This is a genomic window from Bradyrhizobium algeriense (assembly GCF_036924595.1).
Taxonomy (GTDB): domain Bacteria; phylum Pseudomonadota; class Alphaproteobacteria; order Rhizobiales; family Xanthobacteraceae; genus Bradyrhizobium; species Bradyrhizobium algeriense.
The window spans coordinates 1,600,422-1,715,764 of record NZ_JAZHRV010000001.1 but is presented as its reverse complement, the minus strand read 5'-3'; the positions used below and the strand labels follow the sequence as shown (position 1 = coordinate 1,715,764).

The window sequence follows — 115,343 nt, the reverse complement described above, 5'->3', positions numbered from 1 at the left end:
TTTTGCCTTCACCGCCGTCGCAACGCCGGCGATCAGCCCGCCGCCCGAGGCCGGTGCCACCACGATATCGGGGACGAGCCCGAGCGCCGTCATGTCTTCGGCGATCTCACGGCCCGCGGTGCCTTGTCCGGCAATCACGAAGGGATCGTCATAGGGGCGCACCAGCGTCGCGCCGCGCTTCGCAGCAATGCCGTTGGCGATCGCTTCGCGGTCTTCCTTGTCGCGGTCGTAGAGCACCACCTCGGCGCCGTAGCCCTTGGTGCGCTCGCGCTTGGTGACGGGAGAGTCCGCGGGCATCACGATGGTGGCCTGCATGCTGAGGATCTGCGCCGCCGCCGCCACGCCCTGGGCGTGGTTGCCGGAAGAGAACGCGACCACCCCGCCGCCGCGCTTGTCCTGCGGGATCGAGGCCAGCTTGTTGAAGGCGCCGCGGAACTTGAACGATCCGGTCCGCTGCAGCATTTCGGGCTTCAGAAACACCTTGGTCCCGACGCGTTCATTGAGAACGGGGAACGACAACAGCGGCGTCCGCACCGCAAAGGGCGCGACCACCTTGGCGGCGGCCTCGATATCGGCCGCGCCAATAGGTGGATTTTGGATAGATTCTGGCATCCGCAATTTGTATCGCGGTCGCCGACGGGCGGGCAAGACGATTTACCGTGAATTCAGGCGTTACCCGTGAACTCAGGCGGCGAAATGCGGATCTTCCGTGCCAAATTCGGCCACCTCGCCTTCCGGCAGGACCGGGCGGGTGGTCAGGGCATGCTCGACAAAGACCCGCGCGGAGGCCTGCCAGCTGTAGCCGGTAGCGAATTCGACGCAATCTTGCCGCGAAACCTGCAGCGCCTCCAGGCAGGCCGCGCGCAGGTCGTCGTCCAGGACGCCGACCGGCGCCGAGCCGATCACGTCGCGTGGACCGGTGACCGGAAAGGCGGCAACCGGCAGGCCACTGGCCAGCGCCTCCAGCAGCACCAGGCCAAACGTGTCGGTCTTGCTGGGAAATACGAAAATGTCCGACGCCGCGTAGATTTCAGCCAGTTCCTCGCCGTGCCTGGCGCCCAGGAACACGGCGTCCGGATATTTCCGCTCCAACGCCGCTCGGGCCGGCCCATCGCCGACGACGAGCTTGGTGCCGGGCAGATCGAGGTCGAGGAAGGCTTCGAGATTCTTTTCGACTGCGAGGCGCCCGACGCTGAGATATACCGGCATCGGCAGGCAGAGATCGACGCTGCGCGGATGAAACAGCGAGGTATCGACACCACGCGACCACAGCACCACGTTGCGAAAGCCGCGCATGCGCAATTCGGCCGCCAGCGCCGGCGTAGCCGCCATCACCGCCTGGCTCGGCCGATGGAAGGCGCGCAGCACTCGCCAAACCCAGGCTTCCGGTATCGGCGAACGCGCCGAAACATATTCAGGAAAGCGGGTGTGAAAGCTGGTGGTGAACGGCACGCCGCGCTTGCGGCAATAGCGCCGCACCAATAGCCCGATCGGGCCCTCGGTCGCGATATGAATGCTGTCGGGCTTTGCCGCCTCGATCAGTTTTGCGATTTTTGCCGGATATGGCAGCGCCAGCCGCAGATCGGGATAGCTCGGCATCGCAAAAGTGCGAAACGATTGCGGCGTCAGGAAGCTCACCTCGACGCCAAATCCCTTGGCCGCCTCTGCCATCATGGTCAGCGTGCGAACCACCCCGTTGACCTGCGGATGCCACGCATCGGTCGCGACCAGGATATGCATCATGCGGCGCGCGCCGCGACGCGGGGAACCGGCACCGTCCTTCGCAGTGGATCGGTCCAGGTGATGATCTCGAACCGGCCGTCCTCATGCTCGGCGAGCGCAGTGCAGCTTTCCACCCAGTCACCGCAATTCATGTAGCGGATGCCATGCTCGTCGCGGATGGTGGCGTAGTGGATGTGGCCGCAGATCACGCCGTCGGCGCCGTGCCGCCGCGCCTCGCCGGCCAGGGTCTTTTCGAACGCGCCGATATAGTTCACGGCGTTCTTGACCTTCAGCTTCGCCCATTGCGACAGCGACCAATAGGGCACGCCGAACATGCGCCGGAAGAAATTGACGAGGCGGTTCATCTGAATGGCGAAGTCATAAGCCTTGTCGCCGAGATGGGCGAGCCAGCGTGCGTTCTGCACCACGAGATCGAAGATGTCGCCGTGGATGATGAGGTAGCGCTTGCCGTCGGCGCCCTCGTGAATGGTGTTCTCCACCACGTCGATGCCGCCGAAATGCGTGCCGTAATAATTGCGCAGGAACTCGTCGTGATTGCCGGGCACGTAGATGACCTTGGCGCCCTTGCGCGCCTTGCGCAGCATCTTCTGCACGAAGTCGTTGTGCGATTGCGGCCAGTACCAGCTCGACTTCAGCGCCCAGCCATCGACGATATCGCCGACGAGATAGATGGTGTCGGCGTCATGGCTCTTGAGGAAATCCAGCAATCGATCGGCTTGCGAGCCGCGGGCTCCGAGATGAACATCGGAGATAAACAAGGTCCGAAAGCGCCGTTCCGGGCTTTCTTCACTCAAGGAGTCACTACCCATACCTGTCCCCTGACAGATTTCTGTGACAGGGCGATGACTGTTCACGCCGCGATATTTCCGCGAGAATCACTGCCGCGCCCCACAACTTGCGGATAGCAGCGCGATGCGACAGGCAGGCGACAGTGGAGAGGCAATACGTAGCCCGGATGGAGCCAACGGGGCGCGCATTCGCGCGACCCGTTGGCTCCATCCGGGCTACGCTTGCTTCAATAAAACTTGTGAAAATGATGGATCGGGCCGTGGCCGTGCCCGACGGTGAAACGATCCGCCTCCGCAATCGCAGCGCTGACCCAGGCCTTGGCGTTGCGCACGGCGCTGTCCATGCCCTCGCCTTTCGCGAGCTCCGCGGCAATCGCCGAGGAGAGCGAGCAGCCGGTGCCGTGGGTATTTTTTGTGGCGATGCGCGGCGCGGCGAGTGCGGTGACACCGGAGGAATCGACCAGGTAATCGATGCTCTCGGCGCCCTCCCCGTGGCCGCCCTTGATCAGCACCGCCTTGCAACCGAGCGCCAGCAATCGCCTGCCTTGTTTCTCGACGGCGGCTTCGTCCGCCGCCACGCCTTCGTCGAGCAGCGCTGCGGCTTCCGGCAGATTGGGCGTGATCACCGACGCCAGCGGAATGAGCCTGGTCCGCAACGCGTCGACGGCTTCGGTCGCGAGCAGCCGGTCGCCCGAAGTTGCGACCATCACGGGATCGAGCACGACATGCTTCGGCGCCCAGCGCTTGAGCCCCGCGACGATGGCGTCGATCACCGGCGGGTGCGCCACCATGCCGATCTTGACCGCGCCGACGTCGAGATCTGAAAACACCGCGTCGATCTGCGCGGTCACGAACTCCGCCGGCACCTGGTGGATGCCGCTGACGCCCGTGGTGTTCTGCGCGGTCAGCGCCGTGATCACGGAGGCGCCGTAGACGCCGAGCGCGGCAAACGTCTTGAGGTCGGCCTGGATGCCCGCTCCTCCAGAGGAATCCGAGCCGGCGATGGTGAGCGCGATCGGCGTCGTCATCGCAAGCCTCGCGCAAATCGTGTGGTGAGGGCCATGAATTGTCCTACCGCGGCAGGGCACGGGCGGCAAGCTGGCTTGCCATCCCCGGCGGTTTTTGGCCTATTGGGGCCAACATTTTTGGAGACGACAGCAATGGTTCCCTTCTTCGTCCAGTTCAAATGCAAGCTCGGCCAGTCCTATGCCGTCGCCAATGCGCTCGCGGAGGCCGAGATCGCCTCGGAGATCTATTCCACCGCCGGCGATTACGATCTGCTGGTCAAATTCTACGTCGATAACGACACCGACATCGGCCATTTCGTCAACGAGAAGGTGCAGGTGATTCCGGGCATCCAGGACACCCACACCATCATCACCTTCAAGGCGTTCGGCACCGGCTAGCAACGGCGGCCCTGCCCGCCATCGACGTCGACTTCGCCCGGCGCGGCCACGCCCGCGGGCCTCTGGGAGTGCCCGTCCTGTCCGATACATCAGTTACTTTTGACCGGTTGAAGGCCTTCATCGAGCAGGCGCTCACCGCGGTGGGCTTGCCGGACGCCGATGCTGCAACGGTCGCGGCCCTGATGGCGGAGGCCGACCTGCAGGGATCGGACGGGCACGGCGTCAGCCGGTTGCCGCAATATGTCAGGCGGATCAAGGCCGGCGGCTTCAACGTCCGGCCCAACATCCATGTCGTGCACGAGCACGCCGGCACCGCCGTCCTGAACGGCGACAATGGCATGGGCCACCTCGTGATGAAACGCGCGGCCGGGATGGCGATCGAAAAGGCGCGCAGCACCGGAATAGGCTGGGTCAACTCGCAGTTCAGCAACCATGCCGGCCCCGCCTCACTCTACGCCACGATGCCGCTCGCCCATGACATGATCGGGCTCTACTTCGCGGTCGGCAACGCCAATCACCTTCCGGCCTGGGGCGGCCTCGACATGCTGCTGTCGACCAATCCGATCGCAGCCGCCATTCCGGCCGGCGACGAAAACCCGATCGTGCTCGACATGGCGACCACGGTCGCCGCCTACGGGAAAGTGAAAACCAAGGCGCTGCGCGGCGAGACCATGCCGGAGGGCTGGATGATCGATCGCGAAGGCAAGCCGCTGACCGACCCGAAACGCGCCGACGAAGGCATGCTGCTGCCGCTCGGCGGCATGGAGGCCGGATACAAGGGCTACGGCCTTGCGATGATCATCGGCCTGCTCGCAGGCACGCTCGGCGGCGCCGCGATGGGCCGCGACGTGATCGACTTCAATCACGACGACGACAGCGTCACCAACACCGGACAGGCGGTCGCCGCCATCAACATCGCAGCCTTCGGTGACATTGCCGTCTTCAAGCGAAGCGTCGATGCGCTGGTGCGCGATTTCCGCAACAGCCGGCGCATGCCGGGCGTGGACCGCATCTGGGTGCCCGGCGAACGCAGCCATGAAACGCGCCTCAGGCGGACCAGCCTTGGCATTCCCATAGCGCCTGCGCTGCTGCGCGGGCTGGACCAGGTCGCCGACGATCTTGGGATTGCGCGGCTCTAGGCCGCGTCCTGCGGCTGTGATGGCGGCCGGGGGTGGAGGCCGCCGCATCCGTCTGCTGCCGCCGATGAAGCCGCCTCGCGGGCGGTACCCATTAACCATCCCAGCGGATTTGCATGCTTTTGCCATAAGAGCATCATTCTACCGCCTTGATATTTTTGATTACCTAAGGCGTCGTCAATCGGAGGGCTCCGCGGCGGGGGACGTTCCGAGGGGGAAATAGTCGCGAGTACCACCATGAGGACGCTATACGATTTGCTCGGGGCGCTTCCGAGTGATGACGCCGAGGGCTTGCGGACCGCGTTCCGCAAGGCTGCGAAGGCGACACATCCCGATATCAATCCCGACAATCCCGATGCTGCCCTGAGGTTCAGGGAGCTGGTGCGCGCCTATGACATCCTGACCGATGCCGAGCAGCGCGAGACCTACGATGAACTGCTCGCCATTGCGCTTCAGCCGCCGGCCACGAAGGCCGTGCAGACCTACGAGACCGTGCGCAAGGTTGCCTCCAACACGATGGCGGCAACGGTCATTTCGGCGGTGCTGGTCGGAGGCTACGTCCTGTTCGGACTGTTTTCAACGCCACCCGGCGCAGCGGAAATCACGACCGACAGGACCATCGGCGAAGCGCAAGTCGTCGCAGCGCTGCATCCTGACGTCACCGCTTCGGATGAACCGCCCGTCCAGCGCGAGGGGGACGTATCGACCGTCGGTGCCATCGGGACATCGGCGGTTGCGCCCGCGGCGAAAGAGGCAAACGTCACGGCCATCGGCCGTTTCGAACAGGTCCCGGGATTCGTCTCATACAATCTCGCGATTCAATATTATCCGCGCTTCGCAACCGCCAATTTCGACCGCGGCATCGTTCTGTATCGCGTCGGCGATTTCGACCCGTTCGCCGCTATCGCTCCACCCAAGCCGGCCACGGACTTGAGGCGGGCAAAGATCGCCATGCCTGCGACCGCCACACCTGCGCCGCGCAAGCCGCTGATGATCGTGCCTCCTATTGCGTCCCCTGCGCCGCCAGAGAGGCGAATGCCGATCACCGCGGCCTTGACGCCCTGAGCGCAGGCGCAACGCGCCGGTCATGACTTCTCGGCGTCCTTTGCCTTCCTGGGCCGCGGCGGTCCCTCGACCGGCGGCAGCGACTTCAGGTATTCTGCGATGGCGGCGCGATCCTCCGGCGGCAATTGCGAAATGTTTCTGATCACCCGCGCCATCGATCCACCGGCGGTGTCGCCGTCAGGCGTTTGCCCGGTTTCGAGGAAGTAGGCGATGTCCTTCGCGCTCCACTCGTCCAATCGCTTCTGGGTGATGTTGGGCACCCAGCCCTCGCCCTCCGGATTGGGCCCGCCTGCGAAGCGTTGCGCCTCGACGATACCGCCGAGGAAGTTGCGCGGGCTGTGGCACTCGGCGCAATGGCCCGGACCGTTGACGAGATAAGCGCCGCGATTCCATGACGCCGAATGTGAAGCGTCCGCCGTGTAAGGCTTGCCGTCCATGAACAGCCATTTCCAGACGCCGACATTGCGACGGATGTTGAACGGAAACGGCACGTCGTGGTCGCGCGGCTCGCCGGCAACCGGCGCAAGCGTCTTCAGGTAGGCGAAGAGGTCGCGGATGTCCTCGACCGTCGCATGCTGGTAGGACGCATATGGAAAGGCCGGAAAATAATGCTGGCCGTCCGGCGATGTCCCCTTGAGCACAGCCGTCACGAAATCCGCTTCGCTCCACCGGCCAATACCGTATGTGGGATCGGACGAGATGTTGGGAACGTAAAACGTCCCGAACGGTGAAGGCATTGCAAGCCCGCCGCCGAGCTTCAGCCGATCGGGCTGGTTGGGAACGGCGTGGCAGGAGGAACAGCCCCCGGCATTGAACGTTGTGAGGCCGTTGGCGAGGTTCGGCGTGCGAGGAGAAAGCGAGGCCGGGGCAACGACTGCCGGGATCGTCAGCCACCAGAAGATTCCAGCGCCGGCGGCGCCAACCAGGATCAAGCCAAGGAGAATTCGTCGCAGCATTTGCCGATCCGTCATCAAGCTTCGCAATTCAACGACCAGTATGAACGCACTTTGCGCCATAGGCTTCCACGAAATTTTCAGACGTTGTTGTCGTTTCGGGAATAAATTCGTGAAGTCGTTGTTTTGAGGCTGACACGGCCGTTTGATGTCAACAGGGAGAAACACCATGTCGAACAAGACCATGCTTGTCACGCTTGCGCTGGGGGCAGCGATTGCTTTTGCCGGACCCGCGTCCGCCGACAAGATGAAGGCGACCCTCGACGGCAAGTCCCAGGTGCCGCCCAACACCAGCGCGGCCACCGGCACCGCCGACATCGACTACGATCCCGCCAGCAAGAAGCTGAGCTGGAAGCTTTCCTATTCCGGTCTGTCGGGTCCTGCTACCGCCGCGCATTTCCACGGCCCAGCCGAAGCCGGCAAGAACGCCGGCGTCGCGGTCGCTATCCCGAACGCGACGTCGAGCCCGGTCGAGGGCAGCGCGACGCTGACCGATGCGCAGGCCGCGGACCTCGTGGCCGGCAAGTACTACGTCAACATTCACACCGCAGCCAATCCGGGCGGCGAAATCCGCGGCCAGGTAACCAAATAAATCAAGTCACCAGGTAAATTTGGTGACGAAGCAGGTAAGTTCGAACACGAGTAAACAAGAACAAGAAAAGGCTAACACAAAAGGGGCGGACGCTTCGCGGCGTCCGCCCCTTTTTAGGCCAGAGCATGATCGGGAAAAATGCGTAACTGTTTTCCCTCGCGACAAACGCGGAAACGCGTTTGCGCGGAGATCATGCTCAAAGTTAGAATGCGATCAGCCCTTCTTGATCCGGAATGTCTCGTGGCAGCCACCGCACTGCTTGCCGATGACGGGCAGTTCCGCCTTTAGCGTGTCGAGATTCTTGACCTTGCCTTGGGCATCGGCGACGACCTTGGCGAAGCTCTTAATTTGGGACTCGAAGCCGGCCTTGTCATCCCAGATTTTCGGCGAGGGATCGTAATCACCCTCCAGCTTAATACCTTTCATGCTCGCGGGGAACAGCGTCGGAAGGTTCTTGGCGGTGTCTTCGAACTGGGCCAGCGCGGCATTGACAGTCGCCTGATCGTAGGGCTTTTCGCCCTTGACCATCGCCGACAACGCGCCGGCGTTCTTGCCATTGTCCTTCATCATGGCCTGGGTCCGCTTGACCTGATCCTGCTGTGCAACGACCGCACCGGCACTGAATGCAAGCACAGCTGCGACGACGATGATCCGCTTCATTGGCTAAATCCCCCTTCAATTCGGGTTTGTACCGGTCCCAAAGGTGGTGCGGACTGGTTGTTTGTAAACACCGCATGCGGCGCATCATTCCGCATGCGACAAAATATCAGAGATTATGCAGCTTCTGTGCCTCACGGATTGCGATCCAGACCCGCTCGGCCGTGGCCGGCATGTCGATGTGATCGATCTTGTACTCGCGCCACAGGCCCTCGATGATCGCATTGACCACCGCGGGACAGGAGCCGATCGCACCGGCCTCGCCCGCGCCCTTGACGCCTAGCGGGTTGGTCGTGCACGGCACGTTGTGGGTTTCGAAATGGAATGACGGGCCGTCGGATGCGCGCGGCACCGCATAGTCCATGAAGGTGCCGGTGACGAGCTGGCCGTCAGTCGCGCTATAGACCGCCTGCTCCATCAATGCCTGGCCGATCCCCTGCATCGCGCCGCCATGCACCTGGCCGGCGAGCAGCAGCGGATTGAGCGTCACGCCGAAATCGTCGACGATGACATAGTTGATGATCTTGATGATGCCGGTGGCGGGATCGATCTCGACTTCGGCGAGATGCGTGCCATTCGGATAGGTGCCATCGGCCTGCGCGAAGGTCGCACTCGCATTCAGTTTCGAGGGATCGACGCCCGGACGTTTTGCAAGATCCGCGAAGCTGATCGAGCGATCGGTGCCGGCGATGCGCACGAGGCCATTGCTGATCTCGAGGTCGCCCGCGCTGGTCTCCAGCACTTCGGCGGCGATCTCCTTCAGCTTGCCGCCGAGGTCGCGGGTGGCACGCTCGACGCTGACGCCGCCGGTCGGGATCGACGCCGAGCCGCCGGTGCCGAGACCGGTGGCGATCTTGTCGGTGTCGCCCTGCAGGATGTGGACGCGCTCCGGCGGCACTCCGAACTGCTCGGCGACGAGTTGCGCGTAAGCGGTCTGGTGGCCCTGCCCGCTCGACTGGGTGCCGATCAGGATAGAGATGTCGCCATTGGGATCGAGCGCGACATTGGCGGTCTCCTCGCCCATGGTGCCGCAGACCTCGACATAACAGGCCATGCCGATGCCGCGCATCAGGCCGGCCTTCTTCGCCGCCTTGGCGCGCTTGGGAAACTCCTTCCAGTTGGCGACTTCCATCGCGCGCTTCATATGCGCAGTGAAGTCGCCGGAATCGTAGACCTTTCCGGTCGCGGTCTTGTAGGGCATCGCCTTCGGCGGAATGAAATTCTTGCGCCGGATCGCATCCGGCGTCATGCCGAGCTTACGCGCCGCCGCATCGACCAGCCGTTCGACCACATACGCAGCTTCAGGCCGCCCGGCGCCGCGATAGGCATCGACCGGCACGGTGTTGGTGAACACGGTGCGGACGCGGCAATGGAAGGCCTGGATGTCGTAGAGCCCGGGCAGCATGCCGGCGCCGCCATGCGGGATGTAAGGCCCGAAGGTCGAGAGATAGGCGCCCATGTCGCCCATCAGGTCGACGTCCATCCCTAAGAACTTGCCGTCCTCGGCCAGCGCCATCTTTGCGGTGGTGACGTTGTCGCGGCCCTGCGCGTCGCCGATGAAGTGATCGGAGCGGTCGGCGGTCCATTTGATGGTCTTGCGCAGCTTTTTCGCGGCGACTGAAATCAGGGCGTATTCGCGGTAAGGGAATAGTTTCGTGCCGAAGCCGCCGCCGACGTCGGGGCAGATCACCCGCATCTTCTCCATCGGCATCTTCAGCACCATGCCGCACAGGATTTCGCGCAGGCGATGGCTGCCCTGGCTGCCGATGGTCAACGTCAGGTGATCGCGCTTGGCGTCGTATTCGGCGACGGCTGCGCGCGTTTCCATGAAGTTGGTGATGACGCGCGGGTTGACGATCGATACCTCGGCGACCGCATGCGCCTTGGCAAAGGCGGCCTCAGCCGCCTTCTTGTCGCCGATCGACACGTCGAACAGCACGTTGCCGGGCTTGTCGGGCCAGACCTGCGGCGCGCCCTGCTTGACGGCGTTGACGACGCCCACCACCGAAGGAAGCGGCGTCCATTTGACGTCGATCGCCTCGATCGCATCGCGGGCCTGGTCGATGCTATCGGCGACCACGAAGGCCACGGCGTCGCCGACATGGCGCACCTCGTCCTTGGCGAGGATCGGGTATGGCGGGCCGGTGAAGGGATCGGTTTCCAGGTTGAACAGGCACGGCAGGTCGCCGAGATCGCCGACCTCGGCCGCGGTCAGAATCAACGACACGCCCGGCATCCCGCGGGCCTTGGTGACGTTGATGGTAAATTTCGCATGCGCATGCGGCGAGCGCAGCATCAGCGCATGCATCGCGGGCTGTGGCGAATGGTCGTCGGTATAGCGGCCCTTGCCGCGAATCAGCGCGTCATCTTCCTTGCGGAGAACGCTTTGACCGACGCCGAATTTGATGGGAGCTGCCATCGTATCTCCAATTGTCCTGGAGCACGATGACGCCTCTTCGAACCGTCATCCGCCCCATCTTTTTGTTTGAGCATGGCCCTTTCGGAAAACCGGTACCCACTTTTCCGGGCCATGCTCTAGAAGCGTTCCATATTGCAGCGGTTCGCGCGTCAGCGCAAACCGCTTTCGCCCAGCCGGCCACGGCACCGGCGTCACGGAATCGGCGCGCACCGCAATTCTTTTCGCGCTTGCACAACAAAAAAAGCCCCGGGCGATGCCGGGGCTTTGATTTGACGGGAGGAAGATAACGCCGGGATCAATACTTCGCGATCACCGGGCCGCCGAAGGTGTAGTTCAGGCCGACCCGCAGGACGTGGTCGTGGAAACGCGTATCCACGTTTGCGCTAATGAGGCTGCCCGGCGCGAGCGTGAAGGTCCCGGCGCGGAAGCTGTCGAAATCCATGTAGAGGTATTCGAGCTTGGCGCTCCAGTTGTTGGTGATCTTGCCTTCGACACCGGCGCCGACTGTCCAGCCTAAACGCACGTCGCTATTTGAGGCGACCGAAGCGACCGCAATGCCGGCAGGCGTAACGCCAGCCAACGCGCCGGTGGTCTTGATCGAGCCATAGGCCAGACCGCCCGTGCCGTAGAACAGGACCCTCGGGGTCGCGAGAATACCGACGCGGCCGCGCACCGTGCCGAACCATTCGAGGTGCGAGTCGACGGCGAGGCTGGTGCCAGTCACGCCCGCAGGCAGGAACGTCAGGCCGGGAAGGCACGGACCGCCGATGAGCGTCGCGGCGCAGCTAAAAACTCCGCGTCCCTTCTCGTCCGACCACTGCGCGTCAGCCTCCAGACCGAACACCCAGTTGCTGCTCTGCCAGTTGTAGCCGATCTGACCACCGGCAATGGCGCCGTTCATGTCATAGCCGGCGCCGAGGATCGAGCCGGCTGGCGGCACGATCGGCACCCCGGTCAGCGTGTTGAAATAGGAAACGTCGGAATTGCCGCGGCCCCAGCTATAGCCGGCGTTACCGCCAATATAGAAGCCGGTCCAGTTCCAGACCTCGACCATGGCCGGCGGTGCCTTGGTGTAGCGCGGAGCCAAGTCCGCTGCGGATGCTATCGAAGTTGCAGCCACAATAGCCAGTGCCGAAGCTGCGATTGCCTTGAAGGCTGAAACGCCCATGGAAGCCCCTCTCTGAAAAACCGTTAATTAAATCCGGGATCAACCTAACGCGGAGTCGCTACACAATCATGTACGGATCGGCCGCAAATGGCGCTTTTCGGGAACTTGTTGCAAAAATGCCCGAATACGGCCACAACACGCCCCAATCAAAAATTTTCTTTTTATTTACAATCAGCTACGGGCGGATGTCCGGTCGCGCAGCAGCGAGAATAGCCACCCCCTGCCAAACAGCAGCAGGATCAAGACGCCGTACACAAAGGCACCCGCCACAATCAGCAGCAGCAACGCGGTCTCATCCCGGAAGGTGTGCATCTGCGCGAAATAGAAGCTGGCGAATCGCGCGATGGCCCAAAGTGCGGCGGCGAGCAGAACACCGGCCGCCGCGAACTTGGCGAGTGAAATCATCCAGGCGCGATCGAGTTCGAGGTAACCTGCCCGCACCGCGAAGAAGAGCACCAGCAACAGATTGACCCATGCCCCGGTGGCGGTGGCGAGCGCCAGGCCGATTTGCGCCAGCGCGCCCATCAACGCGACCTTCAGCGCCACGTTGACAGCCACACCGGTCAGCGCCGCCTTGACCGGCGTCGCGGTGTCGTGGCGGGCGTAGAAGGTCGCGACCGCGCTGCGGATTGTCACGAACGGAATGAGTCCGATCGCGTAAGCGGCCAGCGTGGCACCCGCGGCCACGGCATCCGCCTTCGAGAACGCGCCGCGCGCAAACATCGCGCGCATGATGACGTCAGGCACGGTCAGAAAGGCAGCGACGAACGGCACCGAAAACAACAGCGAGAATTCGAACGCCCGCCGCTGCGCGGCCGACGCACCGGTGACATCGTTTGCGGTGAGGCGCCGCGACATTTCCGGCAGCAGCACGGTGCCGATCGCGATCCCGATCACGCCGATCGGCAACTGGTTGAGACGGTCGGCGTAATACAGCGCCGAAAGCGCGCCCGCCGGCAGAAAGGTTGCGATGATGGTGTCGGCGAACAACGCGATCTGCGTTCCCATCGAGCCGATGGTCGCGGGGCCCAGCGCGCGAAAGAACGCGCGGACATCATTGTCGAGCTTGAACACCGCGAATTTGGGCAGGATGCCGGTCTTTGCCGCGTCACCGGCCAGCAACATGAATTCGAGGATGCCGGCGATCAATACGCCCCACGCGGCGGCGTAGCCCGCGCCCGGAAAGAACGCGGCCAGCGCCAGCGTCGCCATCATCGACAGATTGAGAAAGATCGGCGCGGCAGCAGCACTTGCGAAGCGGTGCATCACGTTGAGCATGCCGCCGTACAACGTCACCAGCGTGATCAGCAGCAGATACGGAAATGTGATCCGCGTCAGTGAGATCGCGAGTTCGCCGCGCGCCGGGTCATCCTTGAACCCCGGCGCGAGGATGGCGATCACCTCCGGCATGAACCACCAGGCCGCGACGAGCAGAATCACCTGGACGGCAAACAGCAGCGTGAAGACGCGATCGGCGAACAGCTTTGCCGACGCTTCACTCTTGCCGTGCAGATGCGCATAGGCCGGCACGAAGGCGGCGTTGAAGGCGCCCTCGGCGAAGATCGCGCGAAAATGATTGGGCAGCCGCAGCGCCACGAAGAACGCATCCGCGACGGGACCAGCGCCGAGAATGGCGGCGAGCATGATATCGCGCGCGAATCCGGTCAGCCGCGAAAGCAGCGTGTAACCGCCGACGGTGAAGATGCGTCCGAGCATGCGCCGCTTCTAGCGCATATTCGCCAAACCGTGAAATCAGGCAGAAAGCGCGCCGCGCACCGCCTCGATCACGCGATCCTGCGTCGCCTCGTCGAGATAGGCGTGAATCGGCAGGCTGATAACATCGTCCGAAAGCTTTTCGCTCACCGGCAGCCCGCCATCCGCCACCGGGAAACTCTTGTACGCGGTCTGCTGATGCATCGATTTCGTGTAGTAGACCATCGTCGGAACGCCCTGCGCCCTCAGCGCTGCCGCAAAACCGTCGCGATCGGTCCCCTTGGGCAGGCGGATGGTGTACTGCGCCCAGATCGAAGTGCATCCGGGAGCCAGCCGCGGCACGGTCACGAAGTTGCCGAGACCGCGCGAATAGCGTTCCGCCACGCGGTTGCGCGCCGCGATCTCGTCCTCGAAAATCTTCAACTTCTCGATCAGCACCGCCGCCTGCATGGTATCGAGCCGTCCGGTCAAGCCAAGGCGCACGTTGTCGTATTTGTCGGAGCCCTGGCCGTGAACGCGGATGCTGCGCAGCGTCTCGGCAAGCTTGTCATCATCGGTAAAGATGGCGCCACCATCGCCGAAGCAGCCGAGCGGCTTTGTCGGGAAGAAGCTGGTCGCGGTCGCAAGTCCCAAAGAGCCGATCCGGCGACCCTTGTAGCTTGCGCCAAAACCCTGGGCTGCGTCATCGAGCACGAACAGGCCCTCGGCCTGCGCGACCTCGGCGATCGCATCGTGATCGGCGCTTTGGCCAAACAGGTCGACCGGGATCACGGCCCGGGGCTTCAGGCCGCGCTGCTTCGCCGTCGCGATGCCACGCCGGAGCGAACCTGCATCCATGTTGTAGGTCGCTTCGTCGACATCGACGAATACCGGCGTCGCGCCGGTCAGCGCCACGGCTTCGCCGGTCGCGCAGAACGTGAACGATGGACACAGGACGGCGTCCCCCGGGCCGACTTCCCTGGCCATCAAGACCATCAGAAGCGCGTCGGTGCCGCTCGCGCAGCTCACGACATGCTTGGCGCCGCAGAAATCCGCCAACGCCTTCTCCAGCACGGCCACTTCCGGACCATTGATGAAGAGGCAATGGCTGGTCACACGCGAGAGCGCCTCATCAATCGATGTGCCGAGCCGCCGGCGCTGCGAGCCGAGGTCATAGAAGGGAACGGGTTCTGGACGCATGTGCTGGTTCATGTGGCCTTGCTGGAATCGGAATGGAGGTTTAGCCGGCGATGCGGCGCGGACCCTTGCGCGCGGCAGAGGCCGCGGGCTTGGCGGGCTGCTCGAGGCAGCGGATCGCGATTTCGAGACTGGCGACGCCCTCGTCGCCGGAAACCGCCGGCAAATTGCCGGTGCGGACGGCATCGAGGAATGCGATCAGCTCGGCGCGCAGCGGTTCGTCGTGGCCGACCGGCAGATGGCGCATCGAATAGCTGCCGTCGGGCTTGAAGCCGAAGCATTCTGTCACCTGGCGCGTCAACAGATCGCCCATCACATATTTGCCGCGCGTCGCGACCGTGACGCTGCGCGCCTTGAACGGTGTCAGCCAGTTGGTGTTGATATGGGCGAGCACGCCCGAGGCGGTGCGGAACTGTAATAGCGCGATATCCTCGCGCTCGGCGACTGCGCTGGAAAGCTGCGGCTGCACCTCGACGATATCGGATTCGGTGAACCAGCGGATCAGGTCGATATCGTGCACGGCCAGATCGATCACGACGCCGACATTGGACATGCGCGGCGGGAACGGCCCGACGCGGGTGATGCCGATGGAGAGAATATCCTCGCCCGCGATCGCCTGCTTGATCGCGGCGACCGCCGGATTGAAGCGCTCGACATGGCCGACCATCAGCGTCACGCCGGCGCTGCGCGCCGCATTGACGATGTCCTGCCCCTCCTCCACCGTCGAGGCGACCGGCTTCTCGACCAGGATGTGGATGTTGCGTGTGATGCAGGCCAGCGCAATCTCGTGATGGAGATGGGTCGGCGCCGCGATCGTGATGGCGTCGACGCCTTCGTCGAACAGCTCCTCAAGATCGGCGAACGCCCGGCAACCGACCAGCGCAATGGCCCGCGCGCGGTGTTCCGGCAACGGATCGACGATGCCGACCAGCGTCACATCAGGTAGACCTGCCAGCACGCGGGCATGGTTGCTGCCCATCACGCCCGCGCCGACCACGCCGACGCGCAGGCCGCGTTTTGCATCGGTCTTCGCATCAGATGCGGACCCTTTGGAACTCATGATTTTGTCGACCCCAAGACAGACTTTAAGCAGATTTCTGCGCCGGTAGTGTCCCCGGCGGTTCTCTAGCACGGCCGTCATAGATGTGGCGAACGCGATCGACGGTTTTCGGACACGTTTTGATTCAAACAATTACAGCCGCCGACCCGGTAAAATTACGGCTCGCTCAACTGCGCTTGTAGTCGTCCTCGATGCGGATGATATCGTCCTCGCCGAAATAGCTGCCGGTCTGGACCTCGATCAGTTCGAGCTGGATCTTGCCCGGATTCTCCAGCCGGTGCACCGCGCCGATCGGGATGTAGATCGATTCGTTCTCGTGCACGGTTTTGATCAGTTCGTTGACGGTGACCTGCGCCGTTCCGCGTACCACGACCCAGTGCTCGGCGCGGTGGTGGTGCTTCTGCAGCGAAAGCCGCCCGCCCGGCTTGACGATGATGCGCTTGACCTGATGACGGTCGCCATTGTCGACCGACTGATAGGATCCCCAGGGCCTGTGCACCCTGATATGATCCTCGGTCACCTGCGGCGCCACCGTCTTCAGCTTCGCGACCAGCCGCTTCAGCCCGTTGGCGTCCTGTTGCCTGGAGACCAGCACGGCGTCCTGGGTCGCGACCACCACGAGGTCGTCGACGCCTTCGAGCGCGACCAGCGCGCGGTCGGTCGATACGTTGCAATTGCGGGAATCCTCGAACACCGCCACGCCCCGCGCCGCGTTGCCCTCGCCGTCCTTGCCGGACAATTCCCACACCGCATGCCAGGAGCCGACATCGGACCAGCCGCACGCGACCGGCACGACCGCGGCGCGCGCGGTCTTTTCCATGACCGCGTAATCGATCGAGATCGACTTCGCCGATCCGAACGCGGTTTCGTCGAGCTTGACGAATCCGAGGTCGGTGCCCGCTTTCGTCACCGCATCGGTGACGGCCTGGACGCTTTCCGCATCGACCTTGCGATATTCGTCCGTCAGGACGGCGGCGCGGAACATGAAGTTGCCGCTGTTCCAGAGATAGCCGGCCTCGACATAACCCGCAGCCGTTGCCGGGTCCGGCTTCTCGACAAACTTCGCGACCCCACGGACCTTGCCGGAAATGACCTCGCCGGGATTGATGTAGCCATATTCCGTGGCGGCGCGTTCGGGCTGCACGCCGAACGTCACGATGTGCCCGGCTTCCGCCGCCGCCAGTCCCTCGCGGCAGGCGGCGCGGAAAGCGGGCGTGTCGGAAACCACGTGATCGGCGGCCAGCGCCAGCACGATCGCATCCTTGTCGCGCGCCTCTGCAAAGGCGGCGCCGGCCGCGATCGCGGGCCCGGAATCGCGCCGCATCGGCTCGAGCAACACGTCGGCTTCCAGCCCGATCTCCGCCAGTTGCTCGAGCACCATGAAGCGATAGGCGTTGTTGGTGATGATGACGGGCCGTTCGAACAAATCAGCGTCGGAGACCCGCAACAGCGTGTCCTGGAACGTCGAGCGCGCGCCGAACAAGGACAGGAACTGCTTGGGGTGGACCTCGCGCGAGGCCGGCCACAGCCGCGTTCCCGCGCCGCCGCACATGATCAGGGGAATAATTCGTCGGTTCATCGGCGTCTCAAATCCTGTAGTGGTCACGATACCAGGCGACAAAATCAGCAAGCCCGTCCTCGATCGAGGTCTGCGGCCTGAAGCCGGTGTCGCGCATCAGTTCCGCGACATCGGCGAAGGTCTCGGTCACGTCGCCGGGCTGCATCGGCAGCATCTCCTTGACCGCCGCACGGCCCAATTCCCGCTCCAGGACTGATACCACATGGGTCAGTTCTTCCGGATGATTATTGCCGACATTGTAAACCCGTGCCGGCGCCCCGGCGCCCTCGCCGCCGTCACGCGGGGCCTGGTCGACCAGTTGCAATACGACGCGCGTCACATCGTCGATATGGGTAAAATCGCGACGCATCCTGCCGTGGTTAAAGAGCCTGATCGGGGTCCCTTCCACGATCGCTTTGGTAAACAGGAAAATCGCCATATCGGGCCGTCCCCACGGCCCGTAGATGGTAAAGAACCGCAGGCCCGTCACCGGAAGCCGGTACAGATGGCTGTAGGAATGCGCGATCAGCTCATTGGCCTTCTTTGTGGCGGCGTAGAGGCTGACCGGATGGTCGGTTTTGTCGTCCACCGAAAACGGTAGTTTCGTATTGGCGCCGTATACCGACGACGAAGATGCATAGACCAGGTGGCCGCAGCCATGATGCCGGCACCCCTCCAGCACATTGACGAAGCCTTCGAGATTGGCGTCGACATAGGCGTGCGGATGATCGATCGAATAACGCACGCCGGCCTGCGCCGCGAGATGCACCACCTTGGCAAAGCGGTGTCCGGCGAACAGGCGCTCCATCGATGCGCGGTCGGCGAGATCGATCTGCTCGAACGCAAAGCCCTGCTCCCCGCGCAGTATGTCCAGCCGCGCGCGTTTCAGCGCCGGATCGTAATAATCGTTGAGACTATCGAGGCCGACCACGGCGCGGCCTTCGGCGAGCAGCCGGCGAGCGACGTGGAAGCCGATGAAGCCCGCCGCGCCCGTTACTAATATAGGTTGATCCGACATCGTATCCCTGGAAGGCACCGCTCAAAGGCTGGAAATCTCTCTCCAGGCTTCTTTACCTGCGTTGCCGAGGCCACCGCAACTCTGTCAGCCCCCGCTATTGCCAGATCGGTCCGAAAACCATACCAAGGCGCCGAATTGCATCGCTTTGCACCCTCTTCTCAAACCCAGCACAGACGAGATGCGCCGTATCCTGCTTTCGACGTTGAAGATACTGGTTTCGGCGGCGCTCCTGTATTTCTCGCTGCGCAAGGTCGACCTTGCCGAACTCGTCGCTCGCATCGACGTTTCCAGCCTGGGCTGGATCGGCGTGGCGATTGCCGTGACGTTCCTGCAGATATTCATCGGCGTCCTGCGATGGCGCGAGATCAGCGCGGAGTGCGGGGCGCCGCTGCCGACCAGGCAGGCGATGCGCTTCAACGTGATCGGAACCTTCTTCAACCAGACGCTGCCCTCCTCGATCGGCGGTGACGCGGTCAGGCTGTGGCTGGTGGCCCGCAACGGCGCCGGCTGGCGGGCCGCGACCTATTCCATCTTCGTCGATCGCGCCATCGGCCTGATCGCGCTCGCAGTGGTGATTGTCGCGAGCCTGCCCTGGAGCTACCGCCTGATCACCGATCCGCACGGCAGGTCGGCCTTGCTTTTCGTCGATTTCGCAGCCCTTGGCGGCGGCCTCGGATTTCTGCTGCTTGGCCGGCTGCCATGGCCGTGGCTGAAGCACTGGTGGGGCACTCACCACATCCATGCCTGTTCTGTCATCGCCAATCGCGTGCTGTTCAGCCGCGTTCACGGCCCGAAAGTCGCGGTGCTTTCCTTGCTGGTGCATGTGCTTGCCGTCGTCATCGCCTGGTGCGTGGTGCAATCGATCGCAGCCCCCATTCTGTTCAGCCAGATTTTCCAGCTCGTTCCGCCCGTCATGCTGATCACCATGCTGCCGATCTCGATTGCCGGCTGGGGCGTCCGCGAGGCCACCATGGGGCTGGCGTTTGGTTATGCCGGCCTGATGGCCAACGAGGGTGTCAATATCTCCCTGCTCTATGGCGCGGTATCCTTCATCGTCGGCGCGATCGGCGGGCTGGTCTGGATATTGAGCGCCGAGAAGGCCGCGCAGGGCACGGTGCCCATCGAAGTTCCCAAATAATCTTTTGAGCAACTTTCCACGCGGATAGAATGGCCAGTTCGCAACTACTGCTGTCGTTGGCCGCCGCAGCGCCGGCGGCGCTGTTGTCGGGCGTCCTGATATGGGCGATCCGGCCGATGCTGGTGCGAATAGCGCTGGCAAGGCCGAATGCGCGCTCTTCCCATCGGGTTCCGACGCCGCAGGGCGCGGGCATCGCGGTGATCGCGGCCACGCTGATCGCGGCCGTCACGGTCATCGCATTTGCCGGCACAGCGGAGATCAAAATTCCCGTCGCGGTATTCGGCGCGACGCTGTTCATCGCGGGCGTGGGCTTTGCCGACGACGTCCATTCCATCCCGGTGGTGCCGCGGCTGCTGCTGCAGGGATTAGCCGTCGCGGCGGTGATCCTTGCCGCGCCCGAAAGCTTGCGGATCGTTCCGGCCTGCCCGCTCTGGCTCGAGCGCGGCCTGTTGTTGCTCGCAGGCCTGTGGTTCGTGAACCTCGTCAACTTCATGGACGGGCTGGACCTGATGACGGCAGCCGAGATCGTGCCCATCACCGGCGCGTTCGTTCTGCTCGGCTGGCTCGCCGAACTTCCCGCGCCCGCGACGGTCGCCGCTGCGGCGCTGTTCGGGGCGATGCTCGGCTTTGCGCCTTTCAACCGGCCGGTGGCGAAAATCTTTCTCGGCGACGTCGGCAGCCTGCCGATCGGGCTATTGGCCGGCTGGTGTCTGCTGCAGCTCGCCTGGCATCAGCAGATTGCGGCGGCGCTGCTGTTGCCGCTTTATTATCTCACTGACGCCACCGTCACGCTCCTGCGGCGCATCATCAGGCGCGAACCGTTCTGGGCGGCGCATCGCACCCACTTCTATCAGCGCGCCACCGACAACGGCTTTCCGGTGTGGCGCGTGGTGAGCGAGGTGTTCGCCCTCAACGTCCTGCTCGCTGCGCTGGCGATCGGCTCGGTCATGACCTCTTCTTCGGCCATCGCCAGCCTGCTTTTCGTCATCGGCGGCATCGCCACGGCGCTGCTGATGTACCGCTTCTCACGCCGGCAACCCGGCTAATCCGGCTTCTTTCGCAAAAGCTCGCGGATCAGGCTGCAATAGTCGGTCATGGCGATCTCAAAATCGAATCGCCCTGCGATTTCGGCCGCGCGCTCGGCCCGCTGCGGATCCTTGGCGCCGGCGGCACGACTGATCGTTTTCGCGAGCTCATCGGCTCTGCCGGGTTCGACGACCCAGCCGACATCGTGTTCGGTCACCGTCAACGCCGCCTCGGCGCCCACTTCGGAAACCAGGATCACCGGGCGGCCGATCGCCAGCAGATTATAGAACCGGCTGGGCACCGATACACCGGCGACGTTCCTGCGGTAGGGTATGATCCAGACATCGGCGGCAGAAAGAAACGTCTCCAGCCGGTCGTCCTCGACGCGATCGACCAGCGTGACGTTCGGAAGCCTTGCCTCGGACTGCATCTCGCGCAACTGATCGAATCCGATCCCCCAGCCCGACAGCAGGAAATGAATATCCCTGCTCTCACGTAGCAGGCGCGCAGCCTCGAATACGATGACGGGATCGTGGGTAAAGCCGAGATTGCCTGACAGACCGACGACGAAGCGGGCGGAAAGCGGACGGCGATAGGGATTATCAGGATCGACCGCGCGAACGCCGCGCGCGAGCGTCGCCCAGTTCGGAATGAAATGGATCTTGTCGCTTGTCACTCCGCCATAGCGCAGCAGCAGCTTTTCGGTGTCGCGGCCGATGATGACGACGGCGTCGAGCGCGCGAAACATCAACGCGTTCAGGCCGCGCATCGCACTTGCCGGCAACGAATGCGGCTTCAGGAGACCTGCCATGATGAGGACGTCGGGATAGAGATCGTGCATGATCAGCACCGACCTCGCGCCCCTCAGTTTCGCGGCAGCGGCAAACGCGTAAGGCAGCAGGAAGGGTGCGGGCACCGTGAGCGCGACGTCGCCGCGGCGCAATTTCACCAATAGCGCTGCGAACATCCGGATCGTGAACAGCAGTTCGGCCAGAGCGCGCTTGAGCAATGCAGCCTTGCCGGGCATCCAATTCCTGACTTCGACGACCGCAGGCTTGCCGGTGGCCGCTTTGGCGGCGGAGCCTGCCGTTCCCGACAGCACCAGGACTTCGGCTTCCCGCGCCACGCGTTCCGAAATCGCCGCCATGATCGCCGCCGTCGTGCTCGGATCCGGCGGATAATGCTGGCTGACGACGACGACTTTTCCGGACTTCTGCATCATGGCTTTCGAAACGGCCCGCAACCGCCGGCGGACACCGAAAAAAGATCAGGCGGCGTTCGAGCCGAACTCGGGCACGGCATCCTTGAGCACCGCGCGGATGGTGGAACGGTCATCCCGCGCAATCGCCTCCTCAAGCGCCGCAAGCCATTTGCGCAACGTCTGCATCGGCGGCTCGTTCGGCTTGGCCGCCATGATGCCGGCGACCCCGATCTCTACCGGAGGCTCCTCGCTGGCGAACAGGATCTCGTTCAGCCGCTCGCCCGGCCGCATGCCGGTGAATACCACCTCGATATCGATGCCGGGTTCGAGGCCGGACAGGCGGATCATCCGCTCGGCCAACTCCACGATCTTGACCGGCTGTCCCATGTTGAGGACGTAGACGGAAACATCGGGCCGCGCCGGCGTCAGCGCGTGGGTGGCCGCCGTCAGCACGAGATCGCAGGCTTCGCGGATGGTCATGAAGTAGCGGACCATGTCCGGATGCGTCACCGTGACCGGGCCACCGGCCTCGATCTGCACCTTGAATTTCGGCACCACCGATCCGTTGGAGGCCAGCACGTTGCCGAACCGCACCGAGATCAACCGCATGTGCGGCTTGCCCTCCGATTGCGTCATCAGGTCATGGTCGAGCGCCTGGCAATACATTTCGGCAAAGCGCTTGGTCAGGCCCAGCATCGAGACCGGCTCGATCGCCTTGTCGGTCGAGATCATCACCATTGCTTCGGCGCCCGCCGCAAGCGCCGCGTCGGCGACGTTGACGGAACCGAAGATGTTGGTCTTGACGCCCTCGCTCCAGTCGCGTTCGAGGATCGGCACATGCTTCAGGGCGGCGGCATGGAACACGATGTCGGGCTTGAACTCCTTCATCAGGTTCATGATCCGGTCACGATCGCGGATATCGGCGATTCGGCCCTCGATCACGGCATTGGTTCCGTGCGCGGTCAGCGCCTCCGTCACCGCGTAGAGCGCGGGTTCCGAGTGCTCGATCACCAATAGCCGCGCGGCGCCGAAGGTTGCGACGCGGTCGCAAATCTCCGAACCGATCGAGCCGCCGCCGCCGGTGACGATCACCGCCTTGCCCTTCACCAGCGCTTCGAGCCGCGCGTAGTCGATCTTCTCGCTCGGCCGCAGCAGCAGGTCTTCGACGGCGACATTGGTCAGCCTCGGCACGTCGCCGCTTTCGAGCGACGGCAGGCGGCTGACGAACAGGCCGAGCCGCTTGGCCCGCATCAGGACCGCTTCGGGGTGCGCCTCGGGTTCGAACGCCGACGGGGTCATGACGACCCGCGAAATCGGCTTTCCGCGTCCGGCATAATCGCGCACCACGTCCTCGACATCGTCGAGCCCGCCGAGCACCGGCACGTTGCGGATCGACTGGCCGCGGTCCGCGGCCGACGGCGACAGCACGCCGACCGGCCAAAGCTGCTTGACTGCACCGCTCTCGATCGCGCGCAACAGCACCTCCGCATCGGCGGCGCGGCCGATCAACAGCGTCGACGACGCGCCTTCGGTCCGGGCATGGCGGCGAACGCGCGAGTAGCGGAAATAGCGATAGCCGAAACGGAGCGCGCTCAGCGCGAACACCTGGAGAAACCAGTAGAGCACGATGGTGATGCGGCCGAACAGCACCGGCGCCTTGGCGTTCGATGCCGTGAAAATGAAGGCATAGTCGAGCACGATGAGCGCTACCGTCAGAATACTCGCCACGCGCATGATGTTCAGCGCATCGGGGAGCGAAATGAAACGCCATTTCGTCGTCGTCAGGTTGAAGACGTAGCAGATCACGATGCTGAAAAGGATGAAGAGGGGCAGAATGCGCAGCAATAGCGGCAGCCGGGCATAGAAGGCCTCGCCTCCCTCGAAGCGCAAATAGAAGCTTGCGAGCAGCGCAAACGCGGTCGCCAGCGCATCATGCGCTGCGATCAGGTAATTGCGACGGGTCAGTTGCGAAAGATGCGTCATTCCGATTGCCGGCGGAGGAAACGATGGGGGATTCTCAGGGCGTTCCGCGCCCGCTGATATCTTATCTCAGGCGTGCATGCCAGCGATCATGGCCGGGTTGTTCCGGAAGATTCCGCATCCCCTGACCTGGCGCGCAGCACCATGCCTCCGGCTATACCGACGCCCAGCACATACATCCAGCCTTCATGAAAATCGAATAGATGCGAGTTGAACAGCGAACTGAACATGTTCTGCAGCACCACCATCAGCCCGATCCAGGCCGCCAGCCCCTCGCCGCGAAACAGCGAGAAATGCGAAAGCCACATCGCGTACAGGATCACGACCCCGACCGTGCCCCACTGGACCGCGACGTTGAGGGTCTGGTTGTGCGGGTTCCCGATCACCTGCCCCTGCGCCAGTATCGCAGGTCCGGTCGCCGCCGCCTCGAACAGTCCTCGCGTCGATCCCGTGCCGTGGCCGATGACCGGCGCCTCGGCAAAGAAGCGCAGCGACTTCTCCCAGAATTCGAGCCGCAGCCCGATCGACGTCGGCTGATTGAACTCCTTGTAGACCCGGTAATCCCGCGCGAACTTGTCCGTCGTCGCCTGCAGTTGAGGCGATACCGTCCAGGCCAGCGCGCCGAATACGGCGGCGACAACCAACAGCATGACGTTGGTTCGCCATTTCAGGTGCGCCATCGCGAACACGGCGAGCATCACCGGCAGCGTCACCAGTGCCGTACGCGACACGACAACGAATACCATGTTGACGACGAAGTTCGCCGCAACAAGCGCCAGCAACAGCGCTTGCCGGACTTTCCCGTCTCGCAGCAGCGTGATGATGGGGAAAGCGAGCACGACCGCGCACAACACGAATTCCTGACTCTGGGCGATATAGTTCTTGACGAAGATGCCGTGCCCTGTCGGCTCGCCGGGAGCCTTCAGCGAGAGGCTGGGATCAAACGCGACTATCCAGGACGCGACCGTCAGCAGCGTGCAGGACGCCAGGAACGCGATGAATACCCACATGCCGCGCGTCGAGCGCTCGAAATGATAGAACAGGAACGGCAATACGAGCAGCTTCGTCGCGGGGCTCAAGGCATAAGTGCGCGCGCTCCAAGGCGCGTCCGACCACAGGGTTCCCATTGCGGCCAATGCCACCAGTGCAATCGGAAGCACACAGATCGGGCGCTTCAACGAATGCAGGAACGGCCGCAATTCCAGCGTGGTGGCAAGGGCCGCAAGCCACAGCACCATGCCGATGCCGACGCCGCTGGTCGACCACGGCAAAAGCACCGCAACCAGGACCGCGATGAGATCGACGTTCCGCATCCGTGCCGCCGGATCGTGCCGGGCCGAAAGCCACGAAACCATCGAGCCGCACGAGCTCATCGTGTTGCGCAGGCGATCTGCGGCCGTCATCGCGACATCACCGGAGCCGCAGGCAGCCCGCGTTGCTTGGCCGCGCGCGTCATACCGCCAGCAACCCCGACGCCTAGTACGTACATCCATCCCTCATGAAAATCGAAGAGGTGCGAGTTGAACAGCGAGGTGAAGATATTCTGCACGACGACAAGCAATCCGATCCAGGCGACGAGACCCTCGCCACGAAATAGCAGCAGATGCACCAGCCACATCGCATACAACAGGATGACCCCCAACATACCCCACTGCACCGCAACATTCAACGTCTGGTTGTGCGGATTGCTAATAATATCGCCCTGGAGCGGATCGGAGTGACCGTTCGCCGCCCGCTCGTAGAGTCCGCGCAGCGAGCCCGTCCCGTGACCAATGACCGGCGCCTCCGAAATGAACTGCAGGGATTTTTGCCAGAACTCGAGCCGAAGCCCGATCGACGTCACACGCTGTTCGGTCTTGTAGAGCTGATAGTCCCTCAGAAATCTCTTGGGACCCCAGCGCAAGTCGGTCGTGGTAACCCAAAGCAGGCCGACCAAGGCGATCATCACGCCGATGATGATCAAGCTGGTTCGCGGCCTCAGATGAACCAGCGCAAACACCGCCAACATGACCGGCATCGTAACGATCGCCGTCCGCGAAGTGACAATGAACGCCATGGTGTCAATAAAACAGACCGAGATCAGCCCCAGCAACAGAGATTGCCAGAATTTTCCCGCCCGCACGAGGCGCAGGAACGGATAGACCAATGCCACCGCGCACAGCGCAAATTCCTGGCTTTGGTCGATGTAGTTTTTGACGAATACGCCTCGCGCGTCATTTTGGCTCGGCTTGAGCGAAAGACTGGGATCGTATGCAACGAGCCACGACACCACCATCAGCAGCGCGCAGGACACCAGGAATGCGACGAAGACCCACATCCCGCGCGACGACCGTTCAAAATGATAGAACAGCCCCGGCAGCACCAGCAGCTTGAGGGTGGGAGCTATGGCGTAAAGCCGCGCGCCCCATGCCGCGTCCGACCAGAGCGTGCCGACAAGAGCGAGACCAACCAGCGCAAACGGCAGGTAGCAGATCGGCTGTTTCAGCAAGCGCCCGTAGGCCCGCCAGTCCATCACCAACGCCACGGCGCCGAGCCAGCAGGGCACGAAGATCGCCACCAGCGTCGTCGACCAGGGCAATGTGAACGCGGCCAGAATTGCAAAAACATCCGCGATCGTCATCCACAGCGCCCGGTCTCGCCAAGACCGCCGCACCAGCGACATCGGTGGAGCCGCAGCGCTCAGGCTCACGCCTTGCCTCCGCGCGCGCGGTCGACCAGCGACGTCGTACTGTGGCCCGCCAGAATGTCGACGAGCACGACCTCGCCGCCGGCAGCCTCGACGATCTCGTGGCCGACGACCTGCTCGCGGGTATAGTCGCCGCCCTTGACCAGCACGCTCGGCCGCACTTTCGCGATCAGTTCGATCGGCGTGTCTTCCTCGAAGATCGCGACGAGATCGACCGCCTCTAGCGCCGCCAGCACTTCGGCGCGCGCCTGCTCGTCCTGAACCGGACGCCCCTCGCCCTTCAGCCGTTTCGTCGAGGCATCGCTGTTGAGCCCGACGATCAGCCGGTCGCAGGCGCGGCGCGCGGCCGTCAGCACCTTGACGTGGCCGGGATGCAGGATGTCGAAGCAGCCATTGGTGAAGCCGATACGCAATCCCTGCCGGCGCCATTCCGCCAGATGTGCATCGAGATCGCCGCCAGCAGGCACGATCTTCTCTTCGGCCGCCAGCGACGCATGCGGCAGGATCTTCCGCCGCAGTTCCGCCGGCGTCACGGTCGCGGTGCCCTTCTTGCCGACCGCAACTGCAGCTGCCGCATTCGCCATCCGCAGCGCCGTCTCCCAGTCGGCGCCGGCCGCAAGCGAAAGCGCCAGCACGGCGGCGACCGTGTCGCCCGCGCCCGAGACGTCGCGCACCTTGACCGGCAACGCCGGCACGTGGATCGCCTCGCCGCCGCGCGCCACCAGCGTCATGCCGTGTTCGCTCTGCGTCACCAGCATCGCCTCGCAATCGGCGAGAACCATCGCATCCTGCGCCGCGCCGGCAATGTTCAGGTCGGTATCGGCTCGGCTGCGGGTGGCTTCCGCAAATTCCTTGCGGTTGGGCGTCAAGAGCGTGGCACCGCGATAGATCGCGAAATTGGCGCTCTTGGGGTCGACGATCACGCGCTTGCCGAGCTTCTTCGCGGCGTCGATGATGTTGCGGATGACGCGCGCCGTCAGCACGCCCTTGGCGTAGTCGGATAGCAGCACGATATCGGCGCGCGCGATCTGCGGCAAGATCGCGTCGATCAGCTTTTGCTCCACATCCGCCGAGGCCGGAACGGCCTGCTCCCAATCCGCGCGCAGCATGTGGGTGGAAAAATGCTCGGAGACGAAGCGCACCTTGCGCGTCGTCGGGCGGGAAGAATCGGAGACCAGCACGGCCTCGATCAACTTCTCCCGCGCCAGATCGGCCTTCAGCTTCGCGCCCGCCTCGTCCTCGCCGACCAGGCCTGCGAAGATGCAGCGCGCGCCGAGAGCGGCGATGTTGCGCGCGACATTGCCGGCGCCGCCGATATTGGTCTCGCTGCGCTGGACCGCAATCACGGGCGCCGGTGCCTCCGGCGAAACGCGCGACACCTCGCCATAGACGAATTCGTCGAGCATGAGGTCGCCGACGCAGAGCACGGTCTGACGCGGGATCGCCTGGCTCAGGGCTTCAAAATCGAACATCTGTGTACCTGGTGCCCATCAGCGAAAGCGATCGGTGCGATCGAGGAAACCCTTCACGTAACGCTCGACCGCGTCTTCCAGCGCGGTGAAGCCGCCATTATAGCCGGCGCGCAGCAACCGATCGACTTCGCTCTGGGTGAAGTATTGATAGCTGCCGCGGATCGCTTCGGGCATGTCGATATACTGGATGTTCGGCGTGGCGCCGAGCGCCGCATAGGCCGACAGCATCAGGTCGCGAAAGCTGCGCGCGGTGCCGGTGCCGACATTGAAGATGCCGCTGACGCCTGATGTCGCCAACAGCCACATCGTCACGCGTACGACGTCGTCGACATAGATGAAGTCGCGCCGCTGGTCGCCGTCGGCGATGCCTTCGCGGTGCGACTTGAACAATTGCACGGGGCGCCCGGCCTTGACGTCGTCGAAGCGCCGCGCCAGCACGCTCATCATCGTGCCCTTGTGATATTCGTTGGGGCCGAACACGTTGAAAAACTTCAACCCGGCCCATTGCGGCGGCAGCCGTTCGCCGCGCGCGGCGCGTTCAGCCACCGCCATGTCGAACAGATGCTTGCTCCAGCCGTAGAGGTTCATCGGCCGCAGCTTCTTCAGGGCGTCCATGGATTGGTCGTCGCTGAAGCCTTCGCTGCCGTCGCCATAGGTCGCCGCCGAGGACGCGTAGATCAGCGGCGTGGCGTTCGCCGTGCACCAGTCCAGGAGCCGCATCGACAGCCGGAAGTTGGTCTCGATCACCAGATCGCCGTCGGTCGCCGTGGTCTCGGAGATGGCGCCGAGATGAATGACGGCCTCCAGCCGGCGGCCCTTCAGCCAGTCCATCAGTTCCGAGGGCGGCACGACATCGGCGAGCCGGCGCTTGGCCAGATTGCGCCATTTGCCGTCCTGGCCGAGCACATCGCATACGGCCACGTCCCGGCCGGCGTCATTCAACGCAGCCACGACGTTCGATCCGATAAAACCGGCGCCCCCGGTCACCAGCAACATGCCATCCCCTGCCATGATTGTTCGGGCAAAGCTTTGCCCCACTCCCGCGCGGCAGGCAACTCAAAGCGTTTTCAAGCGAAGTGGCGTCCGGTTCGCGTTAGGAAAGCGCGTCAAACCAAAAGGATAGGACCTCGGTTCTGATTTCATCAGAACCGAGATCGAGCTTGTTTGGGGCGGTGGAAGGCGGATCGTTCGACTTTACCTGCCCTTGCAGAGCGGTTACCTCCCGGAGCCGGAATCGCCCTGGGCGTCGAACGTAAGATATGAACATTAATTCACTTTATGGGATCGAGACGGAGGATGCCGCCGACACGCGGCCGATCCTGATCGTGCCCTATATGTGGATCGGCGATTTCGTCCGCGGCCACACGGTCGTGCGTGTCCTCAAAGACCGCTGGCCGAACCGGCCGGTCGATCTGCTGGTGACCTCGCTCTGCGCGCCCTTGGTCGACTACATGCCGGGTGTTCGCGCCGGGATCGTCTGGGACCTGCCCCGCGGCCGGCTGGCGGTAGCCAAGCAGTGGGGGCTGGCCACCGAGCTGCGCTCCCGGGGTTATGGAACCGCCCTCGTCCTGCCTCGCACCTGGAAAGCCGCGATTGCGCCGACGCTGGCCGGGATCCCCGAGCGCGTCGGCTTTTTCGGCGAGGCAAGATTTGGGCTGATCAACCGGATGCGCTGGGGCGAAAAAGCCCTGCCTCGCTTCATCGACAAGAATGCCGCGCTGGCGCTGCCTGCCGGTGCGCCGCTGCCGGGCGAATGGCCGGTGCCGCAACTCTTTGTGCCGCCGGAGGAAATCGCGCGCTGGCGGCAGGCCAACGACCTCGGCATGGGTCCGGCGGTCGCGCTCGCCCCTGGGTCCGTCGGCGCCTCCAAGCGCTGGACCTATTACCCCGGCGCCGCACGGCTCCTGGTCGAGCGCGGGCTCGACGTCTGGGTGGTCGGCGGCCCCGGCGAGAAGGCGCTGGCGCAGGAGATCGTTGCCGCCGGCCGCGGCAAGGTCCGCGACCTCACCGGGTCAGACCTGCGCAACGGCATCCTGGCGATGGCGGCGGCCGGCGTCGCCATCTCGAACGATTCCGGCCTGATGCACATCGCGGCGGCGATCGGCACGCCGACCATGGGCATTTTCGGCCCCACCAGTCCCTATCTGTGGGCGCCGCTGAACGGTCTTGCCGCGACGGTTGTTCAGACCAAGGCGGTGCTGCCCTGCCAGCCCTGCCAACGCACCGTCTGCACCATGAACGATCACCGCTGCATGCGCGACATCGATCCCTCCTACGTGGCCGACGTGGCGCAGCGCCTGCTGGTGACTCACACCAGAGCGCGATAGACCGCGGCGATTGCGTTCGTCTCTACAGCACACGCTTCCCTGCACTGACCATTGCCAAGCTTGCGCCGCCGCACAGCTATCTCTACCAAGGCCAACAATTGCAACACCGTGTGTGCGTCTTGAGCCAAGACATTATCGCAAACCATCTGCAACACTCGTTAACCGCGCTTGAGCGTGCGGCGCGAGACGCGGCGTTGCTCGCCACCGCGCACAGGGTCGCGGCGACGATCGTCGACGCACTGCGCTCCGGCAACAGGCTGCTGATCATCGGCAATGGCGGCAGCGCCGCGGATGCCCAGCATATCGCCGCTGAAATAATGGGCCGTTACAAGAAAGAGCGACCCGCCTATGCCGCGGTGGCTTTGACTACAGATACTTCTGCGCTGACCGCGATTGGCAATGACTACAGCTTCGAGCGGGTGTTCGCCCGTCAGGTCGAAGGCCTGGGAATGCGCGGCGACGTACTAATGGCCCTATCCACCTCGGGTCGTTCGCGGAACATTCTGGCGGCGCTGCGCATGGCACGTGAACGCGGTCTCGTAACTATCGGCTTCACCGGGAGCAACGGCGAAGCGTTGCGTACGGCCTGCGATCACCTGCTGGTCGTGCCGAGCGACGACACGCCGGTCATCCAGCAAATCTATATGGCGTATGCCCACGGCATCTGCGACGAGATCGAGCAGGGCATGATGCGCGAGGCCGCCAAAGAATGATCGGGGTACTCCTACCGCTTCGCTCAACCACGATGGAGACGGCGCAGCATGTTTTCGCTTCTCAGCCGAGCGTACGATAGACCGCGGCGATCGCGTTCGCTTCCGCCTCGAGGCTGAATTTCTGCAGCACACGCGCGCGCGCATGTTCGCCCATCGCGATTGCCGATGCCGGATCGCGCATCAACGGCTCCAGCGCCGCGACCAGCGCCTCGGTATCCCCCGGCGGCGTCAGCACGCCGGTCACGCCATCCTCGACCACGAATTCGGCGGCGCCTGCGCGCGACGCCACCAGCGCCGCACCTGAGGACATCGCCTCGATCAGCGTCAGGCCAAAGCCTTCATTGCGCGAGGTGAAGGCGTAGATCGTCAGCCGCTGATACCAGCGCTGCACTTCCGCGATTTCGAGCTCGCCCGTGATGACGATGCGCGATTGCAGCCCAGCCGCCTCGATCTGCTGCTTCAGACCGTTGGCAAAGCCCTGCTGCTCCGGCACCACCGCGCCGACGATGACAGCGGTGAAATCGGGATAACGCGGCAGCAGCCGGCACATCGCCTCGACAAAGACGTCCGTGCCCTTTTGCGCGCGCACCCGGCCAAAGCAGCCGATCGCGTAACGCCCCGGCAGTTTGGCTTCCGCAAACGCTGTCGCGCGATCGGCCGGCGGTGCGTAGCTATCGGTATCGACGCCATGCATCACCACAACAGCCTTGCGCTTGAGAAACGACGCCGAGAGTTCGGAAGTGGCAATCACCGCATCCATCTGCCGGATCAGCCAGCGCGTCAGCCGCTTGTGATGCCGCTGCGCCGCCGAGGTGAAGACGAGTTTCAGCGGCCAGCCGAGCGCGCGCAGCAATAGCCCCGCGATCATTTCGTCGTTACGGCGAGCGTGCCAGATCAGGGAGTTGCGGTGCCGCCGGAGTTTCAACAGATCCGCAAAACCCATCCGCGCGATGCCGTCGGGCGCATGCGGCCCGAGCCACGCCGCGCGGTACATTGTGGCAAGCTTCGGCGCCACCATCCGGTTGGTCGCGGTGACGCCCGAATAGCGCCTGTGCAGATTCGGCACGATCAGTTGCAGATCACTGGCCAAATTGTTCTCGATCGGCACGTCCGGCTCCATTTCAGCCAGTTCCTATACGCAACATTAAGCATAGTGGCCAGTTCGCCCGTGCCGAAACCCACTCTTCACCGCAGCCCCGCTAGCATCGCCGCCCATAGAGCGCGACCAGCATAACGTGGAAACCGGTTTTGCGTCCGGGCGCGCCAAATTCAAGAGCGAGAGGTGGCCCATGACCGTGCTCGTCACAGGTGGCGCCGGCTATATCGGAAGTCACACGGTTCATGCGCTGGTGGATGCCGGCGAAAGCGTCGTCGTGATCGACAATTTGTCCACCGGATTCTCCGCCTTCCTGCCGGAAGGCGTGCCGCTGTTCATCGGCGACGCCGGCGATGAAAATCTCGTCGCAGGCGTGATCGCCCAGCACGGCATCGAGAGCATCATTCATTTCGCCGGCTCCATCGTGGTGCCGGAATCCGTGCGCGATCCGCTTGGCTATTATCGCAACAACACCATGACGACCCGCAGCCTCTTGAATGCCGCGGTCAAGGGCAGCGTCAACCGCTTCATCTTTTCGTCGACGGCTGCCGTCTACGGCAATCCGGACCAGGTGCCGGTGCCGGAACATGCGCCGACGCGGCCGGCGTCGCCCTACGGCTCTTCCAAGCTGATGACGGAAATCATGCTGCACGATGTCGCTTCCGCCCATGGCATGAACTATGTCGTGCTGCGCTACTTCAACGTCGCCGGCGCCGATCCTTTGGGCCGCTGCGGCCTCGCCACCGTCGGCGCCACACATCTGCTCAAGATCGCGGTCGAAGCCGCGACTGGCCAGCGCGCCAAGATCGACGTGTACGGCACTGACTACCCGACGCCGGACGGAAGCTGCATCCGCGATTTCATCCATGTCAGCGATCTCGCGCAAGCCCATCGCGCCGCGCTGGCCTATTTGCGCGACGGCAAAAGCTCGATCACGCTGAACTGCGGTTACGGCCGCGGCTACTCCGTGCTCGAAACCATTGAAGCCGTCCGCCGCGTCTCCGGGCGCAATTTCGCCGTTTCATATGCGCCGCGCCGTCCCGGCGACATCGTGACGATGGTCGCTGACGTCAGCCGCATTCATGCGACGCTGGACTGGACGCCGCAATTCGACAATCTCGAGACCATCGCCTCCCACGCGCTGGCCTGGGAACAGAAGCTGTTCCACGACCGCGGCGGCCTTCCGCAGCATGCGGAATCAGCCTGAAATCAAGCGCTTATTTGGCTTGAAAAAGCCCCGCCAAGCAGGCAAGGACTAACCCGCAGCAGCCCTGACGCGCCGGCTACGAAGCGCCGTCAATGGAACGCGGATGACCGAACTTCCAAGCAAACCGACCAGAAAAATTACCGACGATCCCTATGGCGCGGCGATCCTGATTCGCCGCCTCGTCATGGAACAGGGTTTTGTCTATTGGCGGCGCTATCTGACCGCGTTCGCGCTGATGGGCGTGTCCGCCGGCGCCACGGCGGGCTCCGCCTATATTTTGGGCCAGGTGATCAATCAGGCCTATATCGACAAGAACGTCGTTGGCATCGCCATCCTCTCCGGCGTCACGGTGGTGCTGCTGTTCATCAAGGGTCTGGCGACCTACGGCCACACCGTGATCCTGTCGAAGATCAGCAACGCCATCCTCGCCAACAACCAGCGGCGGCTGTTTGCCAAGCTGATGAGCGAAAGCATCGGATTCTATTCCGCGCGGCATTCTTCTGAATTTTTGGCGCGGATGACGTCGGGCGCAAAATCCATCACCGACGTGCTGACGCTGTTGATCAACGCGGTCGGACGCGACGTGCTGCTGCTGGTCAGCCTGATATTCGTGATGGTGACGCAGGATCCGGTGCTGTCGTTTATCGGCCTCGTGGTGGTGCCGCCAGCGATGCTGATCCTGCGCAAGCTGATCAAGCGCATCAAGGGCCTCGCCCACAACCAGTTCACCGGCAGCGCCGACATCATGGAGACCATGCAGGAATCGCTGCAGGGCATTCGCACGGTGAAGGCTTTCACGCTGGAAGCGACCATGCAGCGGCGGATCGACGAGAATATCGCGGTCGTCGAGAAGAACGCCAACAAGATGGCGCGGGTCTCCAATCGCTCCAACCCGCTGATGGAAATGCTCGGCGGCTTTGCGGTCGCCGGCTGCCTCCTTTATGGCGGCTACAGCGTGGTGGCGCTCGGCGCCACGCCCGGACAGTTTTTCTCCTTCATGACCGCGTTCCTGCTGGCGACCGAGCCGGCCAAGCGGCTGGCGCGGCTCAACATCGACCTCAACAGCCAGTTGGTCGGCGCGCGCATGCTGCTCGAGATCGTCGACAGCCCGGCGAGCGAGCCCGCCGACAACGACAAGCCGGCGCTCAAACTCTCGAACGCGCGGGTCGAGTTCCGCGATGTCAATTTCGCCTACCGCCCGGACGAGCCGGTGCTGAAGGCCATGAGCTTCATCGCCGAGCCCGGCAAGACCACCGCTTTGGTCGGCCCGTCGGGCGGCGGCAAGTCCACGGTGCTGGCGCTGTTGCTGCGGCTCTATGAGGTGAAGCAGGGCGAGATCCTGATCGACGGCCAGAACATATCCGCCGTATCGCGGCATTCGCTGCGCACCCAGACCGGCTATGTCGGGCAGGACGTCTACCTGTTCCGCGATACGATCGGCGCCAACATCGCCTTCGGCAAGGAAGGCGCCACGCAGGACGAGATCGTGGCGGCGGCGAAAGCGGCCTGCGCGCACGATTTCATCATGGGCTTTCCACTTGGCTACGACACGCCCGTCGGCGAGCACGGCACGCAGCTATCCGGCGGCCAGCGCCAGCGCATCGCAGTCGCCCGTGCGCTGCTCAAGAACGCGCCGATCATCCTGCTCGACGAGGCAACTGCCGCGCTGGACTCCGAGTCCGAAAAAGCCGTGCAGGAAGCGATCGAGCATCTCTGCCAGAACCGCACCACCATCGTGATCGCCCACCGGCTGCACACCATCATGCACGCCGACGCCATTCTGGTGGTCGAGGGCGGGGAGATCGTCGAGCGTGGCCTGCATGACGATTTGCTGCGGCGCGGCGGCCGCTACGCCTCGTTTTTCCGCCTGCAACAGCGCGACGCCGGCCATCCCGGTCTGGCGCCGGTCGGCGCAACCGCGTAAAAGCTGGAGCATGATCCGGAAAAGTGGGTACCGGTTTTCCGAAAAGATCATGCTCAAATAAAAGATGAGCCCGGATTTCCTACTGTAACCCGTTGAGACCCCTTCATGAACGCAGCCTCCTACGTCATTCCCGCAGCCCCGCAGCCTTCGCTTCCCGTCGTCGGCGAGGCCGGCTCCTACCCCGTCCGCCGCATCTGGTGCGTCGGGCGCAACTATCTCGAGCACATCCGCGAGATGGGCAATGACGAGCGCGCGCCGCCGTTCTTCTTCGCCAAGCACGCCGACATGCTGGTGCCCGACGGCGCCACGATCCCCTATCCGCCGCTGACCAAGGATCTGCATCACGAGGTCGAACTGATCGTCGCGATGAAGAGCGGCGGCCTCAACATCTCGGCCGACAAGGCGCTCGACCATGTCTATGGCTATGCCGTCGGCATCGACCTCACCCGCCGCGACCTGCAGATCGCCTCGCGCAAGAAGGAGCGGCCGTGGGAAGTTGGCAAGTCGTTCGACTATTCCGCGCCATGCTCCGCGATCCAGCCGGCCGCCAAGATCGGCCATCCCACCAAGGGCAAGATCTGGCTGACGGTGAACGGCACCGAAACCCAAAAAGGTGATCTGACCGAACTGATCTGGAACGTGCCGGAGATCATCTGGCAGCTCTCGCAACAGGTAAAACTCGCCGCCGGCGACATCATCATGACGGGCACGCCGGCCGGCGTCTCCCAGCTCAACCCCGGCGACAAGATCGAGTGCGGCGTCGACGGCGTCGGCACGCTGAAGGTCGCGATCGGCAAGCCGGAATAGGCTGAACCGAAAGCCATCGCGAAATGCAAAGCCCCGGATCTGATCCGGGGCTTTTCTTATTGGTGCACAGGATGGGTGGAGCGAAGCGATACCCATCACCTCCTGACGGCAATTGCTGATGGCTTGAGCTCCTTGCCAAGCGCATCGCCGTTGCGGGTCCCTGGTCCAGCCCGACAGCCGCTGCCTTCCGGTTGCAAGATCCGCAAAACTGACACAGACTCCGGATATTGTCGGGAGCATAACGGCGAATGTCGGATCGGAGGACACATCCATGATCAAGGTAAGCGTTATGTATCCCAATACGCCCGGCGGGCGCTTCGATCACGATTACTACCGCGACAAGCATATGCCGCTCGTGAAAGCGCGCATGGGCGATGCGTGCAGGTCCTACACCGTCGACAAGGGCATGGCCGGTGGCGCACCCGGCGCCCCCGCAACCTATGTCGGGATGTGTCACATCTTCTGCGACTCGGTCGAGGCCTTCCAGGCCGGCTTCGGGCCTCACGCCAAGGAGATCATGGCCGACATCCCGAACTATACCGACCAGTCTCCGGTCATCCAGATCAGCGAAGTCGTCGTCGGTTGACAACCCGGCAGAAGCAGCCCGGATGAGCCATCGGACGCGCAATCGTGCGCCCGGTGGCTGATGCGGGCTACTTGCTGAAAGAGCACACGACCATGCCGGGCGAAGGCAATCTCAAGACACTGCTACAAAACATGAAGCCCGAGATGCAGGAAGGCATTTTCGTTTTTTGCAGCATTCCGGAAGACGAGGAAATTCCAGCCACGCTCAGGCCGGTGCACATCTTCCGTGAACGCGAAGGAACGGCTTTCATCGTACGGCGCGAGGAAGCCGAAGCTGCAGGGCTCCCCCATCAATTTGCATCGCGAATGATCACGCTGACCGTTCATTCCTCGCTTGAAGCAGTCGGCTTTCTGGCGGCAATCACCGGTCTATTGGCGGACGCCGGCATAAGCGTGAATGCCGTATCGGCCTTCTATCACGACCATCTATTTGTGCCGGAGCACAGAGCCAGCGAAGCGCTGCATCTTCTGCAAAACATGCATGATCAGACGTAGCAAAATCCTCACTGCGGGCTGATTTGCTTCGCGCACAAGCGCAACTTTGTGCAGCACCTGCGACACGATGGGCAAATCGCTTAAGACCTGTCCAGCCCTTCCCGCAAAAATATTCCGCTTTCGTTCTCACCCAAATCACCGGCATAACTCCGCCCGTCTCACGGCAGATGAGGGGCGTTGGCCATCGTCACGAACGTGCGGTGAGATGCGATGGACGCGAGAGCTGCGACTGACGTGTGCGGCTCAAGCGTACGGCGAAGTCGTGTGGTTCGGGCGTCGCGGTGCTGGCGCTAAGTTGGCGGGAAGTGTCCCGCTGGCAACGGAGGCAAAAGAGCCGTTCTCCGGGAAGAGCACGAAGTAAGCCGTAAAGCCATTGCGCAGGGAAGGCCGGAATGCTCCCGCTGCCCTGTATGCTCGTGTGCAGTTTTGTTTGCGCAAATCGCACGCGAGACCGCGGGTGCAGCAAGCACCCGGTCTTCCCTGCGCCCTCTAAATTCTGGAGGGCAAACGAAGATGCAAACCTCGGGTACATCGTGCCGCGAGACCGCGAAGTCATATTCAGTTCGTAGCCCGGATGTCGCGAGAATGTCGATGTACATGCGATGTCCGAATAGAGCCGAAGCCCTCACCGCGTCATTGCGAGCGCAGCGAAGCAATCCACCTCTCCGCTTGCCGCGCTATGGATTGCTTCGCGGAGCCTGTCATCCGGCGGCGCTTCGCGCCGACCGGGTGGCTCGCAATGACGGTGACCAGCGTCATCACCCGCCTTGTGCGCAATTGCGTGCAGGGGCAGGCGATCCAGCATTCCAGAGACAGCAGTGATAGAATCGATAAGCCGCAGCGTACTGGATATCTCGCCGCGCGGGCTATGATGATCGTTGCTGCGTCCAGAATTTCACACGATGTGCCAGCCGCTCGGCAGCGAGCCTGCCGCGGCCACGGTGTGCGCCGTGCCCGGCTGGGCGTTATCCCAGATCGACACGGCGCCATTGTCGTCGCGCCAGAGGATGTCGTCATGGCCGTTAGCGTCAAAATCGCCGATGCCGCCGACATGCGTGCTGTTCGGCACAACGCCCGGATTGGAAATCCAGTGGGCGCTGCCGATCTGGCCGTTATCCCAAAGCGCGATGGTGCCATTGTCGTTGCGCCAGAGAATGTCGTCGCGGCCATTGCCGTCGAAGTCGCCGGCGCTGACAATGTGCCAGTTCGACGGCATGCCGCTGGCAATGATATGCGCGCCGCCGATCTGGCCGTTGTCCCAGATCGAAACCATGCCGCTGTCGTTGTACCAGAGGATGTCATCGCGGCCGTTGCCGTCGAAATCGCCGGTAGTAACGATATGCCAGCTCGACGCCACGACACCCGGATCGGAAATCCAGTGTCCGCCGGAGATTTGGCCGTTATCCCAGACCGACACCGTACCGTTGCTGTTCTGCCAGAGAATGTCGTCACGACCATTGCCGTCGAAGTCGCCGGTGCCGACGATTTGCCAGGCGGTCGGAACGGCGCCGGCAGCGGACATGGTTTGCGCAGCGCTGGCCTGGCCGTTGCTCCAGATCGTGACGGCCCCGTTGTCGTCGCGCCACAGGATGTCACCCCTGCCATTGCCGTCGAAGTCGCCCACGCCGACGATGTGAGAACTGCTCGGAACCGCGCCGGCGCCCGCAATGGAGTGCGCGCTGCTCATCTGACCACTGTCCCAGATCGCCAGCGAGCCGTCGTCATTCTGCCAGAGAATATCGCCATGGCCGTCGGCGTTGTAATCGACGATCGACAAGATCGGCCCCACCACGGTCGGCGCAGCAGTGACAGACCCGGTGAAATCGCTGACGCTCAGCGTCATGCTGCCGGTGAGGTCGACGGCGAAGTCGGCGAACCGGTCGCCGTTGGTGTCGCCCTGCAGAACGGTAACGCCGCGCGAGGAATCATAGAAGTAGTCGAGCGCGCCCGCGGTGCCGTCGAATGCGCCCGAGCCCAGAAAGTGGAACGTATCGAGGGCCGCCGTCGAAGCGATGGCGTCGATTCCGGAAATATCGATATGGTCGGTACCCCGGATGAAATCGGAGATCCGGTCATGCTGGCCGCTCGCGGCCGAACTGTCGCCGGCGGCAAACACGAACGTATCGGCGCTATCGCCGCCGATGAGCACGTCGACGCCGGTCCCGCCTGTCAGGATGTCGTTGCCGCCGCCTCCGGAAAGCGTATCGTTGCCTCCGCCGCCATAGAGCGCGTTGGCGATGACGTTACCGATCAGGCTGTCGTTGCCGGAGCCGCCTATGGCGTTGTCGATATAGGACCGCGCATCATTGTTGTACAAATAGGCGTTGAAGATGTTGCCCTGCGCGTAGTGCCCGTTTCCGAGATAAGCGAGCTGCGTGGACGAGGTGACCGACGAGGCGCCGGGGTTGAGGTTGATCGACACCCCGCCCGAGTAGTTCGACAGATCGTAGGTATCGATGCCGTTACCGTCCCAGACCGTCTCGAAGATGCGGTTGGAAGAGCCGCCGGACCCGCCGCCGGGCGCGAGCTGCGCCACGCCGTTGATGAACATCTGTCCGGTGCTGGCGCTCCAGGAGTACACCGTGTTTTCGCTGTGGGTGCTGAAATTGGCGCCATAGAGCGTCTGCAGGGCGAGAATATCGTTCGCCATGTAGGTCTGCGGAAAGCCGTACGCCTCGTTGGTATAGCCCGTCAGCGGACCACCGACGTAGCTGCGGTAGCTCATGATGGAGAATTCGGAATCGTCGTGCGCAGCCGGCACCGCGACATTGGCGACGCCGCCGGTCTCCTGGCTGTGCTTCAGGCCGACCGCGTGTCCGAGTTCGTGCAGCGCGGTCGCGAAGTAGTAGTTGCCGAGCGCCGCGAGCGAATAGTTGTAACCGGTTCCGAACCAGACGTCGCCGCCGGCCGGCACGTTGGCCGGATAATACGCGTAGGAGGTTGGATTGGCGGCCGGCGACTGGGCGACCATGATGTCGGCGCCGTTGGTCCCCGCGTACTGGATATTGGCGTTGGTGTAGCTATTGATCAGCGCAACGGCGTAGGTGGTGGCCTGCTGCATCTGGACGGGCGCGGAGGAGAAGCCCGACGTCAAAGGCTCGTTGTTGCCGTAATAGCTCGCGGCATAGTCGCTCGGCGAATCCGGGAAGCTGTAGGTAATCGTGCCGGTCCATTTGGTGTTGCCAAGCAGGCCGTCGATTTCCGGATTGTTCGTCGCACTGGCGTAGGTTGCGGTAGCCAAGTCGAATCTCCTTAGACGCGATGGTCGCATCAATCGCGCTCGGGATCAAACACCGGACCACCGAGTTTCTAGAGGCATCTTAACGTAAGGCTTAGCTGTTTCAAATTGGTTACCGCTTCCTTAAGCTTGCCGTCCGGCTCCCAAATCCGGAATCGGCGCTATTATCGGGGGAGGCCTGATGAAGCGAACGCATCGAAATCGCAGGATCGGCGTGGCACTCGCGATCGCATTGCTGCTGCCGGACGCCGATTGTCTCGTCATCGAAAGGGGTAGCGCATTGTCAAAGACCGCGAACGCAGGCGATGGCCAGCAGGTTCCCTCGCGCACCACGCCGCCCGCCCGGGACCCCCAATTGGCCGTTCAGGAGGAATATCAACTGGCCCGGCAGCGCGGCACCGCACAGGCGCTGGAGCTTTTCATCGCACGGCACCCCGATAGCCCGCTCGCGGAAAAGGCGCGCGCCGACCTCGCCGCGACGAAGCGGTAGACGATCGGGCAGAACCGCCTAGCTCCGGGCCAACGCCTGCAGGCCCTTGAAGGTCAGGCGCTTGGGGTCCCTCACGCCGGCCAGATAGAATTTTCGGATGAAGGCTACGGCCGCTTCGCGGTCGCAATCGGTCAGCGCCACGATGGCATCGACGGCTATTCGCTGGGCGTCCATGGGCTTCCTCGTGCTGTCAGGGGCCACCAGCCACGCAGCGTATAGGGACGCCGGTTAATCCGGCGTTAACCGTGAGGGAACCTTGAACGATTCGCGCTTCCCTACGTATACGCGAAATAACGCATGGGGCGTCGGGACGCACCTCGCGCGGTGGAACCGCTCACGAATACTGCATCACCCCGTCGTCGACCTTGCCGTAGCGCAGGGTGACGATGTCGAGCGCATAATTCTGATACAGCCGCCACGGCCGCTTCGAGCCCTGCTTGGGCAGTTTCGCAATCGATCGCTGCACGTAACCGGAGGAGAAATCCAGCGACGGCAGTTCGGTGACGTCAGGATCGACATTATGCGGCATGCACTGCTTGTAGCCGTTGCGGTCCATGTAATTGATCAGCCGGCAGACATATTCGCAGGTCAGATCGCATTTCAGCGTCCACGACGCGTTGGTGTAGCCGAACGCGGAGGCCATGTTCGGAATGTCCGAATACATCATGCCCTTGTAGTTCAGCGTTCGCGCGAAATCGACCGTGCGGCCGTCGACGCTGACCTCGAGGCCGCCGAGCACCTGCAGGTTCAGCCCGGTCGCGGTGACAATGATGTCGGCCTCGAGCTCGCTGCCGTCCTTCAGCTTGATGCCGCCCTTGGTGAAGCTGTCGATCTCATGGGTGACGACGGAGGCGCGCTTGTCCCGGATCGACTTGAACAGGTCACCGTCAGGCACCAGGCACAGCCGCTGCTCCCACGGATTGTAGCGCGGCGTGAAATGCTTGGCGACGTCGTATTCCGGCCCCAGCGCCATCTTGACGCCACCGAGAATCAACTGCTTGGCGCGATCGGGCTTGCGGCGGCAGAGCTGGAAGAAATACATGCCGAACAGCACGTTGCGCCAGCGGATCATGTGATAGGCGAGTTTCGCGGAGAGATTCCGGCGCAGCTTGTTGGCGAGCGCATCCTCCGCCGGCCGCGCCACCACGTAAGTCGGCGAGCGCTGCAGCATGGTGACATGCGCCGCGGTCTTAGCCATTTCGGGCACCAGCGTCACGGCGGTGGCACCCGAGCCGATCACCACCACGCGCTTGCCCGCATAGTCGAGGTCTTCAGGCCATTTCTGCGGATGCACGATCCGGCCTTCGAAGTCAGCCGTGCCGGAAAATTCCGGCGTGTAGCCTTCCTCGTATTTGTAATAGCCCGAGCACATGAACAGGAAATTGCAGGTGAAGCGCACGATTTCGGTCGCGCCCTCACCCACCGTGCGCTCGGCCTCCACGGTCCAGCGCGCATCCGGCGACGACCACGACGCGCGTTTGACGCGATGGTGGAAGCGAATCTTCCTGTCGATGCCGTTGTCTACAGCGGTCTCGCAGACATAATTCAGTATCCGCGGCCCGTCCGCAATCGCCTTCGGCTCGGTCCACGGTTTGAACGAATAGCCGAGCGTATACATGTCCGAGTCGGAGCGGATGCCAGGATAGCGAAACAGATCCCAGGTGCCGCCGATGCAGTCGCGTCCCTCGAGGATGACGTAGCTCTTGCCCGGGCATTTCTCCTGCAGGTGATAGCCCGCGCCGATGCCGGACAGGCCGGCACCGACGATCAGCACGTCGAAATGTTCAGTTGCCTCGGTCATAGCGCTCTCCCTGCTGCCCGATCTAATGGGCAGCAGAGAGGAATTGCAACTCGCATTGTCAGGTCGCCGCGGCGATACAGGCTGTATCGGAATTTACGATTGAATCTCAACGATCACGGGTTGTGCGGCCAACCAGCAAAAAGCCCCGGATCGCTCCGGGGCTTGCTGAGGCTCTGGCATTTACGTCAGGACGACACCTGCAGCGGCGCACCCTGCCTGAAATCAATACCGGTAATGATCCGACTTGAACGGGCCTTCCGGCTTGACGCCGATATATTCGGCCTGGTCCTTGCGCAGCTCGGTCAGCTTGACGCCGATCTTGGCGAGATGCAGCCGGGCCACCTTCTCGTCCAGCGTCTTCGGCAGCACGTAGACCTTCTTCTCGTACTTGCCGTCCTTGTTGTTGGCCCAGAGCTCGATCTGCGCCAGCGTCTGGTTGGTGAACGACGCCGACATCACGAAGGACGGATGGCCCATGGCGTTGCCGAGGTTCACCAGGCGGCCTTCCGACAGCAGGATGATGCGGTGCTTGTCGGGGAATTCGATCTCGTCGACCTGCGGCTTGATGTTGGTCCACTTCAGGTTACGGAGCCCTGCGATCTGGATCTCGTTGTCGAAGTGACCGATGTTGCAAACGATGGCGCGATCCTTCATCGCGCGCATGTGGTCGATGGTGATGATGTCCTTGTTGCCGGTCGCGGTGACGAAGATGTCGGCGCGCGGGGCGGCGTCTTCCATGGTCACGACTTCATAGCCTTCCATCGCCGCCTGCAGCGCGCAGATCGGATCGACTTCGGAAACCATGACACGGCAGCCGGCCTGGCGCAGCGAGGCGGCCGAGCCCTTGCCGACGTCGCCGAAGCCCGCAACCATCGCGGTCTTGCCGGACATCATCACGTCGGTGCCGCGGCGGATGCCGTCGACCAGCGATTCACGGCAACCATAGAGGTTGTCGAATTTCGACTTGGTGACGCTGTCGTTGACGTTGATGGCGGGGAACAGCAGCTTGCCTTCCTTCTCCATATTGTAGAGCCGGTGCACGCCCGTGGTGGTCTCTTCGGAAACGCCTTTGATGTTCTTGGCGATCTCGGCGAAGTAGCCCTTCGGCTTTTCCTTCAGGAGCTTCTTGATCAGCGCGAAGAACACTTCCTCTTCTTCCGATTCCGGCTTGTCGAGGAACTTGACGTCGCCGTTCTCGGCGCGCAGGCCGTGATGCACCAGCATGGTGGCGTCGCCGCCGTCATCGAGGATCATGTTGGGCGTGCCGCCGCCGTGCCAGTCGAACAGCTTTGCGGTGTAGTCCCAGTATTCGGCGAGCGTTTCGCCCTTCACCGCGAACACCGGAATGCCGGCGGCGGCGATGGCGGCTGCCGCATGGTCCTGCGTCGAATAGATGTTGCACGACACCCAGCGGATATCGGCGCCGAGGGCCGCCAGCGTCTCGATCAAGACCGCGGTCTGGATCGTCATGTGCAGGGAGCCGGCGATGCGAGCGCCCTTCAACGGCTGCTTCGGGCCGTATTCCTCGCGGGTCGCCATCAGGCCGGGCATTTCGGTCTCGGCCAGCGAGATTTCCTTGCGGCCGAATTCGGCGAGCGAGATGTCCTTGACGATGTAGTCGGTAAAGGCGGGCTTGGTGGGGGCGTTCATGAGAGCTTCCTGTTGTTGAGCTCGTCATTCCGGGTCGCCCAAAAGAGGCGAACCCGGAATCTCGACATGATGGAGGGGGATTCCGGGTTCGCTCGCAGTCGCGAGCGCCCCGGAATGACGCAAGAACTAAAGCGCGCGCTTGAGCGGTTCGACCAAGTCGGTCTTCTCCCAGGAGAAGCCGCCTTCATTGTCCGGCGTGCGGCCGAAATGGCCGTAGGCCGAGGTACGCGCGTAGATCGGCCGGTTGAGATCGAGATGGGTGCGGATGCCGCGCGGCGTCAAATCCATCGCCTGCGCAGCCGCCTTCTCGAGCTTGTCCTCCGGCACCTTTCCGGTGCCATGGGTATCGATATAGATCGACAGCGGCCGCGCCACGCCGATCGCGTAGGCGAGCTGCAGCGTGCAACGATCGGCAAGACCGGCGGCGACGATGTTCTTGGCGACATAGCGTGCGGCATAGGCGGCGGAACGATCGACCTTGGTCGGGTCCTTGCCGGAGAACGCGCCGCCGCCATGCGGGGCCGCGCCGCCATAGGTATCGACAATGATCTTGCGGCCGGTGAGGCCGGAGTCACCGTCGGGGCCGCCGATGTAGAACTTTCCGGTGGGATTGATGTGCCAGATGGTCTTGCCGTTGATCCAGTCCTTCGGCAGCGCCTCGCGCACATAGGGCTCGATAATGTCGCGAACCTGATTGGAGGTCAGGTCCTCGACCAGATGCTGGTGCGAGACCACGATCTCGCGGACGCCGACAGGCTTGCCATTCTCGTACTGTACGGTGACCTGGCTCTTGGAGTCCGGACCCAGCACCTTTTCGCGGCCGGAGTGGCGGGCTTCGGAAATCAGCCGCAGGATCTTGTGGGCATAGAAGATCGGCGCCGGCATCAGATCCGGCGTCTCGTTGGTAGCGTAGCCGAACATGATGCCCTGATCGCCCGCGCCCTCTTCCTGATTGCTGGGCTGCTTGGCGTCGACGCCCTGCGCGATGTCAGCGGACTGCGGATGCAACAGGATTTCAATGTCGGCGGTCTTCCAGTGAAAACCTTCCTGCTCGTAGCCGATGTCCTTGATCGCCTCGCGCACGGTGTTTTCGATCTGCTCATTGGTGACCGAATCCGGGCCGCGGGTTTCGCCGGCGATCACCACCTTGTTGGTGGTGGCGAGCGTTTCGCAGGCCGCGCGGATCGCCCACGGATCGATGCCCGCCTTCGGACCTTCGCGGTAAAACAGGTCGACGATCTCGTCGGAAATCCGGTCGCAAACCTTGTCGGGATGACCCTCGGAAACCGACTCGCTGGTGAACAGATAGGACGCGCGCATCAACAACCCCTTGTTCCCGCCGAATGCCGGCGGCTGTTTGTGATCTATCCTGGAATGTCAGTCGCGACGGCGCGAAATGACGTAGGATTCGTCGTAAAACCAAAGCCCATTATGCTTGCGCAAAACCTCTCTGGTGGCATCGAGGGTTCGGCTGTTTTCTGTCATTTCCGTCAACCGGTCGTCTTCGATCTGGGCGACATACACCGCCGCATTCCACGCTGCAAAGGCCGTCGAGGTTCCGATCTGGCCGGTGACCTCGTTGGGCAGCGCTTCCATATCATAACGGAAGATGGAACGGTTATCGGCGTAGGCATTAAAGTTAAGGTCGCGCCCGGCCGATCCCAGCTCGTATTTCACCGCGCGCAATAGCTCATGACGGCTCACGGCGAAAGGATTTTCTCCCGGCCAGACCGATTGGATGATTTCCAGGCCCGGATCCTGCCCATGGGAGTGAATTCCGATCAAACGCCCCCCTGCCCGCAGAGCCCGGGCCAGCGGCGCGATGATCCGCTTGGCGCGGAAATTCACAGAGGATTTCGCCCGATAGGGCTGGGACGCGATCACAAGGTCGAAATTGGCCTCGGTCCGGCCCGCCCGGGGGATGATCGAATCAAGCAGGAACCGGTGGTCCTCCCGGTATACGACCAGCGCCACCGGGCGTTCATAGATCGGCATGCCCGATTTGGGGCTGATGTTGGCCCGCCAGTTTTGTTCCAGAAACGGCCCCAATTCGGCGATCTGTGTCTCGAATTCGCCCGAGGAGGCCCCCCGCAGGGCGACCTCGTGCCAGATCATTCCGGCGGCGGCCGCGGGAGAGGCCGGCGTCAGCCAGGGTGCCTCGGCATAATGCATGTTGGTCAGGACGACGACGGTCGCCGGGTGCTCGAACAGCCGGTCCGGCACCTTGTCGAGCGTCAGGCGGACGTCCTCGAGGCTCAACTCCTTGCCGGCGATGTAGAACGGCATGTGGGGGAAGCGGCCGTGCATCGAGCGCATCACCCGCGCCAGCACCGTGCCGTCGCCAACACCGGCGTCGAATACCCGCAGCGCCGGCGGGCGCGGGTGCAGGCTGGAAAGCTCCAGCGCCACCCGCTCGGCAATCACCCGCTTCTCGCTGCAGGTATGGACGAACAGCAGGTATTTCTGGCGGTTCTCGAAAAAGCGGAAATTGCCCCGCGGATCACGCTTCTCCGGCGGCACCTCGAGCCCGCGCGGCGGCGGGAGGGTGCCGGTGGACGCCGCGATATAGGCCTGGATGCGATCCAGCGTATCGATGGTGATGCGTTTGCCCTCGCGCAGCCGATGAACCAGCTTGCCGTCGTTGACCGACCGGCGGCCAAACGTCGTCTCCGCCATGTCGGAGTGGCGGCAGAAGTCGGTGATCTGGCTGAGAATTTGATCGTTCTTCATTAGGCGGGAGTATTGGGAAATATCGGTGGGCAACACGAAGTGACGGCAGCATCCTACCACGCCCTGCCCACCAAAAGAAACCCCCTACTGTCGGCGGCCGACAATGTAGCGCGGCCGGCCTTGAACCCCCGCTCCGCGGGGAGCAACAAAGCGCTATCCGCTATTCGCGACCGCCAATCACGGGGACCTGATGCGCCGCGCAATCCTGACACTTACCCTGCTCGCCGCGCTTTGGCCGGCGCCCTCCCTCGCCCAATCGCGCGCGCAACTTGGGCCGCTCTGCTCCACCGACACCACGCCGGCCGATCAGCAGATCAACGCCTGCAACAAGATCATCGCGCTGAAAGTGTTTACCGGCGAGAACCTCGCGACCATCTATTTCTGGCGCGCGGTCGGCTGGAACAAGAAAGGCGATTACACGCAGGTGATCGCGGACGCCGGCGAGGCGATCCGCCTGCACGCAAGCGTCGCCGCCTACAATCTGCGTGGCTCGGCCTATTACGACAAGGGCGACTACGACATCGCGATATCAGATTTCAACGACGCGCTGCGGATCGGGCCGCCGAGCGGCATCATCTTTCACAACCGCGGCAACGCCTGGCGCTCCAAGGGCGAATACGCCAAGGCGATCGCCGACTACGATCAAGCGATCAAGCTCGGCCCGCCGTCGGCCTTTTCCTGGCAGAACCGCGGTACCTCGAAACGCGCGCTCGGCGATCTCGATGGCGCGCTGGCCGACATCAACGAGGCGATCCGGCTCGACCCGGAATTGCCGCAGCCGTTGACCAGCCGCGCGGTGATCTGGCGCGCCAAGGGCGATCTCGATCGCGCCATCGCCGATACGACCGAAGCGATCCGGCTCGCCAAGGCCAAGGCGCCAGTCAATATCATGACGCCGCCCGGCAGTGTTCTGATCTCGGCCTATAGCCATCGCGCGCTCGCCTATGAGGCCAAGGGCGATTTCGACCGCGCCAGGCAGGATTACGCCGCGGCGCTCGAAGGCAAGCCCTCCGACGCCGGCAGCAAGGCAAACCAGGCCACCGCAAAGGTTCGCCTGTCGCTATTGTCAGAGACGGTGCCGCCGGCGCCGCGAAATACACCTGCAGCACCGGCGCCGTCCGCCAGCAAAGCCGCGCCGGCTTCGCCGGTGGGCGCAGCGAGCCCGCACCCCGCAGCCGAGCAGCGCCAGCGCGCAGAGACCGGCAGGGAAACCAGCAGGCGCGTTGCGCTGGTGATCGGCAACGGCGCCTATGCGCGTGTCAGGGCGCTACCCAATCCGACCAACGATGCGCGCGCGATGGCAAAAAGCCTGCGCGACATCGGATTCGTGGTGACCGAAGGCGCCGACCTCGACCGCACGGCGATGCAGGCGACCATCCGCGACTTCCTGCGCTATGCCGCACGGGCGCAGGTGGCGGTGGTCTACTACGCCGGTCACGGCGTACAGATCGACGGCCGCAATTACCTGGCGCCGATCGATATCCAGTTTCAGGCCGGCAGCGGCATGACGGAAGCGATGATGGACATGGATACCATCATGGCCGGCCTCGACGACCAGGTCCGGACCAACATCCTGATCCTCGATGCCTGCCGCAACAACCCGATGGCGCCGAAGCTGGCTTCTGCCGGCCCGGCCCGTGACATCGAGGCCGGATCGGGACTCGCCGTGCCGGCCGCCCTCGGCGCCGGTGCGACGTTAGGTGCGGGCACGCTGATCGCATTCGCAACGGCGCCCGGACAGGTCGCGCTCGACGGCGAAGGCGCCAACAGCCCGTTCTCGGCCGCGCTGACGCGCCACATCGGCACGCCGGGGTTAGAGGTGCAGCAGATGCTGACGCGGGTCCGCGCGGAGGTCGTCGCCGCAACCAAAGGCAAGCAGGTGCCGTGGTCGAATTCGTCGCTGCTGGGTGAGGTTTATCTGGCGGAGAAGTGAGATTGCCTCAGGCCTGAGGTGCGCCTTCCGAACTCAAGTTAGACATCGCGTGTGGTTCGAAAAGTGCCATAGGCGGACGTTCGTCGCGCAAGAAATTACGGTTCTCCAAGCGAAGTTGCGATTGCTTTGCAAACCTTACGGCTCGTCTCTTGAAAGAGCTTGAGGGCACCTGTCGGGTGACGCTTCTTCAGCGTAATGGCCGCTATTGGCCCGCCCTCTCCCAGATCGACGTCGAGCGCGCGCAACCAGGTGCCGTTACCCTGGTGCCGGAGGATATACGTTGGCAGCACCGAGATGAAATCTCCTGATGCCAGTAGGTCTACCCTCATATGGATCGAGATCGTGGTGACGATAGAACGTGGCAGTTCGAGATTCTTGCGGCGGAACACATCGGCTACGATGCGCCCCAGATACGAGTCCGGCGGTGACAGCGTCCACCGTTCTCCCATCAAGTCTTTCAAGTTCAGCTTTTTCCGCTTCACCAGCGGATTGTTTTTGTTGGCGAGGACCGTGAGCGGTGAATGGAACAGGACCTCGAAAGAAAGATCATCCGGGGTTGTTTCCGGATTCCACCGTGTCAGCACAACGTCAAGTTCGCGGTCGCGCAACTGACGGAGCGTCGTCGTCGCATCGCTGATCGTAACCTGATAGGTGATCCGAGGATACTCCGAAGATAGTTGCGCAATGATCTCGGAGACGACAACCGTTAGGGGGTCGGCTATTCCAATTCTCAGATTGCCGCGGGTGGGGTCCGCAAGCGCCTCGATGTCTTTCAAGCCCTCCCGGAGCTCATCAAAGATAACGCGACCACGCGCCACCAGAATGCGTCCGCTCTCTGTCAGTTCGACACCTCGCGAACCGCGCTCAAGCAGCGATGCTCCGACCACATGCTCCATGTCCGCAATTGCCTTCGAGATCGCCGGTTGCGACAGGGCTAACAAATTTGCGGCCTTGGCCATGCTGCCGACTTCCGCGATCGTTTGAAGCGTGTGGAGGTCCTTCAGCCTCAGGCGGCGCCCGATCCGGTCATCCCACACCATGACATTCCCTAGAGTTATAGCCCGATAGCCAAATACGACTTCTCTTTATAGCAGTTTTAGGTGATCGTGTCGTCGTGGATCCGGCCGGAGCCTACATCGCTCAACCTAATTGCGGGAGGGTTCAATGCGCTCGCTTCTACGTAGTGTTATCCTGGCCGGACTGGCGTCGATGGCTTTCCCGGCCGCGGGCTGCTTCGCTGCCGAGCAGGCTCTCAAGATCGTCTTTCCCTTCTCGGCTGGCGGCTCGGCCGACGCCGTCTCGCGGCTGGTCGCCGAGCATCTGCAAAACTCCCTCGGCAGGCCTGTTATCGTTGAGAACAAGGTCGGTGCCAGCGGCCGCATCGGCGCGCTGGCCGTGAAAGATGCGCCGCCCGACGGATCAACGCTTTTGTTTGCAGGTTCATCCCAATTGACCTTGCAACCGCACCTCTACCCGGATCTCGGCTACGATCCGGCGGCCGACTTTGTTCCGATCTCCCAGGTTGTCAGGTTTGATCAGGCGCTGGCGATCAGCAGCAACGTCCCGGCCCAATCGGTCAAGGAGCTTCTGGTTTGGCTCAAGGCCAACCCCGACAAGGCGATATATGGCTCGCCAGGGGCCGGCACTTTCCCTCATTTCGCGGGCATGGAGTTTGGCCGGCTCGGCGGCCTTGATTTTCGCCACGTCGCCTATCGCGGAACGCCGGCAGCCCTTCCGGACCTGTTGTCGGGCCGGATCGCGGTATTTGTATCATCGCCCGCAGAATTGATCGAACTCCACAAAAGCGGCAGCATCCGCATCCTGGCGACGACGGGCAGCTCACGATCCATGATCTTGCCGGATGTCCCAACGCTCAGGGAAAACGGTATCGACGTTGAAGTGCCGGGATGGTTTGCGTTCTACGCCCCGGCGCGCACGCCCGCTGAACTCATCGAGCGGCTGCAAAATGAGATCATCGCGATAATACGTCTCCCGGACGTACACACGAAAATCCTCGCGGTCGGATTTGAACCGACCGCGACGACGTCGGCTGAGCTCAAAAAGATTCAACTCGCCGATTTCGAGCGCTGGGGGCCGATTGTCAAGGCATCCGGATACAAATCGCAGCAGTAGTTTACACGTCGGACTGAGCGAGGACTACATGCCACTCCAACCACGGGCTCAAGCTGCGGCTGCACTTCGTCAGATCGCGTTCGGCTTGCGTGCGTCGCAGGCCCTTTACGTTGCAGCCAAGCTGAATGTTGCGGATCATTTGGCACAGGGGCCTCTGGATGCCGAAGAGCTGTCGAAAGCCACGGAGGTAGATGCGGCTGCGCTTGGCCGCGTGATGCGGGCTCTGTGTTCGCTCGATGTGTTTGCCGAGTCCCCTACGGGTAGGTTTTCACTGAATTCCACGGCTGAGCTGCTGCGCAGCGACGTTCCGGGTTCATACCGGGCAGCTGTGCTATTCTCTGTGGGTGAGGTGCGCTGGAGCTGTTGGTCCGATCTGCTCGGGACGGTGCGCGCCGGCGGCGGTGGAGCCGAGCGAACTCTCGGAATGAGCCTGTTCGACTTCTATGCCGCTCACCCGGAAGAATCGGAAATTCACGATCAGGCAATGCGGGCCACATCTGCTGCACAGGTAACAGCAATTGTTGGCGCTTTTGATTTCTCACAGGCCGGTGTCGTAGTCGATGTTGGAGGTGGCACGGGCGAATTGCTGGCGGCAGTGCTAACGGCCAATTCCTTGCTGAGAGGAATCCTATTCGATCTGCCGCATGTGGTTGCGCATGCGCGAAGTGTCTTCACCGACAATGGGGTGATGGATCGGGCACAGACCATGGGTGGTAGTTTTTTCGAGAGTGTTCCTGCTGGGGGCAACACTTACCTCTTGAAAACGGTGATCCACGATTGGGACGACATGCGCGCAACGGCGATCCTTGCCAACTGCAGGAGGGCCATGACCGCCGGAGCTAAGCTGCTAATTATCGAGCGAGAGCTGCCCGAGGTCGGAGAGCCCGGGCAAACGGCCGAAGCGCTTTTGCTTGACCTCGAGATGTTGGTGATGACGCCGGGAGGTCGGGAGCGTACTCGCAGCGAATTTGCAAGGCTCCTGTCCGAGACTCAATTCAAGCTCGCGAGGGTTGTACCGACCACGTCTCCAGTTAGCATTTTTGAGGCCGACGCAGTCTAGACACCCTGACAATCTCGTTGCAAACCTCGCGCGTTACATACGGCGAGATCGCGAAGCCATGCCGTGGTCGAACTCGTCGCTGCCCGGCGAGGTCTATCTGGCGGAGAAGTGATCAGGCCGCACGCGCCACATAAGTCTTCGCCGCCTGCGCGATCCGCTGTGCCTCGATGCCGATTTCGCGCAACTGCCCGGTCGGCACCGTGATCTGGCCGCAGAAGTAGAGTCCCGGCGCATTGGTCGCCCCGCCCGTGACCAGCGGCATGCCATGGTCATCGAACACGCCCTCGACATCAGGCACCAGCCGGCGCAGATCGGGACGGAAGCCGGTTGCGAGAATGACGGCGTGGAATTCCTCGGCGCTTGCATCGGTGAATACGGCACCGTTGGCCGTGAAGTGATCGACACCGCCGCGCACCTTGATCGCGCCGTCCCTGATTTTGGCGAGCGTGCCGATATCGATCAGAGGCACGCGTCCGTCCTCTTCGATCATCTGGCGCGGTCCCTTCGCGGCACGCCGCAGCCCGAGCTTCTCGAAATTTCCCACCGCCAGCCGCAGCACCGGCGCATTGATAAAATCGACGAGACGCGCGGGCAGCCGCCGGTACAGGATCGCCCACGACAGAATCGGAAAGCCGAGCAGATCGCGCGGAATGATCTGGACCGGACTGCGAACGGCCAAGGCGACATCGACGCCGCTGTTGGCGAGATCGAGCGCGATCTCGCCGCCGGAATTGCCGAAGCCGATGACGAGCACGCGCTGGCCGGAATACGTCTCGGGATTTCGATAGCGGCTGCTATGAATAACGGCGCCCGAATAGATATCCAATCCCGGCCAGGACGGACGGTGGGGCGCGTCCGCAATGCCGGTCGCCACCACCACGACCGGCGCCGAAATCGCATCAAGTGACGTGTCGGCAAGCCATCGCGCGCCATCACGCCGCAGCCGCGCCACCTTGGTGTTGAAAACCGGCTTGATCTGAAAGCGGGCGGCGTAGCTTTCGAGGTAGGAGACCATCTGCGCTCGCGACGGATAGGCCGGATAGTCCGGCGGCATCGGCATCCCGGGCAGGCCGGAATGGTTGCGGTCGGTGTGCAGGTGAAGCCGGTCGTAATGCCGCCGCCATACCGCGCCGACCTGGCCGGCCTTCTCCAGCACCATGACGTCAAGCCCCGCCGCGCGCATCGTCACGGCGCAAGCCAGCCCCGCGGGGCCCGCACCGATAATGATGACGTCACGGGTTGGCGTTACGAAATCCCTCCCGCCGTCGCGCAACGATGGAGAAGCGCTTACTTCCCCCACACCTCGTTCGCGACTTCCACCGCTAGGCTGAGCTTGGCCCATTGCTCTTCCTCGGACAGGATGTTGCCTTCCTCGGTCGAGGCAAATCCGCATTGCGGCGACACTGCGAGCTGGTCGAGCGGCGCGAATTTGGCGGCCTCTTCGAGGCGGCGCTTGATGTCGTCCTTCTTCTCCAGTTCGCCGAATTTCGACGTAATGACGCCGACCACGACCACCTTGTTGCCCTTCGGCAAATAGCGCAGCGGCTCGAAGCCACCGGCGCGGTCGGAATCATATTCGAGGAAATAGCCGTCGTAATTGGTGCCGGCCAGCATGGTCTCGGCCACCGGCTCGTAGCCGCCGGACGAGATCCAGGTCGAGCGGAAATTGCCGCGGCAGACATGCGTGGTGACCACCATGTCGGCCGGACGCTCGGCCAGCGCATAATTGATGACGCGCGCGTAGATTTCCTGCAGGCCATCGGGATTGTCGCCGCGCTCGCGCGCCTTCTGCAACTCTTCCTGCGAGCAGAGATAGGCCCACACGGTGTCGTCGAACTGCAGGTAGCGGCAGCCGGCGTCGTAGAATGCCTTCACCGCCTTGCGATAGGTCTTGCCGAGATCGAGAAAGAACTCCTCCAGATCAGGATAGACCTCCTTCGAGATCGACTTGCGGCCGCCACGGAAATGCAGCACGGCGGGCGACGGGATCGTCATCTTCGCCGTGACGTGCGCGGTGTCGGCATGCTTCTTCAGGAAGCGGAAATGATCCAGCATCGGATGGTCGTCCGGGAAATCGAGCTTGCCGATCACGCGGACGGCGTCATGGCGGGTCTCGACGCCCGCGAACTGAATACCGGTCTCGGGGTGGAAGAGCTCGCAGCCGGTGAGCTTGGCCAGAAAATCGAAATGCCACCAGGAGCGGCGGAACTCGCCGTCGGTCGCGAGCTTCAGGCCGATGGAAGCCTGCTTGTGCACGACCTTTTCGATCTCGAGGTCCTCGGCCTTGCGCAAATCCTCCGCCGTGATCTCGCCCTTCTCCAGCTTGGCACGCGCTTCCTTGATGCGCGGTGGCCGCAACAGGCTGCCGACCTCGTCGGCGCGGAACGGGGGCTTTGTTCTCTGCATGGTCTTCACTCCCTAAATCTAGTGCGCGGCGGCGCCGGCGACGCCGAGATAGCGTTCGAGCACCGCGGGATCGGCCTTCAACGCGTGGCTTGGCGCATCATGCACGATTGCGCCGCGTTCCAATATCACAACCCGATCGGCCAGCCCCAGAATCTTTTGCGCATTCTGCTCGACGATGATCGAACAGATGCCCCCCGAACGGGTGATGGTGCCGAGCGCCCGGAGCAGTTCCTCGACAATGATCGGCGCCAGGCCCTCGGTCGGCTCGTCGAGCAGCAAAACCTTGGGATTGAGGGTCAGCGCGCGGCCGATCGCCAGCATCTGCTGCTCGCCGCCGGAGAGCTGGTTGCCGAAATTGCTGCGGCGTTCCTTCAGCCGCGGAAACATTTCGTAAACCTTGTCCACGGTCCAGGGGCCGGGCTGGGCCACCGCGGTCATGTTTTCCTCGACCGTCAGCGAGCGGAAAATATTGCGCTCCTGCGGCACCCAGCCGATCCCCGCCCGCGCCCGCTGGTCCGGCCGCATCGCCGTGATGTCCACCCCGCCAAGCGCAAGGTTTCCGCCGAAGCGGCGGGTGATGCCGACGATCGAATTGATCAGCGTGGTTTTGCCGGTGCCGTTGCGGCCGAGCAGCGCCAGCACCTGGCCTTCGCCCAGCGTCAGCGACATCGAGGGCAGCACGACCGCCTCGCCGTAGCCGGCGCGCAAGGCATCGATGGCGAGAAGATCAGACATCGGCGGCCTCACCGAGATAGACCGCCTTAACCTGCGGATCCCTGGCCACCTCGTCGGGCGGTCCCTCCACCAGCATGGCGCCGTTGACGAGGACGGAAATGCGGTCGGCGAACGAGAACACCAGATCCATGTCGTGTTCGATCAGCAGCACGGTGACGTCGCGCGGCAGCGCGGCGACCGCCGCCAGGATATCGTGGCGTTCGCTCTCGGGTACGCCGGCGGCGGGCTCGTCGAGCAGCAGCACGCGGGGCTTGGTCGCGATCGCGACCGCGATTTCGAGCAGACGCTGTTTGCCGTAAGGAAGCGTCGCGGTCAGTTCGTTCATCACGTCGAGCAGATGAAAGCGCCCGAGCGTTTCTGCTATCTCCTCGTTGACATCGGCGCGCGTGCCCATCCGCCGCCACCAGTCGCCGCCGCGGCCGAGCCGTTCTGAAACCGCAAGCCCGATCGTCTCGAGTGGGGTCAGGTCGGCATAGAGCTGATTGATCTGGAAGGTGCGCGACAGCCCGCGCAGCACCCGGGCGTGGACCGGCAGATCGGTGATGTCGTTGCCTTCGAGCAGGATCCGCCCTCCATTGGGCTTGAGCACGCCAGTCAGGAGATTGATGACGGTGGTCTTGCCGGCGCCGTTCGGCCCGATCAGGGCGTGGCGGGCGCCCTGCTCCACCTGCAGCGACAGATCGCGCGTAACCTTCAAGCCGCCGAAGGATTTCTCCAGTCCCTTGGTTTCCAGCGCGATCGTCATGGCGCATCGCTTTCGGGAACGGCCACGACGGCCTTGCGGCCGAAGACCTGGCGGATCAACAGGTTCGGTCCCCAAAGCACCCAGCGATGGATGCGCTCGCGGCCCACCAGCACGATCACGACCAGAACGAGCCCGATCCAGAACATCCAGTATTGCGGCGTAATGGTCTGGAACAGCTCCTGCAGCATCTTGAACACGACCGCGCCGATCAGCCCGCCATAGAGATAGCCGGTGCCGCCGATGACGAGCACCAGCATCAGATCGGCTGAGCGCTCGAACGCGAACACGTCGAGCGAGGCCAATGCCGTGGTCTGGGTAAACAGCGCCCCTGCGATGCCGGCATAGAACGCCGCCACTGTATAGATTGCGATCAGGCGGCGGTTGACGGGTACGCCGATCGCGGACGCCCGCAGCGGATTGTTCTTGATCGCGCGCAGCGACAGGCCGAACGGTGAGTTCACGATCCGCCGCGCCAGCAGAAACAGCAGGAACAGCACGATCAGCGAGTAGAAGAAGCCGGTCTTGCCGAACATGTCGAACGCAAACAGGCCGAGGATCGGCTGCATCTCGATGCCCTGCAGCCCGTCGGTGCCGCCGGTGATGTTGGAGAACCGTTCCGCCAGCGCCTCCAGCAGCAGCGCGATGCCAAGCGTCACCATCAGCCGGGTCAGGTCGACGCCGCGGATGACGAGGAAACTCGTGAGAAAGCCGAGCACGGTCGCGATCAGGCCGGCCGCGACAAGCGCGATCACCGGCTCGTTGATGATGCCGTGCAGAGCCAATAGCCCCGCCGAATAGGCCCCGACGCCGAAGAAGGCGGCGTGCCCCAGCGAGACGATGCCGGCATAGCCGAGGATCAGATCGAGCGACAGCGTGAACAACGCCAGCCGCACGATGTCGGTCATGATCAGATAGCGGGAGGGAAACAGGAACGCGCAGGATGCCGCGAGAATCCAGAATGCGATTTCGGCGGGGCGCCAGCGGGCGCGGGCGATGGCATGGGATGAGACGTCGGTTACTGCGGTCATCGCGGGCTCATCGCGTGGCGGTGCGGCCGAACAGGCCGTTCGGACGCCAGATCAGGATCACGATCATGATGGTGTAGATGACGAACGGGCCCATCTTGGGCACGTAGTACTTGCCGGCGACGTCGCCGATGCCGAGCAATAGCGACGCGAGGAACGGCCCGGTGATGCTGGAGGAGCCGCCGACGGTGACCACGATCAAAAAGTAGATCATGAATTTTAGCGGAAAATACGGATCAAGCCCGAGGATCTCGGCGCTGAGCGCCCCGCCGAGGCCGGCAAGGCCGCAGCCGAAAGCGAAGGTGAAGGCAAAGACCTGCGGCACGTTGATGCCGAGGCCGCTTGCCGCGCGGGGATCGTCGACGGCCGCGCGCAGGCGGCTGCCGAAGCGGGTCTTCGCCAGGATCAATTGCAGCGCCACTGTGAGCAGGCCGCAGATCACGATGATCATCAGCCGGTAGCGGCCGATGCCGACGCCGAAGAAATCAAACTGGCCCTCGAGCGCCGCCGGCAGCTTGATGAAGATCCGCGACGATCCCATGATGTAGTCGACCGCCGCCACCGACATAAAGGTCAGGCCGATCGTGAACAGCACCTGATCGAGATGGCTGCGGGTGTAGAGGTGGCGGTAGAGCGTTCGCTCCAATAACACACCTATCGCGGCGGCCGAGACAAAGGCGAGCGGAAGCGCCGTGAAGAACGGCCAGCCGGAATTGTTGACCAATACCGCGCAGATATAGCCGCCGGTCATGGCGAAGGCGCCATGGGCAAGGTTGACGAAATTCATCAGCCCCAGCGTCACCGCCAGCCCGCAAGCGAGCACGAACAGCAGCATGCCGTAGGCGACACCGTCGAACAGGATGGTGAAGAGCGTGGTCATGGATAAGGTTGAGCCTCTACGTGGGACTCGTCATTCCGGGATGGTCCGAAGGACCAGACCCCAGGTGCGCAATTGCGCACCGGGGAATCTCGAGATCCTCAGGTGCGCAATTGCGCACCATAGTTCGCGCTGACGCACGCCCCGGGATGACGGCTTCGCCGTCACTTCTTCGTCTTGCCGGAATCCTTCACCGCCTCGAAGGTCGCGAATTCGACGTTGTAGAGTTCGCCGTCGACCTTCTCGACCTTGCGGATGTAGATGTTCTGCACGATGTCGCGGGTTTCCGGATCGATCGAGATCGGGCCGCGCGGGCTTTCCCACTTCATGCCCTTCATCGCCGCGATCAGCGCATCGCCGTCGGTCTTGCCGCCGGTCTTCTTTAGCGCCTCGTAGATCAGGCGGATGCCGTCATAGCCGCCGACCGCCATGAAGCCCGGGCGCGAGCCGAAGGCCTTCTTGTAGGCGGCGACGAATTCCTTATTTGCCGCCGAGGGATGCGCCGCAGAATAGAGATGCGCGGTGACGGTGCCGAGCGCCGCATCGCCCATGCCGTTGAGCAGATCGTCGTCCATCACGTCGCCGGGACCGATCACCTTGATGCCCGACTTGTCGAGCCCGCGCTCGGCATACTGCTTCATGAAGTTGCCGCCCTGTCCCGCCGGCACGAACACGAACACGGCGTCAGGCTTGGAATCCTTCATGCGCTGCAGGAACGGAGCAAAATCAGGGTTTTGCAGCGGCACCTTCACCTCTTCCACGATCTCGCCGCCACCGGCGGTGAAGTTCTGCTTGAAGAAGTTCAAGGCGTCGTTGCCGGGCGCATAGTCGGAGGTCAGCGTCGCCACCTTCTTGATGCCGTTCTTGGCGGCCCAGTCACCGATGATGGTCGACGACTGCGCCAGCGTGAAGGAGGTGCGCACGATATAGGGCGAACGCTCGGTGATGATCGAGGTGCCCGCCGCCATCACGATTTCCGGAACCTTGGCCTGCGTCGCCAGCGGCGCCGCCGCGAGTGCAGCGGGCGTCACGCCAAAACCCGCGATGAAATTGACCTTGTCGTTGACGATCAGTTCCTGCGCGAGGCGCTTGGTGTTGTCGGGAACCGCCGCGTCGTCCTTCAGGATGACTTCGATCTTCTTGCCGGCGACGGTATCGCCGTTCTGCTGCATGTAGAGCTTGACCGCGTTGTCGATCTGCTTGCCGGTCGATGCCTGGCCGCCGGTCATCGGCAGGATCAGGCCGATCTTGACGGTCTCCTGGGCGTGAGCCGGCGCGAACGCCAGCATTGCCGCGACGGCGCCTGTGGCCAGCAACATGTGACTGCGAATAGACATGAACATTTCCCCCTGATCGGCCTTGTGTCCTCGAACCGAGTCCCCGGCCCTTGATCTCCACCATAACCCAGATTTTTCGGCCGGGTAGCGCGGCAACATGGCGTCCTTGGCCGCCCTTTTGTCAATCGGACCATTGGCGAGCCGCGGCGAAAGTTGCCGGGGCAACGGGAACTGTCGTGAAAATACGCGACGGTATTATAATATGATCCGATATTGCTGCCCGACGTCTCCCAAGCGCGATCACCTCTTTGTACGATTGTACAAATGAAATGGTCCTGTCAACAAAGAAGCGGCCTTGCTGGCTTCCTGAAGGGCAGCGCCGCCCTAAATCCATCATCCTTAAAGGGTCAGACTGTACCTTCTGCCAATGCCGACCAGCGCGCGCCATATTGTCACGATCATCACCGTTGCCCTCGCGGGCTGCGGCATGGTCGGTTGCGGAACGATCAACGAGAAGCTGGCCGCCGGAGTGAGCGACGCCATTCCGGCGGCGATCGGCGGCATGCCCGCGGACGCGCCGCCGCGTCCCGGGACCGCGAAATACGACGAGTACATGCGGGAGCGCGAGCGAAAGCGCCTGCTGCCGGCATCCGAACGGGGCGAGGAAGCAAAGCCCGCGCCCTCATCGCAGGACGCAGCTCGCTAATCCATGAACACTACGGTCTTGCGGCCATTGAGGATCACGCGATCCTCGAGATGATGGCGCATGGCGCGCGCCAGCACGCGGCGCTCGATGTCGCGGCCCTTGCGCGAGAGATCTTCCGGCGTATCGCGGTGGCTGATGCGCTCGACGTCCTGGTCGATGATCGGGCCTTCGTCGAGGTCGCGCGTGACGTAATGCGCGGTGGCGCCGATCAGCTTGACGCCGCGCTCATGCGCCTGGTGATAGGGCCGCGCGCCCTTGAAGCCCGGCAGGAACGAGTGGTGGATGTTGATACAGCGCCCCGACAATTTTGCCGACATCTCGTCCGACAGTATCTGCATGTAGCGCGCCAGCACCACGAGATCGGTCTTGGTGTCCTGAACCAGTTTCCAAACCGCCTCTTCCTGCTCGCGCCTGGTTTCCTTCGTCACCGGCATGTAGTGGAACGGGATCTCGCCGAAATCGAGATTGCCGTAGGTCTCGCGCGGGTGGTTGGAAACAACAGCGGTTGGGATCATCTCGAGTTCGCCGGTGCGCCAGCGATAGAGGATATCGACCAAGCAATGATCGGACTTGGAGACCAGCAGCATCACCCGGCGGCGGCTGGCGCGGTCGCGCATTTGCCAGTCCATGGCAAAGCGGTCGGCGATCGCGGTGAAGCCGGTTTGCAGGGCCGTCAATTCGACCGCGAGATCGGCCGCGGTGAACACCACCCGCATGAAGAATTTTCCGGTTTCGATGTCGTCGAACTGCTGGGCGTCCAGGATGTTCTGTCCGTTATGGGCGAGAAAGGTCGACACCGCGGAAACGATGCCGGGGCGATCCGGGCAGGACAGGGTCAGGACGAACTGGTGATCGGGCATGGCGAAGCTGACTACAATTCAGGCAAAAGGGTGAAGCTGCGATGGCGGCCCTGCTCTATCACCGCGCATACGCTTGCGCCAATCCCGAAACCGGGGGCAGGATGAACAAAGCGCGAAGCAAAAGCGTTGGAGCGAGATCATGGCAGACAGATTGAACGGTTACCGCATCCTGATCCTGGAAACGCGCGAGGAAGCGCAGTTTTCCCGCCTGCTCACCGAGCAGGGCGCCGACGTGCTGCAATGTCCGATGTTCACCATCCACGACGCGCCGGACCCGGCGCCGGTCGAAGCCTGGATCGGGCGGTGCATTGAAAGGCCCTTCGACGACGTCGTGCTGATGACGGGCGAAGGCCTGCGCCGGCTGATGAAGGTCGTCCGGCGCATGGGCGTCGAACAGGAATTCATTGCCGCCCTCAGCAACGCACGCAAATTCGCCCGTGGCCCCAAGCCGGGCAAGGCGCTGCGCGAAATCGGGCTGGAACCGCAGATGACGACGGAAAAGCCGACCTCCGAAGGCGTCGCCGAGATGCTGTCGCGCCTCGATCTTGGCGGCCATCGCCTCGGCCTGCAGCTCTACCCGGACAAGGATCACAGCGTCCTGATCGGCGCGATCAAGGCGCAAGGCGCCGAGGTCGATACCGTGCTGCCCTATGTCTATGATGCGCAGGCCGCCGACGCCAACATCATCGCCGCGATCGACGAGATGGCGGCAGGCCGCATCGACGCGATCGCGCTGACCAATCTCGGCCAGGTGCGCCGTCTCATCGAGGTGGCGCGGGCGCGCGGTTGCGAGGATCGGCTGCGCGACGGGCTCGACCGCACGCCAATCGCCTCGGTCGGACCGGCGGTATCCGATGAACTCAAATCCCACGGCCTGCGCACCGATATCTATCCGGCGGAGGACGCCTTCTTCATGCGGCCGCTGATCTCGGCGATGGCGGCGGCGCTCGGCAAAAATCCGCCGCGCACGGTGGCGAGAAGCTAGGACTTGTCTTCCAGGTGCAAACTGGTCTCACTCGCGCTATAGACAGCTAGCGGGACTTAACGCAATTTGGACGGACCGATGCCTGAAAAGATCCGTATAGCGCTCGATTGCATGGGCGGGGATTTTGGGGCGCCCGTTGCTTTAGCTGGAGCGGAGCTGTCACTTAAGCGCTTGTCAAATGTGGAATTCTTGGCGTTCGGCGACCTTGCTACGGTAGAACCGCTGATAACAACGCGACCACAGCTTCATCGCCTTACGCGGATCGTACATTCCGAAGTTGTCATCAGGATGGACCAGAAACCGGCCGAGGCTCTCCGTCATGGTCGCTCAAAATCCTCAATGGCGCTCGCAATCGACGCGATCAAAAGAAAGGAAGCAGATTTTGCGATCTCGGCCGGAAACACGGGAGCGCTGATGGCGTTGGCCAAAATCAAACTTCGCACAACGGATGGCATCGCCAGGCCGGCGCTGGCCGCATTGTGGCCTTCCCTAAAAGGGGAAACTGTCGTTCTCGATCTCGGCGCTTCCATCGGAGCTGACGCCGAGCATCTCTTCAATCTTGCGGTTATGGGCGGTGCCATGGCTCGCACGGCGCTGAAGATCGATAGGCCGACCGTCGGGATGTTGGGTTCCTACTTCAGCCAGTTCGACCGGCAGCACCACGCGTACGCCGCGGATCAATTGTTGCGGGATACTCAACTACCGGGTCTAAACTACATCGGCTTTGTTGAGGGTTGTGATATCGGGTCAGGTCGAGTTGATGTCGTCGTGACCGAAGCGTTTGCTGGGAATGTTGCACTGAAGTCAGCGGAGGGAACAGCACGTTTGATCCAGAAGTCCTTGCAAGGTGCAATGCGATCATCATGGAGCTCGCGTGTCGGCTACCTATTGGCAAGAGGTAGCTTTTCAATGCTGCGAACCAAGCTGCGTCCTCCAAACGGGGCTATGTTTCTCGGATTGAATGGTACCGTGATCAAGAGCCATGGGAGCGCAGATGCCGCAAGCTTCGCTGACGCGATCGCTTTCGGTTGCAAGATGGTGCGTGCTGGGGTGCATTCGAGTATTCAGCAGTTAATCCAACCGGTACCGGTCTAAATGCTTACCAAGCCAACTCATATTATACGGTTCGAGTTGCTAAGCCCGAGGAGCATAGTGAGCTACCGCGTAGAATGGCCTCAACGAGACGAATGAAGGGCTCGCTTGCCCCCGTTCGTGAGTCCGAAGGTGGCCCAAATGCGAAGTGGCGCAACGTCCGACTCTAGTCCGGAATGCGCACCAAAGCAGACCTTCTCCGACCACTGAATTTATCGGTTCATGCCCTAATCCACCTTGGCGCCGGCGAACTTGACCACCTTGCTCCATTTCTCGGTTTCGTCCGCCACCAGCTTGCCGAAGTCGGAGGCCGAACCCGGCAACAGGATCGCGCCGATCTCGGCGAAGCGAGCCTTGGCCTTCGGATCGGCGAGGATTTCATTGACGGCCTTGTTGAGCCGGTCGACGATTTCAGGCGGCGTGCCTTTCGGCGCCGCGAGGCCATACCAGGCGCTGGCCTCGTAGCCGGGCAGGAAATCGGCGACCGGCGGCAAATCCGGCAGCACTTCCGATCGTGTCGTGCTGGTGATCGCAAGGCCGCGCAGCTTGCCGGATTTGACGTGCTCGGCGCAGGTCGGAAGATTGTCGAACATCACCTGCATCTGCCCGGAAAGCATGTCGGTAAGCGCCGGCGCGCCGCCACGGTAGGGCACATGCTGCATGTTGATCCCGGTCAGCATCTTGAACAGTTCGCCTGACATGTGGATCGTCGATCCGTTGCCTGATGACGCCATGTTGAGCTTGCCCGGGTTGGCCTTGGCGTAGGCGATCAATTCGGGGATCGACTTGATCGGCAAAGAGGGATGGACGACCACGACGTTGGGAAAGCGAATGATGCCCGCGATCGGCTCCATCTCCTTCATGAAATCGAAGGGCAGCTTGTCGTAAAGCGTGGCATTGATGGCGTTAGCCGGCGCGACCAGCAGCAGCGTGTAGCCATCAGGCGTGGCGCGCAGCACGGACTCGGTGGCGATATTGGTGCCGCCGCCCGGCCGGTTTTCGATGACGAAGGACTGTCCGAGCTTTTCCGACAGCCACTGCCCCATCAGCCGCGCCGTGAGGTCCGCCGAGCCGCCCGGCGTATAGCCGATGACGAGGCGAACCGGCCGCGCGGGATAGGCCTGCGCGCTCGCGTTTCCAGATGCGAACGGAAGCGCAGCCGCACCGGCTGCGAGTTGCAGGAATTGACGACGCTGAAATTTCATTATGCTTCCTCCGACGCACTGGCGGTTCTTGTGACCACCTGGGTGCGCGCATCCTATCCGCGGGGCGTCGTGAAGCCGACAGATATTCTCAGCCGGAACGCGGAAGGTTCACCGCGTCACTTCGTCTCGCTGAGGAACGCCTGATAGGCGAGCCCGATGCCCTCCTCGAGCGAGGTGCTGGCGCGCCAGCCAAGCTTGGCCAGCCGGCTGACGTCCAGTAGCTTGCGTGGGGTGCCGTCGGGCCGGGACGTGTCGAAGCCGATCTCGCCGGTATAGCCGACGGTCGCCGCGACCACGCGGGCGAATTCGGCGATCGTGATGTCCTCGCCGGTGCCGATATTGACCAGTCCATCGCCGGAGTAGGTCTTCATCAAATGGATGCAGGCGTCCGCCAGATCGTCGACATAGAGGAATTCGCGCCGCGGCGTGCCGGTGCCCCAGACCACGACCTCGCTGGCGCCAGACATCTTGGCCTCGTGGAAACGGCGGATCAGGGCGGCCACGACGTGGCTGTATTCGGGATGATAGTTGTCGCCGCGGCCGTAAAGATTGGTCGGCATCACATTGATGAAGTCGGCGCCGTATTGGCTGCGATAGGCCTCCACCATCTTGATCCCGGCGATTTTGGCAATTGCATAAGGCTCGTTGGTCGGCTCCAGCGGGCCGGTCAGCATCGAGTCCTCGCGCAACGGCTGCGGCGCCAGCTTGGGGTAGATGCAGGACGAGCCCAGGAACATCAGCTTCTCGGCGCCATGGACGTGCGCCGCATGGATCACGTTCGTCGCAATCGCCAGATTGTCGTAGAGGAATTCGGCGCGCAGCGTGTTGTTGGCGACGATGCCGCCGACTTTCGCCGCCGCCAGAAACACCACCTGCGGGCGCTTGGCGGCGAACCAGCGGTTGACCGCGGCCTGGTCGCGCAGATCGGCGTCGTCCCTTGTCGCCGTCAGCAGTTTGACGTTTTCCCCCGCCAGCCGGCGCACCAGCGCCGAGCCGACCATGCCGCGATGCCCGGCGACGTAGACGGTCTTGCCTTTCAGCTCAAACGGAAGGCTTGCCATTGGCGACCTCCCGCCTTGCGTCAGCGAGATCGCTTGCGACCATTTCCTTGACCAGCTGGGCGAACGACGTCCTGGGCTGCCAGCCGAGCTTCTCGCGCGCCTTGCTGGCATCGCCGATCAGAAGATCGACCTCGGTCGGCCGGAAGTAGACCGGATCGATCCTGACCACGGTCTTGCCGGACTTGCCGTCGATGCCGGTCTCGTCGACACCCTGGCCGCGCCATTCGATGCGGCGGCCGACTTCGGCGAATGCGAGTTCGACAAATTCGCGCACCGAACGGGTCTCGCCGGTCGCCAGCACGAAATCATCGGGCGCATCCGCCTGCAAGATCCGGTGCATGCCCTCGACATAATCCCGCGCGTGGCCCCAGTCGCGCTTGGCTTCGAGATTGCCGAGATAGAGCGCCTCTTCCAGGCCAGTCTCGATGCGGGCAACGCTGCGCGTGATCTTGCGGGTGACAAAGGTCTCGCCGCGGATCGGGCTCTCATGGTTGAACAGGATGCCGTTACTGGCAAACATGCCGTAGGCCTCGCGGTAATTGACCGTGATCCAGTAGCCGTACAGCTTGGCGACGCCGTAGGGCGAGCGCGGGTAGAACGGCGTGGTCTCCTTCTGCGGCACCTCCTGGACCAGGCCGTACAGTTCCGAGGTCGAGGCCTGATAGAACCGCGTCTCCTTCTCCATGCCGAGAATCCGGATCGCCTCCAGCAGCCGCAGCACGCCGATGGCGTCGGCATTGGCGGTGTATTCCGGGCTTTCGAAGCTGACGCCGACATGGCTCTGGGCGGCGAGGTTGTAGATCTCGGTCGGCCTGATCTGCTGCATCAGCCGGATCAAATTGGTCGAGTCGGTCATGTCGCCGTAGTGCAGCAGGAACGGCACGTTGCGGGAATGCGGATCCTGGTAGAGGTGATCGATACGGGCGGTGTTGAACGAGGACGACCGCCGCTTGACGCCGTGGACGGTGTAGCCAAGGCCGAGCAGATATTCGGCAAGATAGGCGCCGTCCTGGCCGGTGACGCCGGTGATCAGCGCCACGCGCCGCTGTGAATTCTGAGCCGCCATATCGTCTCCAAATGCGTCCTCGCGCAGGCCATAGCATTCGACCCCCGCCGAGTCTATCGCCAAAGCCCTTTGGAATCAGCCTCTTAGGTGCCTATTCGCCATGGTGACGCAAGCGTTCGAGTTCGATGATGGTGACGCCGCCATATTCGAGCCGCAGCAAGCCTTCCTTCTCCAGCCGCTTCAGGCACTGGTTGGCATTCTGCCGCGAAATACCCGAAAGCGCTCCGATTTCTTCCTGCGTGATCTCGAGATGGCGCGTCATGTCCGGATAGAGAATCGGATTGAACAGCGAGGCGATGGAGCGCGCGACGCGGCCGGTGGCGTCGAGCGTGCGGCCATGTTCCACCGCTCCGATGAACTGGCCGAGCCGCTCATTGAGCTGCCGGACCAGAAAGCGGTTGAACGCGACGCTGTTCTCGAACAGCCAGAAGAAGGTGTTGCGATCCATCAGCGCTAGCCTGGTATCGCGCAACGCGACGACGTCGTAACGGCGCGGCTCGCTCTTCAGCACCGAGCCCTCGCCGAACCAGGCGCCCGCCGTGAGGCCAGCGAACGTCGCAGCCTTGCCCCCGCTCGACACGGTACTCATCCGGGCAAGGCCGGTGACGATGCCGGTCCAATAGTCGAAGCGATCGCCGCGCATGAAGATATGCTCGTTGGCGCGGTAAGATTTCTCGACGATGCCGGCACGGGCGGCCTCGATTTCCCGCTCGTTCAGTTCGCGCGACCAGGCCGCGATGCGCTTGAGGTAATCCGCAGCAATCATGATCGCATCGACCGTCGCGTCCCCATTCGATTTTCGTGCTGCACTGCAACAGGAGTGCCATCAGGCGAAATTTCCCGACCAATTGTCAGGCAAAAGACATTTCAAACTATCGCATTGCCCTAAGGAGAGCCACCTCGATACGCGCCGCCCATGGCGCGGCGGGGTGCGACGCTACCGCGCGTGATGCGGGCATCGGCCGCTACCGATAGTCGGATGGCTTGCCCCTCACCGCCGATGTAGGATCGCGCATTGCAAACGATAGATAAAGAGCGCTGCTCAAGCGCCGTATCTGGAGGGAATGAGTGGCTTACACGTTGGAAGTGCGCGGGGTGTCTCTGCGCTTCGGTGGCGTCCGTGCCCTGACCGAAGTCTCCTTCGGCGTGAACGAGGGCGAATTGTTCTCGATCATCGGCCCGAACGGCGCCGGCAAGACCTCCATCGTCAATTGCATTTCCGGCCGCTACAAGCCGACCGAAGGCCAGCTGTTCTACCGCGGCAAGGACATCACCGGCCTCAATCCGAATGCGCGGCCCCGGCTGGGCATCGGCCGGACCTTCCAGAACCTGGCGCTGTTCCACCATATGAGCGTGCTCGACAACATCATGGTCGGGCGGCACCACCTGCTGAAGAACAATTTCATCACGGGTTCGCTGTACTGGCTGACCGGCGCCAGGCGCGAGGAACTCGAGCATCGCCGCAAGGTGGAGGAGATCATCGATTTCCTCGACCTGCAGTCGGTGCGCAAGGCCACCGCCGGCACCCTGCCCTACGGCCTGCGCAAGCGCGTCGAGCTCGCCCGCGCCATGGCGCTGGAACCGCAGCTGATTCTGCTCGACGAGCCGATGGCCGGCATGAACTTCGAGGAAAAGGAGGACATGGCGCGCTACATCGTCGATCTCAACGAAGAGTTCGGCATGACCGTCATGATGATCGAGCACGACATGGGCGTGGTGATGGACATCTCCCACCGCGTCATGGTGCTGGATTTCGGCCGCAAGATCGCCGAGGGCGACCCGGCGTCCGTGCTCGCCGATCCCCATGTGAAGCGCGCCTATCTCGGCGAAGAGGATGAGGTCCTGGTCGATCCCGACGATACGCCGGCGCCACGGGAGAGCGCGGCATGATGGACTACGCCGGACGCGCCGCCCAGGCCGATACCTTTCCAAAGCTGTTGCGCCTCAATGCCAAGGAGCACGGCCGCGAGATTGCGTTGCGCGAAAAGGATCTCGGGTTGTGGCGCGTCTTCACCTGGAACGACTACCAGACGCGTGTGCATGATTTCGCGCTCGGCATGATCGAACTGGGTCTTGGGAACGGCGACGTTATCGGCATCATCGGCGACAACCGCCCGGACTGGGTGGCGGCGGAAATCGCAACGCATGCCATCGGCGCCATGAGCCTCGGCCTTTATCGCGACGTGCTGGACGAGGAAGCAGCGTATTTGCTCAGCTATGGCGACGCGAAACTGGTGTTCGCCGAAGACGAGGAGCAGGTCGACAAGCTGCTCGCGCTCGCCGACCGTGCCCCCAACCTCAAGCACATCATCTATTCCGATCCGCGCGGCATGCGGAAATATGACGATCCGCGCCTGATGGAAGCCGAGAAACTCGCCACGATGGGGCGCGACCGCGCCGCGCGCGAGCCCGGTCTCTATGACCGCCTCGTCGATGCGACCCAGGGCGAGGACGTCGCCATCCTCTGCACCACTTCGGGCACGACGGCGAATCCCAAGCTGGCGATGCTGGCGGCTGGACGCGTGCTGCGACATTGCGCGACCTATCTGGCGTTCGATCCGAAGGGGCCGGACGACGAATATGTCTCGGTGCTGCCGCTGCCGTGGATCATGGAACAGGTCTACGCGCTCGGCAAAGGGCTGCTCTGCCGGATGAAGGTCAACTTCGTCGAAGAGCCCGAGACCATGATGCACGATTTCCGCGAGATCGCGCCGACCTTCGTGCTGTTCGCGCCGCGGCTCTGGGAATCGATCGCCGCCGACGTGCGCGCCGGCGTGATGGACTCGTCGCCGCTGAAACAGAAGCTATTCGACGTCGGCATGAAGACGGGGCTTTCGGCGCTGGCCCAGGGCAAGCGATCGATGTTGGCCGACCAGTTGCTGTTCCGCGCGCTGCGCGACCGCCTCGGCTTCACGCGGCTGCGTTCGGCCGCGACGGGCGGCGCCGCGCTCGGGCCGGATACTTTCAAATTCTTCCAGGCGATGGGCGTGCCGTTGCGCACGCTCTACGGCCAGACCGAAATGTTGGGGGCCTACACACTTCATCCCTTTGGCAAGGTCGATCCGGATACGACGGGCGTGCCGATGGCCGACGACATCGAGCTCCGCGTCGACAACCCCGACATCAACGGCGTCGGCGAAATCGTCGTGCGGCATCCCAACATGTTCCTCGGCTACTACAAGAATCCGGAAGCCTCGGCCGCCGACATGAAAGACGGCTGGATGCATTCCGGCGACGCCGGCTATTTCAACAACGACAAGCAGCTCGTCGTCATCGACCGCATCAAGGATCTCGCCGAGACCTCGCGCGGCGAGCGCTTCTCGCCGCAATATCTGGAGAACAAGCTGAAGTTCTCGCCCTACATCGCCGAGACGGTCGTGCTCGGCGCCGGCCGCGATACGCTGGCGGCAATGATCTGCATCCGTTACTCGATCATCTCGAAATGGGCGGAGAAGAACCGCATCTCGTTCACGACCTATACCGACCTCTCCTCGCGCCCCGAGGTCTACGCGCTGTTGCGCAAGGAGGTCGAGGGCGTCAACGCCACGCTGCCGCCGGCACAACGCATCTCGCGCTTCCTGCTGCTCTACAAGGAACTCGACGCCGACGACGGCGAGCTGACCCGCACCCGAAAGGTCCGCCGCAGCGTCATCAACGAGAAATACGCCGACATCATCGACGCGATCTACGGCGGCAAGAGCGACATTCCCGTCGACACCGTGATCCGCTTCCAGGACGGCACCACCCAGCGCATCCGCACCACGCTCCGGGTGGTCGATCTCGGCCATGATGCGCCGATGGCGGAGGCCGCGGAATGATGGCGATGTCTGCCAGCAGCGCCGCAAAATTGATCGTCATGCGCGGGCTTGACCCGCGCATCCATCATCTTTCGAAGAAGCGCTTTTTTAAGCAATGGATCGCCGGGTCAAGCCCGGCGATGACAGCTTGTACGTCCGGTGACTTCGCATGAACACCCAGCTTCTGATCCAACTCCTGGTCAACGGCCTCGTGGTCGGCACGCTCTATGGCGTGGTCGCGATGTCGTTCGTGCTGATCTACAAGGCGACGCAGGTCGTGAACTTCGCGCAAGGCGAATTGCTGCTGGTCGGCGCCTGGGTGTGCTGGTGGCTGCTCACCAAGTATCAGGTGCCGTTCTATCTGGGCATGCCGATCACGCTGGTCTTCATGTTCCTGTTCGGCATCGCGATCCAGATCGTCATCCTGCGCCCGATGATCGGGGAACCGATCATTTCCGTGATCATGGTGACGATCGCGCTGTCGACGGTATTTGCCGCGCTGATGAAGTGGATATTCGGCGTCAATTTGCAGCCGTTCCCGCGCATCTTCCAGACCCAGAACGTCAACATCCTCGGACTGCAGGTGCAGACCGTCTATCTGATGAGTCTTGCGGTCTCGGTGGCGATGATGATCGGTATGGCGTGGTTCTTCCGCCTTTCCAAATACGGTCTCGCCATGCGCGCCACCGCGTTCAACCAGCAGGTTGCACAGTCGCTCGGCATCTCCGTGAAAAGCGTATTTGCGATGGCCTGGGCGATCTCGGCGACCGTCTCCGCCGTCGCCGGCGTGGTGGTGGCCGTCGTCAACGGCGTCTCGGCCGGGCTTTCCGCCTATGGCGTCAAGGTGTTTCCGGCGGCGATTTTGGGCGGCCTCGACAGCGTCGGCGGCGCCGTGCTCGGCGGCATCATCATCGGGCTGCTGGAAAACTTCGCGCATTTTCTCGACAGCGAATATCTGCACTGGGGCAATCTCTACGAGATCGCGCCGTTCTATGCGCTCATCATTATCCTGATGATCAAGCCCTACGGCCTGTTCGGCACCAAAGACATCGAGCGGGTGTAATCAATCATGGCAGGCCAGACCCTCATTCCCGCCGGCGATTTCCGCACCAGCTATGCGGCGGATACCACCGTGTTTCCGACCGCGACCAGCCGCAACGCCATGATCGCGGGCATCGTCCTGGTCTGCTTTGCGCCACACGTCGTCAACGAATACATCCTCAGTCTCCTGATCCAGATCGGCATCTTCGGCATCGCCGCCCTTGGGCTGAACATCGTCGTCGGCTTCACCGGCCAGATCTCGATCGGCCACGCCGCCTTCTTCGGCTTCGGCGCCTTTACCTCGGCCTATCTCTCGAACCGGTTCGGCATTCCCGTCTTCTTCTGCATCCCGCTTGCAGGCGTCGTGACGGCCGCAGTCGGCCTGATCTTCGGCCTGCCCGCCGCGCGGCTGAAAGGGCTTTATCTCGCGATCGCGACGCTGGCGGCGCAGTACATCCTGCTCGACTTCTTTGCCCGCGCCGAATGGTTCACCGGCGGCAGCGTTCCGGCCAGCGCCGAACCGTTCTCGATCTTCGGCTACACGCTGCGCGGCGACAAACAGTATTTCTATGTCGTGCTGGCCTATGTCGTCGTCTGCTATCTCCTGGTCACCAACCTGATCCGCTCGCGCGACGGACGCGCATTGATCGCGGTGCGCGACCATTATCTGTCCGCCGAGATCATGGGCATCAACCTGACCAAATACCGGACGCTGTCGTTCGGGCTTGCGGCCTTCTTTGCCGGCGTCGGCGGCGCGCTCTACGCGCATTACAATCAAGTGGTCTCCAACGAAGGCTTCGGCATCGACCGCTCGATCATCTTCCTGGCGATGATCATCATCGGCGGGCTCGGCTCGATCATGGGCACGCTGATGGGAACCGCCTTCATGGTGCTGCTGCCTGAATCGATGGAATGGCTCAGCGTCGCACTGCGCGGCAGTCCGATCGACCAGTTCCTGGGATTGAAGAACAACATCGCTTTCCTGCGCGAGATGGCGATCGGAATCATCATCATCGTCTTTCTGGTGTTCGAACCGGACGGACTCGCGCATCGCTGGCGGCAGATCAAGGCATATTGGAAACTCTACCCGTTCTCGCATTGAGGTCGGAACGGGACGGACAACAAGAAGACCTCGAGAAATAACCGGAGGATTAGTCCATGACGATGAAGACTCTACTGAGCACCGCCTCGCTGGCGCTCCTGCTGGCGAGCGCCGCAACGACGTCGCAGGCCCAGGTCGCGCTGGGGCATCTCACCGACTATTCGGGCCCCACCTCGGACGTCGGAACGCCGTTCGGACAGGGTGTCGCGGACACCTATGCGTGGATCAACAAGAGCGGCGGCATCAACGGCGCCAAGGTCAACCTCGATACCGTCGACTACGGCTACCAGGTGCCGCGCGCGATCGCCCAGTACAAGAAGTGGTCCGGCTCCGACAAGGTCGCCGCCATTCTCGGCTGGGGCACCGCCGACACCGAAGCGCTGACGGGATTCCTGGCCCAGGACAAGATCCCGGATATCTCGGCATCCTATGCCGCGGCGCTCTCCGACCCGACCGGCGCCGGCGGCAAGGCCAAGCCTGCCCCCTACAACTTCTTCTACGGTCCAAGCTACTCGGACGCGGTTCGCGGCATGCTGACCTGGGCCGCCGAGGACTGGAAGTCCAAGGGCAAGCCCGGCAAGCCGAAGTTCGTTCATATGGGCGCCAACCACCCCTACCCGAACGCGCCGAAGGCCGCCGGTGAAGCCATTGCCGCCGAACTCGGCTTCGAACTGCTGCCGCCGATCGTGTTCGCCTTGACGCCCGGCGATTACAGCGCGCAGTGCCTGACCCTGAAGAGCTCGGGCGCGAACTACGCCTATCTCGGCAACACCGCCGGCTCGAACATCTCCGTGCTCAACGCCTGCAAGGCCGCCGGCGTCGACGTGCAGTTCCTCGGCAACGTCTGGGGCATGGACGAGAACGCCGCCAAGGCTGCTGGTGCCGCCGCCGACGGCGTGGTGTTCCCGCTGCGCACCGCCGTGGCGTGGGGCGGCAGCGCTCCCGGCATGAAGACCTTCATGGAAATCTCCAAGATGTCGGATGCGGCCGGTACCGCCTACCGTCCGGTGCATTACATTGCCGGCGTCTGCACCGCGCTCTACATGAAGGAAGCCGTCGAATGGGCTGCCAAGAACGGCGGCGCCACCGGCGAGAACGTCAAGAAAGGCTTCTATCAGAAGAAGGATTGGGTGCCCGCCGGCGGCGAAGGCATCTGCAATCCCTCGACCTTCACCGAGACGGATCACCGCGGCACGCTCAAGGTTGATCTCTATCGCATGAAGGTCGCAGGCGCGACCGACGCCCCGCTCAACGATCTCGTCAAGAACGGCGGCATCAAGATGGAGAAGGTGAAGACGATCGACCTGCCGCGCAAGCCCGAGTGGCTCGGCTGGTAGGTTAGGCGTGCCTACAGGCGCCTCAACGCTCAACTGTCGTCCCCCGCCTTGTGCGCAATTGCGCACTGGGGCGGGGGATCCAGTACGCCGCAGCGTCTCGGTCGATCGCAGACGCCTCTGGAATACCGGGTCACCCACTTTCGCGGGTGACGACACCGAGAGGTCAACATGACTGAAGTAACCGAAATCGACCGCCCTCCGACGGCCACGACGCCTGCTGCCGCCCCACTCCTCAGCGTCCGCAACATCGAGGTGGTCTACGACAAGGTCATCCTGGTGCTGCGCGGCCTCAGCCTCGACGTGCCGAAGGGCGCGATTGTCGCCCTGCTCGGCGCCAACGGCGCCGGCAAGTCGACAACGCTGAAGGCGATCTCAGGGCTTCTCAAGACCGAGGACGGCGAAGTCATCCGCGGCGAGATCGTCTTCGATGGCGAGCGCATCGACGGCATCGATCCCGACAAGATCGTCCGCCGCGGCATCTTTCAGGTGATGGAGGGCCGCCGCATCATATCCGACATGACCTCGATCGAGAATTTGAAGCTCGGCGCCTTTACCCGCAGCGACAATGAGGTCGGCGCCGATATCGACATGGTGTTCAAATATTTCCCGCGCCTGAAGGAGCGCACCGGGCTTGCCGGCTATCTCTCCGGCGGCGAGCAGCAAATGCTGGCGATCGGCCGCGCGCTGATGGCGCGGCCCAAGATGATCCTGATGGACGAGCCGTCGATGGGCCTGTCCCCGCTCCTGGTCAAGGAAGTTTTTGGGATCATCAAGGCAATCAACCGCGACCTCGGCGTCACCATCCTTCTGGTGGAGCAGAATGCGCGCGCGGCGCTTTCGGTCGCGAGCCACGGCTACATCATGGAACAGGGCAAGGTGGTGCTCGACGGCACCGCCGACGAATTGCGCGACAACGAGGACGTCAAGGAATTCTACCTCGGCGGCGCCGGCGACCAGCGCAAGAGCTTCAAGAACCTGAAAAGCTTCAAGCGGCGAAAGCGGTGGCTGTGACCGCCACCACTCATCATTTAGCCGATCACCTGCTCTGCTTCCGCAACTGCGCAAAGAACATGATAGAACGAAGACGCAGGGATGGTGGCGACCAGCGAGTTGCCGGCGCGATCGAATTGGTCGTACCAGCCGCCCGCGACGGGATGGCTCAGATAATGCCGTTCGAGCCGCACCAATGCCGCGCGCGCTTCGTCGGCGGCTCCCGCCTCGCCCGCTTCAGCCTGCGCGATCCACGCCTTGGCGATTTCGGTCTGCGGCCACAGCCGGCGTGTATGCCGCCTGATGTTGCCGCCCGCGTCGCCCTCGTCGATCAGGCAACCGGTCGCCTCGTCGCGATAGCGCAGCGCCGACGCCAGCAGTTCGCCGCGGTAGCGGCCGGTCGGGCAGCCGGTGATGCGTTCAAAGCCCTTCAAGAGCCACGCCCACTCCGCCTGGTGTCCGGGCTCGACGCTGACGGGCTCGATCTTCGAGAAGTCTTCCTCAAAGTACTCGCCAAGCACCTGCCGCTGCTTGTCGTAGAGGTTGGCCAGAAACAGGCTGAAGAAATTCCCGGCCCTGTTCTGGAACACGATGTCGTGCGTCGCGTCGAACGCCGCGATCATCGCTTCGAACAGATGCATGTGAGGGTTCTGCCGTCGCGGCAGCGACACCGGCAATCCTTCGTGAACCCCGCCGTGCGGCGAGCGCAACTGCGTCTCGACGAAATGGCACAGCGTGTCGATCTCGGCGCGGACCTGCGCATCGCGATCGAGTCCATGGACGGTTGCAAGGGCGAGCAGGACAAAGGCGTGATCGTAGGAATCGCGCAACGGGTCCAGCACAGCACCATCCGGCGTCAGCGTGTGGACAAAGCCCGGTCTGCCATCGGGAGCTTTCGCCTTCGCCAGCAGGTGCTCCAGCCCCTTCAGCGCGATCGCGCGGCCGTCGGGATACCAGCCCATTTGTGCCGCCTTGGCGTAGCAATAGATCTGGCGCGCCTGCACGAACACCCGGCGCGGTGCCGAGGCATCGGCGCGGCCTTCCACATCGAGCCGATCGATAAAGCCGCCCGCTACGTCGTCCCAGCCTTCGATCGACCACAGCGGCAGGCAATGGTCGATCATGCGAAGCTTCAGCCTCGCGACGATATCGGCCGAATCCAGCATATCTGCCGCCGCAGCGGTATCTCTTTCAGCCATTGCGTTCCCTGGAACATCAACACCGGTAGAAGCCGTCTGATAGCACGCCAGAGGCGGCACGCAATCGACCCTAAACTGGGGAATTCGTCATGACGGATCATTACGACGCCCTCGAAACGCGCGAGCCGGCGAAACGCGAGGCGGAGCTGTTTTCCCGGCTTCCGGACATCCTGCGCAAGGCGCTGGCCGCGCCGGCCTATGCCGGCCGGCTGAAGGGCATCGATCCGGCCGGCGTGACCAGCCGCGCGGCGCTTGCTGAGTTACCGGTGTTGCGCAAATCGGAACTCCCTGCCCTGCACAAGGCCGCGCCCCCCTTCGGCGGTTTCGTGGCCGGGCCGTTGGGATCGTTCGGGCGGCTGTTCACCTCGCCCGGGCCGATCTTCGAGCCCGAGCCCGTTCACGCCGACCCCTGGCGCGGCGCGCGAGCGTTGTTTGCGGCCGGCTTCCGGCCCGGCGACGTCGTGCTCAACACCTTCAGCTACCATCTGACGCCCGGCGGCTTCATCTTCGACGCCTCGGCGCGGGCGCTGGGCTGCGCGGTGATCCCGGCCGGCCCCGGCAATACCGAACAGCAGTTCGAACTGATCGAGGCCTATCGCCCGGTCGGCTACAGCGGCACGCCGGATTTCCTCAAGATCCTGCTCGACGCTGCCGCCAGCGCCGGGCGCGACGTCTCCTCGATCAAGCGCGCGCTGGTATCCGGCGCGGCATTTCCGAAATCGCTGCAGGACGAAGTGAAGTCGCGCGGCATCGACGCCTATCAGGCGTTCGGCACCGCCGACCTCGGCCTGGTCGCCTTCGAGACGCCGGCGCGCGAGGGCATGGTCGTCAACGAGGACCTGATCATGGAAATCGTGCGTCCCGGCACCGGCGATCCCGTCGCGCCCGGCGACGTCGGCGAAATCGTCGTTACTTCGCTCGACCCGCAGCATCCCTGGATCCGGCTCGCGCTCGGGGACCTCACGGCGGCACTGCCGGGCGCAAGTCCGTGCGGACGCACCAACATGCGCATCAAGGGCTGGATGGGACGCGCTGACCAGACCACCAAGGTCAAGGGCATGTTCGTACGCCCCGAGCAGATCGCCGAGATCGGCAAGCGCCATCCCGAACTCGGACGGCTACGCCTCGTCGTCACGCGATCCGGCGAGAGCGATCTGATGACGCTGAAGGCGGAGACGGCGGCCGCTGGTGCGATGCTGCAGAGCGAACTCGCGGCGACGCTGCGAGCAGTGACCAAACTCGGCGGCAATGTCGAACTGGTCGCCGCCGGATCACTGCCGAACGACGGCAAGGTGATCGCGGACGAGCGCTGAGCCATCGTTCAGAGCTCGCTCCAAAGCGCGTGCTTATTTCGATTCGCCGGCCGTTGCAGTTTCAGCCTTCGGCTCCGGTGTAGCCTTCGGCGCAGTCATTGGCGGTGCCAGTCGCTTGATCAATTCCACCGGAATCACCGCCGGGCCGGCCCCGGAGCCACTCAACGCGGCGCCTGGCGTCGGGAACACGGAAGGCGCCCGCGGTGCCACCGGCACAGTATCTGCTACCGATGAGGTCGACGCCGTCGAGTTCGACGGCTGCGTAGGCACGATCCATGTAACCACTTTCTCGCGCACCAATTCGTCCTGTTCCGGATACCACATGTCGTCCGGGCTTGCGCTGTTGACGCGCTCGACAAAACTCCTGCTCAGACCGAAGGTCCGCAAGCGCGCCTCCTCCTCCGCGATCGCGATTTTTCGATCGCTGGCCGTCATGCCGCGAAAGCTCGGCTGATGAAAACCGAGACTTGCCCCATCGAGCAGGAAGCGCTCCTTGCCGCCAAGGAACACTACGGTGCAGGCGGAAAGGCACTCTTCCACGACATACGTCGCCAGCCCGCGCCTCTTCACGATGTCCGACATCCTCTGCGCCTCCCGGATACGGCCGCCAACCGAAGCGAGCCTCACCGTCGTCACGCCCTTATTCTCGTCGAGGAGACTTTCGAACTCCTTGGCAAGGCCGAACGTGATGCCGCCGTAAAACTCCAGCATCCGGCCATCGGCCAGCAGGTTGAATTCGTGCGGACCGAAGGCGACGTCTCCGGTAGCCATTTCATAAGTGTCGACGATCTGTGGTCCAACCACGAACACCCAACCATAGGCCAGCTGGAGCGCGGCAAGCGCAACCGCGGCTTTCGCCGCGCCGCCCCAGAATGACCGGCCACTCCGCTTGTAGCGTGTTGCCGCGCGCCACACCCCTACCACCTGCCATATCGCAAGCAGCGAAATGACAAGACAGCTTGTTTGCAACGCTATCAGCCACGGGACCGGTTGCTCTTCGCCATAGATGGTGAACGCCACCACGAGCGCGCCGCTCGCCATGCCGATGACTGCGCTAAGGACGACGCCGTTCGCCCAATATGAAACGGGCAACGAAAGCTCGCCGCGCCAGTGCCGTACGAAGTAATTGCCCGTCCTTGGTTCCGGTAGTGCGGGCGGATGTGTGAGGGCGGCTTCAGCACGCACAGCCGGTAGCGCGCTGGCGGGACTCGGTATCAGCGTTCGGTCCTTGTCGAGGCGCAGCACGCGGGTCATCGCCCAACGGTCGTACCAGGCGTCCCGTCGACAGACAATTGCATACACAGCTATCGGCACGGCCATCAGCAGACTGGCCCCCGGCATTGCCAGAAGGGCCGATCCCGACAGGGAAGCGACCGCTTGCTCGCCCGTCATAACGCGCTGGAGCAGCGACCAGATGACCAGAGGCACCAGCGGCAGCGCCTGCGCGGCGTAACGCCGGGCAGCCGCACCGATCGGCAGCGGAGACTGCGCTTCGATAACGCCCGACAGGCGCACGCGACAAATCCTCCGGCCGAGCGTGCCGCGGCCGCGGTCGAACCAGAAGCGCAAGGCGAACAGGAAAGGTAGCACCAGGCTGTCAAGCGTCGGGGCATTGAAAGGCTTGCCCTCTGCGTCGAGCAGACGGACAATGTTCGTCCTTGCACTCGCGGTTGCTTCGTTCTGCGGAATTCTTGTGACCGTGAGAATGCGCGCCGAAGTCATGCCGAAGAAACCATACCGGCAATCGGTGATCCAACCGACGGCATAATCCGCGGGCAGCGATGGACCTTTAGGTATCGCATTGACCGCACTACAGCTGGGTGCAACGCCGCTGACGAACTGCGCCCGCCCGCCGGTCAACGGAAACAGAACAAACGCGATAAGCTGCAGAATCGCTGCCGCAACAACGAAATCAATCAATAGAGCCAGCGCGCGAGGCCAGAAGCGGCCACGCTCGAAGTCGATCATGTGTGGTAGTTCTTCCAACCCAGACCCGTATTCGTGCAGTCGAGAACGGGTGTCTCGCCACCGGCACAAGGTTACACATTGCCCCGGTTTGGTTGCGGCGACAAGGCGCCACAACTAACTTCGCGGCATGATTGCATCGCGCATCAGCCACACGCGCAGTCAAGTGGTGCCCAGCGGCCGCCTAAAACCTGCGAACGAGATCAATCACCTCGTCCTGCTGCTCGCGGCTGATCTCCGCGAACATCGGCAAAGACAAAATTCTACCCTGATCGCCGAATGCATTTGGAAACTGCTCGGGACGATGTCCGAACCGCGCATAGGCAGCTAGGAACGGAAGCCCCGTCGGATAATTGATCGCGGTCTGCACGCCGTTGGCGTTCAGGTGCGCGACCAGCGCGTCGCGGCGCGGGTGCCTGATCGTGTATAGGTGATAGACGTGGGTGCGATCGGGCGCGACCTCTGGCACGACCACGTCCTCTATCTGGTTGAGGCCGGCGTCGTAGATCTTGGCGGCGTCCTGGCGCGCCTTGGTCCACTGGGCCAGATGCGGCAGTTTGGCCGACAGGATCGCCGCCTGCATGCCATCGAGCCGGCTGTTGATGCCTTCGATATGATGCTGGTGCTTCACCAGCCCGCCGTGCCGCGCCAGCATGGTCATGTGTTCGGCCAGTGCGTCATTGCTGGTCACGACGGCACCCGCATCGCCCATCGCGCCGAGATTCTTGCCGGGATAGAACGAATAGGTCGCGGCTGCGCCGAAGGTGCCGACCTGCTGGCCTTTATAGCGGGCCAGATGCGCCTGCGCGCAATCCTCGATCACCCAGAGCTTGTGCTTGCGCGCGATCGCCATGATCGCGTCCATGTCCGCCGGCTGTCCGTACAGATGCACCGGAATGATGCCGACGGTGCGTGGCGTGATCGCGGCCTCGATCGCCGCCGGATCGATGGTGAACGTCGCGCCATCGGTATCGCAGAAGACCACGGTGGCGCCGGCGTGCGTAATCATCGCCGAAGTGCTGATCCAGGAATGCGCCGTGGTGATGACCTCGTCACCCGGCTTGACCTTCAGCGCGGCCATCGCGAGATATAGCGCATCGGTGCCGTTGGCGCAGGAGACGCAATGCTTGACGTCGACGGCCGCGGCGAACTCCCGTTCGAAGGCATCGACATAGGATCCGCGAATGAAAGCGTTGTCGCGGATGACGGAGGCAATCGCGCCGTCGATCTCGCTCTTGATGGTCTGATACTGCAGTTGCAGATCAGCAAAAGGCACCGGCATCGGTCGTCTTCCCTACTTGTCCGCCAGCAGTCGGCGTGCCGGATTGCCCGCATATGTCCCCGACGCCGTGATGTCCCTGGTTACCACCGCACCCGCGCCGATGACAACGTCGTCGGCGATCCTGACCGGCATGATCGTGACGTTGGAGCCGATCGAGACGCGGTTGCCGATCACGGTCTCGCGCCACAGGTCCCTGTTGCCACGGGCGGGGCCGCCGGTCGAGAACGTATCGTTCACGAACATCACGCCATGGCCGACAAAGCAGTCTTCGCCGATGGTGACGAGTTCGCAGATAAAGGCGTGCGACTGCACCCGCGTGCGGGCGCCGATCACGACGCCTTTCTGGATTTCGGTGAATGGCCCGACAAAGCAGTCGTCGCCGATCTTGCAGCCGTAGAGATTGCACGGCTCGACGATTTTGACGCCTGTGCCGAAATCAACGTCACGCACGCCGGCCTGATGTATTTCGGGCCGGTTCACGAGACGACACCAAGCCGGCCGAGCCGCGGCGCGAAGCGAAGCGGCACCTCGGCGCCGGTCTCGATCGATTCGTAGAGCGCGGAAATCAGTTCCAGGCTCTTGCGTCCTTCCAGACCGTCGACCAGCGCCGAACGCTGGTTCACCAAGCAGTCGATCACGTGCTGGTAGTAGGCCTGATGGCCGAAGCCGTAGACATTCGGCGGATTGACGGAAAATTTCTCGACCACGTCCTTGTCCGACGGAAGCTCTTCGACAAAGCGCCAGTGCCGGATCTTGTTGACGGCGAAGCCCGCAATTTCGACGGTTCCCTTTTCTCCGAGAATCGAAAGCGAGCCTTCGAGGTCGGCAGGACGCGCAGCTGTCGTCGCCTCGATTATCCCGAGCGCGCCGTTGCGGAACTTCAGCGTGGCGACCGCCGTGTCTTCCGCTTCGATCTTTGCCAGCGCCGTCACGGCGCGGGCATGAACGCTGACGACATCGCCGAAGAACCATTCCAGCATGTCGACGTGGTGGCTGGCCTGGTTGGAGAGCACGCCGCCGTCATAGGCCCAGGTGCCGCGCCAGGCATCCTGATCGTAATAGGCCTGGTCGCGGCACCAGCGGACGCGGACCGTGCCGAGAATCAGGCGGCCGAAGCGGCCGGCCTCCAGCGCCTCCCGCGCCTTCACCACGGGAACGTTGAAGCGATTCTGCTTGACGACGAAAAGCTTGACGCCGGCCTCGTCGCAGGCGCGGATCATGTCGTCGGCATCCTGCAGCCGCAACGCCATCGGCTTCTCGACGATGGCATGCTTTCCGGCCTTCGCACAGGCGATGACATGGGCGGGATGCAGTCCGCTCGGCGTCAGCACCGTCACGGCATCGATGTCCTTCCGGGCGAGGAACTCGTCGATGTCATAGCTGGCAGGCACCCCGAACTTCGACGCGATCGCGTCGGCGCGGTTGCGAACGGTGTCACAAACGGCAACGAGCCGGGCTCCGTCGATATGATTGCCGCCCAGAAGTTCCGAGTGGCGCTTTGCGATACGCCCGCATCCGAGCAGGCCTATTCTGATCATGGGAAGCCTTGTTCCGTTAGCCGTCAGAACAGACGTTAGCCGCCTGATCGACCGCAGCCAACCCTTCCAAGCGGCGTAGCCCCCACGACTCTCGCCGGGGCCGCCGGATTTTCATCGGCCCGAAGGCATTGACAATAACCTCGAAGACTGCACGAGGTAGCGGCCCCGCCAATGGCGGGATTTCAACCCTCGGCGGATGGGTTAAATGGCTCGAAGGGATTCCTGTACCCAAGCGCTGCCCGATTGGCGCCGTATCCCCTTGCTCACACAGGAGGGGTTCCGCTAACCCTCGGTTGCACCTATGCGATTAGCTGGCCTATATTGGAATTCAGCGACGGCCGATTTCAAAAGCCAGCCTTTTCAGGTTAGATGCAACAGGAAATTCAGCGGCGAAAAGGCGTCCAAGGGCCGATGAATTCACGCCCCATACCTGCTTGCGACGGAGCCGGTGCGCAGTCGAGCACCGTGTCGGACCTGCAGGGCAGCCGCGACAACAAGAAAACCAGGGTGCTCGTAACCGGCGCCGACGGGTTTGTCGGACGTCATCTGGTTCCGTATCTTGTCGCGCAGGGATACAGCGTGATCGCGGCATCGAGGGCGGTGACCGCCTTCGACAATCCGGACGTGACCGCCGTTCCGCTTGCGGATCTCTCGCGGCTGTTCGACTGGCAACCTCTGCTGGACCAATGCGACGCCGTCGTTCATCTTGCAGGCATTGCTCACAAATACGCCGGCGACGATCTTTATGATCGCGTGAATCATCGCGCGACCTCGGCGCTGGCACGGGCGATATCGCGCGGCGCGACCAAGCATCTGGTGTTCATTTCCTCGATCGCTGCCCAGTCCGGCTCTTATGCGGATCATAACCTCACCGAAGATGATTTTCCGACGCCGAACAATGCCTATGGACGATCCAAATTTGCCGCCGAACAGGCGATACGCGCGGCCGGCGTTTCGTTTACGATCCTGCGTCCCGTCGTGATCTACGGCGAAGGCGAGAAGTGGAAACTTCGCGACCGTCCACCGGCTTTCGCGCCTGCCGATTCCGCTTCCCTTCGGGGCGCTGTCTGCGCAGCGATCGGTGCTGTCGATCCAGAATTTCACCTCGGCCGTTGCAATCGCGCTAAGCAATCCCCGTGCGCAGGGAGAAACTTTCATCGTGTCCGACCCGGCACCCGTCACGGTCGCAGATCTCATCGCGCGTCACCGTGCGAGCTGCGGCAGACCAGCCTGGCTGATGCCGGTGCCTCAAAGCTGGATCAAGCTGACACTCCAGGCCACCGGCCAGGGTGCGATGTGGGAGCGGATCGGGCAGCCCCTGGTCGCTCCACCGAGTAAGCTGCTTGCGATCGGCTGGAAGCCATCCTGAACGACCGGCGGCGCTAACCGTTGGCGGTTGGATGCGTCAACCGCAGCGGATTTTTCGGCCGGTGGTGAGCGTCGTGAGTATCAACACTGTATCGAGCTTCCAGGGCGCAGCCCGGGCGCAGAGTTGCTGGTCGCTCAACGGTTCGGAATGGGCGTCCTTGTAATCGGTAAAGCCATAATACGGCTCCTTCGGACATTTCAGCGCCGGCGGGTTCAGTCCTTTCAGCATGGGCGCGCCGAGGATCGCAGGGACGAAAAGCGGATCCTGACGGCACTCCACGGCGATGGTCCAGAAAGGTACGTTGTCGGGCGGTACGAATACTGCCGTACGGTGCGACTGCGTGATCCCCATTGCCAGCAATGTCTCTCTAGCCTGCCCGCCTGGAGTACGGTTCATGTCGCTCGCCAGCGCATAGCGGGCCGGATGCCCCGGTGTCAAAAGTTCGATGAGGCGTTGCCTGGTTGTCGTCTCGGCGCCTGCGCTTTCACCGGAAACCACGCGGGCCCGCGCCTGAACCTCCGCGAACAGAGCACCCAACCTGTATGCGCTTTGCCGCTTTTCCTGCGTCGCAAGCGCGACGAGCAGCAGCGCACCAACAACAAAGCCCGGCATACCCGGGTTGGGAAAAAGTTTTTCGAAATGAGTGCCGCCGTAGGCGCAGACGAATACGATTGCCGTCCAGGTCCCGACATTGACGAAGTAATAGTCGGATCCACCGGGGACATTGATCAGCAGAACGGGGACCACGCTGGCGATCGCCATCATGGCAACCGCTTCGGCGCATCTTTGGTCCCGCGGCGTTCCACCCCGCCATACCTGAAACGCAACATAAAGCAGCGCAAGGTTTGCCGCGATGTTCGGCAAGGCGCCGCGCGGATGCTCGCGGATAAAGCCGAGCGGTTCGAGCGCCTCCAGCAGCATTCGCGCACCGGGGGTGATGATCGCGATTGCAAGGATCACAAGCAGGAGGAGTGGCGCAGCCAGCTTGATCAGGCCCAGCGGCGTCATGCCCATTCGCCGCCACAACAGGAATCCGGTGCCACCTGCGAGAACGGCGCCGACAGAAATCTTCGAAAGCAGAATCAGCAGGCCTGCAACGCCGAGCGCTGCGAACTGCAGGCTGAGGCGATGGCGCCGCTCGGTATCGGCGATCTCCGCCAGCAGCGGCAGCGTCAGTAGAAACAGGATCATCGCGAGGAAATAGGACTCCGAGACCAGATAGGACGTCCATCCCCACAGGTCGGCCACAAACAGCAGCAGCAGCGAACCCAGCGTGATCAGGGCACCATTGGCGGGGCCTTCTTCCGATCGGCGAAACAAGTGGATAGCCAGCGATAGGCTGAACAGGAGCATCGGAATGGCGATGACTTGCCCACCGATATAGTAACCTTCCAGGGTCGACACGCCGAGCCAAAGACTGACGCAACCGAGCCAAATGTGAGACAGAACGTGGTACTTGGTCGGCACGAGTCCATCGAGGCCCGTGCTCAGCACGCCATACTTGACGAGCATGTTGGCGATCGAGGCATGAAAGATAGTGTCGAGCTGGTGGATGCCCGTCTGCGCCAGTTCAGGCGTGAGGACCGAGCCAAAGGCGCGGGAATTGATCACCAGGAAATAGCCGAAACCTGCGAGGCAGCCGCAGGCTATGGCGAACACCCACCTGCTCGCGGGCGCGGCGCGTGCGGCGGACGCGGTCTGCACGATACCAGCGGCCAGGAGCCCAACAAGCAGCGGATAGGTGACGACGTCAGCCAGCAGCCCGTTCAGCCAGGCAAGGCATGGCAAGAAAATCACCGCCACCGTCGAAATCAGCAGCGCGCTATACGCTCCCCCGCGTTCCACATGGCGGACGGTAAACAACGTGGCGCAGGCGACGACGGCGCATGGTAACAGGGCCGCCTTGACGAAAACAAACCAGTGCGGACTTCCCATCGGCCAGCGCACAATGGCCACCATTGCCGCCGTTACAGCCGTCATCGTCCAGCAGAAGATGGCCGCGAAATAGATCGGGCTTGGTCGGCGGGCGGCAAGCTGCGCCATTGGACCGCGCACCGATTCAGCCGACCAAGACTGAGAGAGTTGTTCAGTTGCTTGCACGGATCGAACCTATGTTTTGCCCCGGGGCCTGACCATCGCCCTGCCCCAAAAATACCCTCGCCATCCACGAAAATATCCCGATCTGTTCATCGGGCCTCAGAGCCGGTCAGGCCCGGCCGCACGGCGGCACCTTGTGAATTGCCGGCAAGCGCGGCGGTCAATCCGATCTTGTCGGCGAAATCCTTTTTCGTTTGCAAGAGCAGATTACGTCGGATGTGGCCTTGATCCCGATAAAGAAACTCGCCGTTCAGGGCGAGCTCGCAGGCGTCATTCCGGCACATTTTCTCGGTTGGAATCACGGCTGCGGCGTTGGGAAACGACTTTGCAACTTCGATCAACATCGCGTCTGTCGGTGCGGTTCTTCGCTTGATGGCATCGGCATCGGAAGGCCGGACTGTAGAGACGCAGGCTCGTCTGAGGAGATTTGTGCTCTCACGCGCGGCGCACTCCACGATCTCCAGCGGCAGGGGCGGTACCATTCCCATCAGGAAGAAGCGCCTGCCCGGGGCTGAGGTTTCCTTGATGAGCTTCATCATTGCGTCCGTCATTGCTGGCAGTCCATCCGGGGAATGTCCTTGAATGCGCCAAGGCAGCTCCATCCAATTGGCTGTAAGAACCACTTGGGTGATCGAGGCATCTTCCTTGAGAAGTTTGACGCCGTTCGAATGGAAAAGCCGGCAACGATCGGCATAGGTTGGATCGGGCGTGGCGAGGAACAATTCATCGCCGAGCACTGCCGAACAGCCGGCAAACACCAGAAAAGACCGCTCGGGGTCAGCATTTATCGCATCGAAGATCGGTGCAAAATGCTGCGCGTGGCTGTCGCCCCAGATCACGGTCTTGCGCTTTGCGGTCTGCCAGGGAGCCCCGAACACGCAATACGCGCCCGGAATTACATCGAGCCGTTGCTCTTTACAGGGCCATTCCCACATAACCTCCAGGCTGCGCATCGCTTGCGCCTGGGGTGAGAGTCGCTGCGGCAACCCGTCTGCGCTATCCACATACATCGACGCGCAGAAAATCGTCGCGATGCAGGCCAATCCGGCCGACACCGTGCGCTGCGCGTTCCAGCGGGGCTTGCGCAACGGCTGCTCGACGAAGCGATACGAAAGGGTCGCCAGGACAATTGAAACGACTGCAAGCGCGGCTGCCTCGGCGGCGTCCGGCTGACCGTTGTTGATATAGATCCGGAAATACACCCAGACCGGCCAGTGCCACAGATAAAGGCTGTAGGAGATCAGCCCGACCGGCGCGAGCCATCCAAGGAGCCGTCCCGAGATCGTGCTTTGCGCGCGCGGCCAGATCACCAGTGCAGCGCCAATGCAGGGATAGAGGGCGAACTGTCCGGGAAACTTTCCGGGCGAAAGGGTAAATCCAATTCCGATCAACACGAGCCCCACTACGGCGGTGATCTCGCCGACGCCACGGGACAGCGGAGGCAGGAAGACCAGCAGCGCTCCGAGCGCAAGCTCCCATGCCCTCGGCAAAGCCATGTAGAAGGCGGCCTTCGGCTCAAACTGAAAATAGATGATGCTGCCGATGCATGCGACGAGCACGATCGCGGCGAGCGTCGCGGCCACGGCAATTCGCGACCCCGCAGCAGCGAGAGCCAGCAACAGCAGCGGCCACACCAGGTAGAATTGTTCCTCAACCGCAAGCGACCAGGTATGCAGCAGCGGCATCAGGTCTGCGGCTTGGTCGAAGTAACCGGTGTGGGTGTGAAAAAAGATGTTCGATACGCCAAACGCGGCAGCAGCGGTGCTGTTGGCGAGCGCAGCATAGTCGCCGGGGGAAAGCATCAGCCGACCAGCCAGGAGAACTGCGGCCAGCATCGTCAGCAGCGCCGGCAGAATGCGTCGCATCCGACGGTCGTAAAAGCTCAGCACCGAGAACGTACCCGATGCGATCTCGGCTGCCAGAACCTGCGTGATCAGGAAGCCGCTGATGACGAAGAACACGTCAACGCCAGTAAATCCGCCCCGGATCGGCCCGCCGTAATGGAAAGCGAACACCGAAAGAACAGCAACGGCACGCAACCCATCAATGTCGGCGCGATAACCGGGCTTAGTTGAGAGTTCCATCCCCGAACGACCTTGCCCCTTCAGTTCTCGCGGGGCATAGCATCGCGACCCACCCAGAACAAGGGCGGAACATCGGCGTCCGCCCTCCCACAAAAATCTCGCGTTAAACCTCTTCTGGGCCAGTCAAGCGCATCTGGCTTGATCGCCGCGGCACGCAGATTGAAAACACAAACGAGAAACATACGGCAGAACAGCCTAAGAATGCGCAGCCGTGATCAAGCCTGACGAGAAGCGCCTGAACGCTATTGGCTTTCTATGATTGATGACGCGGTCCAGTTCGCAGGTGAGTTCGAAAGGGCCTTCGCCGACGGCATCGAAATCCAGCCGTGCAGTGCCGCGCGGCTTCAGCCTCGCCGAATGCACGACTGCACCCACCGGGCCAGACAAGGTAAGGTCGACATTGGTCGTCACTCGGCTGGAGTTCATCAAGAAGTAGCTGACCCCGACCAGATTCAGAGACGCGTCGCCCTCCAACAAAGCTGAGCGGCGAGGGAATTTGGATTTCAGCGGCGGAATACGATCCATATATTTGTGCGAGTGGGTAATCTGAGGCGCCGCCTGTTCACTCCGGGGCAGGAAGATCGTCATGAACTGGGGAGAGGTCATTCCCAGAAAGTCGATTCCGGCCGGCGAACTGTAATGGCAGGTCACGACAAACATTCCGTGCTCGTCAGGCTCGCGCCCCAACAATTTCGAAATCGGCTCTTGGAGTGTTTCGAAGTGCTTCACTCTGTGCTCGCAGGAGCCGACCAGCTTGCCATTGCGGTCAAACACCCGGACTCCGTAGATGATGTCGATATTGGTATCGGGCGCGAGGAAGCTCAAATGGTGTGGAATGCTGATAATCGTGTCAAAATCAGCGTCGTGCCGATAGAGCTGGACCATGTTCTGCCGGATCGGCGATCCAAACAGCGCGGGACGGGCTTTCTTCAACCTCATTTGAACAGCATCGGCCGCTCGGCCGGCGCGGGCAATCATCGCGGGGACAAGGCGAATCATAGTCTGAGGTCTCCAAACGCCGCCTTTTGGAAACGCGCGCGCAGATTGGGATTGAACGGCGCCTCGGTAAAATACATCGGGGGAAGCGAGTGCTCGATGCCGAGAGCTCCGCTTTGGAGATTCTGGAAGACCGTGAAAATAGCAAACTGACTTGCTCCGCCCCGGATGCGCAGGGACAGGCCCTGGTCGAGCCGAGCTCCATGTGTCCGGGCTAGATCGCGAACGGGAAGCAGGAAAGTTGAGTTGAACCCGATGTCAACTTCGGTCACGGCCAGAACCTCCGACCTGAGGTTTCTGATCTCGACCTGCAGTTTGTTTGGACCTGGCGGCAAATCGCCCTCTCCGACCAGGTTCGTAAAGACAACGAAGGTTTCGAAATGCTCGAACAGCACGTTGTAGTGCGCCTGGTGCAGAATCGGCGAAAACTTGAAACCGGCATCGCGGAGCGGAACGAGGCTGGTCAGGACGGCGGTTTGCTGCTGGCCGTTTCGGAACAGCAATTCCCCCTCGAGCTCGGAAGCAGTCTCGCCCTCCAGTTCGACCGTGTGAAGTTCATTGGCCGAAACCGGCAGATTCCCAACCCATTGCGAGCGCCAAATCCGATTGATCTCGGAGGGCTGTGTCTCCCAGGTGGATGCAAGCGAGCCGTTCTGAAATGTCCTCACGCGAATCGTCTTGGCCTTGGTCTTCACGGCAAAGCCGGGCTCGTGCCCGATCGAGACGAGTGATGGAACGAGTAGTCGCTTTTGCGCCAAATGGCTCTCCCGCCGGCCGTGTGTCCTGAGCTTGGAAAAGCATAGATCACAACCGAACAGTGAACAACCGCCGGCCTGCGATCCACCAAAACCAATGCCGGTTTCCAGGACCAGCCGGCGTGCTACCGTTGTCCTCGGCGCCCCTTGGGACAAAACGAACCAATTCCGGCTTCATGAGCGGCCGGCGCGCGATCGCGCGCATTGCAGAAATGGAGCCCCTGGAGGGGCTAGCAGACAGCAAAATCGGCCGGAATTCACCCCTCCATGGGAGCCTTGCACGATCTGTCCCCCTGCCGTATCTACGGTTCGAAAATTGAGGCGTTTCCGGGCCAAAACCGGAACCGGTTGCCGCTTTGGACCCGCCAAATTGCCAGACAAGAGCCACCTTACCATCGCCGAGAGCGACACGATCGAGCAGGCATTCCAGCGGCTCAATGCCAACATGCTCGGGATACTGTTTGCCCGTGACGCCGAGGGGCGTGTGATCGGCGCCGTCACGGATGGCGACATCCGCCGGCGGCTGCTGACGGGCATATCGATCCAGGGCGAGGTCGCAAGCTGCATCAACCGCAACTTCGTGTGGGCGCGCGCCGGGGCGCCGCGCGAACAGATCCTCAAGCTGCTCGACCAGCGGGTCCATGTCGTCCCGATCCTCGACGCCGACGGGCGGCTTGTGGACGTGTTCAGCCGCGATCTGTTCAATCTCGGCCAAGAGAGCGAAGTATTCGCCCGCGCCCGCTCGCCGGTTCGCATCAGTTTCTCCGGCGGCGGCACCGACCTCACGCATTACTTCGTCGACAATGACGGCGGCTCCGTCATCAATGCGACCATTGCGATGTACGCGCATGCGACGCTGCGCCGGCGCAACGACAACCGGATCAGAATCTACTCGCATGATTTTCGCTGCACGGCCGAAGCCGAAAATCTCGCCAGCCTCGGCAGCGAAGGCGAGCTGGCGCTAATCAAATCGGTCGTGCGCCTGATCCAGCCGGCCTACGGTTTCGATCTCGACGTCTCGGCCGATTTTCCTGTTGGCTCCGGCCTCGGCGGTTCGGCGGTGGTGTCGTCTGCCATCATCGGCTGCTTCAACGAATTCCGCTCCGATCGATGGGACCGCCACGAGATCGCGGAAATGGCGTTTCAGGCCGAGCGGCTGATGCTGAACATCCCCGGCGGCTGGCAGGACCAGTACGCCACCGTGTTCGGCGGCTTCAATCACATGGAGTTTTCGTCCGAGCAGAATACGATCGTTCCGCTTCGCCTCGAGCCCAATATCGTCGCCGAGCTCGAGGAGAGTCTGGTACTTTGTTACACCGGCTCCAGCCATGATTCCGGTTCGATTCACCGTGACCAGAAGCAACAGCACGAGACTTGCGACGCCGTCGCGGCCGCAGCCAAGCAAAAGGAAGTGACGCGCGAGATCCGGCATCATCTGCTGCGCGGTCAGCTTCTGGAATGCGGTCGCCTGATTGACGAGGCATGGCACGCCAAGCGCCGCCTGAGTTCGCTGATCAGTTCTGACGAACTCGATGCGATCTATGATCTTGCGAAAGCCAATGGCGCGGTCGGCGGCAAGCTGTTGGGCGCCGGCGGCGGCGGCTATTTCATCTTCTTCGTCCGTCCGTTCCAGCGCTATCCGCTGATTGCGGCGCTGGAGCAGAAAGGCCTGTCCTGCTCCCGCATCGCGTTCGAGGAAAATGGCCTGCGGACCTGGAAATCGCGCATTCCCGGAGCGCCGGCCAAGGGCGGCGGTACCGCATAAAGAAGAGCGGCGGCGCCGCATAAAACTGGATACCGAGAAGGTTCATGAACTCAACCAACCAGGCGGCACCAATCCGGATCGGCAATCGTTCGATCGGCGGCGGCCAGCCGTGCTATGTCATTGCCGAAGTCGGCAACAACCATAACGGCGATTTCGACCGCGCCATAGCACTGGTGGATGCTGCGGTAGCAGCCGGCGCGGATTGCGCAAAATTCCAGATGCGCAAGCTGGATGAGGTCTACCGCGCCTCTAGCCTTTCCGGAAAGGACGACGACCTCGCCGTAGAATACACCCTCGACCTGTTGCGCCGCTTCGAGCTGACCACCGAGCAGCAGCGCCGCGTGGCGGCCTATTGCGCCTCAAAGAACATTCAGTACCTCTGCACGCCCTGGGACGCATCGAGCGTCGCGACGCTGGAGACGTTCGCCGTTCAGGCCTACAAGGTCGCCTCCGCCGACCTGACCAACCTGCCCCTGCTGGCAAAGCTGGCCGCGACTGGCAAGGCGCTGATCGTCTCGACCGGCATGAGCACGTCGGAGGAAATTCGGGCCGCGGCGAAATTCCTCGACGACCGCTCGGCGCCTTACGTGCTGCTGCATTGCCAGAGCACCTACCCCGCCGCGCTTCACAATATTCATCTGCGCTTCATGGAGACGTTGCGGGAGATCCATCCCTTCGTCGGCTATTCCGGTCACGAGCGCGGCATCGCGGTTTCGATCGGCGCGGTCGCGATGGGCGCGGCGGTGATCGAGCGCCACATCACGCTCGATCGCGAAATGGAAGGCCCGGATCACGCGGCAAGCCTCGAGCCGGAAGAATTCAAGGCGCTGGTGTCGGGCATTCGCGAAGTGGAGACCGCGCGTGGTGAAAGATTGGCGGAACGCGCGCTCAGCCAGGGCGAGCTGATCAATCGCGAGAATCTCGCCAAGAGCCTGGTGGCGGCCCGCGACATTGCGGCCGGCACTGTTGTCGCCGAGAGCGACGTCGCCGTCAAAAGCCCGGGCCAGGGCCTGTCGCCGCTGAAAATGCCGGCCCTGATCGGCCGGCGCCTCACCCGCGCGATGGCGAGAGACGACTATTTCTTTCAGAGCGACCTCGACAATGGTGCGGCAACGGCGCGCCGCTATCGTTTCGACCGGCCCTGGGGTGTGCCGGTCCGCTATCACGACACGCAGCGGTTTCTGGAAATCTGCCAGCCCGATATCATCGAATTCCATCTCAGCTACAGCGACATGGAGCGCGATCCGGGCGCGTACCTGTCCGGCACTTACGATCTCGGCTTTGTGGTGCACGCGCCAGAGCTGTTTGCCGGCAGCAAGCTGATGGACCTGGCGACGTCAGACGAAGGGTTGCGCCGCTATTCGCTGGAGCAGACGCAGGCCGTTATCGACATCACGCGCGGATTGAAGAAGTTCTTTCCCAAGACCGAACGTCCGCCGATCGTCGCCAATATTGGCGGCTTCACCATGGACGAGCCGTTGTCTGCGGAACGGAAGGCGGAGTGCTACCGCATCTTCGCAGCCAGTCTCGCGGAACTCGATCTCGACGGCGTCGAATTGATTCCGCAGACCATGGCGCCGTTCCCCTGGCATTTCGGCGGGCAGCGTCACCAGAACATCTTCATTTTCCCGGAAGAATCCGCCGCGTTCTGCGCCAGGCATAATCTGCGAATGTGCGTCGATATCTCGCACACCAAACTTGCCGCCAACCATTTCGGCTTCGATTTCAGCGAGGGCCTCGCGCAGCTCGGCCCGCATACCGCCCATCTGCATTTCGGCGACGCCAAGGGCCTCGACGGCGAAGGCCTGCAGATCGGCGAAGGCGAGATCGACTTCGATCAGATCGGCGCCGTGCTGCGCAAGCACGCTCCCGACGCCTCGTTCATCCCCGAAATATGGCAGGGCCACAAGAACATGGGCGAAGGCTTCTGGACCGCGCTCGAGCGTCTCGAGGGCCGCATATGACGAGGGTTACGCCCGGGCGAACGCTGGCCGTTGTCGCTGCGCGTGGCGGCTCCAAGGGCATTCCACACAAGAACCTGATCGACCTGTGCGGCAAGCCGCTGATTGCCTGGACCGTCATGCAGGCCGCCGCCGCGCGCGGCGTCGACGTCGTCGCGGTTTCTTCCGACAGCGACCAGATCCTCGAGGCCGCGGAGGCCGCCGGCGCGGTCGGTGTCCGGCGCCCGAAAGACATCTCCGGCGATCTCGCCTCGTCGGAGTCAGCGTGGCTCCACGCGCTGGAGCACCTCGATGGCAAGCTTGGCCCGTTCGGAAGGGTCGTCGCGCTGCAGGCAACGTCGCCGATCCGGGAATCCAGTGACATCGAACAGGCGCTCGCGACGTTCGAGCGCGAGGAACTCGACAGCCTGCTCTCGGTCTGCGAGGTCGAGGATTATTTCAACTGGCGCATCGGCGCCGATGGGCCCGAACCGATCAACTACGATTTCCGCAATCGGCGGATGCGGCAGCAGATCGAAAAGCGGTATTTGGAGAACGGCTCGTTCTACGTTCTAATTCCCTCGCTGCTGCGCGAACACAACAACCGGCTCGGCGGCAAGATCGGAATGCATCTGATGGAGCGGCACAAAATGTTCCAGATCGATCGCCCGGAAGACATCAAGCTTTGTGCGGCCATCATGCGCAGCTACGGCTATGCATAATCCCGCATCCTTTTCGCTCGAAGGAAAGACCGCCGTCGTCACCGGCGCTTCGCGCGGCATTGGGGCCGCCATCGCGAGCGGCCTGCAGGCGAGCGGCGCAAAAGTGTTCGGCCTCAGCCGGAGCGGCACGGCGCCTTCGCATGTCACGGCGGTCAAATGCGATCTGGCTGATGACGCCGCCATCGGGTCTGTATTCGATAACCTCGCGAAAACCGGAGAACGGCTCGACGTGCTGGTCAATGCGGCGGCCATCAGCCTTCCCGTCTCCGCGACGATGAGCGAACTGCAGAGATTCCGCGACACGCTGGCGGTCGACCTGAGCGGCGTCTACGCGACGATCCTTGCGGCCTATCCGCTGCTGAAGAAGGCGGGCGGCGGCTCGATCATCAACGTCACCAGCATCAACTCGGTGCGCGGCTTTCCCGGAAATCCCGGCTATGTCGCGGCCAAGGCCGGTCTTGCCGGCCTCACGCGCGCGCTTGCCGCGGACTATGCGCGCGACGGTATTCGCGTCAACGCACTCGCGCCCGGCTATGTCGCGACCGAGATGACGGCAAAAAGCTTTGCCGATCCTGCGATGCACGAGGATCGTCGCCGCCACACCATGCTCGGCCGCTGGGGCAACCCGGACGATCTGGCCGGCGCCGCGGTTTTTCTGGCGTCGTCCGCTTCGGCCTATGTGACCGGCCAGGAATTGTTCGTCGATGGCGGCTGGACCACGAAAGGCCTCGCGATCAGCGAGGGTGACAAGCCGTGACGACAACGCTCGAACGCATCGGGTTCATGCAGGGACGGCTGTCGGCCATGGTCGACGGCAAGATCCAGGCGTTCCCGTGGAACGAATGGCGTGAGGAATTTCCGCGCGCACAGGCGCTCGGCCTGACCCGTGTCGAATGGACCATCGACCAGGACGGCCTGCGCGAAAACCCGCTCAACACCGCCGCCGGCCAGCAGGAAATCCTCGATCTCTCGCGCCGCCACGCGCTCAGGCCCGCGAGCCTCACCGGCGATTGCTTCATGCAGGCGCCGTTCTGGAAGACGGACGGTGAGACGCAGAAATCGCTGGTCGACGATCTCGATCTGGTGCTCGCTTCCTGCAGTACGCTTGGCATCGAATTCGTCGTGATTCCACTGGTCGACAACGGCAGGATCGAGAACGCCGCGCAGACGGAGACCCTGCTGCGCGTTCTGCTCGATCGCGCCGCCTCGCTGTCGAGGCAAGGCGTCAGAATCGTTTTCGAATCCGACCTGCCGCCTGCCCCGCTGGCGCAGTTCATCGACAAATTCCCGCGCGAGGTGTTTGGCATCAATTACGACAGCGGCAACAGCGCCGCGCTCGGCTACGATTCCGCCGAGGAGATTCCGGCCTACGCCCCGCGCATTCTCAATGTGCATGTGAAGGACCGGCTGCTTGGCGGCACCACCGTGCCGCTCGGAACGGGTGCTGCGGATCTCGCCAAGACCATCCGACTGATCGAGCAGTCCGGCTATCACGGACAATATATTCTGCAGACGGCGCGCGCTGCCGACGGCGACCATGCCGGCGCGCTGGCACGATATCGCGACATGACGGTGCGCTGGATCGAGGACGCCAGGCGATGAAACTCGAGATCGAGGACCGGGTCGCATTGGTGGTCGGCGCCAGCCGCGGCATCGGCTTTGCGATTGCCGACACACTTGCCGCCGAAGGCGCCAAGGTGGCCATGGCGGCGCGCGGCCTCGACGGGATCAAATCGGCTGCGGACAAAATCGGCCGCGGCGCCTCGTGCCATGCCGCCGACGTCACCAACCCCGCCGCCGCGCTGGCGCTGGTGGACGATGTCGAAAAGCAGTGCGGCAGGATCGACATTCTCGTCTGCAACGTCGGCAGCGGCACCTCCGTGCCTCCGGGCAAGGAAACCGCGGCCGAGTGGTCGCGGGTGATGGATCTCAACCTGTTCGCCACGACCAATATGATCGAAGCCGCGAGACCGCTGATGAGCCGCAGCAGCGGCGATCGCGCGATCGTCTGCGTGTCGTCGATCTGCGGGCTCGCAGCGCTAGGCGCGCCCGTGACCTATTCGGCGGCCAAGGCGGCCTTGAACGCGACCGTGCGCGGCCTGGCCCGGCCGCTGGCGCTCGAAGGCATCCGCATCAACGCTGTTGCGCCCGGCAATATCCTTAGCGCCGACGGCACCTGGGCGCGCAAGATCGCCGAAAACAAAGCCGCCGTGGACGAGATGCTCGTTCGCGACGTTCCGCTGTGCCGGCTCGGCAGACCCGAAGAGGTTGCAGACATTGTCGCCTTTCTCGCCTCCCCCCGCGCAGCGTTCATCACGGGCACCGTGATCGTTGCCGACGGCGGACAATTGCGTGCTTGAACAGGAGCGCTCCATGACCGCCCTCTCCGCTCGATACGACCTCACGGGACGCACCGCGCTCGTCACCGGCGCCGGCGGATTGCTGGGACGTCAGCACGTCGCCGCCCTGGTCGATGCGGGCGCGCGCGTCGTCGTCAGCGACATCGGACTGGCGCAGGCCGATGCGACCATCACCGCGGTGAAGGAAATCGCGCCCGGAGCCGGCATGGTTCCGATCGTGATCGACGTGACATCGCAGGCATCGGTCGGCGCAGCCGGCGAGGATCTCGCCGGACGCGGCATCGCCGTCGATATCCTCGTCAACAACGCCGCGATCGATCCCAAGGTCACCTCGACCCCGGGCGTGATGCATTCGTCGCGCTTCGAGGCCTTTCCGGTTCCGCAGTGGCAGACGGAAATCGCGGTGGGATTAACCGGTGCGATGCTGTGCTCGCAAGTTTTCGGCGGCGCCATGGCCAGGCGCGGCCGCGGCGTGATCCTCAACATCGCGTCCGATCTCGGCGTGATCGCGCCCGATCAGCGGCTCTACCGGCAGCCCAGCATCACGCGAGACGAAGAACAGCCGGTCAAACCGGTCACATATTCCGTCATCAAGCATGGCTTGATAGGGCTGACCAAGTATCTCGCAACCTACTGGGCGGACCAGGGCGTCCGGGTCAACGCGATCTCGCCCGGCGGCGTCTTCAACAATCAGGATCCGGCGTTCGTTGAACGGCTGACGCGCCTCATCCCGATGGGACGGATGGCCCGGGTCGACGAATACTGCGCCGCCGTCCAGTTCCTCTGCTCGGACGCATCGAGTTACATGACCGGCCAGAATATGGTCATGGACGGAGGCAGGAGCGTATGGTAACCACCGCGCGTTCCCCTTATTTTCATGCAATGACGAGCCGGCGCAGAAGCAATCATGTTTAACGACAAGTCCATTCTGATTACCGGCGGCACTGGTTCGTTTGGGCGTAAATACGTCGGCAATCTCCTGAAGAACTTCAAGCCTCGCCGTCTCGTGATCTACTCGCGCGACGAATTGAAGCAATACGAGATGCAGCAGGAGTTCGACCAATCGCCGATGCGCTACTTCATCGGCGACGTGCGCGATGGCGAGCGCCTTCGTACGGCCATGAAGGGCATCGACTTCGTGATTCATGCAGCCGCCCTGAAGCAGGTGCCCGCTGCCGAATACAATCCGATGGAATGCATCAAGACCAACATCCACGGCGCCGAGAACGTGATTCAGGCGTCGCTGGAGGCCAACGTCGAGAAGGTCATCGCGCTGTCAACCGACAAGGCCGCGCAGCCCATCAACCTGTACGGCGCCACCAAGCTCGCCTCCGACAAACTGTTCATCGCGGCGAACAACATGGCGGGCGGGCATCGGACGGCCTTCGGCGTCGTGCGCTACGGCAACGTGGTCGGCTCCCGCGGCTCGATCGTGCCGCTGTTCAACAAGCTGCTGGCGGAAGGCACAGATCACCTGCCGATCACCGACCCCCGCATGACCCGGTTCTGGATAACGCTTCAGCAGGGCGTCGACTTCGTCAACAGGAGCTTCGAGCGCATGTCGGGCGGCGAGATTTTCGTTCCGATGATCCCGTCCGTGCGTATTCCCGATCTCGCAGCAGCCATGGCGCCGGACCTTCCGACCAGGGTGATCGGCATCCGTCCTGGCGAAAAGCTGCACGAGATCATGTGCCCGACCGATGATTCGCATTTGACCCTGCGCTTCCACGATCATTTTGTGATCAAGCCGACCATCAAGTTTTTCCGCAAAGACGTCGATTATGTTACCAACCAAATCGGCGAACATGGAGAACCGGTATCGGACGGATTCGAGTATAATTCCGGCCGGAACGATCACTTTCTCAATGTATCCGAAATCAGGGAATTCAACCGAATTGCGGTCCAATGATCCCCTATGGACGTCAGGACATTTCGGCAGAGGACATTGACGCAGTCACCGAGGTGCTGCGCTCGGACTGGCTGACGCAGGGACAGGCCGGCCCCCGGTTCGAGCAGGCAATGGCCGCCTATTGCGGCAGCCGCAGCGCGATTGCGGTATCCAATGCGACGGCCGCCCTGCACATCGCCTGCATCGCGCTCGATCTCGGCCCCGGCGACGCGCTCTGGACCAGCCCGAACACCTTTGTGGCATCGGCCAATTGCGCGCTGTATTGCGGCGCCGACGTCGACTTCGTCGACATCGATCCGCGCACCTACAATATGAGCGTCTCAGCGCTGGCCGAGAAGCTCGAAGCCGCGGCATCGCAGGGCCGATTGCCGAAGATCGTCGTACCCGTGCATTTCGCCGGCCAGTCCTGCGAAATGCGGGAAATCCGCGCGTTGGCCGACCGCTACGGCTTTCGCATCGTCGAGGATGCCTCGCACGCAGTCGGCGGCGAATATCTCGGACGCAAGGTCGGCTCCTGCGACTACGGCGACGCCACGATCTTCAGCTTCCACCCGGTCAAGATCATCACGACCGGCGAAGGCGGCATGGCCCTGACCAACGATCCGAAGCTCGCCGAGCGCCTTTCCTATCTGCGCACGCACGGGATCATCCGCCCGGCACAGCGGCCTGAAGAACCGCAGGGCGCGTCGCGGATCGCCGAGGAGCGGGCCAACGAAGAACGAGATGGCCCGTGGATGTACGAGCAGATCGAGCTTGGCCTGAATTATCGCATGACCGACATTCAGTCGGCGCTCGGCACCAGCCAACTCGCGCGGCTCGACCCCTTTGTCGCGCGCCGGCGCGAGCTTGCCGCCCGCTACGACACCCTGCTGGCAAAGCTGCCGGTGGCGTGCCCGTGGCAGCACCCCGACACCAATTCGGCCTGGCATCTCTACGTCATTCGCCTGCACCGCAACGAGATCAGGCTCAGCCGGCGTCAGGTGTTCGACGCCCTGCGCGCAGCCGGGATCGGCGTTAATGTGCACTACATTCCCGTGCATACACAGCCTTATTACCGGAAGCTCGGTTTCCAGACCGGCATGTTCCCCGAGGCCGAGAGTTACTACGAGGACGCGATTACACTGCCGCTGTTTTCGCGCATGACAAATGACGAACAGGACACCGTCGTCGCGGCGCTGCGGAAGATCCTCGCGTGAAGATCGCCGTCATCCCGGCGCGAGGCGGCAGCAGGCGGATCCCGCGCAAGAACATCCGCATGTTCTGCGGCAAGCCGATCATTGCCTATTCGATCGCCGCGGCAAAGCAGACCGGACTGTTCGATCAGGTCGTCGTCTCGACCGATGACGAGGAGATCGCCTCCGTCGCGCGCGAATTCGGTGCCTCGACGCCCTTCATCCGGCCGAAGGAAATTGCCGACGACTTCACCGGCACCAACGCCGTCGTGAAGCATGCGGTGGCCTGGTTTAACTCGCAGTCAAACGACGTCACGCATGCGTGCTGTCTCTACGCCACCGCGCCGCTGGTGCAGGCGCGATTCATCACCGAAGGTTACGAGACCCTCGCCCGCTCGGAAGCCGCCTTCGCGTTTTCCGTCACCAGTTACGCTTTTCCGATCCAGCGCGCCGTGCGCATCACGCCGCAGGGCCGGGTGGACGCGATCTATCCGGAACACCGCATGACGCGGTCGCAGGATCTGGAGCACACCTATCACGATGCCGGCCAGTTCTATTGGGGAACAGCGCGCGCCTTTCTGGAGGACATGCCGCTGTTCGCGCCGCATTCGATCGGCGTGATCCTGCCGCGGCATCTGGTGCAGGATATCGATACGCTCGAAGACTGGGACCGGGCCGAGCTGATGTACCGCGCCATCAACCGCGCTTAAGGCCCGATCAAGCCCGAGTTCGCTCCGAGCAGCGGCCGAATGAACGACAAGAGATCGCCGCCCTTGAAAAGATGCCCTGCGATCCCGGCGGCTGCAGCCGCCTGGAGGTCGTGGGGCATATCGCCGACGAGAAGACTGGATTCCTTACGCACCGGCCAGCCTTTGAGGCAATCGAGGATCATGCCCGGCGCCGGCTTGCGTCGGTCGCTTGCCTGCCGCCACTCCGCGACGACGCCCTCCTCGTGATAGGGGCAGTATTGAAATTCATCGATATGCGCGCCGATTTCAGCGAGATCCCGGCTGATCCAGTCGTGCAGCGTCTGAATGGCCTCGATCCCGTAATAGCCGCGCGCGACGCCGGCCTGATTGGTGACCACGAAGGTCAGATAGCCGCGATCGTTGCAGAGCTTGATGGCCTCGCGCGCACCGGCGACCCACTCGAAATCCTCGACCTTGTGGACATAGGCCTTGTCGATATTGAGGACTCCGTCCCGGTCGAAGAAAACGGCAGAACGCCGCACGCGCTCGGGAAGTTCGGTCTGCGCGCGTTCGAAGTCGGCGGGCACACCGATGTCGATGAAAAACCCGTCATATAAATTTGCCCGCAACTGCCCTTTTTCGGCAAGGCGCCGGAAAGACCGCCTGTTCGAGCGAACAGGGCAGATCGTCGATGAAAGATAGAATTTCCCGGTCGACGCAATAGACGCCCGAGTTGATGGGCCCGTTCGGCTGCGCCCCCGCCGGCAGGAACGTCTTGATGAAATCCTTATCGAGCAGGACGCGGCCGTAGCGGTCGCCGGCATGATCCTTTTTCAACGCCACGCGTACGATCGCGGGCGATTGCGCCGTCGCGGCAAGATCGAGAATGTTGAAATCGAAAAAGGAGTCGCCGTTGAGAAGCAGGAATTTGTCATCCAGCCTGGCCGCGGCGTGCTTCAACGCCCCGCCGGTACCCAATTGTGCCGGCTCGGACACCACCGAGACGGCGGCGCCACGCCAGCGCCGGCCGCCATAGCGATCGACCACCTGCCCGGCCTGATGGCCGGCCAGCAGCACGATGTCCTGAATGGTCGGATAGCGCGACAGCTCGTCGAGGATGTAATCCAGGAAAGGCTTGCCCGCCACCTCCAGCAGCGGCTTCGGGACCAGCCGCGTCATCTCGCCCAGCCGGGTACCAAGTCCACCGACCAGAATGACGGCCTGCTTCAGCACAACACCGCCTCGACGAAGCCGCATGGTGTCAATGCCGGCAGCGGCGCCTGAACCTTCCAGCGGCGCCCCATCAATCCCGCCGCCGCGGTCCGATCGCGTTCGAGACAAATCCGCCGTTCGCGACGCGTCGTGCCCTCCGTCTCGACGGCCATGAAACTATCAGAGTGATGCATCGAAATTTTACCGTCGAAACAAGCGAAATCTCCGCAAAAAATGTGTTTCTTGCGGAAGGCAGCTAAGCACAATCTGACGCAGCCCGTAAATCCTCCGAATGCCCGCTGTCCTCCGCAGAAATTTCGAAACGAAGGTCGTAACAGGCGGCTCGCAGCGCGATTCAATCCGGACGAGCGGCTTTCGATTCGCGAAGCATCGCGCGGAAGAGAAATATCAGGAACACCACCGCTCCGGCAATAATTGCAATCGTAGCGGGTCTGGCGTGCGCGAATCCCGACGATACGTAAAGCTCGTCGAGAGGAGCTGTCGGATAGGTTCTCCATCCGCCAAGTCTTGCCGACAGTGCATTCCGCTCGGAGCGAGCTGCAGCCAGCCTCTGTTCGTTGCGCGAAACGAGATCGGACAGCCACACTCTCCGCAGCGCTACCAACACGGGATCGCCAGACGCTGCCTTTGCATCTTCCTTTGTCAGGACCGCCAATGAGTCCCTGGTCTCCAGCAGGCTGGAGATCGTGGCGTCATAGGTCGCAAGCTGTTCCTTGATATTAGTCTCCAGCGGTCCCTGGATCTTGCGCTGCTCTTCGTTCAGCAGAGCTACCGCAACAGCCACGATGTCGCGCGCCTGCTGGGCGGTGGTTGCCTGCACGCTCACGCCGACCGTGTCGGCGGCGGTATCTTGCCTTGCGGTCAAACTGCCAAAGATCAGTTGCGCAGGCCGGGCCCCTTCGGCGGCGGGAAAATTCATCCCCTGGACCACATGCTGTTTGAACGCGAGGGAATTTATTCGGGAAACCGCGCTCGTCAGGCTGATGGCTTCCCCGCCATCCACTCTTCCGATTCGAATACTTGCCTGGGCCGTATAGACGGTCGGCAACTGCAAGGCGGCAACATATGCGATCAGCATTGAAGCCAGAGGCAGCAAAACGGTCGAAAAAATATTTGCCCTGATCGTTCGGTAAAGGAACGTGAGCAATCCGCTCAGATAGTGATCACCGGGCACAGTGGTTGACGAGACGCTCATGTCCTATGCCTCCTTCTCGGAACCGGCAGAATGACCGGGCAAAACCAAATGCAACCTCCATTTGTCTTCTGTTATATACGCTACCAGCGCAACCGCAACCTTGATCAGGAAGGTCATCTGAACGAACGAATTGACCATCCCTGAAACAATGGTGATCGACAGCGCGAACAATATCGGCGTCAGAAAAAAACACGTCGCAAAACGCTCCTGAATGATACACCGCGTCATCAGGAACATGAATTCGGAGAAGATGATCGCCGATAAAGCTACCAGAGCAAATCCGGCGATGGGTCCACCCAGCTCGAAAAACACCTCCGGCCATCCGCCGGTGTAAGCGGATCCCTGCGCAATGATGTAGTGAGCGCGCTGGAGAGGCAAAGCAAGTTCCATCAGGAACTGCATGGTGGAATTGCGAGCCGGATCGAACGGGTCGACGAACAATTTGTAAGCCGCATGGCTGCTGTTCCAGTCGTTATGCTGAAACACCCGGTCATAGGTCATCCACCACATTTCGCCCTGCTGGATCAGGATTCGCTGCGAGAGCTTCGACAGAAGCACCCCGCCCTCGCCACGCACGACGATGTAGGAATAAGCCACCGCACCAGCGATCAGAACGAGCAGCACAACTCCGCCTACAGCCAGATAGCGCAGCAATTTTCTCGAAGCGATTTCCCCCAAGGATCGAGACTTTGCTTGACGGCCAATCAGGACGGCGCCGATTGGCATGACAAAGAACGACGAGTAGACGTACAAGGACGAGAACCGATGCCCTGCCAGAAACAGGTACAGAATCAGGGCTCCGAACAGTGCGCCGAAACGGCGGTCCGATGGCTCGTCGTGCAGCAGGGGAATGGCGAAGAATATGCCGAGCTGGAACACCAGCATGGGGCCCCATTCCAGCAGGCGGTGATGCAACGAACCGCCGTATAGCCGCGTGTAATCGAAGCGCTCGATACCGGCAAACAGCGGGATCGGGCCTCTCACCAATAGCTCCACCCAGAGTGCGACGACAAAAAGCGCGGCAGCCAGGAACGCAAGGTCGGAGAGCGAGAACCGTCCGGGAGGCAGCCGGCTCGCCAACCCCGACTCGTCCGGGCCGACGAGTTGCAGCACCCGCTGCCGTCGAAACGAAAACAGCAACGCGATGACGACGATCCCCTGCGAAATCGCAATCGGCAAGACGGAAACACCGGGCCCGATCTCCAGCGCCAACTGGTCGGAAAAAATCGGCCCGAACACATCGATGTAGAGGACCGAGACGAGCCTCCAGGCAAAAGCAAATAGAACAAAGAAGAAGATCATGCCGAGCCCGGGACGCTTTACTGCGATCCACAGACTCACGCTCACGAAAATGGCGACCGCTGCCACGCTCGCCAGTGCGGCAAGCAGAGAACCAGAATCCACCGCGGAGCCTATCACGCCATCATCCCATCCGATTCGCAAACCCAGCATAAGTCAGAGGCGCCGGATGCCTGTTTCCTATGAGTCCGGACAGCGAAGCAACGAACCGTCAGCGAGGCTCCCAGGCATACAAGAGCCCATCATTGTGCAAGGTAGGTGCAAATCCCATACGCTCCCGGGCCAGGACGCGGATTCGCCCCTGTGCATCCAGCGTGTCGAGCAATTTGAAGAGACGTGTCTGATAATCCATCGACCGAATATAAACACGGCTGGCGAGGTCACGCGGCTGAGACAGGTTGAGCATGTCGACGCCCGGCTCGATATTCACCACGCGGGCAGGCTTTGCCCGAGCGATGTTTTCGATCACCGATTCCACGGCATAGGGAATCTGCTCGATGCAGAAATACGTGAAAACGGTGCCGCCCGCCAGCTCGCTGAAACGAGGATCGCCGGCATCGGTGAGGTCGATCCGGTCGAAACTCACGCGGTCGTCGAGCTTGAAATGGCTTGCGATCTGCCGACCCGCCTCAATACCATTTGGCGCAATATCGAAGCCACGCAGCTTGGTCCAATGCCGATCAAGGCTCAACGAGAACAGGTTCGCGCCGTAGCCGGCGCCGAGTTCGAGCAGCGACGTCGCTTCGCCTGCATGCTTGGCGATCAGTTCCGACAGCGCGCCGATCCGGTATCGGTAATAGTCCCTGGCAGTTATTCTGACGATTCGGCCATCGACCTTCGCGAGGCGCGGCGCCGTGCTCTGCCCGATCAGGAACTCCTCAAGCGTTCGCCCTAGCCAGGCACGCTGATTGAGCACCCGGTCCCATTCGCCGGAATTATACTCGGAATCGACGACGTCATTTGTCCGCCGGACGTTCTTGAATGCCAGCCGGCGGAGACTGCGCGCGAGATCGATCGTATAGGCCCGCGACAAATCCAATCGGGACGCCGGCGTCACGTCAGGTTCGAATTTCACGGAACTTCCCCTCGGCAATTGCCGGATGCCAAAGTACTGACCGACCGCTGTCGGCGACGACCCGGTGTGGATAGCCGATCAAAGGCCCAAGATCAATTTCTGCAATGCAGACGTGTCGGGTGTGGGGGAAAACGGCCGGTTCTTTGCACCTGGGTACATGCGCGGAAAAGCAAAGAAGGTGGCCGTGTAAAGCAGCCTGCCGTGCCCCGGCGCCATCCGGCTCCCCATGTGCAGGCATTTCGCGGTATCCACCATGAACGACGCAAGACGGGGCGCCTTCATCACCTTGACGTCGCCGCGCGGAACCTTGCCGAAGACGCGATCATCGGGGAAATGGCTGCCTAGTAACGGAAAGCCGAATTTGTCGGTCGACTGCCGTGGCAGGAACGTGAACGGTCCGTCGCCGTCCTGCTCGACATCGGTGAGATAGCTGAAGAGCTTGATCACCCTGACGTCATCATGGTCGCGATGCCAGAGTTGCGAAGATGCCAGCTCCTCACCGGTATGACGCGAATATGACAACAAGACATAATCGAGCCAGGGCATCTCACCAAGCGCCGTTGCGACAACATTGATCACCGCCGGCTGCAACGCATACTGAACGAAAATATTATCGGCGCTGAGCTTGCCGTCCTTCATCTCGGCGTCGAGCAGCCGAACCCAGAATTTCTTCCAGTTCGACGCTTGCTTGGCTTCAGCGTTCTCGATGTCGCCAAGCCTCGCCATGCCGGCTTGGGCGAATTGCTGCTGCACGGCCGGATCCATCAATTCAGTGACGATCGCATACCCGTTGCGATTCAATTCTTCGGCCTTGTTTCTTTCGGCCGCGGCGACATTCAGCAGTTGCGCCTGGCGCCGTCGCTCACGCTTCTCGCCGAGATGCCATGCGCTGACGCCGGACTTGACCGCATAACGAAGCGGCGAACGGTTCACATGCCACAACGCTCTGGACATCAATCCCATCTTGGCGCACCCGACTTATGCTGAAGATCAAGACACGTCACTCACCCTCCATTGGCCCGGGACGTGCGGGCGTTTCCATAGCAAAATCAACCAGCACGGGCAAGAAGCCCACTCTGTCTCACCGGGGCGGGAACCTTGATTCCGTCAAAAGACGCGAAGAAATTCCGCCGTCAGGAACGCGGGCCCATCGCGCGGGCAAACCTGCCAAACATCGCACGATCGCTCCCCGACAGGATAATCGCCCCGCTCAATGCCCAGGCGACAATGCAGCACAGCCCGCCAACGATCGCGAGGGCTATCAGACTGCCGGGATCAAAGAACATCTTGCTAACCATGACGAGGCCCGCAAGTATCGACCCAACGAGCACATGTCTTGCGAGCTGTCCCCAAAACAGGGAACCAGGAAGTTTCATGTGCGAAAGCATGTGGTGGGCGATCACGGGCGCGAAGACGACGTAAGAGACCACCCAGCCCAGGATGAAGGCCCGCTCGCGAAACCAGTAAAGTCCGAGCCCGGTCACCAGATATTGCAGTCCAACCTGCAAATAGAGCAGCCGCGTATTGAAGCGCAGAAAATCTGATCTCACCATCAACGCCGTTTGCCCTGCACCCAGCATCACCGTTATGGCCGGAATCAACATCGAGATGGCGAGCCAGGGCCACTGGTCGGAATGTTGCGGGCCAACCCACACCTTGAGGATCTCTCCCGAAAAAAGCGCCGCCACAACCAGGACGGGAACGATGACGGCTCCCGGCAGGACGAGCCCGTTGCGGCCAAGCATTTGCAGCCGGCGCGTGTCCGTTGCTTCATCGATGTGGGTAGAAATCGGAAGAATGGCGGACTGAAGCGGCGCCATCGTCGTTTTCAGGAAGCGAGGCAACCGGGTAATCAGATCATACGTCCCGACCTCGGCGGGGCCGAACAACGCACCGATCGCAAGCGGAACCAACGGTTGCTGCAAGATGCCCGCGATTCGATTGTTGAGCATCAGCCAGCAACGATGAAGGATGCCTCGCCGGCTGACGGCGGTCCATGAGCAAAACCGGAGAGAGGTAGCGGATGCGGCGCGGCAAACCACACCCGCCAGCACGAGATATTTGGCGACCGTCACCGCGAGATAGGAATAGGCAATCCACTCGAACGGCGCCCCCTGCCATACCAGCGCGTAAACGGCTACGACATACAACACGTTGCCGCCCACTTCGGTCAGACGCAGCCAGCCGTATTGTTCAAATCCCTTGAGTGCTCCCTCCGCGACAAGGCCCAGGAACGCGATTGGAAGCACCAGCGCCGTGACATTGAGGATGGAGATAAACGCACCAGCCTGATCGGGAACAACCTTGAAGATCGTCGCGAGCGACCCGGCGGCAATCCAGAGCGCCGCGCCTGAGACAATTCCCATGGCAGCGGCGATCACGGTGAGCAGCGATACCTTTTCGCTCGCAGCGACCCAGTCGCCAACATGCCCCCGCGCTACCGCCTGGGTCGTGGTCTCCGACACACCGAGATCGAACAATGCCAAAAAACCAGTCGGCAGGAACGCACGCACAAGCACGATCAAGCCCAGCACGGCCAGGCCGTATGACCTTGCAATCAATCCAACCGCAAACAAGCCGAGTACGCCCGCCAGCGCGTAGGCGACCGCCGAGATTGCTGTGTTTTGAACGAATCGACGCAGCACGATCAGACCGCTTCCGCTAACTGCAGGCTTGCCCCGCTCAATGCCCTCGACATCCGGCGCGAGCTACCGGTGGCCGGTTGAACGACAAAATGCCGGCCATCTCCCGATGCGGCGCAGATGCGCCGCAGTGCCGAATTCACCATCTCCGGCGAAAATGCCTTGCCGATGCGCCGGCGTTCGCTTTCCGGAGCGCTATAGCTGCGGCGCAGCGCCGAACTTGCCTTGTACCCGAGCGCCCGCCGGACCGCTTCTGCCGCAACACCGCGCAGCGACGCCCGCGGCAGCGCGGAGGTATCGCGTTTTCCGCCGCTTGCTGTCGCGATCGCATCGAGAATCGCCGAGGTGACACGCGAGGAACTCGCGCCGTCGACGGCTGTAAAGAGATCACCGATGATTTGCTGCCGAAATTGCTCGGTTTCCCGGGCAACCGGGGACAACCGGCCATCGAGCCCCTGCCGCACCAGTTCGATCAGATCGGATTCGGATCCGGCGCCACGGCTGACCCGTGTCGCTGCGTCCAGCCGCAACGACGGCGTATTGAACCACTCCATGCTCAAGGGTTCCACCTTCAGCATCGTGGCCTCGATCGCGGTGGAGCAATTTTGATGAACCAGCAAGCGCGCGCCGCTGATCCACTCCAGCGACGTGCCGTCCTGGCGCACGTGAAAATTCGGCAATTCGGCGAGCACATCGTAGGAGGCAATGTTCTCGAACGGATGCGGGCGCAGGACAAACTGGACATCGCTGAAATGCTTCGCCAGCTTCAGCGACGTCTCGAGCACCGACCGGTAGGCTTTGCCGGCGTCGGCAACGAACTGGCGCGCGAACTCCCGCGAAAACCCCGCCTGCACCATCGAATCTTCCTCAGCCGACGAACTGTCGGAAAAACGCGGATTGGCGACAGGAAAATTGGTGTTGATGAGGACGTAGCCCGGCTCGAGCGGCGGTCTTGGAAGCGCAGCGCGCCAGGGCGCCGCGCAGAAATCGTAACGGGGGCACCCTGTCGCATGCAACAGCGCCGCCGGCACCGTGCCGCGACGCAGGAACGCCGCATGCTGCGCCTGCCCCCAGACGCAATAGAGATCCACGAGATCGGTGCAGCCGACGCTCTGGACCATCTCGGCAAATTGATCCGGGTTCTTGCCGCCGATCCCCTCGGTATCAAGCACGCCGACCAGAATTCCCGCGCGCTTGTAGGCCTTGATCAGATCGGCATTGTTGGGCCTTGTATAATTCACCAGCACCAGATCCGGACGCAGCGCCGGCACGTCGAATCCCTGCTCATACATCGGTACCAGGGTGACGGTCGCCCCTTTGGTCGCGAGTTGCCGACCCAGCAATACCAGTCCCTCGAGATCGCGAAGCGGGTTATCGACGATCAGGCAGACATGCGGCTTGTCAGGCACGAGCGCCTCTCGGCAGTTCCCGCGACGGCGCCACATCGTCGTCGGCCGGCGTCAGGAGCTCCCAACTCATCGGCGTGCCGCGGCGCACCGCGCGGCCCACGCGCATGCCGATCAGGCTCTCGAAATATTTGGGCGGCAGACCCAGGCCCGGACGGATGATTCTCAAATTACCTTCCGTCAGGGCGTCACCGGCGGCAAGGTCCTCGGCCACATACAGCGAACGGCGAAAGATTTGCGACTTATGCTCTTTTTCGGTCAATCCGTAAAAGACTTGGCCCAGCGCCATCCAGGCGCGCTCGGTCTCGACCACCAACGCCGCCATTTCGTCGGGTTCCATGGAGAACGTCGAATCGACCCCGCCGTCGGCGCGCGACAGCGTAAAATGCTTTTCGATGACACTGGCGCCGAGCGCAACGCTCGCCACGCCCGCCCCGATGCCGAAGGTGTGGTCCGACAGTCCCACCTCGCACCCGAACAACGCACGCATATGCGGGATCGTCAGGAGATTGGTATCGGAAGCCGCTGCCGGATAGGTGCTCGTGCATTTGAGCAGCACCAGATCGTTGCAGCCGGCCTCCCTCGCGCAGCGAACGGCTTCGTCGATGTCGGCGACGGTCGCCATGCCCGTTGAGATGATCATCGGCTTGCCGGTCGCGGCAACCTTGCGGATGAGAGGCAGATCCGTGTTCTCGAACGACGCGATCTTGTAGCAGGACACGCCGAGCTGCTCGAGAAAATCGACAGCCGACGCATCGAACGGCGTCGAAAACGGAATCATGCCGAGCGACCGTGCGCGTTCGAAGATCGGGGCGTGCCACTCCCACGGCGTGTGCGCTTCCTGGTAGAGCTTGTGGAGCGATCTGCCCTTCCACAGGCTGTTGGGATCGTCGATGAAGAACTCGTCGCGGCTGAGGTTCAACGTCATCGTGTCGGCGGTATAGGTCTGCAATTTCAGCGCATGCGCCCCGGACTTGGCGGCGGCATCGACGATTGCCAGCGCGCGGTCGAGCGATTGATTGTGGTTGCCCGACATTTCCGCGATGATGAACGGCTGGTGCGAGCGGCCAATCGCGCGGCCCGCAATCATGATTGTTTCACTCATCGGAAGCTCCAGCTTTTTCAATACGTACGAGATAGCGACGGCCGCGCAGATCGAAAAATGCCGGAAAGCGCTGCGGGTCCGCTACCCTCAACAGGTCGAATTGCTCGGCGATCGAGCGCGACGGATCGAGCCGGGAGTCCTCCAGCGTGCGACGGCGATAATAGCTCGGCGGCCGGTCATCCTGAGGCACGGGCTTTCCGGACCCGATGATCTCGAGCGCATGGTCCATCAATTCCAGCTCGATGGCGAACAGTCCCGCGTTGATCTCGTCGCTCAGCTCGTGCCCTTCGAGCACCAGGTGCCGCTGCGCCCAGATAGCGCCGGTATCAACCGGGTCCTGTGCCTCGATCAGGGACACGACGATGCGATTCTTTCCCTCGAGTATCTGCCAAATGTGCGGGGACCAGCCGCGTCCCTCCGGAAGATCGCTCGCGTGAATGACGAGGGTCGCTCCATATTTCTGCCGATCCTCCGGCGAGATGATCTCATGGCACGAGATGAGGAAGAGGATGTCTCCGCCGGTCAGCTCTCCTTTTTGCCGAACCAGTTCGACCCGGTGATTGGCCGCAGCGCCCCTTACCCACTGCTCCAGATGCGGATAGACGGGGTGCGTCGTGCTCGAGCAGAGAACTGAAACCTTCATTATCGACCATCACTGGCGATTCCGCGGAATTGTGGAACCCTGCCGGAGCGCAATTAGCATAGAAAATTCGGTCAAACACCAATTAAGAACATCTGCGGCCATGGCTGGAATTGGCCTGTATCGGCCGCTGCTAATCGCCCCAAGCCACGTTTCCCGCCTCCGCCGCCCTTCGGCTGCCGGCCGGCGCTAGACGCTCTCCAGCGATCGCATCGCCTCCCGCACCCGGGAAGTGCCCAGCCCGTCGACAAGCGCCCGTGCGGCCTCTCCCATCGCGCGTGTCCGCGCCGGATCGTCCAGCATCGACCGAAGGGTTCCCGCAATCTGATCCACCGTGACCGAAGGCGCCGAACCGAGATAGGCGACCGCGCCGCAACCGGCAAGCGCTGTCAACGCACCGGTCTGATTGTCGGCGATATCAACCGCGATGGTTGGCAGCGCGAGACAGCAGCGTTCCCAGCTCATCACGCCGCCCGCCCCGATCGCCAGGTCCGCGCGCGTCATCAGTTCGGCCATGTTGTCCGCGCCACGATGCAACTCGGCGAGCGGCATTTCCCGGCAAAGAGCCGAAATCGAATCGGTGTGCGGATTGCTCAGGCCGACCGCAACGTCGACGGCAAGCCAGGGCAGCGACAGGCTTTGGATGGCGGACAATGCCTTCGCGGTCTCATTGCCGGGATCGGAGCCGCCGTAGCACACGAGGATGCGACCTACCTTGCCACTGCGCCCGATCAGCGATTTGCGCTGCCCGGCGAATTCCGGACGAAGCAATGCACAGGCCGGACCCAGCAGCGGCCGGCATGCCGGAGGCAAGCGACCGCGGTAACGGCGCTCCATGTTGAGAACCAGATTCTGGTCGAGCAGGAGGTCGCAATCGTGATCCCGATCGGCAAGATCATCGATCGCAAGGATGCGAGGCGCCCGCTGGCGCTGCATGTGCTCCCATTTCGCGTCGAGTGCATAATGGTCGACGACGAGCCAGTCGACGGGCCCGATGCGATCGACCGCCTCCAGCGTCTGTTCGGCGTCCTTCTGCCAGGTCGTCGGCAGCCAGTGCGCATGAGCGGTTCCGTCCGCCGCCGGAGCGTCCGGCCGGCGGTCGGGATCCGTCAGCAGCCGCGCCGAATGCCCCTCGCCTTCGATCAGGCCTGTCAGGCGAGCCGCATGGCTGCGCAACAGGAAGAATACGTTTGCACCGTCGTCGGCCAAATCGCGGGCCAGGCTGAGACACCTCATGAGATGTCCCATGCCCATTTCGGTGGAAGCATCGACGCGGAATACGACCCGTTGCACCGCGTTCATCACACTGGCCTTCAATATTTCCGGATCGTCTGGTTGCGGAGAGGTCGACCCGTCACAATGGCCGTGCTATCCGCCGACCCACGAACCAGCCGCCATGCCCGGTCCAGGCTGCGCCGGAGCGCCACTTGAACCATTGCGCCACACTCTATAATCCCGAACAACAGCAAAGCAACATTCCGGCAAGGCATGCCCCCGAGCAACGACGACATTATCCTGATCACGACGCTGGCCGAATATCAGACCCGGTTCTGGCTTCCCGTGGCGCAGCGATTGCGCAGCGCCGGGCGCGAGGTGCAACTGCTCGCTTTTGACGATCGCAGCTCGGAAATGGCGGAGGCGCAGGGCGGTCCTGTCGTCAACATGTACCGGACCGGCCTTCAGGGCGGCGCGCCGGTCGACGACCAGAGCGCCTTCGCGGCAAGGATCGCCGATTACGGCCTGGACGGAACGAACTTCCTGTTCAGCCACGAGCGCGTCACGTTCGGGATTCGCGATACCGCCGCGCTGCGCCGGCGGTTCATGATCTACAGCAACGCGATGGAAGTCGTGCTCGATCGGCTGGCGGCCGCCGGGCGGCAGGCGGTTGCGGTTCAGGAACTCGGCGGATTCCTCTCGGTGATCGCCTGCTTCTACGCCGCGAAGAAGCGCAGTGTCCGGAACTGGTTCATTGAGCCGTCGTTCTTTCGCGGCAGGCTTTACTATACGCCGGACAGCTTGGCTGCTCCCGATACGATGCGGACGCCGGCGGACGCAGTCTCCACCGACGTGCGCGCCTACCTCAACGAAACCCTGCGGCAGCAATCCATTGTGATTCCGCAAAAGGACCGTCACCAATATTCGGCGGCGTTCAACAAGATCGCCAACGCGCGGAACGCACGCCGCCTGGTCGAGAAGCTCTGGGACCAGTTCGCACTCGGCAAGCATCAGGAGTTCGGACATAACCTCCGCCATGCCCGCGCGCATGCCGCCATGGCGGTCGGCGCGATGCGGCTGCGGAAACTCTATCGCCCGATGCCGGACGCGCCGTTCGTCTACTACCCCCTGCATGTGCCGGCCGACATGGCGCTGACGCTCCGCTCGCCCGAATATCTCGACCAGGTCGCGACCATCGATTTCCTGCTGCGCACCATTCCCGATACGCACGTTCTCGTGGTGAAGGAGCATCCGGCCCAGATCGGCGCGATTCCCGCCGGCCGCCTGTTCGAACTCGCACGCCGCTTCGATAATTTCATTCTGCTGCCGCCGCAGACCAACAATTACACGGTGCTTGGCCGCACCGACGCGATCGTCTCGGTCAACAGCAAATCGGGTGCCGAAGCGGTACTGCTCGGCAAGCCCGTCGTGGTGATGGGCGATGCGTTCTATCGCTCCTGCCCGCTGGTCTTCGCCGTCGATCGCCTTGCGGACGTTCCGCAGCGGCTTCGCGACGCGCTGGCCGCGACGCCGTTCAACCCTGCCGATACCGCGCCCTATTTCGAAACCGCCTGGCGGCAATCGTTTCCCGGCGAACTCTATATCAGCGATTCCAAGCAGCTCGACACATTTGCGGCTTCGTTGCTCTCTGCGATCGCCGAACCGCGCCGCGCGGGTTGAAAGGCTTCTCCATGCCGCTCGTTTCGATCATCACCCCATCGTGGAACGTTGCGCCACTGATCAGCGAGACCATCGCCTCCGTTCAGGCCCAGACGATGACGGACTGGGAGCTATTGATCGCCGATGACTGTTCGACGGACCAGACTGCCACGATCGTGGAAAGCCACGCGGCGCAGGATCCGCGGGTCAAGCTGATCCGCCAGCCCCGTAACGGAGGCCCGGCACTTGCCCGCCAGGCCGCGATCGAGCGGGCGCAGGGCCGCTTCATCGCGTTTCTCGACAGTGACGATCTGTGGCTGCCCGGCAAGCTCGAGCGGCAGATCGCCTTCGCGCAGCAAAAGCGTGCGGCGCTGAGCTATACGGCGTTTCGCCGCATCAATGAGACGGGATCGATCACCGGCCGCCTGATCGAGGTGCCGGCCTCGCTGAACTATGAGCAGTTGCTCAAGAACACCTCGATCGCCACCCTGACCGCGCTCGTCGACCGCGACGTCGCGGGCAACATTGCCATGAAGAACGAACCGTATGACGATTTCTGTCTCTGGCTGAACATCCTCAAGCCGGGACATGTTGCCCACGGGCTCAACGAGGACCTCGCCCGCTACCGCGTGCGGGGCTCATCGGTTTCCAGCCGCCCGCTCCGGTCCGCCGGCTGGGTCTGGCACATCTACCGCAACGTGGAGCAGCTTTCACCGATCAAATCCGCTTGGTGCTTCGCGCATTGGGCTGCGCGCGCCTGGCTGAAGCGGCGAGAGTTCTGATGAAGGATACCGCCGAAACCGTTTCGGATTCGAGGCAATCGACCGATTCCGAGACCGGATATAAAGCGTAGCATCGATGCCCCATCCGCCGCCTCCCGCCCCTTCGGGCGACCGGTCTGGCCGTTCGTGCAGCCAGCGCGGCTAAAACCGGCCAGAAACTCGCGCCGCTGGTTAGGTCAAGCAGGAACTCGCTCCATCGGCGGTTGGCTCCCCGCTGCAAGGCCGAGCAAGCAGCTCTACCAGGGACTTACCAGGGGATTCCGGTATTATGACACCGCAACCCTGGACAATGCTATTGGCGATCTTTGTCGTTGCCGATACCACTCCGCCAGCCTTCATCACAGGACGTGAAGCAAGCTGCCCGCCCGAAGCGAAGCCCCAACCCGGGAATCATGATGTCGTTTGACCGAAACTACAAAGACAGCCGCATCCTCGTCACCGGCGGCGCAGGCTTCATCGGATCCCACCTCAGTGAGCGGCTGCTTGCCGCGGGCGCGGAAGTGGTGTGTGCGGACAACTACTTCACCGGCAGCCGCAAGAACATTGCCCACCTGCTGGCAAACCCGATGTTCGAGGCGATCCGGCACGACGTGACGTTTCCGCTCTATATCGAGGTCGACGCGATCTTCAACCTGGCCTGCCCGGCTTCCCCGATCCACTATCAGCGCGATCCGGTGCAGACCACCAAGACCAGCGTGCATGGCGCGATCAACATGCTCGGTCTCGCCAAGCGTCTGCGGGCACCGATCTTTCAGGCCTCGACCAGCGAGGTCTATGGCGACCCCCTGATCCATCCGCAGACCGAGGATTACTGGGGCAACGTCAATCCGATCGGGATTCGCTCGTGTTACGACGAAGGCAAGCGCTGCGCCGAAACCCTGTTTTTCGACTACTGGCGGCAACATGCCTTGCCGATCAAGGTTGCGCGCATCTTCAATACCTATGGTCCGCGGATGCAGCCCAACGACGGCCGCGTCGTTTCATCCTTCATCGTCCAGGCGCTGAAGGGCGACCCGATCACCGTGTTCGGAGACGGCGGCCAAACCCGGTCGTTCTGCTATGTCGACGATCTTGTCGAGGCGATTGCCCGGCTGATGCTGACCGGCGAGGATTGCACCGGACCGATCAATCTCGGCAACAATTCGGAATTCACCATTCTGGAACTGGCCGAGAAAGTGATCAGTTACACGAATTCGCGCTCGACGCTCATTTTCAAACCGCTGCCGCAGGATGATCCGCGGCAACGCCAGCCCGATCTCTCCAAGGCGAAGGCGCTGCTGAATTGGGAACCGAAGGTCGCACTCGCCGATGGTCTGAAGGAAACCATCGCTTATTTCAGGCACTCGCTCGAACTGTCATAGGTCGGACAGAGCCAATTTCGTTTCAGTTACCCCGCGTGGCGGCGCGATGTCCATGATGCATACGTTAGAAAGCAAGCGCGCTCCGGACATTATGGAACGCATTCGACTGGCGTCCGGCTCGCGCT

The 115,343-nt window shown here is 62.6% G+C and carries 103 protein-coding genes (2 of these 103 cut by a window edge); 43 read left to right on the top strand and 60 right to left on the bottom strand.

Features of this window, described 5'->3' with window-relative positions:
* The 4 genes from V1286_RS08235 to thiD form a co-directional block, all read right to left on the bottom strand.
* Nucleotides 1-612, bottom strand: partial view of a threonine ammonia-lyase gene (locus V1286_RS08235; RefSeq protein ID WP_334478811.1) — the 5' portion only. It extends 378 nt beyond the left edge of the window; only the first 612 of its 990 coding nucleotides appear in the window; it begins with the start codon at nt 610-612; its stop codon lies beyond the left edge, outside the window.
* 72 nt (nt 613-684) lie between these two features.
* Nucleotides 685-1,740, bottom strand: coding sequence for a glycosyltransferase family 4 protein (locus V1286_RS08230; RefSeq protein WP_334489580.1), 1,056 nt, complete (start codon nt 1,738-1,740; stop codon nt 685-687).
* The gene (locus V1286_RS08225; protein WP_334478809.1) at nt 1,740-2,552 is read right to left on the bottom strand and encodes a UDP-2,3-diacylglucosamine diphosphatase; all 813 of its coding nucleotides are present in this window, start codon (nt 2,550-2,552) and stop codon (nt 1,740-1,742) included. The genes V1286_RS08230 and V1286_RS08225 overlap by 1 nt, the downstream gene beginning before the upstream one ends.
* 206 nt (nt 2,553-2,758) lie before the next feature.
* Nucleotides 2,759-3,559 (bottom strand): bifunctional hydroxymethylpyrimidine kinase/phosphomethylpyrimidine kinase, encoded by an 801-nt coding sequence (gene thiD / locus V1286_RS08220; RefSeq protein WP_334478807.1) that lies wholly within the window; start codon nt 3,557-3,559, stop codon nt 2,759-2,761.
* Nucleotides 3,560-3,691: 132 nt separating this feature from the next.
* Between thiD and V1286_RS08215 the strand changes: the two genes are divergently transcribed.
* The 3 genes from V1286_RS08215 (at nt 3,692) to V1286_RS08205 (ending at nt 6,138) form a co-directional block, all read left to right on the top strand.
* Nucleotides 3,692-3,937 (top strand): Lrp/AsnC ligand binding domain-containing protein, encoded by a 246-nt coding sequence (locus tag V1286_RS08215; protein WP_029583462.1) that lies wholly within the window; start codon nt 3,692-3,694, stop codon nt 3,935-3,937.
* 68 nt (nt 3,938-4,005) lie between these two features.
* Complete coding sequence (locus V1286_RS08210) at nt 4,006-5,076, top strand: Ldh family oxidoreductase (RefSeq protein ID WP_334478806.1); 1,071 nt, start codon at nt 4,006-4,008, stop codon at nt 5,074-5,076.
* A 234-nt stretch (nt 5,077-5,310) separates the two neighbouring features.
* A complete protein-coding gene (locus tag V1286_RS08205; RefSeq protein ID WP_334478804.1) occupies nt 5,311-6,138 on the top strand; it encodes a J domain-containing protein in 828 nt (275 codons plus the stop codon).
* Nucleotides 6,139-6,158: 20 nt separating this feature from the next.
* On the opposite strand, the gene V1286_RS08200 is transcribed toward V1286_RS08205, so the two are convergent.
* The gene (locus V1286_RS08200; protein WP_334478802.1) at nt 6,159-7,094 is read right to left on the bottom strand and encodes a c-type cytochrome; all 936 of its coding nucleotides are present in this window, start codon (nt 7,092-7,094) and stop codon (nt 6,159-6,161) included.
* 166 nt (nt 7,095-7,260) lie between these two features.
* On the opposite strand from V1286_RS08200, the gene V1286_RS08195 reads away from it, so the two are divergent.
* Nucleotides 7,261-7,683 carry a CHRD domain-containing protein gene (locus V1286_RS08195; protein WP_334478800.1) on the top strand — a complete coding sequence of 141 codons (423 nt, stop codon included), beginning with the start codon at nt 7,261-7,263 and terminating at the stop codon, nt 7,681-7,683.
* A 213-nt stretch (nt 7,684-7,896) separates the two neighbouring features.
* On the opposite strand, the gene V1286_RS08190 is transcribed toward V1286_RS08195, so the two are convergent.
* The 8 genes from V1286_RS08190 to V1286_RS08155 all read right to left on the bottom strand — a co-directional run bounded on the left by V1286_RS08190 (nt 7,897) and on the right by V1286_RS08155 (nt 18,452).
* The gene (locus V1286_RS08190) at nt 7,897-8,343 is read right to left on the bottom strand and encodes a c-type cytochrome (protein WP_334478799.1); all 447 of its coding nucleotides are present in this window, start codon (nt 8,341-8,343) and stop codon (nt 7,897-7,899) included.
* 106 nt (nt 8,344-8,449) lie between these two features.
* A complete protein-coding gene (locus V1286_RS08185) occupies nt 8,450-10,759 on the bottom strand; it encodes a xanthine dehydrogenase family protein molybdopterin-binding subunit (RefSeq protein WP_334478797.1) in 2,310 nt (769 codons plus the stop codon).
* Nucleotides 10,760-11,054: 295 nt separating this feature from the next.
* Nucleotides 11,055-11,927 carry an outer membrane protein gene (locus V1286_RS08180; protein ID WP_334478795.1) on the bottom strand — a complete coding sequence of 291 codons (873 nt, stop codon included), beginning with the start codon at nt 11,925-11,927 and terminating at the stop codon, nt 11,055-11,057.
* Between the two features lie 171 nt (nt 11,928-12,098).
* Entirely contained in the window at nt 12,099-13,643 is a 1,545-nt protein-coding gene (murJ, locus tag V1286_RS08175) for a murein biosynthesis integral membrane protein MurJ (RefSeq protein ID WP_334478794.1), read from the bottom strand.
* 36 nt (nt 13,644-13,679) lie between these two features.
* Nucleotides 13,680-14,831, bottom strand: coding sequence for a DegT/DnrJ/EryC1/StrS family aminotransferase (locus V1286_RS08170; RefSeq protein ID WP_334478793.1), 1,152 nt, complete (start codon nt 14,829-14,831; stop codon nt 13,680-13,682).
* Nucleotides 14,832-14,859: 28 nt separating this feature from the next.
* Nucleotides 14,860-15,876, bottom strand: coding sequence for a Gfo/Idh/MocA family oxidoreductase (locus tag V1286_RS08165; RefSeq protein ID WP_334478792.1), 1,017 nt, complete (start codon nt 15,874-15,876; stop codon nt 14,860-14,862).
* A gap of 166 nt (nt 15,877-16,042) precedes the next feature.
* Entirely contained in the window at nt 16,043-17,455 is a 1,413-nt protein-coding gene (locus tag V1286_RS08160) for a mannose-1-phosphate guanylyltransferase/mannose-6-phosphate isomerase (protein ID WP_334478790.1), read from the bottom strand.
* Nucleotides 17,456-17,462: 7 nt separating this feature from the next.
* Entirely contained in the window at nt 17,463-18,452 is a 990-nt protein-coding gene (locus V1286_RS08155) for an NAD-dependent epimerase (protein ID WP_334478787.1), read from the bottom strand.
* Nucleotides 18,453-18,630: 178 nt separating this feature from the next.
* Between V1286_RS08155 and V1286_RS08150 the strand changes: the two genes are divergently transcribed.
* Nucleotides 18,631-19,590, top strand: a complete 960-nt coding sequence (locus V1286_RS08150; RefSeq protein ID WP_334478786.1) for a lysylphosphatidylglycerol synthase transmembrane domain-containing protein — start codon at nt 18,631-18,633, stop codon at nt 19,588-19,590.
* Between the two features lie 29 nt (nt 19,591-19,619).
* Nucleotides 19,620-20,636: an MraY family glycosyltransferase gene (locus V1286_RS08145; protein WP_334478785.1), complete on the top strand. Its 1,017-nt coding sequence runs from the start codon at nt 19,620-19,622 to the stop codon at nt 20,634-20,636.
* On the opposite strand, the gene V1286_RS08140 is transcribed toward V1286_RS08145, so the two are convergent.
* The 6 genes from V1286_RS08140 to rfaD all read right to left on the bottom strand — a co-directional run bounded on the left by V1286_RS08140 (nt 20,633) and on the right by rfaD (nt 28,951).
* Complete coding sequence (locus V1286_RS08140) at nt 20,633-21,835, bottom strand: glycosyltransferase family 4 protein (protein ID WP_334478784.1); 1,203 nt, start codon at nt 21,833-21,835, stop codon at nt 20,633-20,635. The genes V1286_RS08145 and V1286_RS08140 overlap by 4 nt on opposite strands.
* 48 nt (nt 21,836-21,883) lie before the next feature.
* A complete protein-coding gene (locus V1286_RS08135; RefSeq protein ID WP_334478783.1) occupies nt 21,884-23,800 on the bottom strand; it encodes an SDR family NAD(P)-dependent oxidoreductase in 1,917 nt (638 codons plus the stop codon).
* A gap of 86 nt (nt 23,801-23,886) precedes the next feature.
* Nucleotides 23,887-25,170 carry an O-antigen ligase family protein gene (locus tag V1286_RS08130; protein ID WP_417021243.1) on the bottom strand — a complete coding sequence of 428 codons (1,284 nt, stop codon included), beginning with the start codon at nt 25,168-25,170 and terminating at the stop codon, nt 23,887-23,889.
* A 26-nt stretch (nt 25,171-25,196) separates the two neighbouring features.
* Nucleotides 25,197-26,486 carry an O-antigen ligase family protein gene (locus V1286_RS08125; protein ID WP_417021117.1) on the bottom strand — a complete coding sequence of 430 codons (1,290 nt, stop codon included), beginning with the start codon at nt 26,484-26,486 and terminating at the stop codon, nt 25,197-25,199.
* Complete coding sequence (gene rfaE1 / locus V1286_RS08120) at nt 26,483-27,955, bottom strand: D-glycero-beta-D-manno-heptose-7-phosphate kinase (RefSeq protein WP_334478781.1); 1,473 nt, start codon at nt 27,953-27,955, stop codon at nt 26,483-26,485. Before rfaE1 ends, V1286_RS08125 begins: the two co-directional genes overlap by 4 nt.
* A gap of 18 nt (nt 27,956-27,973) precedes the next feature.
* On the bottom strand, nt 27,974-28,951 hold the full coding sequence (rfaD, locus tag V1286_RS08115) for an ADP-glyceromanno-heptose 6-epimerase (RefSeq protein ID WP_334478780.1): 978 nt from the start codon (nt 28,949-28,951) through the stop codon (nt 27,974-27,976).
* 263 nt (nt 28,952-29,214) lie between these two features.
* On the opposite strand from rfaD, the gene waaF reads away from it, so the two are divergent.
* On the top strand, nt 29,215-30,282 hold the full coding sequence (gene waaF / locus V1286_RS08110) for a lipopolysaccharide heptosyltransferase II (protein WP_334478779.1): 1,068 nt from the start codon (nt 29,215-29,217) through the stop codon (nt 30,280-30,282).
* 119 nt (nt 30,283-30,401) lie between these two features.
* Nucleotides 30,402-30,995 (top strand): D-sedoheptulose 7-phosphate isomerase, encoded by a 594-nt coding sequence (locus V1286_RS08105; RefSeq protein WP_334478778.1) that lies wholly within the window; start codon nt 30,402-30,404, stop codon nt 30,993-30,995.
* Nucleotides 30,996-31,056: 61 nt separating this feature from the next.
* Here the strand turns inward: V1286_RS08105 and V1286_RS08100 are convergent, their stop codons facing one another.
* Nucleotides 31,057-32,115, bottom strand: coding sequence for a glycosyltransferase family 4 protein (locus tag V1286_RS08100; protein WP_334478776.1), 1,059 nt, complete (start codon nt 32,113-32,115; stop codon nt 31,057-31,059).
* A gap of 169 nt (nt 32,116-32,284) precedes the next feature.
* Between V1286_RS08100 and galE the strand changes: the two genes are divergently transcribed.
* The 5 genes from galE to V1286_RS08075 all read left to right on the top strand — a co-directional run bounded on the left by galE (nt 32,285) and on the right by V1286_RS08075 (nt 37,109).
* Nucleotides 32,285-33,298, top strand: coding sequence for a UDP-glucose 4-epimerase GalE (gene galE / locus V1286_RS08095; RefSeq protein WP_334478774.1), 1,014 nt, complete (start codon nt 32,285-32,287; stop codon nt 33,296-33,298).
* 103 nt (nt 33,299-33,401) lie between these two features.
* Complete coding sequence (locus V1286_RS08090; protein WP_334478772.1) at nt 33,402-35,222, top strand: ABC transporter ATP-binding protein; 1,821 nt, start codon at nt 33,402-33,404, stop codon at nt 35,220-35,222.
* 105 nt (nt 35,223-35,327) lie between these two features.
* Nucleotides 35,328-36,029 carry a fumarylacetoacetate hydrolase family protein gene (locus V1286_RS08085; protein ID WP_334478770.1) on the top strand — a complete coding sequence of 234 codons (702 nt, stop codon included), beginning with the start codon at nt 35,328-35,330 and terminating at the stop codon, nt 36,027-36,029.
* A gap of 271 nt (nt 36,030-36,300) precedes the next feature.
* Nucleotides 36,301-36,615 carry an EthD family reductase gene (locus tag V1286_RS08080; RefSeq protein ID WP_334478768.1) on the top strand — a complete coding sequence of 105 codons (315 nt, stop codon included), beginning with the start codon at nt 36,301-36,303 and terminating at the stop codon, nt 36,613-36,615.
* Between the two features lie 92 nt (nt 36,616-36,707).
* On the top strand, nt 36,708-37,109 hold the full coding sequence (locus tag V1286_RS08075; RefSeq protein ID WP_334489573.1) for an ACT domain-containing protein: 402 nt from the start codon (nt 36,708-36,710) through the stop codon (nt 37,107-37,109).
* Nucleotides 37,110-38,004: 895 nt separating this feature from the next.
* Here V1286_RS08075 and V1286_RS08070 read toward each other — a convergent pair.
* Nucleotides 38,005-40,350, bottom strand: coding sequence for an FG-GAP-like repeat-containing protein (locus tag V1286_RS08070; protein ID WP_334478767.1), 2,346 nt, complete (start codon nt 40,348-40,350; stop codon nt 38,005-38,007).
* 178 nt (nt 40,351-40,528) lie between these two features.
* Here V1286_RS08070 and V1286_RS08065 point away from each other — a divergent pair, with 178 nt between their 5' ends.
* Nucleotides 40,529-40,837, top strand: coding sequence for a hypothetical protein (locus tag V1286_RS08065; protein WP_334478765.1), 309 nt, complete (start codon nt 40,529-40,531; stop codon nt 40,835-40,837).
* 18 nt (nt 40,838-40,855) lie between these two features.
* Here the strand turns inward: V1286_RS08065 and V1286_RS08060 are convergent, their stop codons facing one another.
* The 5 genes from V1286_RS08060 to V1286_RS08040 all read right to left on the bottom strand — a co-directional run bounded on the left by V1286_RS08060 (nt 40,856) and on the right by V1286_RS08040 (nt 47,018).
* Nucleotides 40,856-41,011: a hypothetical protein gene (locus V1286_RS08060; RefSeq protein ID WP_334478764.1), complete on the bottom strand. Its 156-nt coding sequence runs from the start codon at nt 41,009-41,011 to the stop codon at nt 40,856-40,858.
* A 160-nt stretch (nt 41,012-41,171) separates the two neighbouring features.
* Nucleotides 41,172-42,638 (bottom strand): flavin-containing monooxygenase, encoded by a 1,467-nt coding sequence (locus tag V1286_RS08055; protein WP_334478762.1) that lies wholly within the window; start codon nt 42,636-42,638, stop codon nt 41,172-41,174.
* A 222-nt stretch (nt 42,639-42,860) separates the two neighbouring features.
* Nucleotides 42,861-44,288: an adenosylhomocysteinase gene (ahcY, locus tag V1286_RS08050; RefSeq protein ID WP_334478761.1), complete on the bottom strand. Its 1,428-nt coding sequence runs from the start codon at nt 44,286-44,288 to the stop codon at nt 42,861-42,863.
* Nucleotides 44,289-44,414: 126 nt separating this feature from the next.
* A complete protein-coding gene (gene metK, locus V1286_RS08045; RefSeq protein WP_334478760.1) occupies nt 44,415-45,608 on the bottom strand; it encodes a methionine adenosyltransferase in 1,194 nt (397 codons plus the stop codon).
* A 57-nt stretch (nt 45,609-45,665) separates the two neighbouring features.
* On the bottom strand, nt 45,666-47,018 hold the full coding sequence (locus V1286_RS08040) for a hypothetical protein (protein ID WP_334489571.1): 1,353 nt from the start codon (nt 47,016-47,018) through the stop codon (nt 45,666-45,668).
* 190 nt (nt 47,019-47,208) lie between these two features.
* On the opposite strand from V1286_RS08040, the gene V1286_RS08035 reads away from it, so the two are divergent.
* Nucleotides 47,209-48,951 (top strand): caspase family protein, encoded by a 1,743-nt coding sequence (locus V1286_RS08035; protein ID WP_334478759.1) that lies wholly within the window; start codon nt 47,209-47,211, stop codon nt 48,949-48,951.
* Nucleotides 48,952-49,046: 95 nt separating this feature from the next.
* Here V1286_RS08035 and V1286_RS08030 read toward each other — a convergent pair whose 3' ends face one another.
* Nucleotides 49,047-49,991, bottom strand: coding sequence for a LysR family transcriptional regulator (locus tag V1286_RS08030; protein ID WP_334478758.1), 945 nt, complete (start codon nt 49,989-49,991; stop codon nt 49,047-49,049).
* A gap of 124 nt (nt 49,992-50,115) precedes the next feature.
* On the opposite strand from V1286_RS08030, the gene V1286_RS08025 reads away from it, so the two are divergent.
* Entirely contained in the window at nt 50,116-51,084 is a 969-nt protein-coding gene (locus V1286_RS08025) for a Bug family tripartite tricarboxylate transporter substrate binding protein (RefSeq protein ID WP_334478757.1), read from the top strand.
* A 28-nt stretch (nt 51,085-51,112) separates the two neighbouring features.
* Nucleotides 51,113-52,144: a methyltransferase gene (locus V1286_RS08020; protein ID WP_334478756.1), complete on the top strand. Its 1,032-nt coding sequence runs from the start codon at nt 51,113-51,115 to the stop codon at nt 52,142-52,144.
* A 112-nt stretch (nt 52,145-52,256) separates the two neighbouring features.
* Here the strand turns inward: V1286_RS08020 and V1286_RS08015 are convergent, their stop codons facing one another.
* From V1286_RS08015 to V1286_RS07985, 7 genes are all read right to left on the bottom strand, one after another.
* Nucleotides 52,257-53,486, bottom strand: coding sequence for a flavin-containing monooxygenase (locus tag V1286_RS08015; RefSeq protein WP_334478755.1), 1,230 nt, complete (start codon nt 53,484-53,486; stop codon nt 52,257-52,259).
* On the bottom strand, nt 53,432-54,550 hold the full coding sequence (locus V1286_RS08010) for a cobalamin-independent methionine synthase II family protein (protein ID WP_334478754.1): 1,119 nt from the start codon (nt 54,548-54,550) through the stop codon (nt 53,432-53,434). The genes V1286_RS08015 and V1286_RS08010 overlap by 55 nt, the downstream gene beginning before the upstream one ends.
* A gap of 18 nt (nt 54,551-54,568) precedes the next feature.
* Entirely contained in the window at nt 54,569-55,285 is a 717-nt protein-coding gene (locus V1286_RS08005; protein WP_334478753.1) for an ABC transporter ATP-binding protein, read from the bottom strand.
* The gene (locus V1286_RS08000; RefSeq protein ID WP_334478752.1) at nt 55,278-56,030 is read right to left on the bottom strand and encodes an ABC transporter ATP-binding protein; all 753 of its coding nucleotides are present in this window, start codon (nt 56,028-56,030) and stop codon (nt 55,278-55,280) included. Before V1286_RS08000 ends, V1286_RS08005 begins: the two co-directional genes overlap by 8 nt.
* Nucleotides 56,027-57,058, bottom strand: a complete 1,032-nt coding sequence (locus tag V1286_RS07995) for a branched-chain amino acid ABC transporter permease (protein ID WP_334478751.1) — start codon at nt 57,056-57,058, stop codon at nt 56,027-56,029. The genes V1286_RS08000 and V1286_RS07995 overlap by 4 nt, the downstream gene beginning before the upstream one ends.
* A 7-nt stretch (nt 57,059-57,065) precedes the next feature.
* Nucleotides 57,066-57,935: a branched-chain amino acid ABC transporter permease gene (locus tag V1286_RS07990; protein WP_334358903.1), complete on the bottom strand. Its 870-nt coding sequence runs from the start codon at nt 57,933-57,935 to the stop codon at nt 57,066-57,068.
* A 161-nt stretch (nt 57,936-58,096) separates the two neighbouring features.
* Nucleotides 58,097-59,275 (bottom strand): ABC transporter substrate-binding protein, encoded by a 1,179-nt coding sequence (locus V1286_RS07985; RefSeq protein ID WP_417021116.1) that lies wholly within the window; start codon nt 59,273-59,275, stop codon nt 58,097-58,099.
* Nucleotides 59,276-59,636: 361 nt separating this feature from the next.
* Here V1286_RS07985 and V1286_RS07980 point away from each other — a divergent pair, with 361 nt between their 5' ends.
* Complete coding sequence (locus V1286_RS07980) at nt 59,637-59,915, top strand: hypothetical protein (protein ID WP_334478750.1); 279 nt, start codon at nt 59,637-59,639, stop codon at nt 59,913-59,915.
* On the opposite strand, the gene purU is transcribed toward V1286_RS07980, so the two are convergent.
* Nucleotides 59,912-60,775 carry a formyltetrahydrofolate deformylase gene (purU, locus tag V1286_RS07975; protein ID WP_334478748.1) on the bottom strand — a complete coding sequence of 288 codons (864 nt, stop codon included), beginning with the start codon at nt 60,773-60,775 and terminating at the stop codon, nt 59,912-59,914. The genes V1286_RS07980 and purU overlap by 4 nt on opposite strands.
* A 139-nt stretch (nt 60,776-60,914) precedes the next feature.
* Between purU and V1286_RS07970 the strand changes: the two genes are divergently transcribed.
* Both V1286_RS07970 and plsX read left to right on the top strand, forming a co-directional pair.
* Nucleotides 60,915-61,760, top strand: a complete 846-nt coding sequence (locus tag V1286_RS07970) for a uroporphyrinogen-III synthase (RefSeq protein ID WP_334478746.1) — start codon at nt 60,915-60,917, stop codon at nt 61,758-61,760.
* 78 nt (nt 61,761-61,838) lie between these two features.
* Complete coding sequence (gene plsX, locus V1286_RS07965) at nt 61,839-62,855, top strand: phosphate acyltransferase PlsX (RefSeq protein ID WP_334478744.1); 1,017 nt, start codon at nt 61,839-61,841, stop codon at nt 62,853-62,855.
* Between the two features lie 224 nt (nt 62,856-63,079).
* Here plsX and V1286_RS07960 read toward each other — a convergent pair whose 3' ends face one another.
* The 4 genes from V1286_RS07960 to V1286_RS07945 all read right to left on the bottom strand — a co-directional run bounded on the left by V1286_RS07960 (nt 63,080) and on the right by V1286_RS07945 (nt 66,950).
* On the bottom strand, nt 63,080-64,057 hold the full coding sequence (locus V1286_RS07960; protein ID WP_334478743.1) for a Bug family tripartite tricarboxylate transporter substrate binding protein: 978 nt from the start codon (nt 64,055-64,057) through the stop codon (nt 63,080-63,082).
* A 116-nt stretch (nt 64,058-64,173) separates the two neighbouring features.
* Complete coding sequence (gene fcl, locus V1286_RS07955) at nt 64,174-65,118, bottom strand: GDP-L-fucose synthase (protein WP_334478742.1); 945 nt, start codon at nt 65,116-65,118, stop codon at nt 64,174-64,176.
* Entirely contained in the window at nt 65,099-66,184 is a 1,086-nt protein-coding gene (gene gmd, locus V1286_RS07950; protein ID WP_334478740.1) for a GDP-mannose 4,6-dehydratase, read from the bottom strand. The genes fcl and gmd overlap by 20 nt, the downstream gene beginning before the upstream one ends.
* Nucleotides 66,185-66,275: 91 nt before the next feature.
* Nucleotides 66,276-66,950 carry a Crp/Fnr family transcriptional regulator gene (locus tag V1286_RS07945; RefSeq protein WP_334478737.1) on the bottom strand — a complete coding sequence of 225 codons (675 nt, stop codon included), beginning with the start codon at nt 66,948-66,950 and terminating at the stop codon, nt 66,276-66,278.
* A 302-nt stretch (nt 66,951-67,252) separates the two neighbouring features.
* On the opposite strand from V1286_RS07945, the gene V1286_RS07940 reads away from it, so the two are divergent.
* From V1286_RS07940 to V1286_RS07910, 7 genes are all read left to right on the top strand, one after another.
* Nucleotides 67,253-68,074 carry an ABC transporter ATP-binding protein gene (locus tag V1286_RS07940; protein WP_214493062.1) on the top strand — a complete coding sequence of 274 codons (822 nt, stop codon included), beginning with the start codon at nt 67,253-67,255 and terminating at the stop codon, nt 68,072-68,074.
* Nucleotides 68,071-70,002 (top strand): long-chain fatty acid--CoA ligase, encoded by a 1,932-nt coding sequence (locus tag V1286_RS07935; protein WP_334478735.1) that lies wholly within the window; start codon nt 68,071-68,073, stop codon nt 70,000-70,002. Before V1286_RS07940 ends, V1286_RS07935 begins: the two co-directional genes overlap by 4 nt.
* Entirely contained in the window at nt 69,999-70,154 is a 156-nt protein-coding gene (locus V1286_RS07930; RefSeq protein ID WP_334478733.1) for a hypothetical protein, read from the top strand. Before V1286_RS07935 ends, V1286_RS07930 begins: the two co-directional genes overlap by 4 nt.
* The gene (locus tag V1286_RS07925; protein WP_334478731.1) at nt 70,151-71,044 is read left to right on the top strand and encodes a branched-chain amino acid ABC transporter permease; all 894 of its coding nucleotides are present in this window, start codon (nt 70,151-70,153) and stop codon (nt 71,042-71,044) included. The genes V1286_RS07930 and V1286_RS07925 overlap by 4 nt, the downstream gene beginning before the upstream one ends.
* 6 nt (nt 71,045-71,050) lie before the next feature.
* The gene (locus tag V1286_RS07920; RefSeq protein WP_334478730.1) at nt 71,051-72,124 is read left to right on the top strand and encodes a branched-chain amino acid ABC transporter permease; all 1,074 of its coding nucleotides are present in this window, start codon (nt 71,051-71,053) and stop codon (nt 72,122-72,124) included.
* A 56-nt stretch (nt 72,125-72,180) separates the two neighbouring features.
* A complete protein-coding gene (locus tag V1286_RS07915; RefSeq protein WP_334478729.1) occupies nt 72,181-73,461 on the top strand; it encodes an ABC transporter substrate-binding protein in 1,281 nt (426 codons plus the stop codon).
* 168 nt (nt 73,462-73,629) lie between these two features.
* Entirely contained in the window at nt 73,630-74,472 is an 843-nt protein-coding gene (locus V1286_RS07910; protein WP_334478728.1) for an ABC transporter ATP-binding protein, read from the top strand.
* A 17-nt stretch (nt 74,473-74,489) separates the two neighbouring features.
* Here V1286_RS07910 and V1286_RS07905 read toward each other — a convergent pair whose 3' ends face one another.
* On the bottom strand, nt 74,490-75,650 hold the full coding sequence (locus V1286_RS07905; RefSeq protein WP_334478727.1) for an AGE family epimerase/isomerase: 1,161 nt from the start codon (nt 75,648-75,650) through the stop codon (nt 74,490-74,492).
* Nucleotides 75,651-75,739: 89 nt separating this feature from the next.
* Between V1286_RS07905 and V1286_RS07900 the strand changes: the two genes are divergently transcribed.
* Nucleotides 75,740-76,963, top strand: coding sequence for a phenylacetate--CoA ligase family protein (locus V1286_RS07900; protein ID WP_334478726.1), 1,224 nt, complete (start codon nt 75,740-75,742; stop codon nt 76,961-76,963).
* A gap of 33 nt (nt 76,964-76,996) precedes the next feature.
* On the opposite strand, the gene V1286_RS07895 is transcribed toward V1286_RS07900, so the two are convergent.
* The 4 genes from V1286_RS07895 to V1286_RS07880 form a co-directional block, all read right to left on the bottom strand.
* Nucleotides 76,997-78,931, bottom strand: a complete 1,935-nt coding sequence (locus tag V1286_RS07895) for a COG3904 family protein (RefSeq protein ID WP_334478725.1) — start codon at nt 78,929-78,931, stop codon at nt 76,997-76,999.
* Between the two features lie 181 nt (nt 78,932-79,112).
* Entirely contained in the window at nt 79,113-80,210 is a 1,098-nt protein-coding gene (locus tag V1286_RS07890) for a DegT/DnrJ/EryC1/StrS family aminotransferase (protein WP_334478724.1), read from the bottom strand.
* A 12-nt stretch (nt 80,211-80,222) separates the two neighbouring features.
* Entirely contained in the window at nt 80,223-80,690 is a 468-nt protein-coding gene (locus V1286_RS07885) for an acyltransferase (RefSeq protein ID WP_334478723.1), read from the bottom strand.
* A complete protein-coding gene (locus tag V1286_RS07880) occupies nt 80,687-81,748 on the bottom strand; it encodes a Gfo/Idh/MocA family protein (RefSeq protein WP_334478722.1) in 1,062 nt (353 codons plus the stop codon). Before V1286_RS07880 ends, V1286_RS07885 begins: the two co-directional genes overlap by 4 nt.
* A 369-nt stretch (nt 81,749-82,117) precedes the next feature.
* On the opposite strand from V1286_RS07880, the gene V1286_RS07875 reads away from it, so the two are divergent.
* The gene (locus tag V1286_RS07875) at nt 82,118-83,086 is read left to right on the top strand and encodes an NAD-dependent epimerase/dehydratase family protein (RefSeq protein ID WP_334478721.1); all 969 of its coding nucleotides are present in this window, start codon (nt 82,118-82,120) and stop codon (nt 83,084-83,086) included.
* 67 nt (nt 83,087-83,153) lie between these two features.
* Here V1286_RS07875 and V1286_RS07870 read toward each other — a convergent pair whose 3' ends face one another.
* The 4 genes from V1286_RS07870 to V1286_RS07855 all read right to left on the bottom strand — a co-directional run bounded on the left by V1286_RS07870 (nt 83,154) and on the right by V1286_RS07855 (nt 89,052).
* Complete coding sequence (locus V1286_RS07870; protein ID WP_334478720.1) at nt 83,154-85,160, bottom strand: hypothetical protein; 2,007 nt, start codon at nt 85,158-85,160, stop codon at nt 83,154-83,156.
* Between the two features lie 143 nt (nt 85,161-85,303).
* A complete protein-coding gene (locus tag V1286_RS07865; protein WP_334489567.1) occupies nt 85,304-87,298 on the bottom strand; it encodes an acyltransferase family protein in 1,995 nt (664 codons plus the stop codon).
* Nucleotides 87,299-87,493: 195 nt separating this feature from the next.
* Nucleotides 87,494-88,297 (bottom strand): hypothetical protein, encoded by an 804-nt coding sequence (locus tag V1286_RS07860; RefSeq protein WP_334478719.1) that lies wholly within the window; start codon nt 88,295-88,297, stop codon nt 87,494-87,496.
* Complete coding sequence (locus tag V1286_RS07855; RefSeq protein ID WP_334478718.1) at nt 88,294-89,052, bottom strand: hypothetical protein; 759 nt, start codon at nt 89,050-89,052, stop codon at nt 88,294-88,296. The genes V1286_RS07860 and V1286_RS07855 overlap by 4 nt, the downstream gene beginning before the upstream one ends.
* A 367-nt stretch (nt 89,053-89,419) precedes the next feature.
* Here V1286_RS07855 and V1286_RS07850 point away from each other — a divergent pair, with 367 nt between their 5' ends.
* From V1286_RS07850 to pseF, 10 genes are read left to right on the top strand one after another with little or no spacing between them, the layout of a single operon-like run.
* On the top strand, nt 89,420-90,814 hold the full coding sequence (locus V1286_RS07850) for a GHMP family kinase ATP-binding protein (protein ID WP_334478717.1): 1,395 nt from the start codon (nt 89,420-89,422) through the stop codon (nt 90,812-90,814).
* 44 nt (nt 90,815-90,858) lie between these two features.
* Nucleotides 90,859-92,778, top strand: a complete 1,920-nt coding sequence (locus V1286_RS07845; RefSeq protein WP_334478716.1) for an N-acetylneuraminate synthase family protein — start codon at nt 90,859-90,861, stop codon at nt 92,776-92,778.
* Nucleotides 92,775-93,476 (top strand): acylneuraminate cytidylyltransferase family protein, encoded by a 702-nt coding sequence (locus V1286_RS07840; RefSeq protein WP_334478713.1) that lies wholly within the window; start codon nt 92,775-92,777, stop codon nt 93,474-93,476. The genes V1286_RS07845 and V1286_RS07840 overlap by 4 nt, the downstream gene beginning before the upstream one ends.
* The gene (locus V1286_RS07835) at nt 93,469-94,233 is read left to right on the top strand and encodes an SDR family oxidoreductase (protein ID WP_334478712.1); all 765 of its coding nucleotides are present in this window, start codon (nt 93,469-93,471) and stop codon (nt 94,231-94,233) included. The genes V1286_RS07840 and V1286_RS07835 overlap by 8 nt, the downstream gene beginning before the upstream one ends.
* Nucleotides 94,230-95,078, top strand: a complete 849-nt coding sequence (locus V1286_RS07830; protein WP_334478711.1) for a sugar phosphate isomerase/epimerase family protein — start codon at nt 94,230-94,232, stop codon at nt 95,076-95,078. The genes V1286_RS07835 and V1286_RS07830 overlap by 4 nt, the downstream gene beginning before the upstream one ends.
* Nucleotides 95,075-95,836 (top strand): SDR family NAD(P)-dependent oxidoreductase, encoded by a 762-nt coding sequence (locus V1286_RS07825; protein ID WP_334478710.1) that lies wholly within the window; start codon nt 95,075-95,077, stop codon nt 95,834-95,836. Before V1286_RS07830 ends, V1286_RS07825 begins: the two co-directional genes overlap by 4 nt.
* Before the next feature lie 13 nt (nt 95,837-95,849).
* A complete protein-coding gene (locus tag V1286_RS07820) occupies nt 95,850-96,689 on the top strand; it encodes an SDR family oxidoreductase (protein ID WP_334478709.1) in 840 nt (279 codons plus the stop codon).
* Between the two features lie 54 nt (nt 96,690-96,743).
* A complete protein-coding gene (pseB, locus tag V1286_RS07815) occupies nt 96,744-97,745 on the top strand; it encodes a UDP-N-acetylglucosamine 4,6-dehydratase (inverting) (protein WP_334478708.1) in 1,002 nt (333 codons plus the stop codon).
* On the top strand, nt 97,742-98,941 hold the full coding sequence (pseC, locus tag V1286_RS07810) for a UDP-4-amino-4,6-dideoxy-N-acetyl-beta-L-altrosamine transaminase (protein WP_334478706.1): 1,200 nt from the start codon (nt 97,742-97,744) through the stop codon (nt 98,939-98,941). The genes pseB and pseC overlap by 4 nt, the downstream gene beginning before the upstream one ends.
* Nucleotides 98,938-99,627 carry a pseudaminic acid cytidylyltransferase gene (gene pseF, locus V1286_RS07805; RefSeq protein ID WP_334478704.1) on the top strand — a complete coding sequence of 230 codons (690 nt, stop codon included), beginning with the start codon at nt 98,938-98,940 and terminating at the stop codon, nt 99,625-99,627. The genes pseC and pseF overlap by 4 nt, the downstream gene beginning before the upstream one ends.
* Here pseF and V1286_RS07800 read toward each other — a convergent pair.
* From V1286_RS07800 to pseG, 12 genes are all read right to left on the bottom strand, one after another.
* Complete coding sequence (locus V1286_RS07800) at nt 99,624-100,235, bottom strand: HAD family hydrolase (RefSeq protein WP_334478703.1); 612 nt, start codon at nt 100,233-100,235, stop codon at nt 99,624-99,626. The genes pseF and V1286_RS07800 overlap by 4 nt on opposite strands.
* A complete protein-coding gene (locus V1286_RS07795) occupies nt 100,216-100,863 on the bottom strand; it encodes a sugar phosphate nucleotidyltransferase (RefSeq protein WP_334478702.1) in 648 nt (215 codons plus the stop codon). Before V1286_RS07795 ends, V1286_RS07800 begins: the two co-directional genes overlap by 20 nt.
* Complete coding sequence (locus tag V1286_RS07790) at nt 100,833-100,991, bottom strand: hypothetical protein (protein ID WP_334478700.1); 159 nt, start codon at nt 100,989-100,991, stop codon at nt 100,833-100,835. The genes V1286_RS07795 and V1286_RS07790 overlap by 31 nt, the downstream gene beginning before the upstream one ends.
* Before the next feature lie 182 nt (nt 100,992-101,173).
* Complete coding sequence (locus V1286_RS07785) at nt 101,174-102,034, bottom strand: GumC domain-containing protein (RefSeq protein ID WP_334478699.1); 861 nt, start codon at nt 102,032-102,034, stop codon at nt 101,174-101,176.
* Nucleotides 102,035-102,037: 3 nt separating this feature from the next.
* Nucleotides 102,038-103,453, bottom strand: coding sequence for a DUF6418 domain-containing protein (locus V1286_RS07780; protein WP_334478697.1), 1,416 nt, complete (start codon nt 103,451-103,453; stop codon nt 102,038-102,040).
* Between the two features lie 91 nt (nt 103,454-103,544).
* Nucleotides 103,545-104,249: a class I SAM-dependent methyltransferase gene (locus V1286_RS07775; protein ID WP_334478695.1), complete on the bottom strand. Its 705-nt coding sequence runs from the start codon at nt 104,247-104,249 to the stop codon at nt 103,545-103,547.
* Nucleotides 104,250-104,486: 237 nt separating this feature from the next.
* The gene (locus V1286_RS07770; RefSeq protein ID WP_334478694.1) at nt 104,487-105,362 is read right to left on the bottom strand and encodes a hypothetical protein; all 876 of its coding nucleotides are present in this window, start codon (nt 105,360-105,362) and stop codon (nt 104,487-104,489) included.
* A gap of 179 nt (nt 105,363-105,541) precedes the next feature.
* On the bottom strand, nt 105,542-107,053 hold the full coding sequence (locus V1286_RS07765) for a lipopolysaccharide biosynthesis protein (protein WP_334478692.1): 1,512 nt from the start codon (nt 107,051-107,053) through the stop codon (nt 105,542-105,544).
* A gap of 2 nt (nt 107,054-107,055) precedes the next feature.
* Nucleotides 107,056-108,459 (bottom strand): surface carbohydrate biosynthesis protein, encoded by a 1,404-nt coding sequence (locus V1286_RS07760; protein WP_334478691.1) that lies wholly within the window; start codon nt 108,457-108,459, stop codon nt 107,056-107,058.
* Nucleotides 108,452-109,561, bottom strand: coding sequence for a pseudaminic acid synthase (pseI, locus tag V1286_RS07755; protein ID WP_334478690.1), 1,110 nt, complete (start codon nt 109,559-109,561; stop codon nt 108,452-108,454). Before pseI ends, V1286_RS07760 begins: the two co-directional genes overlap by 8 nt.
* Nucleotides 109,554-110,204 (bottom strand): formyltransferase family protein, encoded by a 651-nt coding sequence (locus V1286_RS07750; RefSeq protein WP_334478688.1) that lies wholly within the window; start codon nt 110,202-110,204, stop codon nt 109,554-109,556. The genes pseI and V1286_RS07750 overlap by 8 nt, the downstream gene beginning before the upstream one ends.
* 186 nt (nt 110,205-110,390) lie before the next feature.
* On the bottom strand, nt 110,391-111,503 hold the full coding sequence (gene pseG / locus V1286_RS07745; protein ID WP_334478686.1) for a UDP-2,4-diacetamido-2,4,6-trideoxy-beta-L-altropyranose hydrolase: 1,113 nt from the start codon (nt 111,501-111,503) through the stop codon (nt 110,391-110,393).
* Nucleotides 111,504-111,689: 186 nt separating this feature from the next.
* Between pseG and V1286_RS07740 the strand changes: the two genes are divergently transcribed.
* From V1286_RS07740 to V1286_RS07725, 4 genes are all read left to right on the top strand, one after another.
* The gene (locus V1286_RS07740) at nt 111,690-113,096 is read left to right on the top strand and encodes a capsular polysaccharide export protein, LipB/KpsS family (RefSeq protein ID WP_334478685.1); all 1,407 of its coding nucleotides are present in this window, start codon (nt 111,690-111,692) and stop codon (nt 113,094-113,096) included.
* Between the two features lie 11 nt (nt 113,097-113,107).
* Nucleotides 113,108-113,857, top strand: coding sequence for a glycosyltransferase family 2 protein (locus tag V1286_RS07735; protein WP_334478684.1), 750 nt, complete (start codon nt 113,108-113,110; stop codon nt 113,855-113,857).
* Between the two features lie 395 nt (nt 113,858-114,252).
* On the top strand, nt 114,253-115,218 hold the full coding sequence (locus V1286_RS07730; RefSeq protein WP_334478683.1) for a UDP-glucuronic acid decarboxylase family protein: 966 nt from the start codon (nt 114,253-114,255) through the stop codon (nt 115,216-115,218).
* A gap of 52 nt (nt 115,219-115,270) precedes the next feature.
* A protein-coding gene (locus V1286_RS07725; protein WP_334478682.1) for a hypothetical protein crosses the window boundary here: on the top strand, nt 115,271-115,343 show its 5' end (the start). 1,325 nt of this gene lie beyond the right edge of the window; 73 of the gene's 1,398 nt are visible here — the first part of the coding sequence; it begins with the start codon at nt 115,271-115,273; the stop codon falls past the right edge of the window.

Excerpts from the sequence above, each read along its gene's own strand:
- V1286_RS08230 (WP_334489580.1), bottom strand. The coding sequence starts at position 1,740 with ATGCATATCCTGGTCGCGACCGATGCGTGGCATCCGCAGGTCAACGGG.
- V1286_RS08225 (WP_334478809.1), bottom strand. The coding sequence starts at position 2,552 with ATGGGTAGTGACTCCTTGAGTGAAGAAAGCCCGGAACGGCGCTTTCGG.
- thiD (WP_334478807.1), bottom strand. The coding sequence starts at position 3,559 with ATGACGACGCCGATCGCGCTCACCATCGCCGGCTCGGATTCCTCTGGA.
- V1286_RS08215 (WP_029583462.1), top strand. The coding sequence starts at position 3,692 with ATGGTTCCCTTCTTCGTCCAGTTCAAATGCAAGCTCGGCCAGTCCTAT.
- V1286_RS08205 (WP_334478804.1), top strand. The coding sequence starts at position 5,311 with ATGAGGACGCTATACGATTTGCTCGGGGCGCTTCCGAGTGATGACGCC.
- V1286_RS08200 (WP_334478802.1), bottom strand. The coding sequence starts at position 7,094 with ATGCTGCGACGAATTCTCCTTGGCTTGATCCTGGTTGGCGCCGCCGGC.
- V1286_RS08195 (WP_334478800.1), top strand. The coding sequence starts at position 7,261 with ATGTCGAACAAGACCATGCTTGTCACGCTTGCGCTGGGGGCAGCGATT.
- V1286_RS08190 (WP_334478799.1), bottom strand. The coding sequence starts at position 8,343 with ATGAAGCGGATCATCGTCGTCGCAGCTGTGCTTGCATTCAGTGCCGGT.
- V1286_RS08185 (WP_334478797.1), bottom strand. The coding sequence starts at position 10,759 with ATGGCAGCTCCCATCAAATTCGGCGTCGGTCAAAGCGTTCTCCGCAAG.
- V1286_RS08180 (WP_334478795.1), bottom strand. The coding sequence starts at position 11,927 with ATGGGCGTTTCAGCCTTCAAGGCAATCGCAGCTTCGGCACTGGCTATT.
- murJ (WP_334478794.1), bottom strand. The coding sequence starts at position 13,643 with ATGCTCGGACGCATCTTCACCGTCGGCGGTTACACGCTGCTTTCGCGG.
- V1286_RS08170 (WP_334478793.1), bottom strand. The coding sequence starts at position 14,831 with ATGAACCAGCACATGCGTCCAGAACCCGTTCCCTTCTATGACCTCGGC.
- V1286_RS08165 (WP_334478792.1), bottom strand. The coding sequence starts at position 15,876 with ATGAGTTCCAAAGGGTCCGCATCTGATGCGAAGACCGATGCAAAACGC.
- V1286_RS08160 (WP_334478790.1), bottom strand. The coding sequence starts at position 17,455 with ATGAACCGACGAATTATTCCCCTGATCATGTGCGGCGGCGCGGGAACG.
- V1286_RS08155 (WP_334478787.1), bottom strand. The coding sequence starts at position 18,452 with ATGTCGGATCAACCTATATTAGTAACGGGCGCGGCGGGCTTCATCGGC.
- V1286_RS08150 (WP_334478786.1), top strand. The coding sequence starts at position 18,631 with ATGCGCCGTATCCTGCTTTCGACGTTGAAGATACTGGTTTCGGCGGCG.
- V1286_RS08145 (WP_334478785.1), top strand. The coding sequence starts at position 19,620 with ATGGCCAGTTCGCAACTACTGCTGTCGTTGGCCGCCGCAGCGCCGGCG.
- V1286_RS08140 (WP_334478784.1), bottom strand. The coding sequence starts at position 21,835 with ATGCAGAAGTCCGGAAAAGTCGTCGTCGTCAGCCAGCATTATCCGCCG.
- V1286_RS08135 (WP_334478783.1), bottom strand. The coding sequence starts at position 23,800 with ATGACGCATCTTTCGCAACTGACCCGTCGCAATTACCTGATCGCAGCG.
- V1286_RS08130 (WP_417021243.1), bottom strand. The coding sequence starts at position 25,170 with ATGAGCTCGTGCGGCTCGATGGTTTCGTGGCTTTCGGCCCGGCACGAT.
- rfaE1 (WP_334478781.1), bottom strand. The coding sequence starts at position 27,955 with ATGTTCGATTTTGAAGCCCTGAGCCAGGCGATCCCGCGTCAGACCGTG.
- rfaD (WP_334478780.1), bottom strand. The coding sequence starts at position 28,951 with ATGTTGCTGGTGACCGGGGGCGCCGGTTTTATCGGATCGAACGTCGTG.
- waaF (WP_334478779.1), top strand. The coding sequence starts at position 29,215 with ATGAACATTAATTCACTTTATGGGATCGAGACGGAGGATGCCGCCGAC.
- V1286_RS08100 (WP_334478776.1), bottom strand. The coding sequence starts at position 32,115 with ATGGAGCCGGACGTGCCGATCGAGAACAATTTGGCCAGTGATCTGCAA.
- galE (WP_334478774.1), top strand. The coding sequence starts at position 32,285 with ATGACCGTGCTCGTCACAGGTGGCGCCGGCTATATCGGAAGTCACACG.
- V1286_RS08090 (WP_334478772.1), top strand. The coding sequence starts at position 33,402 with ATGACCGAACTTCCAAGCAAACCGACCAGAAAAATTACCGACGATCCC.
- V1286_RS08085 (WP_334478770.1), top strand. The coding sequence starts at position 35,328 with ATGAACGCAGCCTCCTACGTCATTCCCGCAGCCCCGCAGCCTTCGCTT.
- V1286_RS08080 (WP_334478768.1), top strand. The coding sequence starts at position 36,301 with ATGATCAAGGTAAGCGTTATGTATCCCAATACGCCCGGCGGGCGCTTC.
- V1286_RS08075 (WP_334489573.1), top strand. The coding sequence starts at position 36,708 with ATGCCGGGCGAAGGCAATCTCAAGACACTGCTACAAAACATGAAGCCC.
- V1286_RS08065 (WP_334478765.1), top strand. The coding sequence starts at position 40,529 with ATGAAGCGAACGCATCGAAATCGCAGGATCGGCGTGGCACTCGCGATC.
- V1286_RS08060 (WP_334478764.1), bottom strand. The coding sequence starts at position 41,011 with ATGGACGCCCAGCGAATAGCCGTCGATGCCATCGTGGCGCTGACCGAT.
- V1286_RS08055 (WP_334478762.1), bottom strand. The coding sequence starts at position 42,638 with ATGACCGAGGCAACTGAACATTTCGACGTGCTGATCGTCGGTGCCGGC.
- ahcY (WP_334478761.1), bottom strand. The coding sequence starts at position 44,288 with ATGAACGCCCCCACCAAGCCCGCCTTTACCGACTACATCGTCAAGGAC.
- metK (WP_334478760.1), bottom strand. The coding sequence starts at position 45,608 with ATGCGCGCGTCCTATCTGTTCACCAGCGAGTCGGTTTCCGAGGGTCAT.
- V1286_RS08040 (WP_334489571.1), bottom strand. The coding sequence starts at position 47,018 with ATGAAGAACGATCAAATTCTCAGCCAGATCACCGACTTCTGCCGCCAC.
- V1286_RS08035 (WP_334478759.1), top strand. The coding sequence starts at position 47,209 with ATGCGCCGCGCAATCCTGACACTTACCCTGCTCGCCGCGCTTTGGCCG.
- V1286_RS08030 (WP_334478758.1), bottom strand. The coding sequence starts at position 49,991 with ATGGTGTGGGATGACCGGATCGGGCGCCGCCTGAGGCTGAAGGACCTC.
- V1286_RS08025 (WP_334478757.1), top strand. The coding sequence starts at position 50,116 with ATGCGCTCGCTTCTACGTAGTGTTATCCTGGCCGGACTGGCGTCGATG.
- V1286_RS08020 (WP_334478756.1), top strand. The coding sequence starts at position 51,113 with ATGCCACTCCAACCACGGGCTCAAGCTGCGGCTGCACTTCGTCAGATC.
- V1286_RS08015 (WP_334478755.1), bottom strand. The coding sequence starts at position 53,486 with ATGGGCCAAGCTCAGCCTAGCGGTGGAAGTCGCGAACGAGGTGTGGGG.
- V1286_RS08010 (WP_334478754.1), bottom strand. The coding sequence starts at position 54,550 with ATGCAGAGAACAAAGCCCCCGTTCCGCGCCGACGAGGTCGGCAGCCTG.
- V1286_RS08005 (WP_334478753.1), bottom strand. The coding sequence starts at position 55,285 with ATGTCTGATCTTCTCGCCATCGATGCCTTGCGCGCCGGCTACGGCGAG.
- V1286_RS08000 (WP_334478752.1), bottom strand. The coding sequence starts at position 56,030 with ATGACGATCGCGCTGGAAACCAAGGGACTGGAGAAATCCTTCGGCGGC.
- V1286_RS07995 (WP_334478751.1), bottom strand. The coding sequence starts at position 57,058 with ATGACCGCAGTAACCGACGTCTCATCCCATGCCATCGCCCGCGCCCGC.
- V1286_RS07990 (WP_334358903.1), bottom strand. The coding sequence starts at position 57,935 with ATGACCACGCTCTTCACCATCCTGTTCGACGGTGTCGCCTACGGCATG.
- V1286_RS07985 (WP_417021116.1), bottom strand. The coding sequence starts at position 59,275 with ATGTTCATGTCTATTCGCAGTCACATGTTGCTGGCCACAGGCGCCGTC.
- V1286_RS07980 (WP_334478750.1), top strand. The coding sequence starts at position 59,637 with ATGCCGACCAGCGCGCGCCATATTGTCACGATCATCACCGTTGCCCTC.
- purU (WP_334478748.1), bottom strand. The coding sequence starts at position 60,775 with ATGCCCGATCACCAGTTCGTCCTGACCCTGTCCTGCCCGGATCGCCCC.
- V1286_RS07970 (WP_334478746.1), top strand. The coding sequence starts at position 60,915 with ATGGCAGACAGATTGAACGGTTACCGCATCCTGATCCTGGAAACGCGC.
- plsX (WP_334478744.1), top strand. The coding sequence starts at position 61,839 with ATGCCTGAAAAGATCCGTATAGCGCTCGATTGCATGGGCGGGGATTTT.
- V1286_RS07960 (WP_334478743.1), bottom strand. The coding sequence starts at position 64,057 with ATGAAATTTCAGCGTCGTCAATTCCTGCAACTCGCAGCCGGTGCGGCT.
- fcl (WP_334478742.1), bottom strand. The coding sequence starts at position 65,118 with ATGGCAAGCCTTCCGTTTGAGCTGAAAGGCAAGACCGTCTACGTCGCC.
- gmd (WP_334478740.1), bottom strand. The coding sequence starts at position 66,184 with ATGGCGGCTCAGAATTCACAGCGGCGCGTGGCGCTGATCACCGGCGTC.
- V1286_RS07945 (WP_334478737.1), bottom strand. The coding sequence starts at position 66,950 with ATGATTGCTGCGGATTACCTCAAGCGCATCGCGGCCTGGTCGCGCGAA.
- V1286_RS07935 (WP_334478735.1), top strand. The coding sequence starts at position 68,071 with ATGATGGACTACGCCGGACGCGCCGCCCAGGCCGATACCTTTCCAAAG.
- V1286_RS07930 (WP_334478733.1), top strand. The coding sequence starts at position 69,999 with ATGATGGCGATGTCTGCCAGCAGCGCCGCAAAATTGATCGTCATGCGC.
- V1286_RS07925 (WP_334478731.1), top strand. The coding sequence starts at position 70,151 with ATGAACACCCAGCTTCTGATCCAACTCCTGGTCAACGGCCTCGTGGTC.
- V1286_RS07920 (WP_334478730.1), top strand. The coding sequence starts at position 71,051 with ATGGCAGGCCAGACCCTCATTCCCGCCGGCGATTTCCGCACCAGCTAT.
- V1286_RS07915 (WP_334478729.1), top strand. The coding sequence starts at position 72,181 with ATGACGATGAAGACTCTACTGAGCACCGCCTCGCTGGCGCTCCTGCTG.
- V1286_RS07910 (WP_334478728.1), top strand. The coding sequence starts at position 73,630 with ATGACTGAAGTAACCGAAATCGACCGCCCTCCGACGGCCACGACGCCT.
- V1286_RS07905 (WP_334478727.1), bottom strand. The coding sequence starts at position 75,650 with ATGGCTGAAAGAGATACCGCTGCGGCGGCAGATATGCTGGATTCGGCC.
- V1286_RS07900 (WP_334478726.1), top strand. The coding sequence starts at position 75,740 with ATGACGGATCATTACGACGCCCTCGAAACGCGCGAGCCGGCGAAACGC.
- V1286_RS07895 (WP_334478725.1), bottom strand. The coding sequence starts at position 78,931 with ATGATCGACTTCGAGCGTGGCCGCTTCTGGCCTCGCGCGCTGGCTCTA.
- V1286_RS07890 (WP_334478724.1), bottom strand. The coding sequence starts at position 80,210 with ATGCCGGTGCCTTTTGCTGATCTGCAACTGCAGTATCAGACCATCAAG.
- V1286_RS07880 (WP_334478722.1), bottom strand. The coding sequence starts at position 81,748 with ATGATCAGAATAGGCCTGCTCGGATGCGGGCGTATCGCAAAGCGCCAC.
- V1286_RS07875 (WP_334478721.1), top strand. The coding sequence starts at position 82,118 with ATGCAACAGGAAATTCAGCGGCGAAAAGGCGTCCAAGGGCCGATGAAT.
- V1286_RS07870 (WP_334478720.1), bottom strand. The coding sequence starts at position 85,160 with ATGGCGCAGCTTGCCGCCCGCCGACCAAGCCCGATCTATTTCGCGGCC.
- V1286_RS07865 (WP_334489567.1), bottom strand. The coding sequence starts at position 87,298 with ATGGAACTCTCAACTAAGCCCGGTTATCGCGCCGACATTGATGGGTTG.
- V1286_RS07860 (WP_334478719.1), bottom strand. The coding sequence starts at position 88,297 with ATGATTCGCCTTGTCCCCGCGATGATTGCCCGCGCCGGCCGAGCGGCC.
- V1286_RS07845 (WP_334478716.1), top strand. The coding sequence starts at position 90,859 with ATGAACTCAACCAACCAGGCGGCACCAATCCGGATCGGCAATCGTTCG.
- V1286_RS07840 (WP_334478713.1), top strand. The coding sequence starts at position 92,775 with ATGACGAGGGTTACGCCCGGGCGAACGCTGGCCGTTGTCGCTGCGCGT.
- V1286_RS07835 (WP_334478712.1), top strand. The coding sequence starts at position 93,469 with ATGCATAATCCCGCATCCTTTTCGCTCGAAGGAAAGACCGCCGTCGTC.
- V1286_RS07825 (WP_334478710.1), top strand. The coding sequence starts at position 95,075 with ATGAAACTCGAGATCGAGGACCGGGTCGCATTGGTGGTCGGCGCCAGC.
- V1286_RS07820 (WP_334478709.1), top strand. The coding sequence starts at position 95,850 with ATGACCGCCCTCTCCGCTCGATACGACCTCACGGGACGCACCGCGCTC.
- pseB (WP_334478708.1), top strand. The coding sequence starts at position 96,744 with ATGTTTAACGACAAGTCCATTCTGATTACCGGCGGCACTGGTTCGTTT.
- pseC (WP_334478706.1), top strand. The coding sequence starts at position 97,742 with ATGATCCCCTATGGACGTCAGGACATTTCGGCAGAGGACATTGACGCA.
- V1286_RS07795 (WP_334478702.1), bottom strand. The coding sequence starts at position 100,863 with ATGCGGCTTCGTCGAGGCGGTGTTGTGCTGAAGCAGGCCGTCATTCTG.
- V1286_RS07790 (WP_334478700.1), bottom strand. The coding sequence starts at position 100,991 with ATGGCCGTCGAGACGGAGGGCACGACGCGTCGCGAACGGCGGATTTGT.
- V1286_RS07785 (WP_334478699.1), bottom strand. The coding sequence starts at position 102,034 with ATGAGCGTCTCGTCAACCACTGTGCCCGGTGATCACTATCTGAGCGGA.
- V1286_RS07770 (WP_334478694.1), bottom strand. The coding sequence starts at position 105,362 with ATGTCCAGAGCGTTGTGGCATGTGAACCGTTCGCCGCTTCGTTATGCG.
- pseI (WP_334478690.1), bottom strand. The coding sequence starts at position 109,561 with ATGAGTGAAACAATCATGATTGCGGGCCGCGCGATTGGCCGCTCGCAC.
- V1286_RS07750 (WP_334478688.1), bottom strand. The coding sequence starts at position 110,204 with ATGAAGGTTTCAGTTCTCTGCTCGAGCACGACGCACCCCGTCTATCCG.
- pseG (WP_334478686.1), bottom strand. The coding sequence starts at position 111,503 with ATGAACGCGGTGCAACGGGTCGTATTCCGCGTCGATGCTTCCACCGAA.
- V1286_RS07740 (WP_334478685.1), top strand. The coding sequence starts at position 111,690 with ATGCCCCCGAGCAACGACGACATTATCCTGATCACGACGCTGGCCGAA.
- V1286_RS07735 (WP_334478684.1), top strand. The coding sequence starts at position 113,108 with ATGCCGCTCGTTTCGATCATCACCCCATCGTGGAACGTTGCGCCACTG.
- V1286_RS07730 (WP_334478683.1), top strand. The coding sequence starts at position 114,253 with ATGTCGTTTGACCGAAACTACAAAGACAGCCGCATCCTCGTCACCGGC.